The sequence below is a fragment of the Caldicellulosiruptoraceae bacterium PP1 genome (genome assembly GCA_041320695.1).
In the GTDB taxonomy this organism is placed as follows: Bacteria; Bacillota; Thermoanaerobacteria; order Caldicellulosiruptorales; family Caldicellulosiruptoraceae; genus JBGGOQ01.
In genome coordinates this window covers 1-115,343 of the sequence record JBGGOQ010000004.1, presented here as the reverse complement: position 1 = coordinate 115,343, position 115,343 = coordinate 1, and the positions used below count along the sequence as shown (strand labels likewise).

Annotated in this window: 98 protein-coding genes, 2 tRNA genes, 1 pseudogene and 1 riboswitch (1 of these 102 running past the window's edge); of the genes and pseudogenes, 42 read left to right on the top strand and 59 right to left on the bottom strand. The window is 29.3% G+C overall.

Going from position 1 to position 115,343, the window contains the following annotated elements; translation table 11 throughout:
* The 14 genes from ACAG39_07775 to ACAG39_07710 all read right to left on the bottom strand — a co-directional run.
* Window positions 1-557, bottom strand: partial view of an S-layer homology domain-containing protein gene (locus tag ACAG39_07775; protein MEZ0537139.1) — the beginning only. The gene continues 2,584 nt to the left of window position 1, outside the view; only the first 557 of its 3,141 coding nucleotides appear in the window; it begins with the start codon at window positions 555-557; the stop codon falls past the left edge of the window.
* Window positions 558-588: 31 nt separating this feature from the next.
* Window positions 589-1,764, bottom strand: a complete 1,176-nt coding sequence (locus ACAG39_07770; GenBank protein ID MEZ0537138.1) for an ABC transporter permease — start codon at window positions 1,762-1,764, stop codon at window positions 589-591.
* Window positions 1,761-2,444: an ABC transporter ATP-binding protein gene (locus ACAG39_07765; GenBank protein ID MEZ0537137.1), complete on the bottom strand. Its 684-nt coding sequence runs from the start codon at window positions 2,442-2,444 to the stop codon at window positions 1,761-1,763. The genes ACAG39_07770 and ACAG39_07765 overlap by 4 nt, the downstream gene beginning before the upstream one ends.
* Window positions 2,445-2,463: 19 nt before the next feature.
* Window positions 2,464-4,440 carry an efflux RND transporter periplasmic adaptor subunit gene (locus tag ACAG39_07760; GenBank protein ID MEZ0537136.1) on the bottom strand — a complete coding sequence of 659 codons (1,977 nt, stop codon included), beginning with the start codon at window positions 4,438-4,440 and terminating at the stop codon, window positions 2,464-2,466.
* A gap of 342 nt (window positions 4,441-4,782) precedes the next feature.
* Window positions 4,783-8,253 carry an S-layer homology domain-containing protein gene (locus tag ACAG39_07755; protein ID MEZ0537135.1) on the bottom strand — a complete coding sequence of 1,157 codons (3,471 nt, stop codon included), beginning with the start codon at window positions 8,251-8,253 and terminating at the stop codon, window positions 4,783-4,785.
* 76 nt (window positions 8,254-8,329) lie between these two features.
* On the bottom strand, window positions 8,330-9,442 hold the full coding sequence (locus ACAG39_07750; protein MEZ0537134.1) for a hypothetical protein: 1,113 nt from the start codon (window positions 9,440-9,442) through the stop codon (window positions 8,330-8,332).
* 85 nt (window positions 9,443-9,527) lie between these two features.
* Window positions 9,528-10,946, bottom strand: coding sequence for an alpha-amylase domain-containing protein (locus ACAG39_07745; GenBank protein ID MEZ0537133.1), 1,419 nt, complete (start codon window positions 10,944-10,946; stop codon window positions 9,528-9,530).
* A gap of 134 nt (window positions 10,947-11,080) precedes the next feature.
* On the bottom strand, window positions 11,081-11,284 hold the full coding sequence (locus ACAG39_07740) for a response regulator transcription factor (GenBank protein ID MEZ0537132.1): 204 nt from the start codon (window positions 11,282-11,284) through the stop codon (window positions 11,081-11,083).
* A gap of 40 nt (window positions 11,285-11,324) precedes the next feature.
* Complete coding sequence (locus tag ACAG39_07735; GenBank protein MEZ0537131.1) at window positions 11,325-13,250, bottom strand: hypothetical protein; 1,926 nt, start codon at window positions 13,248-13,250, stop codon at window positions 11,325-11,327.
* Entirely contained in the window at window positions 13,250-15,184 is a 1,935-nt protein-coding gene (locus tag ACAG39_07730) for a hypothetical protein (GenBank protein MEZ0537130.1), read from the bottom strand. The genes ACAG39_07735 and ACAG39_07730 overlap by 1 nt, the downstream gene beginning before the upstream one ends.
* Window positions 15,185-15,261: 77 nt before the next feature.
* A complete protein-coding gene (locus ACAG39_07725) occupies window positions 15,262-18,534 on the bottom strand; it encodes an S-layer homology domain-containing protein (protein MEZ0537129.1) in 3,273 nt (1,090 codons plus the stop codon).
* Between the two features lie 65 nt (window positions 18,535-18,599).
* Window positions 18,600-22,010, bottom strand: coding sequence for a type I pullulanase (gene pulA / locus ACAG39_07720; protein MEZ0537128.1), 3,411 nt, complete (start codon window positions 22,008-22,010; stop codon window positions 18,600-18,602).
* Between the two features lie 880 nt (window positions 22,011-22,890).
* Window positions 22,891-25,902, bottom strand: a complete 3,012-nt coding sequence (locus ACAG39_07715) for an S-layer homology domain-containing protein (GenBank protein MEZ0537127.1) — start codon at window positions 25,900-25,902, stop codon at window positions 22,891-22,893.
* Between the two features lie 227 nt (window positions 25,903-26,129).
* On the bottom strand, window positions 26,130-29,210 hold the full coding sequence (locus ACAG39_07710; protein MEZ0537126.1) for an S-layer homology domain-containing protein: 3,081 nt from the start codon (window positions 29,208-29,210) through the stop codon (window positions 26,130-26,132).
* Between the two features lie 194 nt (window positions 29,211-29,404).
* Here ACAG39_07710 and ACAG39_07705 point away from each other — a divergent pair, with 194 nt between their 5' ends.
* Entirely contained in the window at window positions 29,405-30,004 is a 600-nt protein-coding gene (locus ACAG39_07705) for a hypothetical protein (protein MEZ0537125.1), read from the top strand.
* 33 nt (window positions 30,005-30,037) lie between these two features.
* On the top strand, window positions 30,038-30,541 hold the full coding sequence (locus ACAG39_07700) for a hypothetical protein (GenBank protein MEZ0537124.1): 504 nt from the start codon (window positions 30,038-30,040) through the stop codon (window positions 30,539-30,541).
* Between the two features lie 10 nt (window positions 30,542-30,551).
* Here the strand turns inward: ACAG39_07700 and ACAG39_07695 are convergent, their stop codons facing one another.
* From ACAG39_07695 to ACAG39_07625, 15 genes and pseudogenes are all read right to left on the bottom strand, one after another.
* Window positions 30,552-32,180 (bottom strand): CTP synthase, encoded by a 1,629-nt coding sequence (locus tag ACAG39_07695; protein ID MEZ0537123.1) that lies wholly within the window; start codon window positions 32,178-32,180, stop codon window positions 30,552-30,554.
* 78 nt (window positions 32,181-32,258) lie between these two features.
* Window positions 32,259-32,663, bottom strand: a pseudogene (locus ACAG39_07690) (HEPN domain-containing protein).
* Window positions 32,656-33,003 (bottom strand): nucleotidyltransferase domain-containing protein, encoded by a 348-nt coding sequence (locus tag ACAG39_07685; protein MEZ0537122.1) that lies wholly within the window; start codon window positions 33,001-33,003, stop codon window positions 32,656-32,658. The pseudogene ACAG39_07690 and the gene ACAG39_07685 overlap by 8 nt, the downstream one beginning before the upstream one ends.
* A gap of 115 nt (window positions 33,004-33,118) precedes the next feature.
* Entirely contained in the window at window positions 33,119-34,489 is a 1,371-nt protein-coding gene (locus tag ACAG39_07680; protein ID MEZ0537121.1) for an undecaprenyl-phosphate glucose phosphotransferase, read from the bottom strand.
* A gap of 2 nt (window positions 34,490-34,491) precedes the next feature.
* On the bottom strand, window positions 34,492-35,373 hold the full coding sequence (locus ACAG39_07675) for a glycosyltransferase family 2 protein (GenBank protein MEZ0537120.1): 882 nt from the start codon (window positions 35,371-35,373) through the stop codon (window positions 34,492-34,494).
* 4 nt (window positions 35,374-35,377) lie between these two features.
* On the bottom strand, window positions 35,378-36,223 hold the full coding sequence (gene rfbD, locus ACAG39_07670; protein MEZ0537119.1) for a dTDP-4-dehydrorhamnose reductase: 846 nt from the start codon (window positions 36,221-36,223) through the stop codon (window positions 35,378-35,380).
* A 5-nt stretch (window positions 36,224-36,228) separates the two neighbouring features.
* A complete protein-coding gene (locus ACAG39_07665; protein ID MEZ0537118.1) occupies window positions 36,229-37,239 on the bottom strand; it encodes a glycosyltransferase family 2 protein in 1,011 nt (336 codons plus the stop codon).
* A 51-nt stretch (window positions 37,240-37,290) separates the two neighbouring features.
* On the bottom strand, window positions 37,291-40,278 hold the full coding sequence (locus ACAG39_07660) for a glycosyltransferase (GenBank protein MEZ0537117.1): 2,988 nt from the start codon (window positions 40,276-40,278) through the stop codon (window positions 37,291-37,293).
* Window positions 40,279-40,302: 24 nt separating this feature from the next.
* Window positions 40,303-41,241, bottom strand: coding sequence for a dTDP-glucose 4,6-dehydratase (gene rfbB, locus ACAG39_07655; protein MEZ0537116.1), 939 nt, complete (start codon window positions 41,239-41,241; stop codon window positions 40,303-40,305).
* Between the two features lie 12 nt (window positions 41,242-41,253).
* The gene (locus ACAG39_07650) at window positions 41,254-41,715 is read right to left on the bottom strand and encodes a dTDP-4-dehydrorhamnose 3,5-epimerase family protein (protein ID MEZ0537115.1); all 462 of its coding nucleotides are present in this window, start codon (window positions 41,713-41,715) and stop codon (window positions 41,254-41,256) included.
* 14 nt (window positions 41,716-41,729) lie between these two features.
* Window positions 41,730-42,461, bottom strand: coding sequence for a sugar phosphate nucleotidyltransferase (locus tag ACAG39_07645; GenBank protein MEZ0537114.1), 732 nt, complete (start codon window positions 42,459-42,461; stop codon window positions 41,730-41,732).
* 30 nt (window positions 42,462-42,491) lie between these two features.
* The gene (locus tag ACAG39_07640; protein MEZ0537113.1) at window positions 42,492-43,226 is read right to left on the bottom strand and encodes an ABC transporter ATP-binding protein; all 735 of its coding nucleotides are present in this window, start codon (window positions 43,224-43,226) and stop codon (window positions 42,492-42,494) included.
* 15 nt (window positions 43,227-43,241) lie between these two features.
* On the bottom strand, window positions 43,242-44,018 hold the full coding sequence (locus ACAG39_07635) for an ABC transporter permease (protein ID MEZ0537112.1): 777 nt from the start codon (window positions 44,016-44,018) through the stop codon (window positions 43,242-43,244).
* A 27-nt stretch (window positions 44,019-44,045) separates the two neighbouring features.
* Window positions 44,046-46,274, bottom strand: a complete 2,229-nt coding sequence (locus tag ACAG39_07630; protein ID MEZ0537111.1) for an O-antigen ligase family protein — start codon at window positions 46,272-46,274, stop codon at window positions 44,046-44,048.
* A gap of 6 nt (window positions 46,275-46,280) precedes the next feature.
* Window positions 46,281-46,916 (bottom strand): MBL fold metallo-hydrolase, encoded by a 636-nt coding sequence (locus tag ACAG39_07625; protein ID MEZ0537110.1) that lies wholly within the window; start codon window positions 46,914-46,916, stop codon window positions 46,281-46,283.
* Window positions 46,917-47,040: 124 nt separating this feature from the next.
* Between ACAG39_07625 and ACAG39_07620 the strand changes: the two genes are divergently transcribed.
* A complete protein-coding gene (locus ACAG39_07620) occupies window positions 47,041-47,769 on the top strand; it encodes a class I SAM-dependent methyltransferase (GenBank protein ID MEZ0537109.1) in 729 nt (242 codons plus the stop codon).
* A 58-nt stretch (window positions 47,770-47,827) separates the two neighbouring features.
* Here ACAG39_07620 and ACAG39_07615 read toward each other — a convergent pair.
* Window positions 47,828-47,903, bottom strand: a tRNA-Glu gene (locus tag ACAG39_07615).
* 5 nt (window positions 47,904-47,908) lie between these two features.
* Window positions 47,909-47,984 (bottom strand) — tRNA-Lys (locus ACAG39_07610).
* Window positions 47,985-48,138: 154 nt separating this feature from the next.
* Here ACAG39_07610 and ACAG39_07605 point away from each other — a divergent pair.
* Window positions 48,139-48,561 carry a hypothetical protein gene (locus tag ACAG39_07605; GenBank protein ID MEZ0537108.1) on the top strand — a complete coding sequence of 141 codons (423 nt, stop codon included), beginning with the start codon at window positions 48,139-48,141 and terminating at the stop codon, window positions 48,559-48,561.
* 163 nt (window positions 48,562-48,724) lie between these two features.
* Here the strand turns inward: ACAG39_07605 and ACAG39_07600 are convergent, their stop codons facing one another.
* From ACAG39_07600 to ACAG39_07580, 5 genes are all read right to left on the bottom strand, one after another.
* Window positions 48,725-50,005, bottom strand: coding sequence for an adenylosuccinate synthase (locus ACAG39_07600; GenBank protein MEZ0537107.1), 1,281 nt, complete (start codon window positions 50,003-50,005; stop codon window positions 48,725-48,727).
* Between the two features lie 95 nt (window positions 50,006-50,100).
* Window positions 50,101-50,970, bottom strand: a complete 870-nt coding sequence (locus tag ACAG39_07595) for an ABC transporter permease (protein ID MEZ0537106.1) — start codon at window positions 50,968-50,970, stop codon at window positions 50,101-50,103.
* A complete protein-coding gene (locus tag ACAG39_07590) occupies window positions 50,954-51,868 on the bottom strand; it encodes an ATP-binding cassette domain-containing protein (protein MEZ0537105.1) in 915 nt (304 codons plus the stop codon). Before ACAG39_07590 ends, ACAG39_07595 begins: the two co-directional genes overlap by 17 nt.
* 64 nt (window positions 51,869-51,932) lie before the next feature.
* A complete protein-coding gene (locus ACAG39_07585; GenBank protein MEZ0537104.1) occupies window positions 51,933-53,018 on the bottom strand; it encodes a hypothetical protein in 1,086 nt (361 codons plus the stop codon).
* A gap of 3 nt (window positions 53,019-53,021) precedes the next feature.
* Window positions 53,022-53,489: a sigma-70 family RNA polymerase sigma factor gene (locus tag ACAG39_07580; protein MEZ0537103.1), complete on the bottom strand. Its 468-nt coding sequence runs from the start codon at window positions 53,487-53,489 to the stop codon at window positions 53,022-53,024.
* A 317-nt stretch (window positions 53,490-53,806) separates the two neighbouring features.
* Between ACAG39_07580 and ACAG39_07575 the strand changes: the two genes are divergently transcribed.
* A complete protein-coding gene (locus ACAG39_07575; protein MEZ0537102.1) occupies window positions 53,807-54,772 on the top strand; it encodes a sugar phosphate isomerase/epimerase family protein in 966 nt (321 codons plus the stop codon).
* Between the two features lie 119 nt (window positions 54,773-54,891).
* On the opposite strand, the gene ACAG39_07570 is transcribed toward ACAG39_07575, so the two are convergent.
* On the bottom strand, window positions 54,892-55,635 hold the full coding sequence (locus ACAG39_07570) for a carbon-nitrogen hydrolase family protein (protein ID MEZ0537101.1): 744 nt from the start codon (window positions 55,633-55,635) through the stop codon (window positions 54,892-54,894).
* A 180-nt stretch (window positions 55,636-55,815) separates the two neighbouring features.
* Between ACAG39_07570 and ACAG39_07565 the strand changes: the two genes are divergently transcribed.
* From ACAG39_07565 to thiT, 3 genes are all read left to right on the top strand, one after another.
* Window positions 55,816-56,067 (top strand): DUF4160 domain-containing protein, encoded by a 252-nt coding sequence (locus tag ACAG39_07565; GenBank protein MEZ0537100.1) that lies wholly within the window; start codon window positions 55,816-55,818, stop codon window positions 56,065-56,067.
* An 8-nt stretch (window positions 56,068-56,075) separates the two neighbouring features.
* The gene (locus tag ACAG39_07560; protein ID MEZ0537099.1) at window positions 56,076-56,351 is read left to right on the top strand and encodes a DUF2442 domain-containing protein; all 276 of its coding nucleotides are present in this window, start codon (window positions 56,076-56,078) and stop codon (window positions 56,349-56,351) included.
* A gap of 29 nt (window positions 56,352-56,380) precedes the next feature.
* A riboswitch (TPP riboswitch) is annotated at window positions 56,381-56,486 on the top strand.
* 63 nt (window positions 56,487-56,549) lie between these two features.
* Complete coding sequence (gene thiT / locus ACAG39_07555) at window positions 56,550-57,182, top strand: energy-coupled thiamine transporter ThiT (protein ID MEZ0537098.1); 633 nt, start codon at window positions 56,550-56,552, stop codon at window positions 57,180-57,182.
* A 32-nt stretch (window positions 57,183-57,214) separates the two neighbouring features.
* On the opposite strand, the gene ACAG39_07550 is transcribed toward thiT, so the two are convergent.
* From ACAG39_07550 to rpmH, 17 genes are all read right to left on the bottom strand, one after another.
* Entirely contained in the window at window positions 57,215-58,324 is a 1,110-nt protein-coding gene (locus ACAG39_07550; protein MEZ0537097.1) for a glycoside hydrolase family 172 protein, read from the bottom strand.
* A gap of 35 nt (window positions 58,325-58,359) precedes the next feature.
* Window positions 58,360-59,199 carry a fumarate hydratase gene (locus ACAG39_07545; GenBank protein ID MEZ0537096.1) on the bottom strand — a complete coding sequence of 280 codons (840 nt, stop codon included), beginning with the start codon at window positions 59,197-59,199 and terminating at the stop codon, window positions 58,360-58,362.
* Window positions 59,200-59,215: 16 nt separating this feature from the next.
* Window positions 59,216-59,845: a CvpA family protein gene (locus ACAG39_07540; GenBank protein MEZ0537095.1), complete on the bottom strand. Its 630-nt coding sequence runs from the start codon at window positions 59,843-59,845 to the stop codon at window positions 59,216-59,218.
* The gene (locus ACAG39_07535) at window positions 59,842-60,882 is read right to left on the bottom strand and encodes a hypothetical protein (GenBank protein ID MEZ0537094.1); all 1,041 of its coding nucleotides are present in this window, start codon (window positions 60,880-60,882) and stop codon (window positions 59,842-59,844) included. The genes ACAG39_07540 and ACAG39_07535 overlap by 4 nt, the downstream gene beginning before the upstream one ends.
* A 15-nt stretch (window positions 60,883-60,897) precedes the next feature.
* A complete protein-coding gene (locus ACAG39_07530) occupies window positions 60,898-61,989 on the bottom strand; it encodes a SpoIIE family protein phosphatase (protein MEZ0537093.1) in 1,092 nt (363 codons plus the stop codon).
* 47 nt (window positions 61,990-62,036) lie between these two features.
* Window positions 62,037-62,549 carry a DUF4446 family protein gene (locus tag ACAG39_07525; GenBank protein ID MEZ0537092.1) on the bottom strand — a complete coding sequence of 171 codons (513 nt, stop codon included), beginning with the start codon at window positions 62,547-62,549 and terminating at the stop codon, window positions 62,037-62,039.
* Between the two features lie 46 nt (window positions 62,550-62,595).
* Window positions 62,596-63,405, bottom strand: coding sequence for a ParB/RepB/Spo0J family partition protein (locus tag ACAG39_07520; GenBank protein ID MEZ0537091.1), 810 nt, complete (start codon window positions 63,403-63,405; stop codon window positions 62,596-62,598).
* A gap of 12 nt (window positions 63,406-63,417) precedes the next feature.
* Window positions 63,418-64,191, bottom strand: a complete 774-nt coding sequence (locus tag ACAG39_07515; protein ID MEZ0537090.1) for a ParA family protein — start codon at window positions 64,189-64,191, stop codon at window positions 63,418-63,420.
* A gap of 89 nt (window positions 64,192-64,280) precedes the next feature.
* Window positions 64,281-65,087, bottom strand: a complete 807-nt coding sequence (noc, locus tag ACAG39_07510; protein ID MEZ0537089.1) for a nucleoid occlusion protein — start codon at window positions 65,085-65,087, stop codon at window positions 64,281-64,283.
* A 111-nt stretch (window positions 65,088-65,198) separates the two neighbouring features.
* Window positions 65,199-65,915, bottom strand: coding sequence for a 16S rRNA (guanine(527)-N(7))-methyltransferase RsmG (gene rsmG / locus ACAG39_07505; GenBank protein ID MEZ0537088.1), 717 nt, complete (start codon window positions 65,913-65,915; stop codon window positions 65,199-65,201).
* An 18-nt stretch (window positions 65,916-65,933) separates the two neighbouring features.
* On the bottom strand, window positions 65,934-67,814 hold the full coding sequence (mnmG, locus tag ACAG39_07500; GenBank protein ID MEZ0537087.1) for a tRNA uridine-5-carboxymethylaminomethyl(34) synthesis enzyme MnmG: 1,881 nt from the start codon (window positions 67,812-67,814) through the stop codon (window positions 65,934-65,936).
* A gap of 10 nt (window positions 67,815-67,824) precedes the next feature.
* Window positions 67,825-69,192, bottom strand: a complete 1,368-nt coding sequence (mnmE, locus tag ACAG39_07495) for a tRNA uridine-5-carboxymethylaminomethyl(34) synthesis GTPase MnmE (GenBank protein MEZ0537086.1) — start codon at window positions 69,190-69,192, stop codon at window positions 67,825-67,827.
* 80 nt (window positions 69,193-69,272) lie between these two features.
* Window positions 69,273-69,893, bottom strand: a complete 621-nt coding sequence (gene jag, locus ACAG39_07490) for an RNA-binding cell elongation regulator Jag/EloR (protein MEZ0537085.1) — start codon at window positions 69,891-69,893, stop codon at window positions 69,273-69,275.
* Window positions 69,894-69,920: 27 nt separating this feature from the next.
* On the bottom strand, window positions 69,921-70,898 hold the full coding sequence (locus ACAG39_07485; protein ID MEZ0537084.1) for a YidC/Oxa1 family membrane protein insertase: 978 nt from the start codon (window positions 70,896-70,898) through the stop codon (window positions 69,921-69,923).
* Window positions 70,899-70,931: 33 nt separating this feature from the next.
* Entirely contained in the window at window positions 70,932-71,159 is a 228-nt protein-coding gene (yidD, locus tag ACAG39_07480; GenBank protein ID MEZ0537083.1) for a membrane protein insertion efficiency factor YidD, read from the bottom strand.
* Complete coding sequence (gene rnpA, locus ACAG39_07475) at window positions 71,156-71,569, bottom strand: ribonuclease P protein component (protein ID MEZ0537082.1); 414 nt, start codon at window positions 71,567-71,569, stop codon at window positions 71,156-71,158. Before rnpA ends, yidD begins: the two co-directional genes overlap by 4 nt.
* 27 nt (window positions 71,570-71,596) lie before the next feature.
* Window positions 71,597-71,731, bottom strand: a complete 135-nt coding sequence (rpmH, locus tag ACAG39_07470) for a 50S ribosomal protein L34 (protein MEZ0537081.1) — start codon at window positions 71,729-71,731, stop codon at window positions 71,597-71,599.
* 535 nt (window positions 71,732-72,266) lie between these two features.
* On the opposite strand from rpmH, the gene dnaA reads away from it, so the two are divergent.
* From dnaA to gyrA, 6 genes are all read left to right on the top strand, one after another.
* Window positions 72,267-73,628, top strand: coding sequence for a chromosomal replication initiator protein DnaA (gene dnaA / locus ACAG39_07465; protein ID MEZ0537080.1), 1,362 nt, complete (start codon window positions 72,267-72,269; stop codon window positions 73,626-73,628).
* A gap of 217 nt (window positions 73,629-73,845) precedes the next feature.
* A complete protein-coding gene (dnaN, locus tag ACAG39_07460) occupies window positions 73,846-74,952 on the top strand; it encodes a DNA polymerase III subunit beta (GenBank protein MEZ0537079.1) in 1,107 nt (368 codons plus the stop codon).
* A 17-nt stretch (window positions 74,953-74,969) separates the two neighbouring features.
* Window positions 74,970-75,998 (top strand): DNA replication/repair protein RecF, encoded by a 1,029-nt coding sequence (locus ACAG39_07455; GenBank protein MEZ0537078.1) that lies wholly within the window; start codon window positions 74,970-74,972, stop codon window positions 75,996-75,998.
* 4 nt (window positions 75,999-76,002) lie between these two features.
* Entirely contained in the window at window positions 76,003-76,293 is a 291-nt protein-coding gene (remB, locus tag ACAG39_07450) for an extracellular matrix regulator RemB (GenBank protein ID MEZ0537077.1), read from the top strand.
* A 14-nt stretch (window positions 76,294-76,307) separates the two neighbouring features.
* A complete protein-coding gene (gyrB, locus tag ACAG39_07445) occupies window positions 76,308-78,200 on the top strand; it encodes a DNA topoisomerase (ATP-hydrolyzing) subunit B (GenBank protein ID MEZ0537076.1) in 1,893 nt (630 codons plus the stop codon).
* Between the two features lie 15 nt (window positions 78,201-78,215).
* Complete coding sequence (gyrA, locus tag ACAG39_07440) at window positions 78,216-80,642, top strand: DNA gyrase subunit A (GenBank protein MEZ0537075.1); 2,427 nt, start codon at window positions 78,216-78,218, stop codon at window positions 80,640-80,642.
* Between the two features lie 35 nt (window positions 80,643-80,677).
* On the opposite strand, the gene ACAG39_07435 is transcribed toward gyrA, so the two are convergent.
* Window positions 80,678-81,052, bottom strand: coding sequence for a response regulator (locus ACAG39_07435; GenBank protein MEZ0537074.1), 375 nt, complete (start codon window positions 81,050-81,052; stop codon window positions 80,678-80,680).
* A 156-nt stretch (window positions 81,053-81,208) separates the two neighbouring features.
* Between ACAG39_07435 and ACAG39_07430 the strand changes: the two genes are divergently transcribed.
* Together ACAG39_07430 and rsmI are read left to right on the top strand one after the other, a co-directional pair.
* Window positions 81,209-81,913, top strand: coding sequence for a tRNA1(Val) (adenine(37)-N6)-methyltransferase (locus ACAG39_07430; GenBank protein MEZ0537073.1), 705 nt, complete (start codon window positions 81,209-81,211; stop codon window positions 81,911-81,913).
* 1 nt (window position 81,914) lies between these two features.
* Window positions 81,915-82,757 carry a 16S rRNA (cytidine(1402)-2'-O)-methyltransferase gene (gene rsmI / locus ACAG39_07425; protein MEZ0537072.1) on the top strand — a complete coding sequence of 281 codons (843 nt, stop codon included), beginning with the start codon at window positions 81,915-81,917 and terminating at the stop codon, window positions 82,755-82,757.
* 41 nt (window positions 82,758-82,798) lie between these two features.
* Here the strand turns inward: rsmI and ACAG39_07420 are convergent, their stop codons facing one another.
* On the bottom strand, window positions 82,799-83,041 hold the full coding sequence (locus tag ACAG39_07420; GenBank protein MEZ0537071.1) for an AbrB/MazE/SpoVT family DNA-binding domain-containing protein: 243 nt from the start codon (window positions 83,039-83,041) through the stop codon (window positions 82,799-82,801).
* A gap of 319 nt (window positions 83,042-83,360) precedes the next feature.
* On the opposite strand from ACAG39_07420, the gene ACAG39_07415 reads away from it, so the two are divergent.
* The 17 genes from ACAG39_07415 (at window position 83,361) to ACAG39_07335 (ending at window position 105,865) form a co-directional block, all read left to right on the top strand.
* Window positions 83,361-83,963: a nucleoside recognition domain-containing protein gene (locus tag ACAG39_07415; GenBank protein MEZ0537070.1), complete on the top strand. Its 603-nt coding sequence runs from the start codon at window positions 83,361-83,363 to the stop codon at window positions 83,961-83,963.
* A 2-nt stretch (window positions 83,964-83,965) separates the two neighbouring features.
* Window positions 83,966-84,493: a nucleoside recognition domain-containing protein gene (locus ACAG39_07410; protein ID MEZ0537069.1), complete on the top strand. Its 528-nt coding sequence runs from the start codon at window positions 83,966-83,968 to the stop codon at window positions 84,491-84,493.
* A gap of 354 nt (window positions 84,494-84,847) precedes the next feature.
* Complete coding sequence (locus tag ACAG39_07405) at window positions 84,848-86,491, top strand: ABC transporter substrate-binding protein (protein MEZ0537068.1); 1,644 nt, start codon at window positions 84,848-84,850, stop codon at window positions 86,489-86,491.
* 101 nt (window positions 86,492-86,592) lie between these two features.
* Window positions 86,593-87,537, top strand: a complete 945-nt coding sequence (locus tag ACAG39_07400; protein MEZ0537067.1) for an ABC transporter permease — start codon at window positions 86,593-86,595, stop codon at window positions 87,535-87,537.
* Window positions 87,538-87,571: 34 nt separating this feature from the next.
* The gene (locus tag ACAG39_07395) at window positions 87,572-88,471 is read left to right on the top strand and encodes a carbohydrate ABC transporter permease (GenBank protein MEZ0537066.1); all 900 of its coding nucleotides are present in this window, start codon (window positions 87,572-87,574) and stop codon (window positions 88,469-88,471) included.
* 52 nt (window positions 88,472-88,523) lie between these two features.
* A complete protein-coding gene (locus ACAG39_07390) occupies window positions 88,524-90,287 on the top strand; it encodes a sensor histidine kinase (GenBank protein MEZ0537065.1) in 1,764 nt (587 codons plus the stop codon).
* Window positions 90,280-91,794, top strand: a complete 1,515-nt coding sequence (locus ACAG39_07385; protein MEZ0537064.1) for a response regulator — start codon at window positions 90,280-90,282, stop codon at window positions 91,792-91,794. The genes ACAG39_07390 and ACAG39_07385 overlap by 8 nt, the downstream gene beginning before the upstream one ends.
* 278 nt (window positions 91,795-92,072) lie before the next feature.
* Window positions 92,073-93,077 (top strand): glycoside hydrolase family 130 protein, encoded by a 1,005-nt coding sequence (locus ACAG39_07380; GenBank protein MEZ0537063.1) that lies wholly within the window; start codon window positions 92,073-92,075, stop codon window positions 93,075-93,077.
* Window positions 93,078-93,701: 624 nt separating this feature from the next.
* Complete coding sequence (locus ACAG39_07375; protein MEZ0537062.1) at window positions 93,702-95,426, top strand: ABC transporter substrate-binding protein; 1,725 nt, start codon at window positions 93,702-93,704, stop codon at window positions 95,424-95,426.
* An 87-nt stretch (window positions 95,427-95,513) separates the two neighbouring features.
* A complete protein-coding gene (locus ACAG39_07370) occupies window positions 95,514-96,530 on the top strand; it encodes an ABC transporter permease (GenBank protein MEZ0537061.1) in 1,017 nt (338 codons plus the stop codon).
* Window positions 96,527-97,366, top strand: coding sequence for an ABC transporter permease (locus ACAG39_07365; protein MEZ0537060.1), 840 nt, complete (start codon window positions 96,527-96,529; stop codon window positions 97,364-97,366). Before ACAG39_07370 ends, ACAG39_07365 begins: the two co-directional genes overlap by 4 nt.
* The gene (locus tag ACAG39_07360) at window positions 97,363-98,361 is read left to right on the top strand and encodes an ABC transporter ATP-binding protein (protein MEZ0537059.1); all 999 of its coding nucleotides are present in this window, start codon (window positions 97,363-97,365) and stop codon (window positions 98,359-98,361) included. The genes ACAG39_07365 and ACAG39_07360 overlap by 4 nt, the downstream gene beginning before the upstream one ends.
* Window positions 98,346-99,182 carry an ABC transporter ATP-binding protein gene (locus tag ACAG39_07355; GenBank protein MEZ0537058.1) on the top strand — a complete coding sequence of 279 codons (837 nt, stop codon included), beginning with the start codon at window positions 98,346-98,348 and terminating at the stop codon, window positions 99,180-99,182. Before ACAG39_07360 ends, ACAG39_07355 begins: the two co-directional genes overlap by 16 nt.
* A 171-nt stretch (window positions 99,183-99,353) precedes the next feature.
* A complete protein-coding gene (locus ACAG39_07350) occupies window positions 99,354-101,453 on the top strand; it encodes a methyl-accepting chemotaxis protein (GenBank protein ID MEZ0537057.1) in 2,100 nt (699 codons plus the stop codon).
* Between the two features lie 106 nt (window positions 101,454-101,559).
* Window positions 101,560-104,097: a helix-turn-helix domain-containing protein gene (locus ACAG39_07345; GenBank protein MEZ0537056.1), complete on the top strand. Its 2,538-nt coding sequence runs from the start codon at window positions 101,560-101,562 to the stop codon at window positions 104,095-104,097.
* A gap of 31 nt (window positions 104,098-104,128) precedes the next feature.
* The gene (locus ACAG39_07340; GenBank protein ID MEZ0537055.1) at window positions 104,129-104,947 is read left to right on the top strand and encodes an MBL fold metallo-hydrolase; all 819 of its coding nucleotides are present in this window, start codon (window positions 104,129-104,131) and stop codon (window positions 104,945-104,947) included.
* 45 nt (window positions 104,948-104,992) lie between these two features.
* On the top strand, window positions 104,993-105,865 hold the full coding sequence (locus ACAG39_07335; protein ID MEZ0537054.1) for an alpha-L-rhamnosidase C-terminal domain-containing protein: 873 nt from the start codon (window positions 104,993-104,995) through the stop codon (window positions 105,863-105,865).
* Between the two features lie 207 nt (window positions 105,866-106,072).
* Here the strand turns inward: ACAG39_07335 and ACAG39_07330 are convergent, their stop codons facing one another.
* The 3 genes from ACAG39_07330 to ACAG39_07320 all read right to left on the bottom strand — a co-directional run bounded on the left by ACAG39_07330 (window position 106,073) and on the right by ACAG39_07320 (window position 107,066).
* Window positions 106,073-106,483: a type II toxin-antitoxin system HicB family antitoxin gene (locus ACAG39_07330; GenBank protein ID MEZ0537053.1), complete on the bottom strand. Its 411-nt coding sequence runs from the start codon at window positions 106,481-106,483 to the stop codon at window positions 106,073-106,075.
* Window positions 106,484-106,535: 52 nt separating this feature from the next.
* On the bottom strand, window positions 106,536-106,718 hold the full coding sequence (locus tag ACAG39_07325) for a type II toxin-antitoxin system HicA family toxin (protein MEZ0537052.1): 183 nt from the start codon (window positions 106,716-106,718) through the stop codon (window positions 106,536-106,538).
* Window positions 106,719-106,916: 198 nt separating this feature from the next.
* Entirely contained in the window at window positions 106,917-107,066 is a 150-nt protein-coding gene (locus ACAG39_07320; GenBank protein ID MEZ0537051.1) for a helix-turn-helix domain-containing protein, read from the bottom strand.
* Window positions 107,067-107,479: 413 nt separating this feature from the next.
* Here ACAG39_07320 and gtfA point away from each other — a divergent pair, with 413 nt between their 5' ends.
* The 9 genes from gtfA to ACAG39_07275 all read left to right on the top strand — a co-directional run bounded on the left by gtfA (window position 107,480) and on the right by ACAG39_07275 (window position 115,287).
* On the top strand, window positions 107,480-108,949 hold the full coding sequence (gene gtfA / locus ACAG39_07315) for a sucrose phosphorylase (GenBank protein ID MEZ0537050.1): 1,470 nt from the start codon (window positions 107,480-107,482) through the stop codon (window positions 108,947-108,949).
* A gap of 641 nt (window positions 108,950-109,590) precedes the next feature.
* Complete coding sequence (locus tag ACAG39_07310; protein ID MEZ0537049.1) at window positions 109,591-109,881, top strand: type II toxin-antitoxin system prevent-host-death family antitoxin; 291 nt, start codon at window positions 109,591-109,593, stop codon at window positions 109,879-109,881.
* A complete protein-coding gene (locus tag ACAG39_07305) occupies window positions 109,859-110,176 on the top strand; it encodes a type II toxin-antitoxin system RelE/ParE family toxin (protein MEZ0537048.1) in 318 nt (105 codons plus the stop codon). Before ACAG39_07310 ends, ACAG39_07305 begins: the two co-directional genes overlap by 23 nt.
* Before the next feature lie 315 nt (window positions 110,177-110,491).
* Window positions 110,492-110,779, top strand: coding sequence for a type II toxin-antitoxin system Phd/YefM family antitoxin (locus tag ACAG39_07300; GenBank protein ID MEZ0537047.1), 288 nt, complete (start codon window positions 110,492-110,494; stop codon window positions 110,777-110,779).
* Window positions 110,769-111,077: a type II toxin-antitoxin system RelE/ParE family toxin gene (locus tag ACAG39_07295; protein MEZ0537046.1), complete on the top strand. Its 309-nt coding sequence runs from the start codon at window positions 110,769-110,771 to the stop codon at window positions 111,075-111,077. Before ACAG39_07300 ends, ACAG39_07295 begins: the two co-directional genes overlap by 11 nt.
* Window positions 111,078-111,500: 423 nt before the next feature.
* Entirely contained in the window at window positions 111,501-113,048 is a 1,548-nt protein-coding gene (locus ACAG39_07290) for a hypothetical protein (GenBank protein MEZ0537045.1), read from the top strand.
* 205 nt (window positions 113,049-113,253) lie between these two features.
* Entirely contained in the window at window positions 113,254-114,180 is a 927-nt protein-coding gene (locus ACAG39_07285; GenBank protein ID MEZ0537044.1) for a DNA adenine methylase, read from the top strand.
* A gap of 10 nt (window positions 114,181-114,190) precedes the next feature.
* Complete coding sequence (locus tag ACAG39_07280) at window positions 114,191-114,334, top strand: DpnII family type II restriction endonuclease (GenBank protein MEZ0537043.1); 144 nt, start codon at window positions 114,191-114,193, stop codon at window positions 114,332-114,334.
* A 167-nt stretch (window positions 114,335-114,501) separates the two neighbouring features.
* The gene (locus ACAG39_07275; protein MEZ0537042.1) at window positions 114,502-115,287 is read left to right on the top strand and encodes an alpha/beta hydrolase; all 786 of its coding nucleotides are present in this window, start codon (window positions 114,502-114,504) and stop codon (window positions 115,285-115,287) included.
* Window positions 115,288-115,343 lie beyond the last annotated feature (56 nt).

Sequence of the window (115,343 nt, the reverse complement as noted above, 5' to 3'; positions counted from 1 at the left end):
AAAAGCCTACTTAATATTACTGCAATAGCCCATTTAGGAACTTTTTCGTTAGCTTTATATATAATTCCTTTTGTTAAACCAAGATCAAGTGCCTTGTCTATATAATTTCTTGGCCATGTTCCTGATAAATCTGAATCATTGTATCCTAACATCCTTACTACTGCGGTACAAACTTGAGCATATGTTACACTGTCTTTTGGATGGAACTTTTTATCAGACAAACCTGTCATATAACCTTTTTTGATTGCAAGGTTTATGTATCCAATCAATTTATTATTTGCTGTTACGTCAGGAAATACAGATGAATCTTCATAAAGCTTTGCCTGTTCTGACAAATTAGAAATTAGAATAATCATCCTTGCAAAATCTTCTCTTGTAACTAATGAATTTGGCATAAATTTAGATTGATTCTGAAAAATTCCTAACATTGTTAGTTTTTCTACAGAGCTTTTGTATGAAGCATTAGATGGAATATCTGAATATTGAGAAAATGCAGAAATAGAACTTAAACTTAATAAAATCAGCAATATAATTGTTATATATAACTTTTTACCCATATTTTCCCCTCCTGTTTTAAGTATTTCTCATTTATTCATATCTTAAGGCCTCTATTGGATTTAATCTTGATGCCTTTGCTGCTGGGAAAAGTCCAAATATTACTCCTATGGCTAATGATATTGTAAAAGCAATAACTGCCCATGGAATAGAGAATATTGCAGTTATATTAAATCTTGTCATAGCTTTTATAGAAACAAAGGCAATAATAATACCAATGAGTCCTCCAATACCAGTTACTACAATTGCTTCAATTAAAAATTGAATTAAGATATCCCTACGTTTTGCACCTATAGCCTTTCTAATTCCTATCTCTTTTGTTCTTTCAGTTACTGAAACAAGCATTATGTTCATAATGCCTATACCACCAACAATTAGTGAAATTGTTGCAATTCCACCCAATATAATCATAAGTGTGCTGGTAACACTATTTAATGTTGATAATAGTTGTGCAGAGTTGAATACTCTAAAAGAGGTTGTATCATTGTATATTGACTGTAAGAAATCATTTAAATAGTTCATAACCGTTTCACTCTTATTACCGTCTGTGACTTTTAATGCAAAATTTCTAATTGTTGCGTTTCGAGTAATTCTTTGTGCTACTGTAACAGGAATTATTACTTGATCATCATCAGATTGATCTTGGCCATTTGCTCTTTCCTGTAAAACACCAACTACTGTAAATACATTGCCATTAATCTTCATCTTTTTGCCTATTGGATTTTGCCCTTCAAATATATCATTTACAACAGCCGTTCCAACTAATGCCACTTTTTGCCTAAAATCAACATCTATAGGTAATATAAATCTACCAGAAGTTACATTTACATCTCTTATTGTACTGTAGTCTTCTGTTGTTCCAATTAATGATGTATCTCGAGTTTTGGTCCCATATTTTACAGTAACACTACCTGAAACTTGAGGTGCTATAGCTTGTATATCATCTTGATGTTTTTGAGCAAACTGAACTAACTGATCATAGGTTACATTTCTATTACTATTACGTCCTGTGATAGTTATTTGAATTAGATTTGTTCCAAGGCTTTCTATCCTATCTGTTACACTCTTTGTACTTCCTTGAGCAAGCCCGACAGCAGCAATAACTGCTGCAACACCAATTACAACACCAAGCATTGTTAAAAATGAACGAACTTTATTTGTAAGTATACTTTTTATTGCCATTTTGTAAGCTAATAAAAATCTTATCAAACTGTAAGCACCTCCTTGTCTTCGATTATTTGCCCATCTTGAATTCTTATCTTTCTGTTTGCTTGGTCGGCAATATTATTATCATGTGTTATTAATACAATAGTGTTTCCATTTGCATGAAGCTCTTTTAAAATTGCCATAATCTCTTTCCCTGATTTTGAGTCAAGATTGCCTGTTGGCTCATCAGCTAAAATCATAGGTGGATTTGTAACAAGTGCTCTCGCAATAGCAACCCTTTGCTGTTGTCCCCCTGATAGTTCAAATGGTTTATGATGGATTCTATCTTCTAAACCCACCATTTTTAAAGCTTCTCTAGCCCTTAAATGCCTTTCTTTTGAATGAACACCTTTATATATAAGTGGTAATTCTACATTTTCTATTGCTGTCAATTTTTGTATTAGGTTGAAACTTTGAAATACAAATCCTATTTTATTTACTCTAATATCAGCAAGCTTTGTATCACTTAATTTACTTACCTCTTCGCCATCAAGGATATATTTACCAGAGGTTGGTGTGTCAAGACAACCTAAAATATTCATAAGTGTAGATTTGCCAGAGCCTGATGGGCCAATAATTGCAGCAAACTCATGCTTCTGAATTTTCAGTGTCACACCATTTAATGCCCTAACCTCGTTATTACCCATTCTATAAATTTTGTATATATCATAAAGCTCAATCATTTCCCTCACTTCCATTCCTTTACCTATTACCACTTGATGATTGATTTGATGAGTTATTTCTTGTATTAGAGCCTCCAAAGTTATAGCCAGATGATTGTCTTCTAAATTCGCCAGAAGGATTTCCACCGCCAAATCCACCCATTATACCAAACCCCATACCTTGCTGAGTTGTCTGTGTTGTTGAGTTGGTAGCAAGAGGTGGTAATATTACAACATCTCCTTCATTTAATCCACTTATTACTTCAATATACTGGTCATTATTTATTCCAACCTCTATAGGCCTTAATACAGCACCTTTATAATAATCACCTAAACTTGATAACAACTGTCTTCTATTTGTTCTATTACTTGAACTATTTGCTGAACTACTATATTGTGAATTACTTGACCATTGCCCACTTGTTCCTCTATTATTTGTGTTAGAATCGTTATTTGATGAATTTGAATTTTGGTTATTATCATTATTATTTGACCAAGATCTTCTTTGGAAATTTCCATTTCCTTGCCATGAGGAAAAGTTTGAATCTGATGAATTTTGGCTGCCTGAATTATTTGATTTTACAAATACAAAATATCTATTACCCATTTTTCTTATTGCTTCAATTGGGATAAGCAAAGCATCTTGTTTTTCATTAACTATTATTTCAGCATTTGCATTCATACCTATCTTTATATTATTATTATCATTAATAGAAATTGTAACAGGATAGGTTGTTACACCATTTTGTGTATTACCTTCTATTGCAATTGCTTTTACAACACCTTTTAAAGGATTTTCTTGAGTAGAGGATATTGCATCTAATGTAACATTAACCTCTTGCCCTATTTTTATCTTCTCTATATCAAGTTCATCTATATCAACATCAAAAACTAAGTTCTTATCATCAAATATAGTGCATATTGTTTGAGATGGCTTTATATCATCTCCATTCTTTACAGATATATTTGTAACTACCCCATCAAAAGGTGCAGTAATTTTATATTCTTTTAATCCATCCATAGCTTCTTTCTTTTGATTTAAAAGGTCATCTATCTTAGATTGATTTTGTTTTCTTTGCTTTTCTAAGTCATCATTAGAAAGCTTTATAATTAATGACCCTTTATTTACAAATTGATTGTTTCTTGCATTAAGGGCGATAACATCACCATCAGTTTTTGCCTTTACTATCTGTTTGTTTACATATTCAAGAGTGCCATCACTAATACTTGTGAATGTCTTTTGATTTACATTAACTTCAGCGTTTGCATTCATTCCTTCTTTTAATGCACCTGGATTTTTAACAGTTATTTCAACGTCAAAAACCTCACCGCCATTGTCAGTAGTATATGTTCTATTTCCTATATATGATATATGTCCATCAATTGATTGTGAAACACTTGGAATATTAACAATTGCTTTTTGCCCTACTTTTATTTTCCCAAATGCAGTTGAGCTAAATTGAAGAGTAGTTTTTAAAGAGGATTCATCAATAATTGTGAACACATTCATACCTTTTGTTACTTTGTCGCCGACATTTAAGTTAACATTTGTTATGTATCCAGATATTGGGGCTAATATGTTAAGGTCCTTTATACTGTCAAGGATATCCTGTTGAGTTGACTCAAGGTCATCAATCTGAGATTGAATTGAATCAATTTTATCTTGTTGTGAAGAACTTTCAAGTTCAACAATAACATCACCTTTTTTTACTCTATCCCCATCTTTCTTAAAAACATTTGTAACTGTTGAGCTTACTGTTGATGTAATATCCACTGTCTGATTTGATTTTATTGGACCTGAACCAGAAACTGATACCTTTATACTTCCTTTGAAAGCTTGTGCAGTTCTTTGAGTTTGAGTTGATGTTTGTTTTGTAGCTTTAGACTTTAAATAATAATTTACAGTAAAAATAGCTGCTATGATAATTACTACGGCTAAAATAATGAATATGAATTTCCTTTTTAGAAATGGAGATTTGACAGATTTAATCTTTTTAGTACTTGTTATCTCACTCATTTATGCTTACCCTCCAATATATTGTTATATTCTTGTTTCATTATAAATTAATTATATAAATAGTTTGTAAATTCTTTTTGAATAATTTGTTAATAATTTTAATAATCATATATATTTTAAGGAATAATACTATATTAAATTATTATGTTAATTACAATGTATTGTTATACAACTTTTGTTGATGAAATACCATTATTATTCGATATAGCCTCTCCAGATAAACTAAAAAAATATATAAATCATAAATCTATTGAAATTGAGTATTAATAAAAAAATTATGGGACGGCTCAATATTGAAACCATTAGAGCCGTCCCTATATTTTGGTTTTTGAGAATTTATGCTTACTTTGTAATGCTTGTATTTGAAATTGAATTACCAGCTAAATCTTTAATATTTTGATTTAAAAGTATAACTGCTCCTGCATTCAAATTATTGGTAAACGTAATCTCAACCCATCTATTATCTGATGATTTTACAAAGTTCACAATGTTGCCACCAGCAACACATGAAAAATTATTTTTTATCAGTGTATTCGCATCCATTGGTTCACTAAATGTTATCTTTACTTTCTTTAAATCATTTGAATAAAATTCTGCATTTGCTACTGGTTTTATTCTTTCTGTAACATGAGCTACTTGTGTAGCTTTTGAAGGAATAACTGGATTCCCGCTACTGTCAACAATTAAGTCAGGACGCTTTATTTCAATTGTTAGAGTTTTATCAACAACGTTGGGTTTAATTACCTTAATAAATATGTTACCATTTTGGATATATGCAGTGTAGTCAAGCTCAGGAATCAAGGTTAAGTTGCCATCTTTAATATCTATACCTGCTGCAAGAACTGTATTTGTTATACCATCAATAAGTGTTACATTTTCATCAAATGAGATTATAATTGTGTCAGAGCTTGCATCAGTACCTACTGAAATATCTTTTTGATTTGCACTTATTCCATCTAATAACCTTATTGATGGATAGAAATTAACATCTAATGTTGGAGGAATACTTATATTTTGTTCAAACTGATCCTTTAAAGCACCCTCGAGCAAATAAAATTTAAGTGGTTCAGGGTCAACTCCACTATCATTTGAGTCAGCTTTTGCGTCAGATGTTAAAGAATTTATTGTTTTTAAAGTAATCTGTGTTTTATCTTGGCTTAATTCTGCATATGAGATATTAAGGTTGACTATTTTATCATTATCAGCATTATTGTTCAATTCAGTATTAGCATATGCATTTCTGAACATTATTCCATTTGGATTAACTTGGCTGAATGCTTTTCCATTTAATGCTTTTATTATAATTGTATTTTTGTCAATAGCTTTTACCTCTATATCTGCTGGTGTCATTGTTTGATAATTAGCTGTAATTGTATATGGTGTACTAATTGTAGCATTTGCTAAAATATTACCAGCCTTATCTTTAAGGGTGGGAGCAGCAATCTTATCCACAATACCTCCTGTTTGGCTCCATTTATTTGGTGTTGTATCATCTGCTTTTGGAACAAGTAACACTATCTTTTGTTGATTAGCAGATATTGTTTCTACTTTTGCTCCCTTAACTGTTGATAGTGGAACTGTTGCACTTCCATTACCTACGAAATAACTACTTAGGCTTTGAAGCAGTGTAGTATCCATAGGCTCTGAAAAAACAACCTCTATTCTGTCACTATCTGATTGGCTATCATATTTTGAAATAGCTCCAACAATTAATGGTGGTTGTGAATCCTTTGCTACAATAACCGTTTGATAATCATCTATAATGTTTTCCCTAATTGAGGTATCTTTCAGCCCTGAAATTTTTAATACAAATCTACCTGAATTAATATTTGAAAGTGAATCAAATTCAACAAGGTAAGTATCAGATGGATAATTACCATCAATACTAACTATACTTTTAGCTGCATTTTCAACAACGTTTAAAGCATCCTCTTTATATAGCTTAAATAATAAATTCTTATCTTTTGCATCAACAGCTTTTGAGAATACAACTTTTAAAGTATTTCCTTCGAGAACCTCAACGTATTTAACTTGAGGCTTTGTTGTATCATCTTGAGCTTTTGTACTTATTACCTGCCAGTTTGTATTAATGTTACCAATTAGATCCCTAACATTTCTATATTTTATATCAACACCTGCAATAGAACGAACATCAAATTTATTTCCTTGAACAAATGTAACTTCTATTGTTTTTTCATTGTAAAGTGCCTTTGTAGCATTGGTTGCTAAGTTTGTATTATCGCCTGCTTGCAGAATTTCAAATTCTCCCTCCGGGATTCCATTTATTGAGTTTATTTCCTCATCAAATGTTATCCTTACCTTATTATTAGAGACTATTTCTGTGCCAATAGCTTTTGGTGGATTTTTGTCTAAAACAGTAGTAATTGTAGTTTTATAATCTATCATTCTATAATTTGCATAGTCTTTAGCCTCTGTAATCTCAAGAGTATGAGACCCATCAGCTAGAACAGAATAATTCTCAATGTCAATAGCGTTTTCTTCATCAACTGAAGTAATCTTTGAATAAACATATTGTGAATCTATCTTTATCTCAGCAGAAATATTGTTCCTATCTGATATCTTATAATATCCATTTGTGTTTACTTGCATTGGCTCATTAAAATATATCCTTAGCTTTTTGCTGTTTATAACCTTAACCTCAATAACCTTTGGCTGAACTGTATCCATAAGAGTAAATGTTCTTTGCGTTGTTAATGTCTTGCCATCAGTACTTTTTATATTATTAAGCATTATCTTTATATTATCACTCTGATTTGCCTTATTTGTTAATACAAGTGTAAGCATTTTACCATCTTGTGATAAAGCCCTCTTACAAGTTATATCTTCATTGTCATTTATAAAAATCTTTACTGAATCAGAATCAATTGATGTTTTGTTTATCGGCTTTGTAAAACTTACATTTATTCTTTTTAAACTATCTGAACTTATTGAACCATATATATCGAAAGGAGATTCTTTGCCTATAAATGTAAGTTTGGTTTGCTTTCCTTTATAGCTTAATTTATATACAATGTTTGCAGTTTGTTCACTCGTTTTAAGAACAACAATAGATTTATTGTTATCTTGATAATTTGCATCAAATACTGTTAAATTATTGTCAATAGTAAAATTAGATTTATCTAGTCCTTTAACATCTTTATCAAACTTTATAACTACTTCAGTAGAGCTTGGGTTTTGAATTGATATTGGATTTTCGTCCTCATATTCCTTTGCATAAAAGGCATTATAAATCATTGCTGCAGTTTGTCCACGAGTAACATTTGCTCCAACATCAATTGTTTCTTCAATACCTTTGTATAACCCCAAATCATAACCTTTGTTTATGTAGTTTAATGGCCATTTTCCAATTAAGTCACTATCTTTATATCCTAAAGCCCTAACAATTATTGAAACAAGCTGCTCAGTTTTTAGATAGTCTTCTGGCTTAAAAGTGCCATCAGTAAATCCGTTAATAATGTTTAACATCTTTGCTGCCTCAATGTATCCCAACGCCCAATGTGTAGATTTTATATCCTTGAATGATGATTTACCTGTATTTTTCAAAGTATCAGCTAATGAAGATTTACCCAAAACAGCTACCATTATCTTTGAAATCTCTGACCTTTTTAGTGGCTTGTCCAAATTAAGATTCCCTTTCGAATCACCCGATAATACCCCTTTAGTTTTTAGTATCTGTGCGGCATTATTGATAGTATCTTGAGGTGTTTGTGAGAATGCTACATTTATATTTGTAAGTAGTACAATCAAAATAAAATTTAAGGCAATAAACGTGCTTATTATTCTTCTCCCCATTGAACTTATTGTATCCTCCTACTTCAAATTCTGTTAATAATATTGTAGCATTTTTTATGTTAAAGTTACAGATACTTTATTTTTGTAGAACAAATTCTAAAGGGATTGATAAAAATGAGCCACCACCCTGTTTAAAAGTAATTCCTCTTAAATCCAAATAAATTTGAGCTTTATTAATATATGGATACTCTAAAATCCATTCAAATTTCTCCGAACCATATAATATATAGGTATCTTTATTAATAATATTTTTAGTATTATTTGCTTTTAATTGGTTGAAGTTATTAGCACAAATATATCTATTTTTATCATCAAACAGTATTATTTTTTTAATGTTTATTATTAAATCAATCACTTTAAATTCTTTTTCATCTTGCTCATAAAATCCAGCTTTATTTAGTATCTTTAATTTTAAGTATGTCTTATCATTATCCTTAAAAAGATTTATATTTAGAACAACACCTTCTTTATTCATAATAGTAAGACCTGTTATATCTGAATATATTTTATACCCTAATGTTTTTAAGGTATCTAAAAGTTTATTATCAAGTTTATATTGATAATCAACAAATTTGTTATTTTTTGAATATTTTTTTATATACTCTTCATACTGTTCTTTATTAGCAGTAAATTTTATATCTCTGTTAGTAATCACTAAGCTATTAATCCTTAAATTTTTAATGTCAAGTATATACGTTTTTAAAAGGTCTCCTAAATATGCATGTGTAATATTTTGTAGCTCATTATTAATAGGAAAATACAATAATTGCTCTCGTACACTTTGTTTTGGGTTTATATTAACTATTGGTGATTTATTTATTGATGGATAAAAGGTGATATATGTTCCATTGTTTTCCTTACCAATCTTTATATTTAACAAATCAATTTGAATAGAAAAATTATTATAATTTGTAATTATTAAATCTAATATCAATCCTGGCTTTTGCATAATCTGTGGTTGTGCTTTTAAACTTGCAATCAGCTGAACTCCTCGATTATTTACTATTAATTTATTTCCATTTAATGTTAAGTATTTATCATTTTTAACATTAGGTATATATGTAATTATTTCTTTATTTACCTGTATTCCTTCTTTATTATATTTTATATTAATATAATTTAATTGTAATAAAATAAATATAAAAATTATAAGAAAAGTTAAAAATAAAATAATTATTCTTTTTTTCATCTATATTTTATTCTCCTTCTATTCTAAAAGAATTGAATTATTTAAATGGCAGTAAGGATTCCCTTACTGCCTTTATATATTTATATTATAATCCATCAACTGAATATACAGCATATCCTCTAGGAGGTGCCCAAACTTCAACCCAACCATTGCTATCACAATATTTACTCTGTGGTTGATAATTTTGACCACTAACAGTTGAAGAAAAAGCATATGCTTTAAGTGTTTTATTCTTAAGGTAGCTATTTGCTGTCTGTACCCAAGCACCTTTCCATGACGTTGGGTTATCATTTATTACAACAATGTAACCAGGACTAGATGTTGAATAACCTTTACTACCATAAATAATTACATCTCCATCATTGCTTTTAAGTATTTCAATGTTTGGACTACCACCACCTAATTTTTCTCTTACCCAAACAAGTTGCTTAATTCCATTGCCCCATTGTGTAGGTGCAGCTCCACCACCTGTTGCAAGTCCATAATCATAATAGTCTTTCCAAAATATAGTTGGATATCCTTGGTAAGTTAGTATAAATGCATAAGCCATCATTTTGTCACTTACAATTTCATCAGTATCATGGTTTGCCACAAAAGTAACTGCTTTAAAAGGATTTTTTGCGGCATAACTTTTTGAATAATCAAAAACATTTGGTAAATATCCACCACCACTTGTGTTATTACAAATGTCCTTTAACGTATAATAAAGAGCAAAATCAAATGCTGAAGCACCACTTTGACTTGTCCACCAATCTAATGTAGAAGTATTTGAATCCCAATATTCTCCAACACTAAATGTTGGGCTTGTAGCTGCATTAAAATCTTTTACAACCCATGGCCCAAATCCTTTTACATAATCGTATCTCCAGCTATCAAATCCAGCATTTGTTGAATTTTTAAGCCAGCTCATCCATGTTTTCATATCATTGTATGCTGAACCTGCTGAATAACAAACATCAGGGAAACCAGCAAAAGTTCCTTCATCAGCTTGGCAGTAATCATTAGGGTGAAAAGAATCCCAATTCCATTGTGCTTTACCACTGGCTGTATTTGTAAAATTTGTCCAGGTGTTGTAGCCTAATTTAGGGTTATACTCACTTGCACCACCAGAACGATGATTAAGCACAATATCTGCTGTTACAGATACTCCTAAATTTTTGTAAGCTGAAATAGCTGATTTTAGTTCTGATTGAGAGCCAAATCTTGTTTCAGTTGTTCCATCTTGATAATATTGTCCTAAATCGTAGTAGTCATGAGGATCATACCCCATAGAGTAGCCTCCTCCTTGCCCTTTAGAAGCAGGTGGAAACCAAATTCTATTTATACCATATCCCCCTGCCATACTTTTTAGTTCTGATGCTTTTGAAGCAACTGTATTCCACCAATTCCCGCCTGCCGGAACATCCCAATAAAATCCTTGCATCATGACACCAGCATTAGCAATGGTAGCTAATAAAAATACTACCAAAACAACAAATGCAATATTTTTCCTTAAGCCTTTCATTTAAGTTCCTCCTCTTGCAAGATATTTGTATTATTTAAATAAAATATTTAAAAATTCTTATAATTATTATGGTAACATTTTTATTTTTTTTTAAAATCACTCTTTTTTCGTAATACTATTTTTGTATAATTGAATTATTCAGCATTCATATTTTTATAATAGTAACTTGTTATTTGACTTCTGTTTTCTGATTTTGTTTTAAGCATAATATTTTTTATGTGTGTTTTAACAGTATGCTCACTTATTTTTAAAAAAAATGCAATTTGTTTATTAGTATTGCCTTCAGCTATTAATTTTACAATCTCTCTTTCTCTATCGGTCAAAATTTGGTAACTCATACTTCCTGCCCTCCTTAACAATTACATGAACAATTTTAATTTATAATTTAAAAGAACTAATATAATTGTTTATATTAGCGATATGATTATTCATTATACTTGCATTGTTGCCTATTATTGTTATTCCTTCTTTTATCTGCTCTGACTTATTAGCAATATCATCTACTTCTTTTTTTATTCTGTCAGAAAATCTTACACCTTCTAAAAACTTATTTTTAAGCAACTCTAATTTATCTAAATAATCTTTTATTTGTTGGTTAATATTTTTAGATATTTCAGATATATTACTAATGTCAACCATAATCTCTTTAAGTTTATATAATGTGTTATTTAAAAATTTTATCTCTGTATATGATTGTTTTTTAATATCTTCAATGTCTTTATCTAACTCATATATATTTTGATATAAATTATTTGTTAATTTATTGTATTCTATCAATTTGTTATTTATTGTTTCAGCAAAACTACCTATTGCTGTCAATGTACTTAATTGTTCTTTCATTTTGCTATTTTCTAATTCTATTTTAATTGAAACACTTATAAATTTAAGAGTATTAATATTATCAGTTAATTTGTTAAATAATTTTATTAATTTCATTATTTCTTTTTTTGCATAAACGCTTATTAAAAGGATTGTATCAATAATTTTATTAAAATTACTAAATGAATCTAATTTATTTTTAATATTTAATTCCATTCTAGTGATAAAACTATTTAATTCTTCCATAATTAATATTTGTTCATCAACCATATTCTCTATATCATTTGATTTAATACTATAATTATTTAATAGCTCCACTATTTCAAGATTATTATTTTTATTTTTTTCAGCATTTTCAACAGTTGCTTCAATTAGATTTTGTAACATTAATTGGTATTTATTGTTTTCAACTATAAATTCATTGATGCTACTTATTTTAAATTCTTTAGATATTGATATTTCATATAATGATTTAATTTGATTTTTTAATTCCAAAATAATTTTATAAAAAGAATTATATAAATTTTTTATAACTTCGTCTTCTTTGTCATCAACAATTGGTTTTACTTGCAAATCTTTATTTTTTACCAAATTAATAATGTTATTTAAGTTTTTAAGTCTATTATTGAAAAATATACCTGTTTGATAAGCAGTAATTATTATAAACAATAATGAAATTATAGTAATAAAGATATAAAGATATATTAATAAATATTCTTTTTTATATACTTCTGCTTTAGAAATATAGTATTTTACAGAAAACATATTATTTAAAAACATATCCTCTTTAATAATATAGCCTTTTCCTTTAAATTTGCTGTTATATAGTAAATTATTTTTTGCTGATATCTCAATACCTGATAACCTATATTGATTTTTAATTATATTACTTTGATAAATGTATTTATCTGTATCAATTAATAAATATATTTTACCAACTTTTGTCAATGAAACTATATTTAATATATCAGAAGATAAAACTATGTTTTTGTTAAGTAAATATACTGATACTGGCATATCTCCTTCAATTTCGCCAATTAACTTTAATTTAGAAATAGTGTCTTTATTAAAAACTAACTTATTGCTACTGCTAAACAAAAATTCCTCACCATTTCTTGAAAGCATATAAACCAAACCACTCACTTGTTTTGCTGTATTCTTAAGATTTTCTTCTAATAAGTTGGATAATGCTTTATTCTCGGTTTTATATCTTTCACTTTTACTTAAAAAAATATAATTTATTAGATCTCTGTTTAATGTAAATGAATTTAAGACATCAGTGTAACTAATAAGTTTACTTTCTATTATTTTAGTTTGATTTTTTATTGAATTGTTTAAATTTAATTCAATTTCTTTCTTAATATTTGATTTACGAATAGTGTAATTTATAATTACTGTTAATAATATTAATATAGAAAACATTATTACAAGCAATTTAAAAATATCAGAAGTTATTTTATTTTTTTCAATATTTATTCTTTTCATTACTTTTCACTCCAATATTTTTCAATGTAATTTAATTTATCAAGCATTTGTTCAGCAGTTATTTGCATATTGGCTAATAGCTTTTTATAATCTTCATTAAGTTGTATAAGTAAATTTTGTTTTTGAATAACTTCATCTATTACATGGGCATTATCTCTATATATATTAGTAATACTACTGCATATTTCGCCTACTTGATTTGAAAGTGTATCAACCATTTTCGACTTTAATTGAATAGCTGATATTGAGGAATTATAATCATAATATATGTTTTCTTTCTCTTCATTGTAATTCTCTGACGTATCATCCTTGATATTTTCTATTAATTTATCTATCGTTAAGTTTATAGCCTCAATATTTTGTTTAATTATTTTTGTGTTTTCGACAATACTATAGCTTATTATGTTTAGTGTTGTATTTGACTCATCTTTAGCTGTTTTAATAATTGTATTAATTGAAATTAAATCTAACTGTTCAATAGTTGGAAATATATCACTACGTATTTTTTTAAGGTCTTTTATCCCGTTCAATGATTCATTAAGATATAAATACTGTTTATTGATAAATTTTTGTCGATGTTGAATATCTTCAAGTTTTTCTAATATATTTTGAGTTTCATCTTTTGTTTTTATCATATCATCTATAATTCGTTGGTTGTTATTATTTATATTTTTATTAAACTGATATTTCATTTCATTTAGATAATTAATGTTTGTATCCAATGCAAAATAACTTCTTCTGAAAGATAACCACTGTGATAAACTATCTCTTAGGTTATTTTGTATTTGTTGTATTGATTGCATAATATTGTTCACTGCTAATTGGGTGTTATTAATTGCTTCCTTTATTGATAATGTAATTTCCTTATTTTTTGATTCTGTTTCTTCTTTGATTTTAGACAATGAATCTGCAGATGATAACATATCATTTAAATAAACAATTTTATTTTTATTTATTTCCTCATTACATATGTGTTTGTTTATTAAATTTATTTCTCCCAAAATATTATTTATTAGTTTATCTATAAATTTATATAAAATTATCAAAATTATTAGCGAAAATATAAATGGTATGTATTGTATTTTATTACTAACTATGTTAGTTTCAAAGTACAATGATATAGGTAAATTAGTGAGCATTGAGGTATAAATAAACTTGTTTCCTTCATATCTATAACTTTCGCTATTACTAATCAATTTTTGCTTAATATCTTTTATTTTCTCTCCCTTATAAATTATTTTATTATTAAATACTAATGCAATATTTTTATTGTTATTTTTATTATTTAAATATTCTGCAATTTTGTCATAAGATATGTTTATTATGAGCAAAGTATCATTTCCATTTTTTGTCTTATCCTTTATTTTTTTAAAATATGATAAATTGGTACCTAATTGTTCCTTTGGAACATCAAGCTCTTTTTCAATTCCAATAGGCATTATTCCCCAGCCATCAGTTTCTATTTTATCAACAATATCTCTTTTTTCTTTAATAATATCATTGTTGTAGGGGCATAATCCTCTTGTTTGAACAGTTATGTTTTTATTTTGGGGTATATATGCTAGTGAAGTTATTATCTTTGATGTTTCAGCAATTGAATTTATATACGTTTGTATTGAATTTTCAATAGAATATTTGTCAAAATCATCAAGTATATTATAATTAATAAAAAAATTTTTTATGTTGTTGCTATTTGTAAATGAATCTGCTTGGATTGGAATCAAGGCAAAATAGTACTCAAGTTCCTTAGATAAAGAATTTTTAACATTCCTTGCTGCATTTATTTGGGAATTCGTAACAATATTATTTGATAACACTATACTACCTGTAGTTAATATTAAGGCAATTATAGATAATAATGCTATAATAATTAATTTCATTCTTTTCATATTAGAATAGGATTTAAATATTTTTAATACTTTTTTTGTAAACATATATCATCTCTCCATATATAATAGTTAAGGATTGGGAGAAAAATCCCCCAATCCTTTATTGATATTTAAGTTGCACTTTATTTATCAGCCCATTTTTGAACTTCATCATTGATGGTCATCTTTCCGCTTCCATCATTTTTCACAGTAATAACTCTATTTGATATTTCATTACCATTTTTATCTTTTTCAACTTTAGACCAATCTCCACGAACATATTTATATTGAATTTGAGTTCCTTCCTTCATATAAATAGTAATCGAATATGTTTGATTATCTATTTTTGTTAAAGCTAATTCGCTATCTCCTGGATTCCAATCGGTATAACCTAAATTTGCAAATGTTCCTGCTATAATAATTTTTTCATTATCAGGAGTATTTTGTGGAACTTTAACAATAAATTCGACTGGTATACCTGTTGGATCACCTGGAACAAGTTTTACATCACTACCTATATAGCTTTCTAAAGTAGAATTCTTTTTCTGCAATAAATTATATATTGCATTAAATACCTCATATCTTGTTGCATAAGATGTAGGATTGATGTTATTATCAGAAAGCTTAATTAACCCTTCAGAAACTGCTAATTTGACATACTCTTTTGCCCAATTTGATACTTTGTCAATGTCATTTATTGTTGCATCACTTTTATCCAAATCAATATTTAGGTGTTTAGCCATTTGAACAATAATCTTTGCTAGTTGTTCTTTTGTTATATTGTCATTAGGTTTAAAATTCCCATTGTATCCGTCAAGAATACTTGCATTTTTAAGTGCTTCAACATATCCTCTGTACCAAGCATTTGGTTCTACATCTTTAAAATACCCTTGGAAGGTTATAGGTGATAGATTATATGCACGAGCTATTAAAGCTGCTAATTCACTTCTTTTTATGTTAGAATCAAGATTTATGTTATTTTGAGCATCACCTGTTATAATACCAAGTTGGATTAATGTAAATATGTCTTCTTGGTTTGAGTCAATATCATAGTCGTTAAACTGTTTTTGAATTTTAGCTATCACATACTGGCCACTTTTATTTGCTCTAAAAATAATTTTATTTTCTTGTTTGATAAAATCTTTAACTGGTATTAAATTACCATTATCTAAATAGTAAACAACATTATCTATAGCATCTGAGGGTATATCCGTAGATATATATATGCCATTTAGGTCAATTGTTTGATTATCAGCACGAATATCAATATTGAGCTTTTTAGTTACCTTTACATCTAATCCTTTTAGAATATATTTTGACTCTAAATTTTTTAAATTTGCATCATAATTTAAGGACATACTAATGTCTTTATCAGACTGTAACTTATAAGTATCTATTGTAACAGTTGTTTTACCAATTTGTAATTCAAGTTGTTTTACATCTTTATTATTAAGTAATTCAATAGCTTTTTTTTCAATTGTTACTGCTGGTGTTTGATTCTCAGAAATCTTATTAAATACTACAACTTTATTACTTTTATCATTATCAATCTTTGACACTGTGGTTGTATCTATTGTGATTTTATTTTCTTTTTCTGATGGAAATAACTTAACTATATCTCCATATACAATGCTCTTCTGTCCATTTAATAAAACTGTTACAGGGTTAGGTTTTACAAATGTTACTGAAGGTGATGTTGGCCCTAAGTCTGCAAAAGAAGCTATTGTATCATTTTGAGTGGTTGCTGAATTACCAACTTTTAATGTCCTATTTGCAATTTCAGCACCAGTAGAACTTTTTTCAACCTTGCCCCAGTCTCCTCTTGTATACTTGTACTGAATTGTTGTCCCAGATGTTAAATATAATGTTATCTCTCTTGTATAATCACCTATATTGTTTAGCTTAATACCACTTGGATTCCAAGTAGGAAGTTTATTTGTTCCAAAATCTCCTGCTATATAAACATCAGAATTAAGTGGTGTATTTTGGGGAAGTGTTACTTTAAAGGTAACTGGAATGCCGCCTTCAACGCCAAGTATATTTGATTTCTTTATAACATTTATATCAATATTTTTTGAATTTGTTGATAGAATTTGACCATATTGTGCATAAACGTTTAGCGTTACTGTTGTATCATTATCTGGTCTGGTTACACTTGCATTTGAACCATTTATATTAATAACATTTGTATTATTTGACTGCCAATTGAGTGAAATATTTAGATTTATATTTTGACCATCATAAATAAAACTATATACCTGATTTGTAACAACTGTAAAATTGTTTCTTACAGAATCCTTACTTTCACCATTTGCAAAAGTAACAAGGCTATTTACATCTGTTGAATAGATACAGTTATCTAAAGCCTGCACTAATATATCTGTGGGTATATTTTTCACTGTAAGATTATATGTTGTAACTTTTTGGATGCTTCCAATTGTTGTTATTATGTTAACAACAATATTTTTATCAATCCAGCTATTATCTACTAAAATACCTCCAGTATATGCAGTTCTATTAACTAAAATATTACCTTGATTATCCAAAACTTCATATTCAATTGTCTTAGTTATCTGATTTGCATTTGGAGTGTTAAATGGTGCTGATATTTGCAAATTAGCTCCATTAAAGACAGTTCCATTATTAGTGAAATTAGTTGGTACAACTTCTAAATCTTTATCTGTAAATAACCAGCCATGTAACAAGTCCAAATAAAATTTAGTTTTTAAAAGATTACCGTTTTCTTTTAATGCTGGTATATTAACGTTTCCTCCACCATCTTTGAAATTGATTACACCATTATCTCCTGAAGCATTCCACGCCCAAGAAAGATTACCAAACCCACCAACTACTATTTTAAATTCATTACCAGTATTATCATTATTAGTATTATCAAAAATATAAGTATATGCAGCATTTAAGACAGGTGAAAACTGATACTTACCATCATCAGGATTCCACTCATTATTTAATCCAACAAACTTGATTGCATGTGTCCCTGTAAAATCTGCTGGTCCATTAGGAAAATGGATACTATCTATTACTAATTGTGAATTTTTAAAAAACCAGAATTTAACTGTCTGATTATTGCTTACTGTAATAGGTATATTTGTATTATCACCACCAACCTTAGGTGCACCTGTACACCATGTACTTCCATTTATCATTGCTTTGAACTCATATGTCCCTGCAGTAGTGAATGTATATTCACCATAATAAAGTCCAGGTGTTATAGATTCATTTAACACTATTGTAGAATTATTAAAGTTCCATGAACCAGCATCAGCCCAGTTACCTACTATTTTTACAGTATCTTGAGCCTTTGCTTTTTCAAAAAAGCTAAAATTGAAAATTGATATTGTAAAGATAAGCAAGGTGAAAAAAGCTATAAATTTTCTTAAAGATAATTTTTTCATAGTATTCTTTCCTCCTTTTTACTTTTTTAAGTTTGGGAATGTTAATTAAACATTCCCCAAAGTTCTTATTTATCAGCCCAGTTTGCAATTTTGTCATCAATTACCATCTTTTTATTTTGATCTGCTTTAACAACTATTTTTCTATTATTAATTTCTTCTTTATTTGCTCCTTTTTCAACTGTTGCCCATGAACCTCTAGTATATTTATATTCAAAAACATCTCCATCATTTGCTTTAATGATAACTTTGTAATTACCTTGTGATACCTTTATTAATTCTAAAGCATTGTCTGCATCACCTGGATTCCAATCGCTCATGTCAATTTTTGCAAATGAGCCTGCTATATAAATAATATCATCATCTGTTCCTTGTGGTACTGTTACATTAATTTCAACTGTAACATCACCTTGACCGTATACTTTAACTTGATTATCTCCTGATGCTGTAGCTAATGAGACTGGCTTTGTATCTTTATCTAATTTGTATCCATCTGGAAATTTATCAGCTTTATATGCTATAAATGTACTAATTGGTGCAACAAATGCTTTAGATGAAACATAATTTGCTAATTTTTTAATTGGTGTTGTTCCAACTTCATCACCATTGCCAACTACAACCCAATTGCCTTCAGGAAGATTAATCTCTTTTACCTGTTTTGTCGCATTATAAACAACAATAATGTGATTCCAAGTATCATTTGGATAGCTTAATTCATACCCAACAGTTCCAGATGGTGTTTGTATAAACTTCAAGTATTTATTTATATCCTCTGCTGTTGTTAATCTAAATGCACTATGAGCTTTTCTAAGTTCAATAAGTCCTTGATAGTATTTAAATGTATCAAACCATTTTACCTTTAGATTCCAATCATACTTATTAATTTTATCCCCAGCATTATATGAATTATTGTTCATATATTTTGTTCTGTTAAACTCAACTCCACCATGTAAGAATGGTATACCTTGCGTGGTGAGAACAATTGCATTTGCAAGCCTACCCATTTTGTCTTTTACTTCATCACTTTCATTTTTAGCACTAAGTTGAAGTTTATCCCAGAGAGTCAAATTATCATGTGCCGATACATAATTTATTGTTTCGTCTGGATCAGTTGCAAACTCATCTATTGCACCTTTAATTCCATTTTTTAAATCTTGCGGTCTATTTTGATAATTACCTTGCATAAATCCTTTGGATTCATTATCTAGATTACCTCTTATTGCCTCTCTAATTCTGTCATTGAAGAAAGCTATATGAAGCCCTGCTTGATTTTTTGAGCCTATTTCCATTCTCAGTTCAGGAGATAATGCTGATGCTCCTCCTAGCCAGCCTTCACCATAGAAAATTGCTGATGGATTTATTTCCCTTACTTCTTTTTGTGATTGTGCCATAGTAATTCTATCAATTGCCGCCATCAAATCAAATCTGTAACCATCAATATGATATTCACTTGTTAGATATTTTAGTGTATCAATTATAAACTTTCTAACCATTGGTTTTTCGCTTGCAACTTCATTTCCAATACCTGAACCATTTGAATAATTTCCGTCTTTATCAAGTCTATAGAAATAACCTGGTACAATTTTATCAAATATTGAAAACTTAGATGCTTCTCCAATCTGGGCTGTATGGTTAAAAACAACATCTTGTATAATACCAATACCATTTTTATGGAGTGCCATTACCATTTGTTTATATTCTTTAATTCTTGCAATACCATTAGGATTTGTTGCGTATGAGCCTTCAACATTTTGATATAAAACAGGATCATAACCCCAATTGTAACCACTATTAACTTTATTTTCATCAACTGTCGCAAAATCATATGTTGGTAGTAAATGAACATGAGTAATCCCTAACTCTTTTAAGTGACTAATACCTGTTTTTACCCCATTAGGTCCTTTTGTATTTTCTTGAGTAAATCCAAGATATTTACCTCTAAATTCAGGTCTTATACCACTTGTTGCATCAATTGTAAAATCTCTGACATGTGTCTCATAAATTATAGCATCTTCTTGATTAGGTGTTTTAACAAAAGAATCATTTTCCCAGCCAACTGGATTTGTATCTTTTGGATCAAATATTAATGTTCTTTCGCTATTTGCTGATGTAGCTTTTGAGTACGGGTCTGGAACAACATTTTTTCTAATTGTGTCATCTGTTAGGGAGTTTGATGCCAGCCATACTTCATACTGATAATATTTTCCTTTTAGGTTTCCAGGTATTTTATAAAACCATGTACCGTTTTTAGACTGCTGCATTTCATATTCTTTATATTTATTAGTTTTATAATCATCATAAAGCCTTAATATAACATTGATTGCTGTAGGTGCCCACAATCTAAAACTGGTGCTATTTTGTGAATATGTTGAACCAAGGTCATTACCATTGTAGAAGTATTTTTGATTGTCCAAAATGTTTCTTGGTATAGCAATAGTTGATTTAAATCCATTTTTTGATACTGTATATGGAACTTGTGGTTCAAGTTCATCTTCTGTTGTTATTTTAAACTGATCTACCTTTGTTATTTTTTCATTACCTGTATATAATTCCTGAAGTACTTTATCATTGCCCATACCGCCAGGGTACCAAGTTGCTTCATTCCCATCCCATGAGGTAAACTTAAATTTAGCACCAAAGTTTATCCCGTCTTTACCAAAATCCTTAATAAGTTCATAGTAACCTTTTTCGCTATTCCATGTAAGTTTCCAATTAGGTAAGGGCTTATATTTGCCTTCTGATGATGATGTGCCGCCCCAGTCATTCATTGTCCCAGATAAATAGACTTCAAGCTTTCCTGAAGTATCAGTAAATTTAAAATCACCAGAATTTGGTTTTAGAATGAATCGAACCTTTGAACCGCCATCAATTAACTCATAACCAACATCTTCTGGTTTAACATTCTTTGTAACTTTAGGTAAAACCGGTTCTACCTTTTTTATTTTAATATCATCATAAAAAGCCTTTATGCTAAAACCTTGTAAAGCATCTTTTTGGGATATATCAGCCTTTTTTGCTAATTTTACAACTATGGTGTTTAGTCCATCCAAATATGCAGTCTGCTTTGGTGTTTTTTGAGGCTGTGTTTCATAAATTGGTTGTTCACTTTCTATGAGCCAAACTTCTTTTGTTCCATTAATGTTTTTTATAAATCGATCAACACCTACATCCTTTGCTTCCCAATTCCCTTTTCTAACAATAATACCTGCTTCGGTAACAGTTCCTGGTAGTTCAACCTTTGCTACCATACCAAAGTCGTCTTTTTGTGTAAATGCATATGCATTTCCTTCAGCTGAATTTGGTTTTGTAGGCCATATCCATAAGTTCCAACCTTGGTAGTCTTCATTGTACCTATAGTAGTGTATTATAAGTGTGGTTTTGTTGTCGTCTGCTAAAGAAGCTATTGGTACAAGAGTTAATGCAAAAATGATTAGAAGAAATGTTGCTAAAATTCTCCTACTGTTGAAATTTGTTTTCAATTTTAAATACCTCCTTTTATTAATGCAATCGTTTGTTGATAATAATTATAAAATATTAACAAATATATTTCAAGAGTATATTTATTTTTATATATTATTAATTAAATATATTTGCTTAGTAATATCATCAATAATGCATTCGGTTGCATTTTGCATTGATGTTGCTTCTGAAGTTTATTAAACTGATAATATTGAAAATGAAACTATTGAAATGTTGATACAATATGGTTATGTAATTTGAAATTACTATGCGAATGATACTATCATTCGGTATTAAATTATTTATTTGAAATGATTGATTAGAATCAGACTCTATATATTGGAATGGTAATTCCAATATTTATTTTTGAAATAAAAAAATGCACTTTATTCAAATGCCTACCTTGATAAAATATAATTAAAAAAACTTATAAGAAGGCATTTGATAATAACTATTAGATTATCTGTTATTATTATCATTCTTGTGTTGATACTTTTAATAGTTGGTTTATAGAAATTATTAATTAATTTTATATCCTTTACACAATGGTTGTATTGAAGGTTTTAATAATAAAATTAAAGTTAATAAGAAATGCTTTATGATTTGAATATATTGATAGATTTAGGAATAGAATCCACCACTTCTGTAGAAAATGATTGCCTTTATTCTAATTTTTTCAACCAACTGCTTAGTTGGTCTGTTTTGTCATGTTCAATTTTTGATTCAAGTTAATAAATACATTCACAATTCAATTATTAACTTTAAAATTAGTTAGGGTAGGCATTTGATTAAATTACCTACCCTTACTATTGATATAGCGACAAATAACAGAGGTAGGTATTTTATTCCTACCTCTGTTATTTATAAATTTTATTCAAATAAAATTTATATTGATTATAACTATTTTGAAGTTACTTTTACATTAATTTGAGGTTCAACAGCATTACCTGCAAGAGCGTCCTTAATATATGTTGGTGAAACTGTTATATAATAATCAGTTGTTGCTTCAGGTGCAGTAATTATTAATGTCTTAAATCCATCTTTATTTTCACCACTACCATAAGCAACATTTGAACTATCTAATGTAACAAATGAACCATCTGCTACTTTAACCATAATAATGCTTGCATAAACTTGAGAATCATATGTTGCTTTGACAGTTTCACTAAATGTTAATTTAATTTGTTTTGAGTTATCACCAGTTGCAATTGTTACTGTAGGTGCAATACCATCATTAACTACAAATGTATCAGTTGAATTTCTATAATTCTGTCCATAAATATCTGTTATTTTACTAGAATCCCAAATTGAAATGCTTGTATTTGCAGTATCAGCTGGGATATTTGTTGTTGCTGTAAATTTAACTACATTACTATTTGTAGTATCAATTGTTGCACTACTAAATGCAAATTCACTGTTGCCAACTTTTAATTTTAATATTCTAGGATCTACTGATACAATTTTATTATTAAATGTGACAGTAACTTCTGTTGCTGAAGTAGCCTTTGCTGAATTAATTACTAATGCATTTGCACTACCAATTAGTGATACAACTGCTACACCATTTGTCTCTATTAAATTACCTGCTAAATCTTTCATAGCAAATAACTTGAATTTTTCTGTAGTAAATGTTCTTGCATTCTTAAAACCAATTGTAACACTCTTATTATCAGATGCTACAGTCAAACCGGTAAAGTTTGATACTGCAGATAATGGATATTCATTATTTCCTGCATCTACGTATACATATGAAGATACATTTGCTATTGTATCTCTATTCATTGGTTCTGAGAAGAATATCTTTACTACATCATAATCTGATGTTGATCCGTTTTCAACTTTAAATTTGTCTGAAACAACTGGTTTTACAGTATCTTTTGCTGTAATAGGTTTCTCAACTGTTAGCATTGCATTGCCACGTATAGACATATCTTTAAAGTTTTCGAACTTAATTGTGTAGTTCCCACCATTAACTGATGCCAAACCAACTTTATCTGCTGGTATTTGTAATGTATAGTCATCTGTCCACCATGAAGACTGCACATTATTAGATGTTGTACCTTGAGTTACAGTACCATCTGTTTTACTCATTGGTTTTGAGAATACTACCTTAACAGTATTACCATCTAATACTTCGATATTATTAATTACTGGTGGTATTGTGTCATCTGTAATTGATAAAGTATATGTTTGTTCAGTTGATACAGTATTTCCAACTAAATCTTTTTGATTTTGGTAAGTTATTGCAGCTAATAATGTACCAAATGATAAAGCTGGTGATAATGTCAATTTAACCTGAGTATTATTTGTATTATCAACAAATTTAGCTGTTGCAACATTGCCATTTACTTTAAATGTTCCATAAGGAACTGTTGAATCTGTACCAGAAACTAATGGTTCATCAAATTCAACAATTATTGTTTGTTTATCTTGGAATGTAGCTTTTACTAATGTAGGTGCTTTTATGTCTTCTTGAACATCAAATGTTGTTTGTTTAGCCACCATTGTATAATTAGCAAAATCTTGATAACCAGTAATTTCAATGTTTTGTGTACCTTTTGTTAATGCTGAATAAAGTTCAAATACTATTGAATTTGTTAATGGATCAACTGATGTAATTTTTGCAGTTATATATAAACCATTAACTTTTACTTTATCTCTTAATGAATATAAATCTGATTTTGTTTCGTTAATAGGTTCACTAAATGTTACTTTAATTTGTTTTGGATTTAAAGCTTCAACTTTTGTTACTTCTGGTTGTTTTGAATCCAAAACAGATACTTCTTTGCTAAAGTTTGTTAATGTCTTGCCAAATTTAGATTTAACACCATTTATTAATACATTATATTTTGTAAATTGATCAAATTTATCTGACAAAACTACATATACAGTTTTATTATCATCAAGTAATTTCAAATCATAAATATCTTTACCATCAACTTTAATTGTATCATTTTTAACTAATGTTGCTGGATCAACTTCATCGTTAAATTTGATTGTAAATGACTTAAGATTGTCTGGATTTGGAACATCTGCTGTTAAATCTACTGGAGCGCCAGCAAATGTTTTTGTTGTGTCTTGACCTCTGAAGAATACTTTGTATGTCTTACCTGCTACTTGTGGATCTGTTGTTACTTTAACTTTGCCTGTAGCAACATCTAATGTAGCATCTTTAACTGCAAGTGTCTTTGTTTCATCTGCAGCATCTTTAACTTCGAAATCTGCAGCTGTTACATCACCATCTTCTAATGTATAACCAGCAGCTGGTTCAAGTGTTACAACAAATGATGTATTATCACCTGGTTGAACATCCTTAACAACTGGAGCTGGTTTTTCTGGTGGGAAGAATGCAGCTGCAAATCCAACTGCTGCTTGACCTCTAACTACAACTTGCCCTATACCTACTTCATCTTCAATACCATTGAAGAATCCAAGGTCAAGTGCTTTCTTTACATAGTTGAGTGGCCATTTCCCTGCAGCTGGTGTTTCGTTAGCTGCAGCAACTAATAATTTGCAGAGCTCTTCAAATTTGATTGGAGCTTCTGGCTTAAATGTGCCATCTGGATAACCATTTACAATACCGAGCTCTTTTGCAGCTTCTATATATTTCTTTGCCCAATGGTCAGCTGTATCGCTGAATGAAGCATCAGCATCAGCATATTCTTCTGCAACATCTTCTTGACCTGTTGCACGAAGTATCATTGTTACAACTTCTGCTCTTGTGAGAGTCTTATCAAGCATAAGATCTCCATTTTCGTTACCTTGTAAAACGCCCTTATCTTTTAGAACCTTAGCAGCATCATCATACACAGGATTTGTTGTTGCTTCGTCCTGTGCAAATGCAGGAGCTACTATAGTTAGGGCAAATAGAAGAACTGTTACGATTGCAATAAGTCTTTTAAACTTCTTCATACCCTAAAAAACCTCCTTGTATTATTTTAGGGGCTTTACCCCTTACTTACATTAAAATTTTAACAGGTATATTTTTCATAGTCAATTATTAGAAGTGATTTGTAATAGAATTGTAATTTTATCGAAATATTTTTGAAAAAGTATTAAACCCAGTATAAATATATTTTACTATAAAAAAATAAGGGTCAGAGAAATTTTTTCCCTAACCCTTAATATTTAATGAGCTTTTATTTTGCTGAAACTATTGATGGTAGAACAGGAACTATATCATTAGCACCTGTTGTAGCCTTATCTTTAATTAAACCTGCAGATATTAATAATGAGTATTGCTTATCTGTTGCTGAAATACCATTTAGCATTAGAACTATTGTCTTGAATCCTGATTCATTACCATCAGCAATTCTGTATGTTACACCGTTTTGCAATTTAACTCTTGCATAATCACCAAACATCTTTGAGATTATGATTGAGTTTTCAATATCAGCGTATGTTGCAGCTACAGTTTCTGAGAATGTTACCTTGATTTCGCCTGCATTGTCACCAGTTGCAACTGTTACAGTTGGCTTAATCTGGTCATTTACAACATAAGCACCACTGTATGCTAACTTCTTGCCATATGTGTCAACTATGCCATCAACATAACCAGCATTAGCTAATGCTACTAATGTGTAGTTTTGTACATCAGTTGCATTTATTGAGCCAGCAAGTGTTAGTTTAGCTACATTTGTGCTACCATTGTTGTCTGGGTCAACTACTGCACCTCTTACTGCAATTTCAACAGATGGTGTTCCACTGTATACAAGCTTTAAGCTTGCTGGGTTTATTGAACCTATGCTTCTATTAAATGTTACTTTTATTTCATTTAGTGATACTGCATATACATTGCCAGCAACTGCAAAGTCTTGGTTAGGTAACATTGCAATTGTCTTAAATCCATTTGCGTCTGTTACTATTGTGTTTCCTGCTAAGTCTTTTAGGTTAAATACCTTAAATGTTGCTGTTTGAGGTATTGTTCTTGCATTCTTCATGTAAATTTGTACACTCTTCTTGTCTTGAGCTACTACAAGTTTTACAAATGATGCAAGTGAACCTAATGGTTTGTCTGCTGTTCCATCATTATAGATATAGTTACTTGCATTAGCAAGTGTTGAAGCATCCATAGCTTCTGTGAAGTAAAGTGTTACAAAGTCATTATCTGAGTTAGCTGCATCTTGTGTTACTGCAAAATATGGTGCTGTATTTGGTTTCTTTGTATCAGCTACTGATATTGCAAAGTCTTTATCAGCCATTGGGTTTTGTCTTATTGAAGCATCTTTAATACCTGTAATTCTTAATGTGTATGATGCTACATCTGTTGAGTCAAAGCCAAATGTTGCTGCTGGAATAATCATAGTATCTTGTGTTGTACCAAACCATGCTGGGTTTATTGCAACACTTGCCTTTTCAGTTGTTCCCTGAAGTAGTTTTACATATGGTTGATAGCTTGAATCAAAGTCAAGTCTAATTGGTTTTGTAAATGTTACTTCTATGTCGTTATTTGATTGCATTTCAACCTTCGCATCTGGTGATGTTGTATCATCAGCAATTTCTACGTACTTTGTTTGTTCGGTTGAAACGCTGTTTCCTGCTAAGTCAGTTTGCCCAACATAGCTTACTGCAACAAGTCTTGTTCCAAATGGTAATGATGAAGCCATCTTTAATGTAAACTTAGTATTGTTTGAATCAGCTACTGGAGTAACTGTTTGTGGTGCAACTCCGTTTACCTTAAATGTTCCGATTTGATCTAACATTTCATTAAATGTTATTTCAAATGTCTTTGAGTCAACAAGTGCTACATTTGTTATAAATGGTGCTTGAACATCTTCTGCTACATCAAATGATACATTTTTTGTATCCATGCTGAATGATGCAAAGTCAACCAAGCCTGAAACTTCAATTACATGTGTTCCTTTAGCAAGTGGTGAATAAAGCTTTAATGTTATTGACTTTTCAACCTGATCTACTGCTGCTATATTTGCTGCTACTATCTGGCCATCAATCTTAATGTTGCTTCTTAATGGATAGTAAGCTGGGTTAGAATCAATTGCTTGGTTAATTGGTTCTGAGAACATTAGTTTAACTGTTTTGTAGTTTAATGCACTTGCACTTAACAATTCAGGTCTTTTGATGTCAGAAACAACAAGTTCTTTTGTGTAGCCAGATAAAACTTTACCATAAATTGATTTTATGTTATCTAATGAAAGAGAAATTTTTTCAAATTGGCCTATGTTACCACTTACAACAACTACTGCTGTTTTGCCATCATCTAATAGTTTTATTGATTCAATTGTGTGATTAGCAATCTTTATGTTATCAGTTGTTAATGTTGTGCTGTCAACTTTATCATTAAATTTAACATTAATTGCTTTTAGGTTATCTGTTGATACTTCAGCTACATTTAGATCAGCTGGTAGACCAACAAAAGTCTTTGTAGTATCTTGGCCTCTGAAGTATAGCTTATATGTCTTTCCTGCTTCTTGAGCTGCTGTCTTTATTATAGCTTTGCCTGAAGCTGCATCAAATGATACGTCTGAAATACCAAGAAGTTGTGATTCATTTGCTGCATCTTTAATATCAAAGTCAACTGCTGCAACATCTCCGTCAGCTAATGTTTGTCCTTCTGCTGCTGCAATATCTACTTGGATTGAAGTGTTGCTTAGTGCTTGAACATTCTTAACTGTCAATTGCTTTTCTGGTTGGAAGAATGCTGATTGGAATGCAACTGCTGCTTGACCTCTTATAACAATATCACCAATACCTACTTCATCTTCAATACCATTGAAAAGCCCAAGTTCAAGTGCTTTTCTAACATAGTTTAGCGGCCATTTTCCTGCAGCTGGTGTTTCGTTCATAGCTGCAACTAAAAGCTTGCAAAGCTCTTCAAACTTAATTTTTTGTTCTGGTCTGAATGTTCCATCTGGGTAACCATTTACTATACCCATTTCCTTTGCAAGCTCTACATACTTTTTGGACCAGTGATTAGCTGTGTCCTTAAATGAAGCATCAGCATCAGCATATTCCTCTGCTGCTGCTTCTTGACCTAGGGACCTTAATATCATTGTTACAACCTCTGCTCTTGTTAGAGCTTTTGTTAACATAAGATCCCCATTTTGGTTCCCTTGCATGACACCCTTATCTTTAAGAACTTTAGCTGCCTCGTCGTATACAGGGTTTGTAGTTGTTTCACCCTGTGCAAAAACAGGAGCTATGATAGAAAGGGCGAATAATAATACTGTAATGATAGCAATAAGTTTTTTAAACTTTGACATGCTATATAACCCTCCTGATATAATTTTTTTATCGGGTTTTACCCGACTTACAATTCAATTTTAGCAACGAGGTTTACATAAGTCAATTAAAATGACAGACTTGTTATCTAATTGTAACGTCAATGAAACACAATTACAAAAATATATTAATTATATATGAAAATTAATGTATAATATCAAAGAGGTGGTTGTGTATGAAAATATTTAATGGAAAATTATTGTTTGTTGTTATAATATTCCTGTTAATTTTTTCATTTATTTTGTATATTAATTTCATACATGAACAATATTTTGCTAAATTACCAATAGAATTAAAGGTAATAGTCCTTACATTAAAGGGTTACTACGCTGATGGGTTTTATAATGGTGATGTAAACACAATTGATTTTAAAAAACTAAAAGTGGGTGATATAATAATTGTAGGTAATCCAAAAAGTGTTTATGGAACTTATACTCACGCTGCCTTGTATATCGGCAATGGCTTAACAGTAGATGGTAATATTGGTGAAGGAATTAGATATGTGCCTGTTGAACATTATAAATACTATTCTTATGGTAAGATACTTCGCATAATGACTTCAGATGACATCAAAATAAAGGCTTGCATAAACATTGAAGAAAATGTTGGTAGTGTTTTTTTCTTATTAGCTCCTATCCAGAATGAAAATCTTACTTACTGTACAAAAATGATTTGGACAAGCTTTAAAAAGGCAGGAATTGAGCTTTTCAAACCAAATAGAATTATAGTACCCGATGATTTTCTGAAAAGTAAATTTGTTTATGAGGTGAAATAGAAGGGAGGAAGGCTCTTATATTAGAGCGATGATATGAAATTGAAATTTTCTGAGCAGTTTTTCTTGTGGCTTTTTTTAAGTCTGTTCTTCTTTGCTGGAACAAATCTCTTCTCTAAAAATGCTGAGCATCTTTTAATATGGTCAATTTTTTGTATTCTATTAATATATGTTTTAGCATTTGGCTTTAAGTTTTACATAACTGTTAGCTTTATTTTGTTCCCAAGCTTTTTTGTATCAATTTTAATGTTAATATTTTTTATTTTCAATGTTTATTACTCAGCTATATGGGACTTTTTATTACAAGCACTCTCTATTGAACTTATGGGAATTGTTCAGTATTCAAAATATATAAAGCCAAGCTTTATTCTTGGAAAACCTATTTATCTTTTTGTACATATTGGCCTTAACATTCTACTGACAATATTGTTTTTAGCCTTTTTGCCTATTTCAATATCATCTGGGCACAGAAAGCATGAGAGAAGATATAGAAGCTCGAGAGAAATAAGTAGCTTTTATAATTATAGGAGAAGAAGATAAAAAGAGAGGATTAGTCCTCTCTTTTTTTCTTATTTTCTATCGAAGCCCTTATAAAATCTGCAAAAAGCGGGTGTGGCCTTTGTGGTCTTGATTTAAACTCAGGATGAAATTGCACCCCAATAAACCATGGATGGTCTTTGTATTCTACAATCTCAACAAGCCTTCTGTCTGGAGAGATACCAGATTGTATTAACCCTGCCTGTTTAAATCTTTCTTTATATTCATTATTAAACTCATATCTATGTCTATGTCTTTCATAGATAAGTTCCTCATTATATATCCTTCTGGCATTTGTATTATCCTCAAGTTTACAAGGATAAATACCAAGCCTCATTGTTCCACCTTTTGTGTAAACATCCTTTTGCTCTGGCATTATGTCAATAACAGGATATGGTGTTGATTCATCAAACTCAGTTGAGTTAGCATTTGTAAATCCTAAAACATTTCTTGAAAATTCGATTACAGCACACTGCATACCAAGGCATATACCAAAAAATGGAGTCTTGCTTTCTCTCGCATACTTTATTGCAGCAATCTTGCCCTCAATACCTCTATCTCCAAATCCACCGGGAACTAATATGCCATGAGCATCTTTTAATAATTCACTTGCATTTTCGTTTGTAACTTCCTCTGCATTTATCCAGAGAATTTTAACACATGCACTATTAAAAATTCCTGCATGTTTCAATGCTTCGGCAACAGAGAGATAAGCGTCATGAAGCTCTACATATTTACCAACCAATGCTATCTTAACACATTCGGTTAGATTCTTTTCTTTTTCTACAATTGAAACCCACTCTGCTAAATCTGGCTTTGTACATGGGAAGCCCAGTTTTTCACATACAATTTCCCCAAGTCCTTCATTTTCAAGCATCAATGGAACTTCATAAAGGCTCCCAGCATCAAGATTTTGAATTACATACTCAGGTTTTAGATTGCAAAACAAGGCTATTTTTGACTTTAAATCATCTGAAAGTGGTTTTTCAGTTCTACAAACTATTATATCAGGCTGAATACCTATACTTCTTAGCTCTTTTACTGAATGTTGAGTTGGCTTTGTTTTAAGCTCTCCTGATTTACCAAGATAAGGAACCAATGTTACATGGACATACAAAACATTTTCTTTACCAATATCAGTCGCAACCTGTCTTATTGCTTCTAAAAACGGCTGGCTTTCAATATCACCAACAGTTCCGCCAATTTCGGTTATAACAACATCGGTTGAATTACTCTTGCCAAGTCTATATATTCTTTCTTTAATCTCATTTGTAATATGAGGTATAACCTGAACAGTCCCCCCTAAAAAATCTCCTCTACGCTCTTTTTGTAAAACCGACCAATAAATCTTTCCCGTTGTAACATTGCTATTCTTTGTTAAGTTCTCATCTATAAACCTTTCATAGTGTCCTAAATCAAGGTCGGTTTCAGCTCCATCATCTGTTACAAAAACCTCACCATGCTGATATGGGCTCATTGTTCCCGGATCAACATTAATATAGGGGTCAAACTTTTGCATAGTAACTTTTAGACCCCTTGCTTTTAATAATCTTCCAATAGATGCTGCTGTGATACCTTTTCCAAGTCCTGATACAACACCACCTGTAACAAATATATATTTTACCTTCGAATCCTTAGGCATTATATTACAACCTCCACAAGATTTTGTCCTTAACCTTTATATTATAATGGATTTCATATACAAATGGAATATATAATATTAGGTATTATTGTATATTTGTATCAAATATTGCTCAATTTTTGAAATAAATATTTCAGCATTTTTAATCTGATTATCTGCTTCTTCTTTAGATGCATAATAAAAATCTTCATAATCGCTTTCATGCCTAATATTATTAGCTTGAAGAATAATTTCAGATAGTTCTGTCTAAAATACCCCTGTCTTTATATATTGCTTTATAAAATATGCTATAACACCAGAATGTTTTTTGGAATCAAATCCATCAATTGCTAATACTGCCCTAATTGCATGAAATATTGCATAGTATGATCTATTTACTGCTCCATTATAATAATCATTTTCAAAGTTTAGTTTTGAAATCATAAAATCTTCTTTAGCTTTATCAAGTCTATACTTTGATAATTCCAATCTATAATTATCCATATAATAATTTACCTTCCTTATTAATATTAATATATAATGGTATAAAATTAACTTTTGAAGTATATGTGCTTTTCAATGTTATAATCGAAGAAATCAATACTCCATATCTTAAAATTATTTCTGATTCAAGCCTTACAATTTTTTGTTTATATAATTGCAAATTATTTATATCATCATCAATTACAATTAATATATCTACATCTGATTCTTCATCCCAATCTCCGCGTGCATAAGATCCATACAATATTATTAAAGATAATCTATCGCCCATTAAATTTTTTAAACCTTCAATATATTCAATTAACCATTTTTCATTTTTCCTTATGCTATATCTTAGCATTTTATATTTTCTCCTTATTAAAATTTGACTTTATAACATTTTCATATTATTTATGTTATATCTCTTATTTTTTCCCATAAAATAATGTATACAATGCAATTTTGTTTTTAAAAAATCAATATGCATTCTCCATAAATTTACCTTTAAAGATCGTTGCAAATAATATTTTAATATCAAGTGAGAATGTCCAGTTTTCTATATATTCTATATCATATTTTATCCTTTCCTCAATTGAAGTATCTCCTCGTAAACCATGAACCTGTGCAAGACCAGTTATTCCCGGGCGAACTCTATGTTTTATCATATATTTAGGTATCTCTTCCTTAAACTTTTCAACAAATTGTGGTCTTTCTGGTCTTGGGCCTACTAAGCTCATATTACCAATTAACACATCCCAAAGTTGAGGTAGTTCATCGAGTGATAGCTTTCGCAAAATCTTACCTATTGGTGTTCTTCTTGGATCATCTTTTGTAGTCCATTTATTCTTTTCTTCATCTGGCTTTTGAACTTTCATTGTTCTAAATTTATGCATTTTAAAAATTCTTCTGTTATAGCCTACCCTTTCTTGTGTAAATATTATTGGTCCTTTTGATGTTAATTTTATCATTATGGCTATAATTAAAAAGATAGGCAAACATATAATAAGCCCAAGCAATGATACAATAATATCAAAGCTTCTTTTTATAAACCTATTTGTCCATTCATCTAAAGGAGAATACCTCACATTTATTAAAGGTATATCATCAATAGCTTCTATCTGTGCTTTTGAAGGTATATATTTTAAATAATCTGGAATTATATATGTCCTTACTCCATATTTTTCACAAATATCAATAATTTTATCAAGTTTATGGTATTCTTCTAATGGTATTGAAATGATAATTTCATCAACAGTATTATTTTTTATTATTTTTTCTAAATCAGAAGTTTTCCCTAATATATCAAAATCGGTTTTGTAATCATCAATATAGCCTATTATTTTATAGTTTTTGTAAGATGTAGTTTGAAATTTCTTATGTAGACCCTTTGATAGATTATTCTTACCAATAAATAATATATTTTCGCTTTTTACTACCCTATTTGTTGCCTGAACTAAATAACCTGAAAGAAGTCTTGTAATAATATTAAACAGAATATTTATGGATACAAAAATTAATAAGAATATTCTCGAATAGTCAATTTGTTTTACAACATAGAAGAAAACTACAACAAAAATAATTGAGAAGAAATTAGCACGTAGAACTAAGTATATTTCTTGAAAGATATTTATTTTTTTTAAATATTGTTGTGTATTTGAAGATAAAAATAAAAAAAATGGTATATATATTGCAATTATTAATAAATAACTGCTTATATCCAAGTGTCCAGTTTTAGGAAATAGATTGCTTTCAAATTTTATATACCAGGCAATAAAAAAAGAAAGGAAAGCAAATATAATATCAATAAGTTTAATAATGTTAATATATAACTTTTTTATATTATGCATTGTTATTTCCCTTTCCTTTTGCTTTTCAACTTTGCAGATAAAAGCTTTAGATACTTTATGCTTTTTACTGCTATATATATTAAAACTGCAACTGTTTTTGGATATTCGTCAATGTAATGCTTTTTATAAAATATCCACATAGAATCATAAAATGCCGAAATTACTTTAGGATTTGTCCTACCAGAGCCTTTTTTATGGTGATAAATAACTGCATCTGCAAAGTAGTAAACCTTCCAGTTGTTTTTCTTCGCTCTAAAACAGTAATCAATATCCTCACCAAACATAAAGAAATCTTCATCTAATAGCCCTATTTCTTCTATTACCTCTTTTCGAATAAGCATAAATGCTCCAACTACAGAGTCAACCTCATATGACTTATTTTCATCAAGATAAGTAAGATTATACCCTGCAAAAAACCTGTTTTTTGGAAAAAGTTTTGATAAACCAAATATTTTAAAAAATGAATTCTTAGGAGTTGGAAAACCCCTTCGGCAAGCAATATCAAGTTTTCCATTTGTTAATAGTACTTTACAGCCAAGTATTCCTATCTTTTTATTATTTTCTTGTTCCATAAAATCAAGGCATTTATCTAATGTATCTTTTAGAATCTGCGTATCAGAGTTTAGCAATAATATGTACTTTCCTTGTGCTTTTTTGATTCCAATATTATTAGCAACCGAAAAGCCATCATTGCTTTTATTTCTGATTAGTAGAGCATTTTTAAATTCATTTTCAACCATGTCAGGACTTTTATCTTGAGAGTTATTATCAACAACAATAACTTCAAAAGAATACTTTTTTGGGGGATTTTCAAATATAGATTTTAAAGTATCTCTTAAAAGATTAATTGTATTGTAATTTACAATGATAATTGATAGATCCATTTAATTATAATCTTCCTTTCATTTCAGAAGCAAACTCCTCAAATGCCTCTTCCCAATACCTCATTTTTAAGCTTAACTCTAACCTTAACATCATTTTATCAAGGCTTGAGTTTTTAGGTCTTTTAGCTGGACGAACAAATTTATCAGATGTAGTTGGCTGCAAATCACAGTCTATATTAAATTCTTTTAATATCTTTTGAGTAAAGCCATACCAAGATGTTGTCCCTTCATTGGTGACATGGTATATACCATACTTTTCGGTTTCCATCAATAATTCTATGATTTTGGCAACATCTCTTGTAAATGTTGGGTTACCCTTTTGGTCATCAACAACCTCTAATTTCCCCTTTTCTTTTGCTAATCTAATTATGGTTTTTACAAAGTTATTGCCTTCTATACCATAAAGCCACGCTATTCTTAAAATAAAGTATCTATTACAAAATTCCTTTACAAAGTTTTCTCCAGCCAATTTTGATTTACCATAAATGCTTTGTGGATGTGGCACATCAAATTCATTATATGGTGTTTGTTTTTCACCATCAAAAACATAATCTGTAGAGATATAAATTAGTTTTGCGTTAACCTTTTCGGCTGTAATTGCTAAGTTCCTTGTCCCAATTGCATTTACTTTAAATGCTAAATCAATTTCATCTTCACACTTGTCTACATTTGTATATGCAGCACAGTGGATAATGTGGGTGGGTTTTATTTCATTAATAAGCTCAATTGTTTTTTTGTTGTCTGTAATATCCAGCTGGTCAATGTCTATACCTATGTATTTATATTTCCCATCAAATTGTCTAATAACCTCTTGCCCAAGCTGCCCTTTCGCACCGGTAATAAGAAACATTGTTATCACTTCCCAAAAAATTTTATATATATTCTAAGCAAATTCTCATAAATAAAAATAGCAGTTGATTTAACTAAATACCATTCAAGTTTTATATTTGAAATTTTCTTTTTTTTCATATTTTCTTTTCTTTTATGCTTAAATTTATATAATGTTGTCAAGCCTTCTTTAATGCCATTGATATAAACTTTTCCAAATCCTTTCTTTGTAAAAAATATAAGTTTTATTAGGTATCCCAAGAAAATAAAAGGAAAATTGATAATAAAATGAAATAATGGCATATTTTTATATAATACATATATTGAGTTTCTTGAAGTTAGTCTAACTTTAAATTCATTATACTTACTACCTGTTGTAGCACTACCTATATGAAGAACCTCAGCATCTGGACAATAAAAATTTTTATATCCCCTCATTAATGCTCTTAAACCTAAATCAACATCCTCAAGATATGCAAAAAAATCTTCGTCAAAATAGCCTATTTCATCAAGAATCTTTTTATTATATATTGCTGCTCCACCACATGATGAGATAATTTCGTAAGGTTTATCATATTTTTCTTTAGGCAGCCCATTTCCTCTTTTATAATGCCAACCAAGTATTGTATAATAGTCTCCTGCATCATCAATTATACAAGGATTATTATTCTGTATCATTTTTAAAGAATAAGAAAATATACTAGATTTATTTCTTACGTAATGCAAAATATTTTTAACAAAGTCCTTATCTAAAATTGTATCATTATTAAGTGCAATCACATATTCTACATCACTCATCTTGATTCCATTATTAACAGCAACTGAAAATCCATAATTTTTATCTAGTTTTAATATTTCAATATTTAATTTATTTTTTTTAAAAGAATTAATTATATCAATACTTTTATCATTCGAATTATTGTCAATAATTATTATACTATAGTTATTATTTGTTTGATTTAATAGTGAATTTAGGCAAGAATTTAAATATTTATATCCATTATAATTTGGAATAATAATTGTAATTATTTTTATCACCCTAATCTTATATAACTAATACACATAAAAATTATTCAATCCTTTATATAACTATATTTTTATTACATAATCTTCATAATTAAGGTCAAAGTTTTTATTAAAATAAGGATCTCCTTCTTTTAGTACCTTATACCATTTTTGAGTAAATAAATCTATCTCTTTCTTAAACCTAAGTTGCTTTTCTATAGTATCTTCATAACCTCGTGTTTTTGATTCATAATGATAAAGCTCCGCATATGGTGTTAATACAACCTGATAACCTTTTTCTCTTACTTTCAAACATAAGTCTATATCATTAAATGCTACTTCAAATCTTTCATCAAATCCATTGACTTCATTAAAAACTTCTTTTCTTATCATTAGGCATGCTCCTGTTACTGCACTAACATTTCTTGTTACAAGAAAATTACCTAAATGTCCAGAATAATATTTATTTTTTAATCTACCAATATGACCTGCTACACCTCCCATTCCTATTACTACACCAATATGTTGAATTGTATTATCATAATACAACAATTTTGCTCCTACAATACCTACATCTTTCATCATTATTATCTCAATCATATTACTTAACCAATCATCAGAAATCACTTTAATATCATTATTTAAAAATAATAAAATATCCCCGTTTGAATATTTAACCGCAAAGTTATTCACTAACGAATAATTAAATTTAGATTTATATTGAATAATTTTTATATTATTATATTTTGAAGATAAATTATTATAATATTCAAAAGTTTTGTTTTCATTACTATTATTTTCACAAATAATTATTTCATAATTTTTATATGTTGTTAAATTTATTATTGAATTAATACATGGTTCAAGATATTTAATATTATCTTTATTTGGAATAATAATTGATACAAAAGGTTCTTTTTCATATTTATATCTTATATTATATCTCCCATATACTGGTCCGTTTTCTACATACCCATTAATATCTAATCTTTCCAAATGATCGCTTAATGCCTTTTTTGCTGATTCATATGCATATAGCTTTGTTTCAGGTTTTAATGCTGTAGAATTATTTGAAATCCTCCAATGATATAGAATTTTAGGAACATGGAATATTTCTTTGGAAATTTCAGTGGCTCTTAATATCAAATCATAATCTTGACTACCATCATAACCTTCTCTAAAACCACCTATTTTTTTAATTAAACTTGTTTTAACTACACTTAAATGTGTAATATAGTTGTAGCTTCTTAATGTAAAAGGACTCCAATCTGGCTTAAAATGAGGATCAAATCTCTTTTTTCCATCTTCTGTTATCTTATCTTCATCAGAATATATAAAATCAACATTAGGCTTTTCATTAATAACTTTTACTACTTCAAACAATGCAAAAGGTGGTAATAGATCATCATGATCAAGTAAAGCAATATATTCACCCGTTGCTAAGCTTAACGCTTCATTAGAATTTCCAGCAATACCTTTATTTCCTTCTAATAATTTTACTTTAATTCTACTATCTCTTAAAGCATATTCTTTTAATATATCTCTTGTATTATTTTTGCTTCCACCATCAGCTATACATAATTCCCAATTTTTATAAGTTTGGTCTAGAACAGATTCTATCATATCAACTAAAAATTCCTTCGGTGTATTATATGTTGGTACAACAATGCTAATTTTAGGTTCAATCATAAACTTTGTATTTCTTTGTGTAATTAAATCTTTTTCTTTTGGTTCATTTTTGTCAATCCATGCTTCACAAATATTATCAAAAAACTTTTTTATATATATTCTACTTTTTATTAAATTTACGCTAGTTATATTATAGTCTGATATATTATACTTTTCATCAATAAAAACATAGATTCCTTTTTGACCTATATTTTCTATAGTTATTTCATATTTTTTATTAGAAGAATCTTTAATTGGTTCAAATTGAAAAATAGTATAATCATCATCCTTTATATCTATATCCTTAACAGTAACTTTTCTTATTAATTTATTTGTATTAATATCTTTTATTTTTAACATAATTGATATACCATAATTAATTTTTTTATTTGTAAAAATATCAATTCTATTAAAATTATTTTCATTAATTTCAATATTAAATTTTATTGATTTATCTAATAAATATTTTATTTTATTAGATATATCAGCCTCACATAATAAAGAATCATATTCTATTGGAGTGTAATTAGAGTTAATTTTATTTTTAATTAAACTATATGTTCCTTTAATACCAATCGATTTAACCTTAGTTATAATTTTTAATATATTAACTATATTAAATAATTTAACTAACTTATGCATTATTCTGCTCAATTTAATTGCTTTATGAAATATTTTATAAATCTTTTCTTTAGTTTTATAAATATATAATAATAGTTTCCATCCTTTTGATCTATAGATTTTATTTAATTCCTCTTGTAATTGAGTCATTAAATATCCCAACTGTTTATTTTTTTCTTTTATAAACATATTTTCTTCAACTAACTTGCTATTATATATCTCACTTCTACAAAGAACAAATGAATCCTTACTTATAATTTCTGTTGTATTATATCTATAATCCAAAACAAATCCATATTTTGCAAATAAATTTATCCATTCAATATTAGTTTTTATATTAATATGAGTTGGATCATCAAATGCCGAACTGGTAGATGATATTATAATTATATTGGTACAATTTGTAATATTTTTGATAACTTGGTCAACATATTCATTTGGAATATGTTCTAATACTTCAATACATGTAATTAAATCATATTTTTCTTTTATAGGCTCATGTGCAGATTGAACCCAAACAAAAGGTTTTAAATCTTCTCTTACCTGTGATATTGCATATTCTGATATATCAAATCCATATGCTTCAACACCTCTATCCCTAAGGCATTCAACTAATAAACCTTTTGCACAGCCTACATCAAGTGTTCGTTTTGGATTAAATGTCTTTATAATGTAATCAGCAATATCTCCAAAAAATTTCATTATTGTTTCAAAATTTCTGTCATATGGATTCCCATTAAAATAATTATTATAGTATTTATCATTATAAATGTCAGAACTCATAGCTCTAAAACCTCTCTTAGCTGATTATTCCCCATACCACTCCACAGTCCTCTTTATCCCTTCATCAAACTCATACTTAGGTTTCCAACCTAATTCACTTTGTATCTTACTTGAATCAATTGCATATCTTCTATCGTGGCCGGGTCTATCTTTGACAAAGGTAATTAAATTTTCTGGTTTACCTAATATCTTTAGTATTAGTTTTACAATGTCAATGTTTCTCCATTCATTATTCCCGCCAATATTATAAATCTCACCTATTTTCCCTTCTTTTAAAACCAATTCGATAGCTCTACAATGGTCTTCTACATATAACCAATCTCTTATATTTTGTCCATCACCATAAACAGGTATAGGATTGTCTTTTATTGCATTAAGAATAATAGTTGGAATAAATTTTTCTGGATGTTGATATGGCCCATAGTTATTTGAACATCTTGTTATATTTATGGGTAGTCCATAAGTCTTATAATATGCTCTTGCTATCATATCTGCTGATGCTTTTGATGCTGAATAAGGACTATTTGGTGATAGTTGCGTTTCTTCTGTAAAATAACCAGTTGGACCTAATGAACCATATACCTCATCAGTTGAAATCTGAATAAACTTTTTTATGTTATGTTGTTTTGCAACATCTAATAAAATTTGTGTTCCTAAGACATTTGTCTTAACAAATATATCAGGTCCTGTTATGCTCCTATCAACATGAGATTCTGCAGCAAAATTTATAACATAGTTTATTTCATAGTTTTTAAAAACATCATTTACTTTGCTTCTATCTGATATATCACCTTTTAAAAAAACATAATTAGGATGAGTTTCTATATCCTTTAGATTATCTAAGTTTCCTGCGTATGTTAGCAAGTCATAGTTTATTATTTTAAACTCTTCTTTATTTATCATATATCTTATAAAATTACATCCTATAAAACCTGCTCCACCAGTTACTAATATTGTTTCCAATTAAAACACCACCTATCTATTCTTTGTTGTCCAATCAAAGTTTATCTCTTTATCATCCCATGCTATTCTATATTCATCTGGATTTTCTCTGTTATATGACATTGTTGTAAAATATACAATAATTGCTGGTTCATTTCCTAATACCCTATATCCATGTGCAACACCTTTAGGGATTAATAATAAAATCGGATTATTCTCTCCCAAGTAAAATACATTTGTTTTTTTATATGTCTTAGAATTCTCTCTTAAATCATATAAAACCACCTGTGCATTCCCTTTTGGAAAGAACCATAAATCATCTTGTAGCTTATGATAATGAAATGCTTTAATTACTCCCGGATAAGTTAACGACATTGAAGCTTGTCCAAACTTTTCTAAAAGATTATCATCATCTCTTAAAATTTCCATAAAAAATCCTCTATCATCAACATGTTTTTTGAGTTCTTTTACTTTTACTCCTTCAATAAGTTCCATTAAAAACACCTCATTTAAACATGGTGAAAATCAATGACTAAATTATCAGCTAACTCATTTGCTTTTTTCAATGATTCAAAAGTCCCTGCATCTGTCCACCAACCTTTTAATATATCAAAGGTTAGTTCTCCTCTTTTTAAATATTGATTATTAACATCTGTTATTTCAAGTTCATTTCTATGAGATGGCTTTAAGGTTTTAATTATTTCAAAAACATTGCTGTCATACATATAGATTCCTGTTACAGCAAAATTGCTTTTTGGATTCTTTGGCTTTTCTTCTATTGAAACTATATTTTCGCCTTTAAGTTCGGCTACCCCAAATCTATAAGGGTCCTGAACCTCTTTAATAAGAATCTTTGCACCTTTATCTTGCTTTTCAAAGTTTTTCACATATTCTGATATATCATCTTCAAAGATATTATCTCCTAATATTACTACACACTTATCATTTCCTACAAAAAAGTTGCAAAGTCCAAGAGCCTGTGCAATACCTCCTGCTTCATCTTGAATTCTATATGTAAATTCTACTCCAAAATCCTTTCCACTACCAAGAAGATTAACAACAGCTCCCATGTGTTCTTTACCTGTAATAATCATTATCTGGTCTATCCCAGCTCTTTTTAGTTTAAAAATTGGATGATATATCATTGGATATTTACCTACAGGTAATAAATGCTTATTGGTTACCTTTGTTAATGGATATAACCTCGAACCAGTTCCACCCGCTAAAATGATCCCTTTCATTTTTTATCATTCCTTTTCATTTTTCTGTTATTAACTTCTTTTGTAAACTTCACAAATCTCTTTAGTATGCCCAATCATCTTTAATTTGCCTTTTTCAAGCCATGCTACCCTTTTACACATTCTTTCAATCTGTTCAATTGAGTGAGATACCATAATAATGGTAACTCCGTTATCTATCATCTTTTTTATCTTATTTTCACACTTCTCCTGAAAATGAAAATCTCCAACTGCTAAAATCTCATCTACTATCAAAATCTCTGGTTCCACAATTGTTGCAATAGCAAAGCCAAGCCTTGCCTGCATTCCTGAAGAAAAGTTTTTTATTGGAACATCTAAAAAATCCTTTAGTTCAGAAAATTCAACTATTTCATCAAATTTTTCCTTCATAAACCTTCTTGAATGTCCTAAAATTGCTCCATTTAAAAATATATTCTCTCTTGCTGTTAAGTCATAATCAAAACCAGCACCAAGTTCAATTAGTGGAGCCATAGAACCTCTAACAATTACTTTCCCTTTCGTAGGCTTCAAAACCCCTGCAATAACCTTTAAAAGAGTACTTTTGCCTGCTCCATTTAGTCCTATAAGCCCAAAAACTTCACCTTTTTTTATATTTAAAGAAATATCTTGTAATGCCCAAAATTCCTGAAAATATAGTTTTCTAGTAATAAGTTTTACAAAATACTCCTTTAAGCTATCAATTTTTTCGTTTCCTAAATTAAACCTCATTGAAACATTTTGTATCTCAACTGCATATTTTTGCGACATATTTCCCTCCAAATCTTAGACATACAAAATGAAATCATTTTGTTTTTTGTAGAATATAACTGTACCAATAACAATAAAAAATATTGATATAATTAGGCATATCATTGTTTGGTTTATACTTGGAATTTTGCCGTTTATTAGTATATCTCTAAAATATTCTATATAATGATACATAGGATTTAATTCTACTAATAATCGATATTTTTCAGGGATTATTGTTTTTGGATAGAAAATTGGGGTAATATATGTCCATGCAGTAAGCCCTACCGAATATAAATGTATCATGTCCCTAAAAAATACAGCATATGATGATAATATAAGCCCCATACCAATTGAGAACATTAATACAAACAATAATGGTATTGGGAAAAGCAATATAGTCAAGCTTATTTTTATTCTCATTGCGATAATAACAATAAGTATAGCAAGTAGTGAAAATATAAGATTAATAAACGAAGATAATACCTTCGCAACAGGAAAAATATATTTTGGTATATATACCTTTTTTATCAATGGTGCATTATCAATTATTGATCTCATTGATATATTTGTTGATTCAGAAAAAAAAGTAAAAATTATCTGCCCACTAAGAAGATATATAGGATAGTTTTTTATATCAAACCTAAAAAGGTGTGAAAATACAATTGTCATAATTATCATCATAAATAGTGGATTTAATAAACTCCAAAGTAGTCCTAATGTAGATCGTCTATATTTTATTTTTACATCTCTTATAACAAGTTCATATAAAAGGTCTTTGTACTTAATAAAATTTTGAATATAAGTAGTCAAAATCATTTCTCTCCTTCATGAAACTTTTTATAAACCTTTTACCTTTTGATTTACGTAATTAACTATCTCTAAAGTTCTTTGGGTTGTTTCAAAAGGAGTTATTTTTTCCTGCCCAATTAATTCTTTAGGTATCTTTTCTCTTTCCTTTTTTAGCTTTTCAATCTCCTTTGGTATCTCTAAAACAACCTTATAATACCCCTTCGCCTTCTCTTTTTCTCCTTTACTCAAATAATAGTCTCCAACCTTAGCATATGCATCTGCTTTTATCTCATAGTTATATGGCTTTAAAGGTTGGAATTTAATTGCGTTGTTTATCTCTTTTAATCCATTTTCAATATCGCCATGTGATAATAAAAATGCTCCATAAGACATTCTAATCCTTGAGTTAAATCTATCATATGCTATTGCTTTTTTGTAATTTTCATTTGCTAATTGTAAAATTCCTGAATCTTTCTTCTGATCACCAAGTTTTGTTAATGTTGTAGCATAATCAAGCCTTGCAGATGCTAATAAAGGATCAGATGATACTGCCTTTGATAGATATTCATAAGCCTTTGGAATATCATTTACTTGTAATGCTTGACTACCTAAATTTGCGTTGTAATGTCCTACTCTAAAGTTAAGTGATATTATAATCAAAAAGAAGCATACAACTGCAACCATTGGTGAAAGAACTTTTGATGGCTTTTTTATTTCAAGTACTTTCCCTTCACTATCCAATAGTTTCTCTTTAACAACCGAATACAAAACTCCTAATGATGCAAATAATAAGACCTGAACAGATGCCAAGGAAAAATCAAAATCCCATATTGAATGAAGATAAAGCTGCACAGTTGCAGCAGTAACTCCCGCAATAATTATATTTGATAAATACTCTTTTTGTTTCCATGCTTTTAATACCTTTGAATAAAAGAAGTACAAAAGATATACTAATATACCAAACCCAATTATTCCGGTATCTAATAACACCTGCAAAAAGTAGTTATGTGATTGTGTTGTGAAATATAAATATGATTGATACATAAAATACAGTGATACCCATGTGCCACCACCATATCCAAAAATAGGGCTTTTTAAGAATATCTTAAGTCCATCTTTATAAAAAACAAGTCTTTCTTGAAAATTTCTTTCTTTAAAGCTAATTGATGCTATCTTTGAAACAAGATCCTGTGGTAAAAGTTTTTTAACATAAGCTATATATATACCAATTATTCCTATTATTACCACTATGATAAAACCAAAAAGATAAACCTTATTGCTAATTTTATTTAGTAAATTTTTAATTAATGTAAGTGCAAGGCATATAATAAAAGCTACTAAAAGCTCAATAAATAATAGTAAAAATAGCTTTAACTTGCTATTAGGATTCATTGAACTACTAATAGGCTTTAGAAGAATAACAACAGGTATCATCAATGCAACAAAATTAAATACAAGCGAAATCCTTTTTTCTCTTGGCAGCATTAAAAACATAATAAATAAAGCTATGGGTAGTGTTACATAACAGCCTCTTGAATAAGTAAATATAAATGCTGACGTTACAACTGAAGTCAATCCGAAATATAAGCTTGAAATAAATCTATTCTCATTTAAAAGAGCAAGTAAAAGTCCTAAAATCATTCCAAAAGCTAAAACTGTTCCTGCTGTATTGTGATATTGTAATGTGGAGTTAATCATATTCTGCACAAAAAGACCGTTCATAGCCATTCCAAATGGCCTTGATGATTCAGGAATAAGTCCCACAGATGCCTGAAATCCAAAAAAAGCAACACCTAATGTGGATATAAATAATGCATTTAGTATTATTTTTCTTTCTAAAATGCTTTTTGCCATTCTATATGCCATTATAAATATAGCAAAATAAAAGATGTATTTCATAAATTCTCCAATTGCAAGTCTTTTATTAGCTGCAAAGAAAAATGGTATAAAATATACACCTATAAATAGTAAAAGAAGATATTCAAACTTTTCTTTAAATAAAAATGTTTTTTCTTTGATGAACGAATAAATAACAAACGCAACAAATAATGAAAATATAATAGCTTGAAAAGCTAATAGTTCATAATCAAAGTAAAGCCCTCTATAAAATGGGCTCATCAAAACTACTAAGGATAATATTGCTAAAAACAAATAGTTAATCCATAAATAGCTATTATTACTTATATTATTGGATAAAATATTGATATTTTCTTTTTTATAAGCATTTTTCTTTTGCTTTTGTGCTGTCATATTAAATCTCCTCTCAAAATATAGCATTATTTTTTATCCCCTATGTTTTAAAACGTAAACATAAGGCCTATTGTTAGGAAGTCCATCAATTTCGATAGTATCTTTACCGGTTATATCAACATATTGAAAATACCTTGTAAAATCTTCTAATTTGCCTAAATCAAATTTTAGTTTTTCAGTCTTGTAGTGCATAGGAATAACTATCTTAGGCTTTATAGTTTCAACAACTTGATATGCAGCCTTGGCATCAATTGTATAAACTCCGCCAACAGGAATTAACAAAATATCTACTTGGCCAAGCTTATCTGATATATCAGTTGAAAGCGTATGTCCTAAATCACCAAGATGTGCCACTTTGAATCTACTTTCAAAAGTAAAAATAATATTTTCTCCTCTTTGTTTACCTAAAACATTGTCATGATAAGCTTTAATACCTTGAATTTTTATTCCTTTTATGTCATAATGTCCTTCTTTGTCTATTAATGTAAAATCACCTTTTACCTTATTTGTATATGCATGGTCATAATGTTTATGAGAAGTTGTAACTATATCAGCCTCAACATCGAAAACTGTATATCCTACTGATGCATCATATGGGTCGGTTAGTACCTTAGTTCCATTTCCAAATTCAATTAAGAAACTTGCATGGGCTAAATATGTAATTTTCATAACATAACCACCCCTTAAAAAATACTTAAGTATATTATATATTAATTTTATATCTTTTTTTATTACAAAACTCAATTAATTTTTTAAATAATGGGAATATATATTTAAAGGAGGTTATAACTTTATGGAATTTTATAAAATGCTTTCTATGTACTATGATGATATTTTTAAATTTGATGAAAATCAGATTTCATTTATAAAGACAAGAATAAAACCAAATTCAAAAGTTTTAGACTTAGCTTGTGGAACAGGTAGTATATTAATTGGATTATCTGAAACTTGCATATCTTGTACTGGTATAGATTTGAGTGAAGACTTACTTGATAAATTTAGAAAAAAGATAAATAAAAAGACTATTAAAAATAAGTTCAAAATAATAAATGATAATATGCTAAATTTTAAAAATCATGTTTTTGAAAAACTTGATGCCATATTATGTATTGGTAATTCTCTTGTTCATATATTAAATAAGAATGATTTGAAAAATCTTATAATAGATATAAGTACTTCATCTGATATGTTTATATTTCAAATACTTAATTATGATAGGATTTGTAATCTTCAAATCAATTCTTTACCTTCATTATCAGCATTAAATAATTCCATAATCTTTGAAAGAAAATATGTATTTGAAGATAATTTAATTAAATTTATAGGCAGAATTACAAAAAATGATACAAACTTAAAAGAAAGTTTTGAAAGCTTTGTTTATTTAAGGCCAATATTATTTAATGAAATAGATACTTTACTTAAAGACGCGGGATATAAAAACCTAAATTATTATGGAGATTACTTAGGAAATGTCTTTGATATAAGAAACTCATTTATGCTTATTGGCGTTTGTGAAAAATAAAACCTCCCCAAAATACAAAAAGGCTACCCATATTGGATAGCCTTATATTTTTCTGTTTTGGTGACCCCGAGGGGATTCGAACCCCTGTTACAGCCGTGAAAGGGCTGTGTCTTAGGCCTCTTGACCACGGGGCCATAAATGGTGAGCCATCCGCGACTCGAACGCGGGACACCCAGCTTAAAAGGCTGGTGCTCTGCCTGCTGAGCTAATGGCCCAAGATTGCCACAACGGTTTATTATTATAACAGATAATAATAGGTTTGTAAATGGTTTATTTTCCCAATTAATTTATTAAAAAAGTTATTTTTGAAATTGATTTTTTATTATTATATAATAATTTTAATGAATTTTGAAAATTGGAGGTAATGTTATGAGTGATAGGGAGATATTGGAACTGATACTTTCGAAAATAAGTAATATTGAGTCTGATGTTGCTACACTTAAAAATGATGTAAATGTTCTTAAAGCTGACGTTGCTACATTGAAAAATGATGTTGAAATCCTTAAATCTGATGTCGCTGCCCTTAAATCCGATGTTGAAATCCTTAAATCTGATGTTGCTACCCTTAAATCTGATGTTTCTATCCTTAAAGAAGAGTCAAAAGAGTTAAATAGAAGAATGAATATTGTATATGACCAAGTGGCAAATCTTACTGAATTTCAAACAGAAATGAGAATGTTTAGAGAAGAGGTAAATAAAAAATTTGATTTTATTATAAAAAGCCAAGATATCTATCGTGAATGGTTAGCTGAACATGAAATTGCAATTAGACTTCTAAAAAAGGCAAATTAAAATTACAATTTAGCTTATATAAAATTAATAATCAATTAAACTTTTGAAATATTTCCCTGTCAATTTATTATTATAATGAAAATATTAGAGCATATTTTATACATAAATTTATTTAAAAAAAAACGGCTGCCCCAAGTCTATGGAACAGCCAATTTATTTTAAATTAATCCTTTACAATTATACTTTCCCTGCCTGCACCAGTTCCTATTAACCACACCTTTGTATTGGTTTCTTTCTCAATAAACTCAATATATCTCTTTGCGTTTTCTGGAAGCTCGTCGTATGATTTTGCCTTTTTGATTTCATCAAGGCTCCAGCCATCAAACTCTTTATAAATTGGTTTGCAATCCTCTGCAACCTTTAGTGATGCTGGGAATAAATCTAATGTCTTACCGTTATAATCATACTGAACACATATCTTTAGTTTTGGAATATCTGATAATGTATCTAATTTTGTTAATGCTATCTTATCAATACCATTAATTAAACTTGCATATCTTACAACCACTAAATCAAGCCAGCCACATCTTCTTGGTCTTCCTGTTGTTGTACCATATTCAAAGCCTTTTTCCCTAATCATATCCCCAGTTTCATCAAAAAGCTCTGTAGGAAATGGCCCTTTACCAACCCTCGTAGTATAAGCCTTTACTACACCAACAACCTCGTTTATCTGTTTTGGAGCAATACCTGCACCTGTGCAAAATCCACCTGCTGTTGGATGTGATGATGTAACATAAGGATATGTCCCATAGTCTAAATCAAGCATAGTAGCTTGAGCACCCTCAAGTAGTATTTTTTTACCTTCTTTTATTCTGTCTTGTAAAAGCTGTATGGTATCTTCAATATATGGTTTTAATTTTTCACCGTAAACCATAAACTTCTCTAATATATCACTAAACTTCATAGGTGTATAATGATAAACCTGTGTTAGTATTCTATTCTTTCTTTCATAAACATTTCTAAGCTTTTGAATAAATTCTTCTTCATCTAATATATCGCAAACCCTTAGATTTGTTCTCTCAGCTTTATCAGTGTATGCAGGGCCTATACCTCTTTTAGTTGTTCCAAGACTTTCATCGCCTCTTGTTTTTTCAATTTCTTCATCTAATATATTATGATAAGGCATAACTAAATGAGCTCTATCACTAAGTTTAAGGTTTTTTGTTGAAATACCTTTTGCTTCGAGATTTTCTATTTCATCTAATAGTGATTTGGGATCAACAACAACACCATTTCCAATAATATTTAGCTTTTCTTTGTAAAGAATACCAGATGGTATTAAATGAAGTTTATAAGTAACTCCATTAGCTTCTACTGTATGACCTGCATTGTTGCCGCCTTGAGCCCTTACTACAACGTCAGCTTCTTTTGCCAAAAAGTCAACTATTTTGCCTTTACCCTCGTCGCCCCACTGCGTTCCAACAATTGCTCTTACAAAAGTCATTAAAATCAAACTCCTTCTAACCATATATTTACCAATATACATTGCATGTATATTATAACAAATTAGCAGGGCAATTTATAGGGTTTTTAATTCATTTAGATATCTTTTTTTCTAAAGCTTTTTAAAGCTAAAAAAATAAATATTAAAATGTATAAAAACCAATAAATTTTCATAAATATACTTGGTGTTGATGTTCCCGAAAATGGATTAAATGACGAAAAAGCTAAAAGCCCTTCCCCAAAAAGCTGTCTTGAGGTTTCTCTATATATATTATCAACAGGTATAACTAAACTTGTTATTATCCCCACCTTAATTAGTCTATCCCCTACTTGGGATTGAGTTGAAATAACATATCCAACCTCCTCAATCATACCTCCAACCATCGATAATCCCATAAGGATAATAATTATTATTCCTGTTCCTAATGTTGAAATCTTTGTGCTAAAGTATGTAGTTATACTTAGAAGTGTTATAGGTATAATCGAAAATATTAAAATGCTTTTTATAATGTTAATGGTCTTTAAATTTAGACTTATTCCAAAAAATTTATTTATCAATATTATTGATAAAAATACAAAGATACTGTACAAAAAAACAAGAAGAAAATAACCCATAAATCTTCCAAATAGATATTTTTCTCTAGATATAGGCCTTGTTAAAACTGTCTGTATTGTTCCATTTTCAATATCAGATGATATAATCCCTGATGCTGCAAATATTATTAAAAAAGCAACAAGCATGTATGAAAAATAAAGCCCAAACGATATATAGAATATTGATTGTGCACTTCTCATCATCATTGTAGATGCATCTTGCATATTTGAAGTATGAGCCATAATCTCTTTGTTTATCTCATACACTCCAAAGCCATACAAAGCTAAAAATGCAATTGTTAAAACAACTGTTATTAAAAAAATCTTTTTCCTAATCATCTCTTTATATGAATATCTAATTATTGTTCCCATTTAAGATATTCTCCTCTCCAAGAAGCTTTATGAAGATATCTTCAAGTTGTTCCTCTTTCTTAAGCTCATATAATTCTGTTTGGTTAGCTAATACTCTACTTATTTTAGGAATTTCTTCATTGTTCTTTACAAAAATCTCAATTATATTCTGATTCTGAACAGAAAATTTGTATTGTTGATTATTTAGGTAGTCAATTAAATTTTCATTAATATTTGATACCTTAGCATATATTTTTATATTATTGTTTGTAAAATCTTCAATCTTTCCTTTGGCTATTACTTTACCTTTATTTATTATTGCAATGCTATCACAGATTTTTTCAACCTCAGATAATAAATGAGAGTTTAAAAACACAGTTATTCCATTATTTTTAAGTTTTAAAATTATATTTCTTACTTCAATTCTTCCAATTGGGTCAAGTGCCGATGTCGGCTCATCAAGGAATACAATTTTGGGGTCCCCTATAAGAGCTACTGCAATTCCAAGCCTTTGTTGCATTCCTTTGCTATAGTTTTTTACTTTAAAATCTCTATGCTCAAAAAGACCAACAAGATGAAGTAAATCATAAATAAGATTTTTGTTCTGCTTTATACCAAGAAGCCTTGAATGATATTCCAAAACCTCATACCCTGTGAGCCAATCATGAAGCTTAAAGTTTTCTGGTAAATATCCAATGTATTTTCTTGAAGCAACATCACTAATACTTTTATCAAGTATATAGGCATTACCATATGTAGGAATAAGTAAACCAACAAGCATTTTAACAAGAGTGCTTTTACCAGCTCCATTAGGCCCTAATAAGCCAAATATCTGAGGCGATGGAATCTCTATATCAATATCAAAGCAACCCTTTTTGGTACTATATATTTTTGTTAAATTGTCAGTACTTAAAATCATCATATACCTCCTTTATAACACCTTAGAGGCTACCACATTTGAATATTTGGGTAGCCTCCAATTATTACTTAACAGAATAAGCTAAATTAATAATGTCTTCCTTAGAAAGATTAGATGAATTTATTGTGTATATATTGTTATCACTATCAACCCAAATAAGCACCTTATCACTTGTTTTGTTATCCTCAATCAAAATCCCATTTTGCCCATTTACATTTACTTCCTGGGTTGTTTGAGTATCCTTCAAAACTGGTATTGGTAGGGTATGCTTATAATCTTTTATAGCATTAATTTGCGTTTTAATATTTTCAGGTATAAAAGGCAGTGATAAAAGTACATCTTTTATCTCATTAGCATCTACATTCTCTGGTAATGTCAGCTCTGGACTTTTTACCTGCATATAGGAGAAATATATTTGGCTATTATCGCTGTTTGTTTTAGTAAAATTCAAGTATATGCTGTTGTTTAGCTTCACTTTAAATGTTTTATTATTTAATTCTTGTGGTAATAGTTTCCCTGCCCCTAATGTTGAAAGAAGATCATTAACTGTGTCAACATTAAGTGTAAATGTTAGCTTTTTAGATTTTTCAAAATATCCTGATGTTAGATAGAAATCATTATATTTACCTTCAAGATTTGGTATTTTAACTTTAAAGTTGTTTTCAGCTTCTAATGTAGCCATTTGGCTTAAGCTTTGTATTTCTTGATTTCCCTCATTTTCAACCTCTATTTTCCCATATTGCTTTAAATCAATATTCTTTTCTCCTACTTCATTAATTTTGTTTACAATTGTATTGATATCATTGTTAGTTAGGTTTATTGTACTTATATTGCTTACTCTAAAAATATTTAGAGCATCTGATAAAGCCTTTCCTGCTGGTGTAAATATCAGTATCACTAAGACAAGAATTGATGCAACTGTAGCAGCAATTGGTTTTCTAAATTTATTCATATTATTTATACCTCCTATTTCTTTATTATTACCAAAAGACATCTTAGCTTCCATAAATAAATTGAGATTTTTTATTTCTTTATATCTTTCAGAGCAATTTTTACAAAAAAGAAGATGAAGTTTTATTAAAATCTTTTCAAAAAATGTTACTTGATTGTCAATATATGCTTGTAGTTCTCCCTCGTCTATACATTTCATCATTTATCCCTCCTCTCCTTCATAAATCTTTTTAAATTTCTTTTGTGCTCTTAAAATTCTTACACCTACTTGTTTTTTATCAATGTCAAGTATCTTTGATATTTCATCATATGAATATCCTGAAAACTTTAATATAAGTAGGTTTCTATCCATTTCATTTAACTTTTCAAGAATCTCTTTTGTTTCAATAAAGTTATAGCTTAATGTTGTAAGCTGTGGTCGTTCTAAAAAATACTGCTGTTCCCTTTTTTCTCTACTGCTTTTTGACTTTAAAAAATTTATTGAAAGATTTTTAGCAACAGTAAAAAGCCATGCAGCAATATTTTGGTCATTTGGGGGATTTGAATACATCTTTATGAAAACCTCCTGTGCAATATCTTCTGAGTCCTTCTCATCACCAATGATATATCTTATATGATTTTTTACTTTGTCAAAGTATTTACTATAAATCTTATCAAAGTGCAGCTTCAAACCCCCCATTTCTTTTGTTTGCTTTCTATTATTATAAACAAAATAAAAATAATTTTTATTACAAAAAAAATTCTTTTTGTGATAAATTATTAGCATAGAATATTTTATTTTTAGAAGATTTTTTTGCCAAAAAAACATAATAAAATAACCATTTATGAAATATAATAATTCCTAAGAATACTATAGAATTAATAATAGAATGAATTTTTTTGACTAACACATAGCTAAATAATATAAAGTTATACTTTCAAAGTGCATTCAATTGGTGTAATTACCAGTTGATATATTTCAAAATAATATTACAAGGAGGATTTATAATGAAGCTTGGTGTTTTTGGTGTTTTATTCGGAAATATGAAGCTTGAAGATGCACTTGACTATATAGCATCAACAGGGGTACAAGCTGTTGAGGTTGGCTGTGGCGGATTCCCAGGAAAAGCACATTGTGACCCTGAAGTTTTATTAAAAGATGAAGCAGAACTTAAGAAATTTAAAGAGGCATTTGAAAAAAGAAATCTTATGATCTCTGCTTTATCAACTCATGGTAACCCTGTTCATCCACAAAAAGATATTGCTGATGCCTTCCATAAGGATTTTGAAAATGCTGTTTTACTTGCTGAGAAACTTGGCATTGATACTGTTATTACATTCTCCGGTTGTCCTGGTGATAGCAAGAACTCATTGTATCCAAACTGGGTAACTTGCCCTTGGCCAGATGATTTTTTGAAGATATTAGATTATCAATGGAATGAAGTATTAATACCATATTGGGAGAAAGCTGTTAAGTTTGCAAAGGATCATGGTGTAAATAAGATTGCTCTTGAAATGCACCCAGGCTTTTGTGTATATAACCCAGAGACTTTGCTTAAACTTAGAAATGCTGTTGGTGATGTAATAGGTGCAAACTTTGACCCAAGCCATTTATTCTGGCAAGGAATTGACCCTGTATATGCAATTAGAGAGTTAAAGGGTGCAATATATCACTTCCATGCAAAAGATACTAAGATAGATGAAATAAATACAAAAACACATGGTGTTCTTGATACAAAACATTATGGGGATGAAATAAATAGATCATGGATATTTAGATCAGTAGGTTATGGCCATGACTATCAAGTTTGGAAAGATATTATAAGTACATTAAGAATGGTTGGATATGACTATGTACTTTCAATCGAACATGAAGATAGCTTAATGACAGCAAGAGAAGGCTTTGAAAAAGCTGTTAAATTCTTAAAAGAAGTATTAGCATTTGAACCAAGAGGAGAAATGTGGTGGGCATAACCCCACCACATTATGCCAATGGGGACGGTTCTTGTTGGCTCATTTTGTACTTACATCACTTCGTTTTCCATAAGCTACATTTTATCTAACAGGATGTATCCTCACTCTCTATTCTCTTTTTATATGTATTGTGAAATATTTGTCATCTGAAGTTCATAACAAAGTAGTGCTTCTTCGCTTTCTCCTGCACTTACAACTACATTCCCTTCAGGCTCAATTATCAAACTATTTCCCAAACTTATCATACCAATATGAGTGCCAATAGTATTTGCTAAAACAACATAAAATTTGTTTTCAACAGCTCTTGTTATAGGAATTGCTCTATTTTTCTCAATTTTCCATCTTGCTTCTTTGGGATTATAATAATGTGCAGTAAGAATAAATAAAACCTTTACACCTTCTTGCTGTAATTTATGTGTAATCAATGGATAGTTTTGATCCCTACATATTATTACACCACATTTTACTCCTTTATATTCAAAAGAAACTACTTTTTCTCCTGAGCTAAAAAATTGTGATTCAAGGTTGGTAAGATTAATCTTGTCATATGTAACCACGTCTTTATTTGGCAAAATAATGCCTGCTCTATTTTTTAAACTACCATTTTCAATATATCCATAACCAATAATTACAGCAATCTGGTTTTTATTTGATATCTCCTGTATAGTATATAGATAATTATTAATTTTATTATTAAGATTTATGTCAGATAAAACTTCTTTATTGTAACCTGTTAGACTCATTTCAGGAAAACATATAATATCACAAGAGTTTTCTTTTGCTTTATCTATAAATGAGACAATTTTTTCAAAATTCTTTTCTATTGAATTATTAATGCTTATCTGAGCAGCAGCTACAATCATCTTTTTCTCCTCCAAAATGTGAAAATTAATGATATATAAAATGTTTAGTATAATACTGTTTTGATTATTATTTATTATTTTCATTATTGCATATTTATTAGTAAAAATGCAATCTATTGAATAAATGTATTTATAAATTTATAATAATATATAGAAAAATATAAAAGTATGGTGATTAATATGCCCGAAATAACACGCTTTTATGGTATTATCATAAAAATGTTTTTCAAGAATGAACATAATCCTCCTCACTTTCATGCTATTTATGGTGAATATAATGGCGTTTTTGAAATAAAAACGTTAGAGATGATTGAAGGAGATTTACCTAATCGTGCACAAGAATTAGTTATTGAATGGGCTTCAATGTATAAAGATGAATTACAAAAAATGTGGGAAACAAAAACACTTAAAAAATTAGAACCTCTAAAGTAGGTGATTTTATGGTTTTTAATAATAAAAAGATATATCCAAAAATTATTAATGTAAAACCTGATTTAGAAAGATTAACATTAATTATTCATTTTGATAACGGAGTATCTAAAGAATATAATGTTAAAAGACTAATTGAGCAAGACAAAACTTATTCAAATTTACTAGACAAAGCTATTTTCCAATTAGTTAAAGTTGAACCAGGCGGTTATGGTGTTAGTTGGAATGAATATTTAGATCTTCCTGAATCTGAACTTTGGGAAAATGGTGAAGAATATAAGAGTTGATTTTAAGTGATATTATATATATAATTACATTTGAAAGCCGGGGGAGCTTTTTGCTGAGAGTATGCTTTTTAAAGCATAGACCCTTAGAACCTGCACTAGGTAATGCTAGCGTAGGGAGAGCAAGGTAAATTTTACACTCTCATTTTGTCAAAAAGCATTCCTCCTACGGCAAATATTATTTGTAGGAGGTTTTTTGTTATGAAGGGTTTCTTTGAAATTTTTAAAAAGTTTTCTGAATTGAAACCAGAAACAATTGGTATCTTGGTTGTTTTAGTCTTAGTATGCTTATTCTTAATATTAGGAAGAAATAGACTAAAATTTAACACAAAATCTATTGTGTATGGTGGCCTTACTATTGCTCTTTCTTTTATACTCTCTTATATAAGAGTTTACAAAATGCCACAAGGTGGTTCAATTACATTAGCAAGCATGTTGCCTATTTTTGTATATTCGTATATATTTGGACCATTTGCTGGTATTGCTGCAGGAATAGGGTTAGGTATTCTTCAGTTAATACAAGATGCTTATGTTGTACATTGGGTTCAGCTTTTACTTGATTACCCTATTGCTTTTGGAGTTCTTGGCTTAGCTGGTTTATTTAGAAAGAATCTCCCATTAGGTATCTTATTCGGTGGACTAATGAGATTCTTAGCACATTTTTTATCAGGGTTTATCTTTTTTGCTGAATATGCCCCTAAGGGTATGAATCCTATTTACTACTCATTTGTATATAATATTTCATATATATTACCAGAGTTAATTATTTGCATCATCATTTACTATATTCCTAATGTTAGAAAATCAATTGATAGAATTATATCTAATATGTAAAAGGAGAGGCTGATTAGCTCCTCTCCTTTGATCTATTTTTCATTTCCCCAAAGTTTATTGTAACCTTTTAGTTTTCTCCATGCATCTCTCCATATATGAATATCTGATACAGTTATGTCAGGCATATTTTGTCTTAATTCAATTGGTAGCAAACTTGGGAACTTCTTGTGTGGTTCTATTTGATACCAATATGCAACAGAACATATATCAAGAGTTAGACAGTTTGCATGCCCATGCTCAATTGATGCTCTGAGCGATTTATTAAAAACAATTGGGTCTTCTACAAAAAATCTATAACAATGAGTTTTTCCCAACCATCCAAATTGATTAGGAACTTTTGCATATCCAAAATAAGGATGTTGATATATTTCATTTGGACACCAAGCACCGTTAAAGAAGTCTTCTGTGCCAGTTCCATGTAATGAACCTGGCCATTCTTCTCCATCAATTAACCACATATCGTCGCCTTCACCATACCACATTGGAGTTGGACTATGAACAAAGTAATTAATACCTACAAATTGTCCTTGTCCCTCAATCTCTGCGAATAGATAATTATCCTTGTCACTTGGGTTTACCTGATATGGTGCTAATGTTTGCCATTCATTTTCACCTATATCCCCTGGCTTAGTTATCTCTCTATTCCACCATGCATGAAATCTCCCATAATTTTCAGGAATTGAATTGTATTCTTCATAATCTATATTGAAATAAAAGCTCTTTATAGGCTTTTCAGATTGATTTTCTATGGTAATCTTTGCGTGTCTTGAAAATGGCATTGGAAAATAGCAATTTAATGCTCTTCCCCCAGAAGGAGCTGCAGCTAATGGTAATGAAATAAAATTATAGTGTTCACCCCATCCTTGTCCAAAGAAATCTCCCAATGGTGATTCTACACTTGGATTTTCTTCTCCATCCCAAAACATTCTAATCACTGCATTCCTAAGTATCATGTTATCATCTGAATCAAGTGTAATCCATATATGCCTGATTATACCCGAACCTTCAATTTCAAAGATACTTTTTGTTTCTTTTGGTGAAATACTAATACAATCAGCATTCCCTCCTGTTTTATCATAGGAAGATATCCTCTTTGTTTTTGCTTGTCTTATTTGAAAAAGACTACTTAGCGGACTAAACATAATAATCCCCCCATAAATTATTAATTACACAATCATTATATAATAATCTCTCCATGCCTTGCTACATGGCAACAAATATTTACAGCTACAGGAAGGCCTGCAATATGTGTTGGATACTCCTCGATAAAAACATCAAGTGCAGTTGTTTTACCGCCGAACCCTTCTGGCCCTATACCAAGAGAATTTATTCTTTTTAAAATCTCTTCTTCAAGAGCCTTTATGTATGGCTTTTCATTCCTTTGTCCTATTTTTCTTAACAACGCCTTTTTTGAAAGAATAGCTGCTTTCTCAAAAGTCCCCCCTACACCAATCCCAACAACAACGGGTGGACAAGGATCAGAGCCTGCTATTTTTACCGTTTCAACAACAAAATTAATTATCCCTTCTGTTCCATCAGCAGGATTAAGCATAACTAATCTACTTTTATTTTCGCTACCAAAACCTTTTGGCATAAAATATATCTTTAATTTATCACCTTTTATAATTTCATAGTGTATAACTGGTGGTAAATTGTTATCTGTATTTATTCTTTCTATTGGACTTTTAACAACTGATTTTCTAAAATAGTTTTCTTTATATGCCTTCTCTGTCATCTCAAATATTGTATCAGTTATTGAGCCTTCTAATACAATTTCCTCTCCAATTTCAACAAAAAACACAGCCATACCAGTGTCTTGACATATTGGTCTTTTTTTTATTTTTGCAAGCTCAATATTCTTATTTAATATATCAAGTGTATTTTTGGGCACATCTTCTTCTATTTGCTGTGCTTCTTTTAATTTATTGCATACATCATCTGGCAGTATATAATTTGCTTCAACAATTAAGTTGTATATCTTCTCTTTTATGTCTTCAATCTTGATAATTCTTTTCATTATAATTTCTCCTTCGTTACACTTTAATGTATCCCTTTAAAAGATTTACTACAACATTATTATTATATAGTATTTCAACAAACATTGATTTTTTAATATTGGCTTGCATTCCTTTAAAAATCTCAGCATTAGGGAAGAAATAAATTATAGCCAAAAATATATATGTAAACATTAGTGCAATTGCAATACCTGCTATTAATCCTCCTGTTCCATCAATTGTTCCTAATATAGGTACTTTTCTTAAGAAACCAAATGTATTTTTTATTATCATAATGGCTATCTTTGCTAAAAAAAATGTTATGATTATTGCTAAAAAATTTGCTAATATAACTACTGCTGCATCCTGAAGCGTTTTATTAATAGCATTATTTGCTTGCTCTATTGAGCTTTTGAATAGTTCAGGTACTGTTGGCATAACTTCATTCTTTAGTATAACCTTGTCTGAAACAAATTTATATAGAGCATCTTTTATGGGCTTTGAAGATAAAAGAATTGAGCTTACAATTTTATAACCAATAAGTGCAATAAACCATGAAATGATATATGATCCAAAATCGAATAGCATTCTTAATAACCCTTTTTTATATCCTATTATAGCACCTATTCCAATAATAATTAAAAAAATAATATCACTCTGATTTATCATAAACCAATCCTCTCTTTCATTACTTCTATTCTATTGTTATATATATAGTAAATTTTATCATTAATTATGATAATCTTTTTTACATTATATAAATTATCATCTATCTTTTTTATTTTGTTAAGCATTTTTGAAAATAAATATGCATTTGAAGAGTTAATAAGAATAATATTTTCTTGATTCAATATTAGTTTGTCAAAATGTTCAATTTGTTTTGTTGTAAATGAATCTGTTATTTGGTTAAAAATTAAAGCCTGTCCTAAACTATTGAATAATAAATAACTTCCATCTAAATATTCTAGTTGTTGTTTTACTTTTATATAGGTTTTCTGAGGTTTTATAAATTGGTCAATTTCCATTATCTGCCCTTTTCTATCCATGCACAAGAGATGATCTTCTATTAAGTAGCTCCTGATAAACTTCTCATCTAGTTCCTTTGATTTATATATCCCTCTTCTGTCAATAAAGCTGATATAGCTTTTTTGATCTTGATCTTTTGTCCTTAGTATTGCTACAATCTTTTTGTTATTAAAATCAGCATCAACAATATCTTCTCTTACAGATAAATGTAAAGTCAATTTTAGATTATTATCATATGTTAGTATGTAATTATCTTTGTTATCAGTTAATATTAAAATAAATCCGTATTTATTTACACTTAGTTTGCTAATTTTAAGTGTATAGGTTAAATCAAATAATTTATTTCCCTTAATAACATGAAGAACATTTTTATCTAAATCTTGTATAACTGCTATTTTTGTATTGGTGAATAGTCTAAATCTTTCTAAATTTAGCTTATACCAATCAATATTGTTATTTGCAAAAATACCAATATTGTTTTTTGATATTAACAATATACCTTCTTCAATTCTTGCAGCATCGTTAATTTCATATTTTGGGTGTATTGTTGTAAAATATTCATATCCTTTTATTTTATCAACGCTTAACAAAGAAAATCCAAGCTGATCAGATACAAACACTACTGATATAAATAATGCAATAAATAACATAAGCTTATATATAAACTTAATCAGCCTCATTTTATCACTCTTCTTTTAGATCTTTTCAATTATTAAAATTGTTATATCATCATCAATTTCATGAGCAAAATTTCTTATATCTCTAACTAATAACTCAGCATTTATATTTTTTATACTTATCAACCTTTTAATTAATCTTTTCTTACCATACATTTCACCCTGTTTATTTTTACTCTCAATTAATCCATCAGAATATAGAATTAATTTATCTTTTTCATTTAAAGTAACTTCTTTAACTTCAAAATTTTGTCCTAAGTCAATAGAGGCTACTGGCTGGCCTGATAAATTTATGACCTTTATTTTCCTTTGAGAATGCACAACAATTGGTTCTGTGACATGACCAGCACTTAAAAGTTTAATTTTCCCTGACTCTTTATCAAGCATACCTAAAACAAAGGTAATATATACTTCAGAGGGAAAATTCATCTCTATAAAATCTTGCAGAACGCCTTTTATAATAGTTTCTATATCTTTATCTTTTGATTCATGTGCATTTTTAATTAAACTTTGCTTTACAAATATTGTTACCATTGATGCCAAAAGCCCATGACCTGCAACATCTGCAACATAAAAGAGTAGTTTATTGTCTAAATTTATTACATCTAAGAAATCTCCACCTAATCTGTCACAAGGCTTATATGTATATGTAATTCTATATCCCTCTGTTTTAGGAATTATCGGAAGAAGCTGCTGCTGAAGTCTTTTTGCAAATTCAACATCTCTTTTTAGAATATCATTTTGTCTTTTAAGCCTTTCCTCCATCTTTCTTTGTTCTGTTACATCTCTAAAAACCTCAACAGTACCAATTATTTTACTTTCATTATTATAAACTGGTGAACTTATTACATAATAAATCTTATCTTCGTATCGTTCATATTTCATAAATCTTTTTTGTTCATTAATAGATTTAACACTAATACATTCATCACATCTTTGTGTTTTACATAAAACTTCATAACATTTTTTCCCAACAGTTTCCCCAAATTCTTCTTTCATTCTATTATTATTAAAAATAATTGTTCCATCTAATGATATTACTCTAACTAAATCTAACATTCCATCTAAAACACTTTCAAAATATTCTTTTGGAAATGTTTTTTTGCTCATCTCTTCCATATCCATTCTCTTACCTAACGGTAAGAGCTTTCCCCCCTTTACTCTCTTATTTCGCTTAAGTAAAAGTTCTTTTTGGCAATATCTAATGATTGTATTTCTTCAGCTGATAATGGATATTTTGATGTACCATTTTCAATAGGCTTTGCAAAAATTGTTGATCCTTCTCTTGTGTAAATTTCATTTAGAACTACTCCATTATCGTTTGCATCTAGTAATGTTAACGCAAAACTTAGATTGCTACCTACATTATCAAATGCATTATACCTTACTATCCCCAATTTTTGTATTGCAAGTTTTGAATTTTGTTTTAAGATATTAAGGTTATTGTTTAAAACTTTATTTTGTTCTTCAAGTGATGCTACTCTATTTGTTAGACTATTTATGACTTCCTCTAGGGATTTGAAATCTTGATTTTTAGTTAAATCTACAAACCTTCTTTTTATACTTCTATATTTGCTTGATATATAAAGATTAATAACAATAACTAAGAATATTAATCCTAATAGCAATAGTATTATTTCATTTGAGTAAGTTTTAATAAAGTCTTTCAATTATGTATCCTCCTTTATTGAATTAATATTGTTCCACGTGGAACAATTAAGGCATAATCATTGAAATTATTTTTTCTAATTCATCCTCTGAAGAAAATTGTATTTCAATTTTTCCTTTTTTATTTTTCTTTGTTATCTTTACCTTAAGGCCAAATAATTTCATTAAGTTTTCTTCAACCTCTTTTAGAACCAAATCCTCTGCTTTATTCTTTTTTTCCTTTTTTATTAATTCTTCTAATGACCTTACTGAAAGATTTTGGTCAACAACCATTTGTGCAAGTTTTTCTCTTTTCTCATTATCATCAACTGATAATAAAACCTTTGCATGACCTTCGGTTATTTTACCATCTATTATCAATTTGATTATCTCATCACCAATTCCTAATATTCTTATACTATTAGCAATCTTAGCTCTTGAAATGCCTAATTTATTTGATAGTTCTTCTTGAGTATATCCATATTGTTCAATAAGTTTTTTAAAAGCTAATGCTTCTTCATAAGGGTTTAAATCCTGTCTTTGTATATTCTCAATTAATGCTATCTCCATAACCTTTTCATAGTTCTTTACAATACATGGAACCTTTTTTAATCCTGCTATTTTACAAGCTCTTAATCTCCTTTCACCTGCTATCAACAAATAATCATCATTTTCCTTTCTCACAATTAATGGCTGAATTAGTCCATAATTTTTTATAGATAAAGCTAAAGCCTCTATTTCATCTTGGTTAAAAAATTTTCTTGGTTGATCATTATTTATCTTTATTTTATCAATATCTATTTCAATAACCTTCTCATTCTCATCTGGTAATTCATCATCAAATAAAGCATCAAGACCTTTACCCAATCTTTTTGACACCTTAACCACCCCTTACTGATTTATTTCCAATCTGTTTATATATTCCTTAGCTAATTGGATATATGCCTTTGACCCTTTTGACTCAGGATCATATATAACGCCTGGGATACCAAAACTTGGTGCTTCAGAAAGTCTAATATTCCTTGGAATAATACTCAAAAACACCTTTTCACCAAAATACCTTTTAACTTCTTCAACAACTTCAATTGATAGATTTGTTCTTGAATCAAACATTGTAAGAACAACGCCATCTATTGTTAAAGAGGTGTTCAAGTGTTTTTTGACTAAATTAATTGTGCTAATAAGCTGTGATAAACCTTCTAATGCATAGTATTCACACTGTATTGGGACAACAATAGCATCTGATGCTGAAAGAGAATTTAATGTAAGCAATCCAAGAGATGGGGGGCAATCAATAAATATGTAATCATAATTATTCTTAATTAAGTCAATTTTACTTTTTAGTCTATATTCTCTGGCAATCTTTGAAACAAGTTCTATTTCTGCACCAGCTAAATCAACATTAGAAGGAACTAATTGTAGATCATAGAATTTTGTCTTAATCAAAGCATCGTTTATATCAATTTCATTTATCAAAACATCATAAACTGTATTGTTTAACTTTTTTTTATCAATTCCAAAACCACTTGTCATATTACCTTGTGGGTCCATATCAATACATAGAATCTTTTTATTGAATTGCGATAAAGCTGCTGCTAAGTTAACACATGTGGTAGTTTTCCCAACACCACCTTTTTGGTTAACTACTGATACTATTCTTCCCATGTCATTTCATCCTTTAGTAGTTGTTTTTATTAAAATTATAACACAAAAATGTTCCACGTGGAACAAAAAAAAGCCACTTTAGAACTATTCTAAAGTGGTTGCGGGGATTTTTTATTTATTCTAACAACAACTTCATAATACTCATCATCTTGTCTTTCACTTATATTATAAACAATATCAGCTTTTTGAAAAATCTTGAGTGCCTTCTTTATTGTATTAAAAACAACCTTGCAATCATTCATAGCTATCTTCATATGCTTTTTTTCTTTTTTTTGAAATAAATAATCATTAATCAATCTTTCTGTTTCACTAACAGTAAGGTTTTTTTCAATTATTTTTTCAAGTATATATTTTTGATCATTTTCATCATTCAATCTTAATAAGGCCCTTGCGTGTCTTTCAGTTAAGTTATATTCTTTTATAAGCCATCTAATATCATTTGGTAAATTGAGAAGTCTTAATTTATTTGCAATTGTTGATTGAGTTTTACCAATTTTATTGGCAATCTCCACCTGAGTTAACTTAAATTCTTCTATTAATTGTTTATATCCTTGTGCCTCTTCAAAAAAGTCAAGATTTTCTCTTTGTATGTTTTCAATTAATGCTAAAACAGCAGATTCTTCATCTCTAACATTTATTACAATAGCATTAATATCTTTCATACCTAAATATTTGCACGCTCTCAACCTTCTTTCCCCTGCAATCAAAAAATAATTATTTCCTTGCCTTCTTACTACAATAGGCTGAAGAAGCCCATAATTTTTAATAGATTTTGCTAAATCCTCTATAAGCCTCTGATCAAAATTGCATCTCGGTTGATATGGATTTGGTAGAATTTTATCTATAGGTATCTTTTCATGAGCCTCGCTTCTCTGAAGTTTCATAAGAAGCTGCATTGTTTATCCCTTCCCTAAGTAATTTTTTTGTTTATTATATTTTACTAAAACAATTTTTATATTTCAAAAATTTTTTCAGACAATTAATGATATTATTAGATTAATTTGTTGTTATTTAATTGGATTTTTTACAATTTGGTTTGTTTTTCTTGGGTATTTTGTCGGTGTTTGACGAAATTTTCTTATAACAATTATACTTCTCTGTTCATTAGAATTCGGAAGGGTTAATTTTTCAACTTTTTCAATTTTTGCACCTAATATTTCTATTGCATTTTTAGCTTCTTCTATCTCTTCATCTGCCTGGCTCCCTTTTTGAGCTAAAAATATACCACCTATATTTACAAAAGGTATTGTATACTCAACAAGTTCATTTAATCTTGCAACAGCTCGAGCAAAAGCAATATCATATTTCTCTCTATAATTTTCCTTTTTAGATAAATCCTCTGCTCTGGAACAAATAACTTCAATACTTGATAATCCAATTCTATATATTGCATCACTTAAAAAGTCACACTTCTTCCTAATTGAATCAACAAGAGTTAAAGATATTCTTGGCTCAGCAATCTTTATTGCTACACCAGGAAACCCTGCACCAGTCCCAATATCAATTGCCTTTACTTTTTCTTTTCCTTCTAATTCTAACTCAATATACTTTAATAAGGATAAAGAATCAGCAAAATGTTTTATAATAAATTCATTTTCATCTGTAATACTTGTTAAATTAATTTCCTTGTTTTTTTCAAGAACTAATTGCATGTACCTTTTTAATAGTTCTGTTACTAAATCCTCATTTTTAATCCCATAAAACCTAACAATTTCATTAATCATCCTATTTCTTTAGCTCCCTTAATTATTTTCTTTTTTTATTTGCTCAAGATAGATAAGTAATACAGATATATCAGCAGGCTTTACACCAGAAATTCTTGAAGCCTGGCCAATTGATTTTGGCTTTATTTTATTAAGCTTCTCTTGAGCCTCTCTTGATAGCCCATTTATCTTATTATAGTCAATCCAGTTTGGTAATCTTTTATTTTCTAATTTCTTAAACTGTTCAACCTGTTGAAGCTGCTTTTTAATATATCCTTCATACTTTATTTCAATTTCAACTTCTTCCTTTACCCATATTGGTAACTCAACTCTTTTATCATCAATCTCTTTTAATACCTCGTAACTCAATTCTGTTCTTTTCAATAAATCAGAAAGTTTTACACCTGTTTGTATAGGAGATGAACCATATCTTTCTAAAAACTTATTTACCTTTTCAGATGGTGAAATATTAGTATTTTTTAACCTTTCAATCTCTCTTTGTATTTGTTCCTTTTTACTCAAAAATCTTTTGTATCTTTCTTCAGATATTAATCCTATTCTATATCCAATTTCAGTAAGTCTTATATCAGCATTATCCTGCCTTAATATTAATCTATATTCAGCACTTGATGTCATTATTCTATAAGGCTCGTTAGTCCCTTTTGTTACTAAATCATCAATTAATACACCAATATATGCCTGAGACCTATCAAGTATTAACATTTCTTTATTTTTTATATACATAGATGCATTGATACCTGCAATAATTCCTTGTGCTGCTGCTTCTTCATAACCTGATGTTCCGTTTATTTGCCCGGCTGAAAAAAGCCCTTTTATATTTTTAAACTGCAAAGTTAGCTCAAGTTGTAATGGATTAATACAATCATACTCAATTGCATAAGCAGGTCTCATAATTTTAACATTTTCAAGTCCTATTATACTTCTATACATCATTATTTGAACATCTTCGGGAAGAGATGTAGACATTCCTTGAACATACATCTCTTCTGTATCAATTCCCATTGGTTCTAAAAATGTTTGATGCCTATTTTTATCAGCAAACCTGACAACCTTGTCTTCAATTGAAGGGCAGTATCTTGGCCCTACTCCTTCTATAAGACCACTATAAAGAGGTGCCCTATGAAGGTTATCCCTAATTATTTTATGTGTTTGTTCTGTTGTATATGTTAAATAACAAGGAACTTGTTCAATATCAATCTTGTCATTTTCAAATGAAAATGGTGTTATATCAAGATCTCCATTTTGAATCTGCATTTTTTCTAAATCTAAAGACTTTCTATGAACCCTTGCAGGAGTACCTGTTTTAAATCTCATCATCTCAATTCCAAGAGATTTTAAATTTTCTGTCAAATAATTTGCTGGGTGCATACCATCGGGACCACCAGGGTAATAGTGTTGGCCAATTATTATTCTACCACCAAGAAAAGTCCCTGTTGCAAGGATTGCAGCTTTGCACTTAAAAATAGCTCCTGTTGTAAGTTTGACACCACATACTGAGTTATCATCAACTAAAATCTCACATACCTCACCCTGTCTAATATCCAAATTAGGTTGCCTTTCCACTACACTCTTCATATACATCTTATATTTTGATCTATCACATTGAGCTCTTAAAGAATATACTGCTGGACCTTTAGCTCTATTTAATATTCTTATCTGTATAGCTGTTGCATCAGCAGCTTTTCCCATCTCTCCACCAAGAGCATCAATCTCCCTTACTAAATGGCCTTTACCTGTACCACCGATACTTGGATTGCATGGCATATTTCCAATTGAATCTAAATTTATTGCAAACATTATAGTATTTATTCCTAATCTTGCACACGCAAGTGCTGCTTCTATTCCAGCATGTCCTGCACCAATGACAGCAACATCATATTCTCCTGCTATAAATTCCAAAAAAATCACCTCATTTCCCTATACAAAATGATGAAAAAATTCTATCAAGCATGTCTTCATTTACATTACCACCAATAATCTCATATAAACTATTTGTAGCATTTTTTATATCAATTGAAATAATATCAAGTGGCATATTGTTTAGTTGATCTATACTTGATTCTATTGCATCATATGCTCTTTGCAAACATTCTTTATGTCGCAAATTTGTAATTAATACTTCATCAAAAGCTTCTATATTCCCTTCAATAACTGCATTTTTTATAGCTTTTTCAATTTGTGAAAGGTTTTCATCTTTTGATAAAGAGATAAATATACCTTCCCTATTAAATAAATCCTTAAGGTCCTTTTGCGTAATTAATATTCCCTTATCTGTCTTATTTACAATTATTATTACCTTTTTATCCTTAACCTCATTAAATATCTTTATGTCATCCTCAAGTATATTATCAGCTTCCATTACAAATAAAACTAAATCTGCTCTTTCTACCATTCTTAGTGTTCTTTCAACACCAATTTTTTCAACTACATCTTCAGTCTCTCTAACACCTGCAGTATCCACAAGAACAATAGGTATGCCTTCTATATCTAAAATCTCTTCAATAACATCACGAGTTGTTCCAGGAATATCAGTTACAATGGCTCTTTCTTCTTTTAGTAACCTATTTAGTAAGGAGGACTTCCCCACATTAGGTCTACCTACAATAACAGTATATATACCACTTTTTATACCTTTACCTGATTCAAAAGATTTTAGTAATTTTGCTATTTTATCTTTTGCTTTTTTTAGATTAGCTTCAATCTGCTCAAAATTAATCTCATCAACATCATGTTCTGAAAAATCTATATTAACTTCTATTATTGATAAAATATCAATTAATATGTTAGTTATTTCTTCTATTTTTGACGATAATGTACCTGTAAGCTGTTTTGTTGCATTCTTTTGAAGTAACTCTGTTTTTGAGTTTATAATGTCAATGATAGCCTCAGCTTGTGCGAGGTCAATTCTTCCATTTAAGAATGCTCTTTTTGTAAACTCACCTGGCATTGCATGTCTAGCACCATTTTTTATCAAAAGATCTAATACTCTTTTTAAAACTACAAGGCCACCATGGCTTTGTATCTCAACAACATCTTCTTTTGTATATGAATACGGGGATTTATATTTAATAAAAATAGCTTCATCAACAATCTCATCATTGTCAACTACATAACCTAATGTTGCAAATCTATTTTTAACATCATAAATGCTCTTATACTTATCACTTTTGAATATCTTATCTACAATTTCAAAAGCATTATGTCCTGAAATTCTAATTATACCTATGCCTCCAACCCCAATAGGTGTTGCTATTGCGGTTATTGTATCAAATTCCATTTGTTATAACCTCTCTTAAAAAAAGTATATGTTTATTATAAAACAAGACAGGGAAAACAAATCTCCCTGCCTTGAATTTTTTACTTTAACGAAATAACTACTTTTCTATAAGGTTCTTCACCCTCAGAATATGTTGTAACAAACTTATGATTTTGCAAAGCTGTATGAATAATACGTCTTTCATAAGGTGTCATAGGTTTCAATTTAATACTTCTTTTACTTTTGACAACCTTATCAGCCATATTTAAGGCAAACCTTTTAAGGCTTTCTTCTTTGCTTTTCCTATAATTCATACAATCTAATATTATCTTCAAGTTGCTTTCCTTATGTTTTCCAGCTACAACTCCAGCTAAATACTGTAATGAATCTAAAACCTCTCCATCTTTTCCTATAATAATATAAGCTTTTCTACATTCAATGTTAATCTTTAAGTATTCATCATCTTCATTAAATGTCATATTTGAAATCTCTACACCCATTTTTGAACATACTTCAGTAAGAAAGTTTCCAATAATTTCTTTAATGTCCTCTTTTACAATAACCTTAACCTTAGCTGGTTTGGATCCAAAAATTCCCAATATTCCTTTTGATCCTTCATCAATAATCTCAACTTCTACCTTTGATCTTTCAACATTTAAATCCAAAAGTGCTGCTTCTACAGCTTCATCAATAGTTTTACCAGTCTTTTCAACCCATTTCATATTTCATTTTCCTCCATTTGAGTTAGGTTATTTTTTCTTTTTCCCACTACCACGCTGTAATTGCTGTCTTAGTTTTTCTAATTCCTTTCTTCTTTCTTCTTCTTTCTTTTCTTCATTTTCTTTTTCTTCTTCTACATTTTCATTTTCTTCATTTTCATTACTTTCTTGTTCTTCTTCATCTTTTTGCTCTTCAACAGTTTCTTGATTCTTTATAGCCACTTCTTCTTTTTTGTGTAGTTTTGAATAAACTAAAGTATTTACAACATACTGTTGGAACATAGAAAATAGGTTAGTTGTAATCCAATATATAATCAAACCTGCTGGAACTTGTAGTGCAATAAACCAAGACATTACAGGAAATACTAAATTCATAGAAGAAAGCATTTGGTTACTCATTTGATTAGCTGTTGGATTAAATTTTTGTTGACTCTTTTGAGAATATACCGCATAAAAATATGATGATAAAGCATTAAGTATTGGTAAAATAATTGTTTCTTTACGTGCTAAATTAAGTCCAAAGAAACTCATATCAATATATTTTTGGGCTTCAGCGATGATGGTATTTGTTATATTATATCCAGTTAAGCCATGAACTAAAGTATTGACATATTGATGCGTTTTCCCAACAACATATACAAGAGGATTTTGGAATACATAATAAAGAGCCATAAAAACAGGAAGCTGAATAAGCATTGGCCAACAACCACCAGCAGGATTATATCCAGTCTCCTGATAAAGCTTCATCATCTCTTCCTGCAACTTTCGTTGGTCATTCTTATACTTCTTTTGAATTTCCTGAAGCCTTGGTGCAACTTCAGCCATTTTACTTGTTGATTGTATCTGTCTTATAAAAAGTGGCATTAAAATGAATCGTACAAGTAAAGTAAGTATAATAATTGATATTCCATAACTTCCTGGCAAATGTATTGCATGAAGAGCATCATATATAAATTTTAATAATCTTCCTAACGGAATTGCTAAAAAATCAAGCCATGTAGGTGTCAAATTAAGTTTCCTCCCTATTTTTTATATATTATCCTATTTTAATGGATCATAACCACCTTTATTGAAAGGATGACATCTTGATACTCTTTTAAGACCAAGCCATAAACCTCTAAATCCATATTTTTCTATTGCTTGTAATGTATATTCTGAACAAGTTGGATAAAACCTACAACTTTTTTGAGGTTTATATGGTGAAATATACCTTTGATAAATTCTTATTAATATTTTTATTGGAAAAAGCACATACTTTGAAATCTTCATTTTTCTTCCTCGGATATTCTTTTCTTGTATAAATTTAATCTTCGAAATGCCATTTTTAGCTCATATTCGTAGTCATTGTAAAATAACTCTCTTGCTTTTACCTTTTCACTTCCATATTTTCTTGCAACAATTATTATATCATAACCTATACGAAATTTTTCCATATTTTTTTTGTACCATTCTTTAATAATTCTTTTTAGTCTATTTCTAGCAGTTGCTTTGCCAAATTTTGTGCTAATAGCTATTCCTAATCTATTAAATTTTAAGTTATTTTTTAAAACATAAACTACAATCTTTTTTTGAGCAGAGAATTTACCTCTTTTTATGATATATTCAAATTCCTTATTTTTTTTAATAGATATAATATTCATATCTATAATCATATGCTCCTTAACAATCTTTACATGCAAAAAAGACCACATATCTTGCGTGGTCTTTTATACAGCAAGTCTTTTTCTTCCCTTTAATCTTCTCCTTTGGAGAACCTTTCTGCCATTTCTTGTTCTCATTCTAATTCTAAAACCATGAGTTTTTTGTTTTCTTCTGTTGTGTGGTTGAAATGTTCTTTTCATATTATCCCACCTCCATTAAAAAATTCATTTTTATTTTATAGATAAATTTATTTATCTTCATATTTAAACAGACTATATTATACTCTAAAAGAAACTAAAAAGTCAATTCAAGCTTGTACCTTTTTAAATTTAATTTTATTATTCTCCTTTATATCATTTCCAACTGTTTTCATATAATTCTTCTTGAAAAAAAACATTTATTATTTGTTAAAGAGATATATCAAGTTATACACTGTGGATAAATAAAAAACATTAAAAATCCACATATCCACAGATTTTATCCACAGTATTTCAACAGTATGTTAAAATTTAATTTGCTGTGGATTTATAAAAAATAAAAAAATAATTTTTATTGAATGGAGTACTTTTTTTTGATATATTTATATATGCTCATCTTAAAATTAATGATTGTGAAAATTTTTATCCACATATGTTGATAACTTTGTGGATAAATGCCGTAAATATTAGGCATTAATTTTTTTATCATTATTTTAGGTTATCCACAAGTAATTTTACATAATAAAGGGTGAATTTTATGGTTGATTATGATGTTAATAAAGTGTGGGAGGATATTAAGGAGGTAATAAAACAAGAACTTAATCCAAGCCCTACAGATATTTCATATAACACATGGATAAATTCTTTGATACCCCTTTGTTTTGATGAAACTGATTCTTTGATATTGGCCTCATTTGCAGATTTTCATAGAGAAATAGTTGTAAATAGATATTCATTACTTATACTGAACGCATTAAGGCAACTTTATGCCCCACACTTAGGTCTTAAAGTAATACTTCCAACAGAAGTAGAGCAATATAAAAAATACCAAAAATCAAAGCAAGACCAAGAAAATGAGTTATCCACATATCTGAACCCTAAATATACATTTGATACATTTGTTGTAGGAAATAACAATAGACTTGCACACGCAGCAGCACTTGCTGTTGCTGAAACATCACCCGGAGAAAGAACATATAACCCTTTATTTATATATGGTGGTGTAGGACTTGGGAAAACTCATTTAATGCACGCCATTGGCCACCATGTTTTAAAAAATCATCCTAATGCAAAGATAATGTATGTAACATCAGAAATGTTTACAAATGAACTTATTGCAGCAATACGTGATGAAAAAAATGATGAATTTAGAGCTAAATACAGAAGTGTTGACGTACTTTTAATAGACGATATTCAATTTTTAGGTGGTAAAGAAAGAACACAAGAAGAATTTTTCCATACTTTTAATGCATTATATGAAGCAAATAAAAAGATTATTCTTTCAAGTGATAGACCTCCTAAAGAAATTACAACATTAGAAGATAGACTTCGATCAAGGTTTGAATGGGGACTTATTACAGACATACAAGCACCAGATTTTGAAACTCGAATAGCAATACTTAGTAAAAAATGTCAATTAGAAGGTATATCAGTTCCTCAAGAAGTTTTAGAGTTTATAGCAACAAAGATAGAAACTAACATACGTGAGCTCGAAGGTGCTTTAAACAAGATTATTGCTTATTCTAAGCTAATTTCTGAAAATCATGAGATTAACTTAGAACTTGCTGAAAAAGCATTAAAAGAGTTTATAGCATCTACAAAGCAAAAAGAGATAACAATAGAAATGATTCAAGCAGAGGTTGCAAACTACTACAATATCAAATTTGAAGATTTTAAATCATCAAGACGTTCAAGAAACATAGCCTTTCCAAGACAGGTTGCTATGTATATCTCAAGGGAAATTACAAATGTTTCACTTCCTAAAATAGGAGAAGCATTTGGGGGAAAAGATCATACAACAGTATTACATGCTTGTGAAAAAATAAAGGAACTTATCAACAAGGATAGTAATCTCAGAAATGCTGTCGAAACTATTAAAAAAAGAATTATTAACAATTGATTTTTTGTGTTGATAAGTTTAATTTTTTTGAAAATTTTACATGTGAATTTACTTAATAAACAAAAAAGTTATCCACATATTTATTAACAGCAGTTGATAATTGATTTTTCTACATTTAAAGAGGTTTTGCCAATTATCCACAATACCTATTACTACTGCTACTATTTTTATGAAATTTAAGTGAGAATAATTTTCTCACACGAAAGGAGATAAAAAAATGAAGATAGTTGTGGATAGAGATTTACTTTTAAAGAATATTTCCAAGGTAATACCAATTGCAGTAAAAGCAAAAACTTTAAATATTCTTGAATACCTTTTAATAGAAGTTGAAGATACAGTTGTTCTTACCTCCAATGATATGAATGTTCAAATTCAAACTGAATTTAACACTGAAATTATAGAAAAAGGAAGCTGTTTAGTTAAGGCTAAGCTTTTCTCTGAAATAATAAAAAAGATGCCTTCAAATAATGAGATAGTATTAGAAAAGAAAAATAACGAAATTTTTATCCACTGTGGAAAAATTGAATTCAAACTTCCTACTTTAGATCCACAAGACTTTCCAAAAATGGAGAGGAAGCAAACAGAGAATAGAATATCAATAAATAAAGATGAATTTATTAAATCAATTGATATGGTTGTTTTTTCAGCAAGCAAAGAGGATATAAGACCAACATTAAAAGGTGTTCTTTTTGAAAAAAAAGATGATAAGCTATTTTTTGTTGCATTAGATGGCCATAGATTGTCAGTAAAAAATGTTGATTATACAAGTATTGATGGAGAAATCTCAAAAATTATTCCAGCAGAAACCTTAGATGATGTAACAAAAATAGCACAGCTTGAAGATGTTGAAGAAATTAACATCTCCTTTTTTGAAAATCAAGCTTATTTTATAATTGGTTCTACAAACGTAATATGTAGTTTAATTGCAGGAAAATTCTTCGATTATAGAAATGCTATCCCAAATGAACATTCTACAAAGGTTATAATAAATTCTGAAATATTAAACTCTAGCATTGAAAGAGCAACAATTGTAACAAGAGAGGACAAGCTTGATGCTCCTTTAGTAATATTTGATATAAATGAGAATTCATTTGTTGTTCAATCTATATCATCAACAGGAAAATATGATGAGGAATTGCTATGCAATGTGGACGGAAAACATCAGAGAATTGGATTTAATGCAAAATACTTTTTAGAAGTTTTTAAGGTTATAAAAGGTGATATAGAAATAAAATTTGTAAACCAAACAAGTCCATGTATATTAAGATTAATAGATGATGATAAATTTATATATGTAGTTCTTCCATTAAGAATGCCTGAATAATTTTGAGGATGAAGAACATGAAAATAAAAAGGCTTTATCTTGAAAATTTTAGGTTATATGAAAAAGAAGAGTTTGAATTTGATAAGTCAATTAATATTATAAGCGGTGCTAATGCCTCAGGAAAGACAAGTATTCTTGAGGCTATATATTTTTGCTTATATGGTAAGAGCTTTAAATCAAGAGATATTGATGCTATAAAATTTGATAAGGATTATTTTTCTTTAAATTTATATTTAAATATGGAAAACCACACATCTGTAAAATCAAATGTTTATGTAGAAAAATCAGGATTAAAGAGAATAATTATAAATGAAAAGAAAATAAATAAGTTATCTGAATTGATTGATAAATTTAACCTTATTTTATTTCAGCCAAACTCAGTAAATTTAATAAAAGGTGATCCATCAATTAGAAGAAGATTTTTAGATATGATAATGATAAAAATCTATCCGCATATGTTTTTTGTTGTTTCTGATTTTAATAAAGTTATTCAAAATAGAAATGCTTTTTTGAAAAGCAATTCAAAAAACGATATAATAGATGTATATGATCAGGAGCTATCTATATTATCTGAGAGTATTATTAACAAGAGAATTGAGATAATAAAAAGGATTTCTGAATGCTTTAATTTTATTTTTAACTTTTTAATTGATGAAAATCAAAACATTAGTATTGAATATAAAAATAGCTTGAAAGTATTTGATAAACAAGAAATCTATAAAATACTCATAAACAACAGAAAAAAAGATACTGAAATGAAATACACAACAAAAGGTCCTCATAGAGATGATTTTGAAGTTTATATTAATAATAAAAATTCCAAAATATTTGCATCAGAAGGACAAATAAAATTGCTTACAATAGCATTAATACTTTCTATTGCTGAAATAACTCAAGATCCTATACTATTATTAGATGATATCTTTTCTGAGTTAGATATTAAAAAAAGGAATAAGGTTATTGAATTTTGCCAAAAATATCAGACATTTATTACAACAACTGATGATAATTTTGAAGGTAAAATATACTATATTTCGAGGATGTGAAGTAATGTTTGCAAATATCGGGGAGGATTTTGTAATCAATAATTCAGAAATATTAGCAATAATTGATTATAATGTTTTCATGAAATCTACCCCTAACAAAGCCATTTTAGAATTGATGCATAAAAATGATAGATTAGTGATAATTAATGATCAAGTTAAAAAATCTGTTATAATACTCGAAATAGATGGAAAACTATTTGGGATTATTTCCCCAATATCAACAGGAACATTGTCAAATAGATTTGTAAACTTTAATATGTATTTTGAAAATTTATTAGTTTCGGAAGGTGATTAAGTTTGACTAACAATATGGAAAATAACTATACTGCCGAACAAATACAGGTGCTTGAGGGACTTGAGGCAGTTAGAAAAAGACCAGGTATGTATATAGGTTCAACATCTCAAAGAGGTCTTCATCATCTTGTCTATGAAATTGTAGATAATGCCATTGATGAAGCATTAGCTGGATTTTGCAATGATATACAAATTACTATAAACAAAGATAATTCTGTAACAGTTATAGATAATGGTAGAGGTATACCTGTTGATATACATCCAAAACTTAAAAAATCTGCTGTTGAGGTTGTTTTTACAGTTCTTCATGCAGGTGGTAAATTTAACGAAGGTGCTTATAAGGTTTCTGGTGGCTTACATGGTGTTGGTGCATCTGTTGTTAATGCTCTTTCAAGATGGCTTGAAGTTGAGGTTTATAAAGATGGATATATTTATTATCAAAAATATAACAGGGGTATTCCAGAAACTGATCTTATAAAAAAAGGTGAAACAACCAAAACAGGTACTAAAATTACATTTATGCCTGATGATGAGATATTTGAAACAGTTGAGTTTGACTATGATACACTTTTGCAAAGAATAAGGGAACTTGCATTTTTAAACAAAGGGATAAAAATAACAATTTCTGATGAAAGACAAGAACCAGCAAAAAAGAAAGAATTGAAATATGATGGTGGTATTGCAGAATTTGTAAAATATATGAATAGAAACAAAGAGGTTATTCATAAAGATCCTATTTACATTGAAGGTACCAAAAATGATATTGTAATAGAAATTGCAATGCAATATACAGATCAATACAACGAAAATATATATTCATTTGCAAACAATATTGCAACTATTGATGGTGGAACGCATTTAGTAGGGTTCAAATCTGCAATAACAAAGGTATTTAATGACTATGCTAAAAAATATAATCTTTTGAAGGATGTAAATTTACAAGGTGAGGATATAAGGGAAGGACTTACAGCTGTTGTATCTGTTAAGATACATGAACCACAGTTTGAAGGACAGACAAAAACAAAGTTAGGTAATAGTGAAGCTCGTTGGGCTGTTGATTCTTTAGTATCCGAAAAACTTGAAAGCTTTTTAGAAGAAAATCCTGATATATCAAAAAAGATAATAGATAAGGCTATTCTATCATCAAAAGCAAGAGAGGCTGCAAGAAAGGCTCGAGAACTTGTTACAAAAAGAAAAAGTGCATTAGAAGGGCTTAACCTCCCAGGAAAATTAGCAGACTGTTCAGAAAAAGACCCCAAATTATGTGAGATATTTATTGTTGAGGGTGATTCAGCAGGTGGTTCTGCAAAACAGGGAAGAGATAGAAGATATCAAGCTATACTTCCTCTTTGGGGTAAGATGCTAAATGTTGAAAAAGCAAGAATTGATAAGATTTACTCAAATGATAAACTAACACCATTAATTTCTGCAATAGGTGTTGGTATTGGAGATGATATTGATCTTAAGAAACTTAGATACCACAAAATTATTATAATGGCCGATGCTGATGTGGATGGTTCACATATTAGAACACTACTTTTAACATTCTTTTATAGATATATGAGACCACTTATTGAAAATGGGTATGTATATATAGCTCAACCACCACTTTATAAAGTTATAAAGGGTAAACAGGTTAGATATGCATATAATGATAAGGATTTGCAAAAGGTTTTAAAAGAATTTAAAGATGCTGAAGTTCAAAGATTTAAAGGTCTTGGAGAGATGAATGCAGAAGAGCTTTGGGAAACAACTATGGATCCTAAAAATAGGATTCTTTTAAAGGTTGAACTTGAAGATGCTGTTATTGCCGAAGAAATATTCACTATACTTATGGGTGAAAAGGTTGAACCAAGAAGAGAATTTATTGAGCAAAATGCAAAATTTGTTCGTAACCTTGACATATAGGGAGGAAAAGGTTTAATGGAAGAACTTGAACAAAGGATTGTTCCTGTCGAAATACAGGATGAGATGAAAAAATCATATATTGATTATGCAATGAGTGTTATTGTAGCAAGAGCACTTCCTGATGTAAGGGATGGTCTTAAGCCTGTTCATAGAAGAATTTTATTTTCAATGAATGAGATTGGACTTACCCCTGATAAACAATATAAAAAATCTGCAACAGTTGTTGGTAATGTCCTTGCAAAATATCATCCTCATGGTGATGCAGCTGTTTATGAAAGTTTAGTTAGAATGGCACAAGATTTTTCAATGAGATATCCACTTGTGGATGGGCATGGAAATTTTGGTTCAATAGATGGTGATCCTCCAGCTGCTATGAGGTACACAGAGGCTAAGATGGCAAAGATAGCTTCTGAACTTTTACGCGATATAGAAAAAGAAACAGTAGACTATATGCCAAACTTTGATGAATCAGCAAAAGAACCAAAGGTTTTGCCATCAAGGTTTCCAAATTTACTTGTTAATGGATCACAAGGTATAGCAGTTGGCATGGCTACAAATATTCCTCCACATAACCTTGGAGAGATTATTGATGCAGTATGCCTTTTATTAGATAACGAGAATGCAACACTTGATGATATTTTAAAGATTGTAAAAGGACCAGATTTTCCAACAGGTGGATATATATTAGGTAAACAAGGAATAAAAGAGGCATATTCAAAGGGTAGAGGAAAGATTATAATAAGGTCTAAGGCTGTAATAGAGGAATATGGTCATGGTAAAGAAAGAATTGTTGTAACAGAAATTCCTTACATGGTTAATAAATCAAGACTTATAGAAAAGATTGCAGAGCTTGTTAGAGATAAAAAAATTGAAGGTATTTCTGATATTAGAGATGAATCTGACAAAGATGGACTTAGAATTGTTATTGAGATTAAAAGAGATGCAAATGCTAATGTTATACTAAAGCAGCTTTATAAAAACACACAAATGCAAGAAACCTTTGGTATCATTCTTCTTGCACTTGTTGATTATCAGCCAAAGATTTTAACTCTACTTGATATGCTAAAATATTATATTCAGCATCAAAAAGAGATTATTATAAGAAGAACTCAATATGATTTAAGAAAAGCAGAAGAAAGAGCTCATATTTTAGAAGGTCTAAAAAAAGCACTTGATCATATTGATGAGATTATATCAATTATCAGAAGTTCAAAAACTGTTCAAGAAGCAAAAGCAAGACTTATTGATAGATTTTCATTCAGTGAAGTTCAAGCACAAGCTATATTAGATATGAGACTTCAAAGGCTTACTGGTCTTGAAAGACAAAAAATAGAGGAAGAGCTTGCTGAACTTATTAAAATGATAGAATATTATAAAAATATTCTTTCATCAGAAACATTGGTAAAAGAGATTATAAAGAAAGAAATACTTGAAATTAAGCAAAAGTATAACGATGAAAGAAGAACAAAGATTTTAGTTGATGCACAAGAAGATTTTGATGAAGAGGAACTTATTCAAGAAGAAGAAAATGTTATTACACTAACTCACTTTGGATATATAAAAAGACTTCCTCTTGACACATACAAAAATCAAAAAAGAGGAGGAAGAGGTGTAACAGGAATATCTACAAGAGAAGAAGATTTTGTTGAGGAAATTCTTGTTACAACTACTCACCATTTTGTATTATTCTTTACTGATTCGGGTAAGGTATATAAACTTAAGACTTATGAGGTTCCTGAAACAGGAAGACAAGCAAAGGGAACTGCAATAATAAATATTATACCTATCAGTAAAGATGAAAAAATTACTGCTTGTATAAGTGTAAGAGATTTTGAACAAGGCTATCTTATGATGTGTACCAAAAAAGGCACAATCAAAAAGGTAGTTCTAAAAGAATTCGAGAATACAACAAAAGCAGGTAAAAAAGCTATAACACTTGATGAAGATGATGTTTTGATAGATGTAAAATACACAACTGGAAATTCAGAAATAGTGCTTGTAAGCAGTTTTGGAAATTGTGTTGTTTTTAATGAACAAGATGTAAGAGCAATGGGTAGAACAGCTTCTGGTGTTAAAGGAATGACATTAGAAGATGGTGATTTTATAGTTGGAATGGAAAGAGCTGATGAAGGTAAGTATCTTCTTTGCGTAACTCAAAATGGCTATGGGAAGAGAACAGATTTAAGTGAGTATAGGAAAACAAAAAGAGGAGCAAAAGGTGTAATTACCTATAAGGTTAATGATAAAACAGGAAATATAGCTGATATTAAAATGGTAGGTGACAATGACGATATAATGCTTGTCTCAACTGATGGAACTTTTATAAGAATAAACATAAGCGAAATACCAGTACAAGGAAGACAAACTCAAGGAGTAAAATTAATGAAAATAAATGAAGATGTTAATTTAAGCTCAATTGCAAGAATTAAAGATGAGGAATAGAAAAAGAAGGTTCAAAACCTTCTTTTTTTATGTATTTAATTTTTATCAACAAGCTCACTTTCAATTCTTTTAACTGTTTGAACTATTCTATCTCTAGAAAAAGGCTTTTGAATGAATTCATTTGCACCACAATTTATTGCTTCCTCTTCAATATGTGAAACAGTTATAGCTGAAATTACTATTACTTTTAAATCAGGCTTTAGGTTTTTTACAATCCTTGTTGCAGTAATACCATCAATATCAGGCATTGTAATGTCCATTGTTAATAAATCAGCATCTAAATTTTCAATGTTATTGATTAAATCCTTTGCATTAGAAAATTCTGCTATAACGTGATGGCCTAGTGAGGAAAATATATCTTTTAATATTGATCTTATAAAGGTTGCATCATCCACCACAACTATTTTCATAAACAATTGCTCCCTTTGTGTTGATATATATTTATTTAGACACTATAATATATTATAATTCTTTTCGCAAATAAAATACAAGATATGATACTATTATAAGTATATCTAATTAGCTAAATAATATGATAAATTATCTACAAAAAATGAGGTTGTTGTATGTTAAGAAGAGAAAAGCTTAAAATAGGTAATTTTTCTATATATCAGGATACAGATCACTTTTTATATGGAACTGATGCAGTTGTTTTAAGTGATTTTATTAAATGTAAGAAAAATGACACATTGATTGAATTTGGATCAGGTTCACTTATAATACCTATACTTTTATATGCTAAAGGGAAAAAATTTAAGAAAATATATTCACTTGAAGTACAAAAAGAGGTATATAATATTGCTTTAATGAATAGAGACATTAATAATCTTACAGATAAAATTGAAATTCTTAATGCTGATCTTAAAGATAGTTTAAAGATATTTGGATCTGAATTTGCAGATATTGTTTTTACAAATCCACCATATAGAAAGGTAAACACAGGAACAATAAATCCAAATATTAATAAAGCTATTGCAAGGCATGAGATTATGTGTACAATCGAAGATGTTATAAAATCAGCAATGCAAATTTTAAAATTTGGTGGAAGTTTTTATATGGTATATAGAAGTGATAGACTAACTGATGCAATATATTATTTAAGGATGTATAAATTAGAACCAAAGCAAATTAGATTTGTTCACCAGAATAAAGAAAAAGAGTCATCCTTAGTTTTAATAGAAGCAAAAAAAGGTAAACAATGTACATTAAAAATAGACAAGCCTTTATTTATTGATGAAATGGGATACTATTTAGATAGCGAGGATGAATAAAGTGGCTGGAACATTATATATTGTTGCAACACCAATAGGAAACCTTGATGATATAACCAAAAGAGCAATAGATACATTAAATCTTGTAGATATAATTGCTTGTGAAGATACAAGGGTTACATTAAAACTATTAAATTATCTAAATATTAAAAAGCCTTTATTATCTTATCACAAGTATAGTGTAAAAAGCAGAGAATCAACAATAATAAACCAATTATTAAGTGGGAAAAATATTGCATTGGTTTCTGATGCAGGTATGCCTCTTATTTCTGATCCTGGCGAAGAACTTATAAATATCTGCTATCAAGAGGGAATAAAAGTAACAGTAATACCTGGAGCATGTGCTTTTGTAAGTGCCCTTGTTATATCTGGACTTTCAACAAAAAACTTTGTGTTTGAAGGATTTCTTCCAAAAAATAATAGATCAAAGAAAGAAAAATTAAATGAGCTAAAAAATGAAAAAAGAACAATTGTTTTTTATGAAGCACCACATAAATTAATATACACTTTAGAAGAAATGAAAGAGTATTTTGGTAGTAAAAGAAGGATAAGTATTGTTAAAGAAATAACAAAACTTCATGAAAATGTTTTTCTAACTACTATAGAAGAAGCAATAGATTTTTATAAGAGTAACCCTCCAAAAGGTGAATATGTTTTAATTGTTGAAGGATCTCATAATCAAGTTGAAGAAATACACATTGAAGATGTAAATGAATTTATTATTAGTAAGCTTAATGAAAATATAGATAAAAAACAGATTATAAAAGAGGCTTGTGAAAAATTTAATATTTCGAGAAATGAAGTATATAAAATGATTTTAGATTTACAAAAGAATAATATGTAAAAAGAATGGCTGTCTAAAATTGACAGCCATTTTGTTATGAGTTAGCTTTTCTTAATTTCTTCAAAGCATTCCTTGCAAATATTTTTACCTTTGTAGTAGATAACATCTTTTGCATTTCCACAGAAGATACAAGCTGGTTCGTATTTTCTAAGAACTATTTTGTCCCCATCTACAAATATTTCTAAAGCATCTTTTTCAGCAATATCAAGAGTTCTTCTAAGCTCGATTGGAAGAACTATTCTACCAAGCTCGTCTACTTTTCTAACAACACCTGTTGATTTCATTTCAAAATCCTCCTTTCAACAATTTTCGACATTTCGAATATGCATTTATTGTACCATTGTTTCAATATTATGTCAAGGATATTTTATATCTTTTTACATTTTATTGATTAGTAACAAACATAAGTTTATAAAAGAATAGATATGAAAAATAATAAAAGTTTTATGATATCTTATTAACAATGTTTTCTACTATTTTGTTTAACATTATATAACAATATTAGTTGAAATTTAACATATAATTAAGCAAACTAAAATATTCGACAATAATCGACAAGATAATATAATGAATTATTAGTAGTCAATATTCATATTATTAAAAATGAGACTAAAAACAAAGAAAAAAAAAATGAATTTTGTGTTTTCTGTTCTTTTTATTGCCTCCTTTCTCATTTCGATATTTAATGGAAAATTTACGGAGCTTACTCAAATAATCTTTGACATACCAACCTCTTTTCTACAACTATTTTTTACAATTTCCCTTTCTATTATTCTATGGATGGGTGTAATAAATGTGGCAAAAGAATCGGGACTTATAGAAAAGTTTAATAAATTTTTGTATCCAATTATAAAAATTTTATTTAATACAAGAAGTAAATCAGCACAGAACTTTATAACAACTAATATTGTTTCAAATTTTTTTGGGTTAGGTAATGCAGCAAGCCCGGCAGGAATAAAAGCTACACAAGAACTTGAAAAAGAGTGTTCAAATAATGAAGCCTCTGATGATGTTATACTTTTTGTTATCTTAAATATCTGTTCAATACAAATTATACCAACAACAATGATTATGTTAAGAATTAAATATAATTCACAAAATCCATTTGGGTTTGTTTTAATTGTTCTTTGCGTTTCATTTTTGTCAACATTATTTGGTATTATCATGTGCAAGATATATAGTAAAATATGGAAAGGGAAGAAATAGATATGATTATCTTTTTCTATCAATTGCCTGCAATGTTTATTTTAATAATTTTACTTTATTCTATTTTTAAAAGAAATAATGTTTTTAAGAGTTTTGTTGAAGGAATTAAGCAAGGATTATATGTTGTTTTAAATATCTTACCTAATTTATTTGCTTTAGTTTTTGTTGTTGAGTTATTCGTAAGAACAAAAGCATCTGATTTTTTTATAAATTTTCTTAAACCATTATCATTTCTTTTTGGTATTCCAGAAAAGGTTTTACCTCTTATAATAATAAGGCCATTATCTGGAAGTGGTGCCTTAAGTTATGTAAATAGCATATTTGAAAGGTTTGGAGCAGATAGTAAAGAAGGTATATTTGCATCAGTTATTTGTACATCTTCAGAGACGTTGTTTTATGTTATTGCTACGTATATCGGGGCAACTAAAATAAAAAATACCCGATATCTTATATGGGTTGCACTTTTAGTTGAATTTTTTTTAATAATTATTACAAGTATTATATTGAACATATTTTTTATTAACAGATAATGGACTTGATTATTTTTTATTATTCATATTATACTAAAGCTACTATAAAATTTTTTACAAATTAATCATTTTAATATTTTATGTTTTCTAAACCCTTCTTAAATTTATTTACTAACTTTTCCTATAATATAAAGATAATTATATTTATAAGTAAATTTATTTTACATTATATGTATAAATTTTAATGTTTGTACTAAATATTTTAAATTTAATAACATGATATTAAATTTACGGTATTTTATTTTAAATTTATCTGGTTGTTTAGTACGTTGCAAAATATATATAATATAAGTGCAGTGTATTTTACATTTTTATAGTAAAATTTCACAATTAATTTTGAGGGAGGTATTTTTAATGGCTAAAAGAAGAATTGCTTTATTTTTAGCAGTAGTTTTCTTCTTAAGTCTTTTTGCAGGCGTTGGACTTGGCGAGAAGAAAGCTCAAGCTGCTACAAATCCAGTTACTTTCAAACTTTTCATTGGCGATTCAAATGCAAAGCCAATAGACTATTGGAAAACACCAATTGGTAAGAAGATTGAACAACTTACTGGTGTTAAGATTCAAGTTGAATACATTGTAGGTAGCGATGAAGAAACAAAGGCAGGTATTATGCTTGCTTCTGGTGATTTGCCAGATCTTATCAATGCACACAATGTTATCAACAAGTACATTGAAGCTGGTGCTTTAGTACCAATGGATGACTACATTAATAAGTATGGGAAGAATATTAAAAAATGGTACAGCCCACAAGCTTTAAAGAAACTAAAATATCCAAAAGATGGACACATTTATTACTTAACTCCATTTAGAGAAGAATCAGATCCACTTTATTCATTTGCTGGTTTCTGGCTACCAATTGCAACATTAAAAGAAAACAAATGGCCAGTTGTAAGAGATATTGATACTTATTTCAAAATTGTAAAAGATTATGTTAAGAAACATCCAACATATAACGGAAAACCAACAATTGGCTTCACAGCTTTAACAGATAGCTGGAGAATTTATGTTCTTATGCAACAACCATTAAGATTACAAGGTTATCCAAATGATGGTGGTTGGTTAATTGACGAAAAGACAGGTAATATTAAAGATAGCTTCACAATGCCACAAGCAAAAACATATTACAAGAGATTAAATGAACTTTGGAATAGTGGCTTAATGGACAAAGAAATGTTCTCACAAAACTACGATCAATATCTTGCTAAGATTTCATCTGGTAGAGTTATTGGTTTCTATGATGAAAGATGGCAAATTCAACAAGCAATTGATTCATTAGAAAAACAAAAACTTTATGATAGAATACCAATTGCTATGCCTTTACTTGACAAAGGTGTAAAGAGAGACAGATACAATGTTGTTACAATGGGAACTGGTGCAGGTATATCAATTACAACAAAATGTAAAGATAAACTTGCTGCATTCAAATACTTAGATAGAATGGCTCAAGAAGATATCCTAAAACTTATATACTGGGGTATCCAAGGTCAAGATTACAATGTTAAAAATGGTAAAATGTATCTAACAGATGCACAAATTAAAAGACGTTTAGATGCTTCATACCAAGAAAAACAAGGTATGTTAGGAAACACATGGTTCTCATTCCCAAGACCACCAATGGATATTCAATATCCAGACAAGAGTGGTACAATTTCTTGGGATTATTCAGAGCAAGCTTTAAGTGTTCGTTATAAGCCTTATGAAAAAGAAGTATTAAATGCATATAAGATTAAATCATTCAAGGATCTCTTTTCACCAACATGGAATTCACCATATGGATATGGTTGGGATGTTAAGATTCCAGATGATTTAAGTGTAATTGAAAATAAAGCTAATGATTTACAAAGAAGATATATAACAAAGATGATTATGGCAAAGAATTCTGCTGAATATGATAAGACTTGGAACGAATATGTATCACAAATCAAGAAACTTGGTCTTGAAAAAGTAATTAAATTCAGAGAAACAGAAATTAAGAGAAGACTTAAGGAATGGAACTAATGAAAAAATAAAGAATTTACTCACGGGGCTTTTAGCTTCGTGAGTAAATTTTATCATAAGGATTAAAACATTATGTTTTTATTTTGCTAGGAGGAAGATAAATGTCAGAGAACACATTATCCAAAAAGACAAAAAGCAGTTTTCTTACAACAGTATATAATCAAAGACAGTTAATAGTACTCACAATTCCTTTTTTATTTCTTGTTTTAGTTTTTAACTATCTTCCATTATGGGGATGGTTATTAGCATTCAAAAACTACAAGCCTTATTTAGGTTTTACTCAATCAGAATGGGTAGGACTTCAAAATTTCAAAGAACTTTTTGCTGATCCATACTTCTTTCAAGCATTAAGAAATACACTTGTAATAAGCAGTTTAAAGCTTATATTTAACTTTACTTCTTCAATTTTATTTGCATTATTATTAAATGAGGTTAAGAATATCCTATTTAAGAGGACTGTTCAAACAATATCATATTTGCCACACTTTGTTTCATGGGTTGTTGCAGCTAATATTATCTATACAGCTCTATCACCTGACAATGGTATAATAAATGATTTACTTTTGAAAGTAGGTTTATTGAAAGAACCAATTAACTTTTTAGGTGAAGGAAAATATTTCTGGTTTATTGCACCAATATCTGAAGTATGGAAAGAGATGGGATGGAACGCAATTATTTATCTTGCAGCTATGACAAACATTTCACCACAATTATACGAAGCAGCAAGTATTGATGGTGCAAGCAGAGTGAAACAGATATTTACTATTACATTACCAAGTATATTACCAACAGTTAAGATACTTCTTATAATGAATGTTGGTTGGATATTAAACGCAGGTTTTGAACAAATGTACTTATTACAAAAGCCATCAACTTTAGATTTCTCTGAAATCTTAGATACTTATATATTAAGATATGGTATTGGAAGTGGTAGATGGTCATATGCTACTGCTGCTGGTATATTTAACTCGGTTATAAGCCTTATACTTGTTACAACTGCAAACAAGATTTCATCAAAAATAGGTGAAGGGGAAAGGGTATTTTAGTTTAATCCATCAAAGTAAGGAGAGGACAGTTAATATGGTTAAAGGAAAAAAATATACTTTAGAGGATATTATCTTAAATTTTATTGTATACTTTTTTATGATATTAGTAGTAATTTGTACATTGTATCCTTTTTTAAATACACTTGCAGTTTCATTTAATGATGCTCTTGATTCTGTTAGAGGTGGTATTTATCTTTGGCCAAGAAAGTTTACTACTAATAACTATCATATGATTTTGTCAAAACCAGAAATTTATCACTCAGCACTAATTTCCGTTTTAAGGGCTATTATAGGTAGTTTAACAAATGTATTATCATGTTTGATGGTGGCTTATGGTATTAGTAGAAAAGATTACGTATTCAGAAAGTTTGTTTCAAGAACAATAGTGTTTACTATGTATTTTAGTGGTGGTCTTATTCCAGCATATTTACTTATGAAAAATCTACATCTTATTAATACTTTCTGGGTATATATTATTCCTGGTATGGTTAGTGCTTTTAATATTATTGTTATCAGAAGTTACATTGATGGTCTTCCAAAAGATTTAATTGAATCAGCAAAAATAGATGGTGCAAGTGAATACAGAATATTATTCTCAATAATATTGCCTTTGAGCCTACCTGTTTTAGCTACTGTAACATTATGGGTTGCTGTTGGCCAGTGGAATGCATGGTTTGATACATTCCTTTATAACTCAGGCAATCCAAACCTTAGTACTTTACAATTTGAACTTCAAAAGGTTCTACAATCTGTTCAATCAGCATCGTCAACACCTGATTTTTCAGCATCACTATCACAAGGTGGATCTGCTGTAACACCAACTGCCATAAGAGCTACAATGACAATTGTTGCAATACTTCCTATATTGTTTGTATATCCATTCCTACAAAGGTATTTTGTATCTGGTTTAACAATAGGTAGTGTAAAGGAATAATAAGAAGTGTAGTATAATTGATTTATATTAAATTTCTTGGTGAACTAAATAGATGAAATTTTTTAATAATATATCTTTATTTAAAAAGGTAATAGCTATTTTTATTTTATTTATATTTACACCTATTATTATTTCAAGTATATGGTTTACCATAGGTATTAGATATTATGTTAAAGATAAGATTGATTCTCAAATAATTAATTCTGCCCAAAATGCAATTTCTAATTTTAAAAAGAATATAGACTTTGCAATTAATTTTTCATACACTATTTATTCTGATAAAAGGGTTTTTGAGGCTATCAATACAAGGTATGAAACAATTGAGGATTTTTATGATTCATATGAAAATAATATAAAGCCAATACTTACAAATTCACGACTGCTTTACCCACAGATAGAGAACTTAACTATTCTTTGTAATAACCCAACTGTGCTTAACTCTGATGGCTTTATTAAACTTGATGATGAAACACAAAAGATTATTGAAGGTAATAATATTAAAAATAAAAATCTTTATGTGATAAGTGGTATTCAAAATGAAAAAGCATTTGTTAGCCTTGTCATGAACCTGAATTTTTATGAACAGTATGTGCAGAAATATGGAAAAAGCAATATAAAAAAATTCTTAAAAGTTGATTTAAACAGGGTATATTTAAATAATATTCTAAGTGGGCTTAAAAATACTCATATTTATATTATTGATAACAACGGTATTGTATTTTTCGGAGATACATTATTCTATGACAGAATTAAAAAATTCAATGAAATTTCAAAAGAAATAAATAATAAAATGATAAAAGTTGTTATTGATAGTGATCTCGGGAAGGATATACCTTATTTTAGCGGTTGGAGATTACTTATTACCGCTAATTATAATGAAATAAATAAAGAATTATTAAAACAGCAAGTTTATTACATTATTGTGGGTATAATAAGCTTCGTATTAGCTTTTTTTGCATTATTAATATTATCAAACTCGATTGTTTCTCGTTTAGCATTATTAGTCAAGCATATAAAAAAGGCAAAAAATCAAAATTTTGAAGTAATATCAATAGATTCAGGTAAAGATGAGATTGGTGAAACAATTAACGAATTTAATAATATGGCACTGCAGATAAAGGATTTATTGGAAAGGGAAATAAAATATAAACTAAAAGAAAAAGAGCTTATTATTGAAAAAAAACAAGCTGAAATAAATGCTTTACAAAACCAAATTAATCCTCACTTTTTATTTAATACATTGGAAACAATAAGAATGAGAAGTATATTGAAAAAAGAGATAGAAACTGCAAATGCAATTAAACTTTTAGCGAAAATTCTAAAAAGGGTTATTAGGTGGGAGAGGGATTTAATACAAATAAGTGAAGAAATTGCAGCAGTTAAGGATTATCTTGAGATACAAAAGTATAGATTTGGAGATAAATTAGAATTTAATATTTTTGTAGAAGAAAAAGCAATGAAGGCAAAAATACCAAAAATGACACTTCAACCTTTAGTTGAAAACTCGTGTGTTCATGGCCTTGAAAATAGTAAAGATAAAGGCATTGTAACAATAGATATATATGAAAATGGTAACAACATATACATAATAAGCAAGGATAATGGTATTGGAATAGAAGAACAATATCTTTATAAGCTTATTGATGATATTAAGAATAACAATAATAATGGCCAAAATATAGGTCTTAAGAATATTTATAAAAGACTTAATTTATTCTTTGATGATAAATTTGAATTTGATATTAAGAATAATGAGCTTGGTGGTGTGAATGTTATAATTAAAATACCTTTTATATGGGAGAATGACAATGTTTAAAGTCTTTTTGGTAGAAGATGAAATGTTTATGAGAGAAGGGTTAAAAAATATAATAGATTGGGAAGGTTATGGCTTTAAGATAATTGGCGAAGCTGAGGATGGTCAAGAGGCTTTAAACTTTCTTATAAAAGAACAGGTTGATTTATTATTAACTGATATAAAAATACCAATAATAAACGGTTTGGAATTAATTAAAAGAGTGAAAGAAAATATTTACCCTGCACCAGAAATTATTGTTATTAGTGGTTTTGCAGATTTTGAATATGCAAGAACAGCTTTAAGATATGGTGTTAGTAACTATTTATTAAAACCTGTTGAAGAAGAAGAACTGATAGATACTTTGTTAAAAATTAAATCAAAATTAAAAAAGAAGAGTATAAACATTGAATCTAATACCTTTCAATCTGAAAAATTGAAAGAGGATATAAAAAATAGAATATTAAGCAATAATATTAATCTATATGATGGGTATTACTTAGGAATTATTTATCTTAAAGATATTCTGAAGTGGCTTAATAATTTCCCAGATGAAAAAATAGATAACATATTACAACAAGTAGATTATACATTACTAAATTTAGGAATAAAAAACATATATTATTTAACAGAAAATGAAGGTAAATATTTTATTCTTTCAAAAGAAAAACAGCATTTTGAAAAGGTATTGGAAGTATTGATAAATAAATTGAATTTCTTAAATGAAATTGTAATTGCACTTTCTAATAGTTTTAATGACATAGAGGATATTGATAATGCTATTTATGAAAGTTTATATTCGTTAAATTTTGCAACATTTTATAAAAATTTAGGTATTATTGAATATAGTTATATTTCAAATAACATTAAAGATGCACTATATAGTAAAGAATATGATAAAAGAATAATTGAAGCAATTGAATCTGAAGATGCTGAAAATCAAATAACCAATATTATTAATGACATGTTAGATAGCATTAAGACAAATAAAATATCATTTGATTTAGTAAAGGCGTATATTAATTATATTGTTATATCAATTTCAACATATTTTAACAAATTAGGATTTTACATTGAAAACGAAATAGAATCATTTTCAAAAAAACAGTTTTACTTTACAAATATTGATATGGTTAATGAAGGATTAAGAGAGGTTCTTATTAATATATCTAAAAAGCTGAAGCAATGGAATATAAAAAACAATAAAGGAATACTTTTAGAACTTGAACGATATATTAGAGAAAATTATAATAAAAATCTTACATTAAAAAATGTTGCACAAAAACACTTTATTCACCCTGCATATTTAGGTCAACTGTTTAAGAAGCATTATGGTATGTATTTTAATTCATATCTACAGAAAATAAGAATTGAAGAAGCAAAAAAATTTTTAAAAACCACTGATATGAAACTTTATGAGATATCTCAAAAAGTTGGTTATAATGATACAGATTATTTCATTCAATGCTTTACAAAATACTGTAACATGACCCCTAATCAGTATAGAAAAAGCTTTAATACAAAACAATGAGGTAAACTTTTTTATTATTTTATAAAATAAATAGGCTGTCATATTAAATTAAATAAAAAGGCAGTCTATTTATTTTGTAAATTTAAATGTAAAATTATTTGTAAAATATTTTATTTAATTTTTAATATAAAATATTTAAAATTTCTGGTTGTTTTATTGCAAATGTAATTGTATAATATATTTAAATGCATAAAATGATTACATATGCTGTCTAATCATATTACACAGTAAACTTATCATTTTAAATAAACAATTTTAATTATGAAAGGAGAATAATAATGGGAGAATTAAAGATTTTTACAGAATCAATTCCAAATATTCCTTGGGAGGATAGGCCACAAGGGTCAAAGGATCTTGTTTGGAGATATTCTCAAAACCCAATTATTAAAAGAGACCATATAAAAAGGTCAAATAGTATTTTCAATAGTGCTGTTGTTACTTACAACGGAAAATTTGCTGGTGTTTTCAGAGTAGATGACAAACAAAGATCAATGAATGTACATGCTGGTTATAGCGAAGATGGATATAACTGGGTTTTAACAGAAGATCCAATTGATTTTATACAAGAGACAAGAGACCCTCTTGTAAGCTCATATAAATATGATCCAAGGGTAACAAAAATTGAAGATAAATATTACATTTCATGGTGTAATGGATATTATGGTCCAACAATAGGTATTGGTTATACTTATGACTTTAAGAAATTTTATCAAATAGAAAATGCATTTTTGCCATTCAATAGAAATGGTGTTTTATTTCCAAGAAAGATAAATGGGAAATACGCAATGTTAAGCCGTCCATCTGACAATGGGCATACACCATTTGGTGATATATTTTACAGCGAAAGTCCAGACATGATTCACTGGGGCTGCCATAGATATGTTATGGGAGCAGGTCATCATTGGGGTGGTTGGCAATCATTAAAGATAGGTGCTGGTCCTACTCCAATTGAGACAAGCGAAGGATGGCTACTTATATATCATGGTGTTCTTCTCTCATGTAATGGTTATGTTTATAGTTTTGGAGCAGCTTTGCTTGATTTAGAAAAGCCTTGGATAGTAAAATATAGATCAAAAGACTATTTGATGTCACCACAAACACTTTATGAATGTGTTGGTGATGTTCCAAATGTTGCATTCCCATGTGCAGCACTTTGTGATCAAGACACAGGAAGACTTGCTATTTATTATGGTGGTGCTGATACAGTTGTAGGCCTTGCATTTGGATATGTTCAAGAAATAATTGATCATTTAAAAGCTGAAGGACACAAGCTTAATCCATAAATAAAAAAGAGCTACCTATGATTTTCTTATAATAGGTAGCTCTTTTTTTATGTTAAATTATTCAAAAAAATAATCACCTCAATATAACAATTAATTTTTTATATACATAAAATCTCGCATCTTTATAATTATAAAAATAAGACATTTTTTTAAAACAAAGTCCAAAAAGTCTATTTAATTATTATGTAAAATTATTATAAAATGAAATTAATATTACTATATTATTATAAATTATATATAACAAACATATCATTATTAATAAAATTATATAAATTAGAAATTATGATAAGCTTTAAATTGTTCATAATTAACTTTTATATTGTCAAAAATGTTCAATATTATTAAGAAAAAAAATCTTTAATATATTAAATAACTGGTTATTTTACAATAAAAAAGGGTATAAATTTTATTGTAATAATCAAATTAAACAAAAATAATTTTAAAATTAATTAACATTTTATTATAATATAATAATTTAACATTGACAATTAAAAATGACAGTGATAGAATTTATACAACATTTCAAATATTAATAATTACATATCATTGTTACGTTTGTTGGCAACATGGTTTTGCCATGATTATTAGAATAAAATAAAATAAAGAAAGGGGAGGCTTTTTAGAATGCAAAGGAGTAAAAAGCTTACGAGGTTGGTAGCATTAGCAGTTGCAGTGATATTTTTAGTTTCACTTGCCATGTCATTTGCAATTGCAGGCGAAAAGATGACCCGGAAGAATACCCTTTATGTTGCAGGTTTCCAATGGGGACCACCAACAAACTTCAATCCATTCAACACAAGCCCAGCGTGGCCAATTGGAAGCAATTCGTACATTTATGAAACACTATTCTCATTTAACCTAATCACAGGTAATTTGGACCCATTGATAGGAGAGAAGTATCAGTGGAAAGACAGCCTTACATTAGTAATAACCCTTCGTAAAGGTACAAAGTGGCAGGACGGAAAGCCCCTTACAGCTAAAGACGTAGAGTACACAATAAACCTAGGTAAGAAGGTAGCAGTATCATACAGTCCAATTTGGGATTACATCACATCATGTAAAGCATTGAATGATTTAACAATTGAGATGAAGCTAAATCCAAAGAAAGCACATAAAGCAATGGTAGAGAACTATATAAGCACAATTCGTATAGTACCAAAACATGTATGGGAACCAATCGAAAAGAAGAATGCAGTAACTCAAGCAGTAAACCTAAAACCAGTCGGCTCAGGTCCATATAAACTTCTTAGCTACAATCAATCACAGATAGTATTAGTAAGGGATGATAATTACTGGGGAATTAAGTACTTTGGTAAACCAGCTCCAACATATATTGTACATCCAATATTCAAGAGTAACGATGCAGGCAACTTAGCATTAGAAAAGGGACAAATAGATTTATCACAACAATTCTGCCCACAGATATGGAAGATGTGGGAAGACAAGAAGTTACCAGTGGGTACATGGTATAAGAATGTTCCATATCACGTACCAGCATCAATACCATCATTGATAATCAATGTAAACAAGAAGCCACTCAATAACCCATTAGTAAGAAGAGCATTAGCATATTCAATAAACTATGCGAAGATAGCAGAGACAGCAATGTCAAGGTATTCACAGCCAGTATCATCAAGCTTGATAATACCAGTAGGAGTACCAGAGAAGAAGTTCTACAACAAAGCAGATGTAGAGAAATACGGATGGAAGTATGATCCAAAGAAGGCAGTAGAGATATTAGAAAAAGAACTAAAAGCAAAGAAAGGCAGCGACGGGGTATACGTATTACCAGATGGAACAAGGCTTGGACCAATAACACTTGAATGTCCGTATGGATGGACAGACTGGATGACATCATTAGAGGTAGTAGCAGAGAGTGCGAAGAAGGTAGGATTTGATATAAGAACATCATATCCAGAATTTCCAGTAGTAGCAGACCACAGAGATAATGGGAACTTTGATATATTGATGTGGACACCAGGAGGTGGATATTCACCAGCACATCCATGGATAAGATTCAGGGATGTAATGGAATCAAGAGGAGTACCACCGGCAGGGCAAGTAGCATACTGGAACTGGGGAAGATATAAAAATGCCCAAGCAGAGAAGTTACTTGATCAGGCAGCATCAACACAGGATACAAAGAAGTTAACAGAGATATACAGACAACTTAATATATTATATATGAAAGATATACCAATAATACCACTTGAATATAGACCATGGGAGTTCTATGAATATAACGAAACATATTGGACTAACTTCCCGAATGAAAAGAACCCGACAGCACCACCACAACATAACTATGCTGGTGTTCAACTTCTTTACAAGATTAAACCAAAGAAATAAAATAGGTTTCTAACTTGATTAATAGGGAAGGGAGAAATATTATCTCCCTTCCCTAAATAATATTAATATGTGTCAGGGGAGACGAAAATGAAATCGAAATTTGGACAATATTTAATGAGGAAGGTAGCATGGTATTTATTAGCCCTATATATAGCAATAAGCCTAAACTTTTTCTTACCGAGATTAATACCCGGGAATCCAGTGCAGGTAATAATAAGCCAGCTAACAAGAGGAGGAGCACTGCAAGGAGATGCAGTAAAGAGGCTATATGAAACATACATGAAGGAGTTTGGGCTTGATAAGCCATTGATAATGCAGTATTTTGCATATTTAAGGAATATACTAAGAGGGGATTTAGGGACATCATTTATGTTGTATCCAGGTAAGGTAATAGATTTAATAAAAGAGGCATTGCCATGGACATTAGGGCTACAGATACCAGCAATATTGATAGGATGGATAATAGGGAACTTACTTGGAGCATTTAGTGCATACAAGGGAAAGAAGTTTGATGGAGTAGTATTTACAACATCATTGGTATTTTCAAACATACCCTATTACTGTTTAGCAATAATACTACTATACCTATTTGCAGTAAAATGGCCGGTGCTGCCAACAGGAGGAGGATATGACTTTGGATTTATGCCATCATTTTCATTAGACTTTATAGGGAATGTACTCACCCACTACATACTGCCGTTTAGTTCGTTGGTGTTAGTAGCAATAGGTGGGCAGGCGATAGGGATGAGACAGATGGCGTTATATGAGCTTACAACAGATTATGTAAACTATTCAAGGACACTTGGATTAAAGGATAAGAAGATAATAAGGTATGTGTTCAGGAATGCGATGTTACCACAGGTAACAGGGCTTGCATTATCATTTGGGACCATGATGGCAGGGGCATTGATAACCGAGACAGTATTTTCATATCCTGGAGTAGGGAGTTTATTATTTTCAGCAGTAAGGCAGGTAGACTACCCATTGATACAGGGATGTACCCTGTTTATAACGGTAGCAGTGTTATTAGCAAACTTTTTAGTAGAGATAGCATACGGGTTTATAGACCCAAGAATAAGAGCAGCACAAGAGGGTGAGAGATGATGGGGACAATAAAGACATTATTCAGGCACAAGAGATTCATATTAGGCTTTGTACTATTTGTAATGGTGCTGTTATTTGGTATATTTGGGCCGATAATAAATAGCCGAAATCCATTTGACACAGTAGGAGGGTTATTTACAGCACCATCAAACAAGTATGTATTAGGGACAGATAATTTAGGTAGGGATGTTTTAACCGAGTTAATGCATGGTACCAGGACGTCATTGATAATAGGGTTTTTAGGAGGAATAATAGCAACATTAATAGGAGTGAGCATAGGGGCAATAGCAGGATATAAAGGAGGGACTTTAGAGGAGGTATTGATGGGATTTACCAATGTAGTAATAACAATACCTACGATAGTAATATTGATACTGTTGTCAATAGCCATAAAGACAAGGTCACTTGAGACAATGGCACTAATCATAGGAGTAACAAGCTGGCCGTGGACAGCCAGAGCAGTAAGGGCACAGGCATCAAGTTTAAGGACAAGGGAGCATATAGACCTGGCAAAGATATCAGGATTTAGGAGTATAGAGATAATCATATTAGATGTAATACCATATATGTTTTCATACATAGCCATGGCATTTATACTTCAATTTGCAAGTGGAATAATGAATGAGGCAACACTCAGTATGTTAGGGCTTGGGCCATTTAACACAATATCATTAGGAGTAATGTTGCACTGGTCATTGTTATGGGAATCGGTAAGGGTAGGAGCATGGTGGGCATTCATACCACCGGTATTGTTCTTATCATTAACAACATTTTCATTGATGTGTATGAACTCCAGTATGGACGAAATTTTTAATCCGAGGTTGAGAAGATCATGAGTGAAGTAATAAATGTAACTAGGGAATTAATAACCATAAGGAACTTAAGGGCATATTACAAGTTAGATGAAGGAATAGATGTAAAGGCAGTAGATGGGGTAAGCCTTGAGTTAAATGAGAAAGAGATATTGGGGATAGCCGGTGAGAGCGGATGTGGGAAATCCACATTAGCAAGCGTGCTGTCATTTAATATAAACCCACCTTTGTACATAAAGGAAGGGGAGATATATATAGACAGAAAAGACGTAGTGAACATGAGCAAAGAGGAGATAAGGAAAGAGATAAAAGGGAGCATATTATCGGTAGTACCACAGGGGGCAATGAATTCATTAAACCCGACACAGAGGGTAAGGAGATTGATAGTAGATATAATGAAGGAACATTATCCAGAGAAGGAAGAGGAAGAGATACTAAAGGAAGCCAAGGAGAGAGCCATAAGTTTGGGGTTACCAGAGAGGGTATTAGAGGCATACCCACACCAATTGAGCGGGGGAATGAAGCAGAGGACAATAATAATGATATCAACGTTATTAAATCCAAAGATATTGGTAGCCGATGAGCCGACATCAGCGTTGGATGTATCATCACAAAAGAGCGTAATAAGGATGTTGGTGGAGTTAACAAAGAAGCAGATAATACAGAGTGTAATATTCATAACCCATGAGTTGCCGCTACTCAGGCATTTTACAACAAGGATAGCAATAATGTATGCGGGGAAGATAGTGGAGATAGGGCCAACAGAGGATGTGATATTTAAACCAATGCATCCATATACTGAGGCATTGATGGCATCCATGTTAGTACCTGAGCCTGAGATGAAGGCAAGGAGGGTAGAAGGGATACCGGGTGTACCTCCGGACTTAAAGAATCCACCTAAAGGATGCAGGTTTGCCCCGAGGTGTAGTAAGGATAAGAAGATGAAGATATGTGAGGAGAGGGAACCCGAAGTAAAAAGTATAGGTGGGAGACAGATATGGTGTTGGAGAATGCAGTAAACAAAACAAGGCAAGAGGAAGTAAAAAATAAAGAGATATTATTAAAGGTAGAGAACTTAAGAAGGGAATTTGGGTCAGGGAGTAACAAGGTAATAGCGGTAAAGGATGTAAACTTTGAGGTAAGAAGGGGAGAGATAATATCATTATTAGGAGAGAGTGGAAGCGGTAAGACAACAGTAGCCAGGATGATATTAAGGCTTTTAGAGCCCACAAGTGGAAGGATACTATATAAAGGAGAAGATATCTCAAAGTTTAAGAATAGGAAGAAAGCCCTAAATTATTGGAAGCATGTACAGGCAGTATTCCAAGACCCATTTTCATCATTTAACATATTCTATTCAGTGCACAGGGTGTTAAATAACACATATAGATTAATGGATAAGGAAGTAGGGAAGGAAGAAAGGGAGAAGGAGATAAGAAATGCATTAGAAACAGTTGGGTTAAACCCGAATGAGCTACTTAATAAGAAGATATTTGAACTAAGCGGTGGACAGAGGCAGAGGATAATGATAGCCAGGATAATACTATTAAAGCCAGATATACTGATAGCAGATGAGCCAACATCGATGATAGATGCATCATCGAGGGTATCAATACTAAACTATTTGATGAGTTTAAGAACCAGTTATAATATGACAATAATATTCATAACCCATGATATAGGGTTAGCATATTACACAAGCGATAGGCTGCTTGTGATGAATAAAGGAGAGATAGTAGAGCAAGGGACAGCAGATGAGGTGGTTGAGAATCCTAAGCACGAGTATACCAAGAAGCTACTTTCAGATGTGCCGGTTATAATGAGAAAATGGGATCTATAAAGCTAAATATCATAAAGCCCATGATTAGGTTTTTGCCTATCATGGGCTGAAATAAAATATAAATAATTAACAGATAATTATAATATTAAATTTTAATTATATATATTATTGAAAATAACATGATTTTTATAATTAATGGGGGGTTTTTAATAAAAAAAGGTGGGGATTTATTTGGATAATAAGATTAAACTTTTTGTTTTTTTAAAAGATATCAAGAAAAGTAAACTCACAAGAAAATTTGTAATATTTATTATAGCACTTATTCTAATACCAATAATAATTATTGATGCAGTTGCAGTTACAATGTCATATAATTCTCTTGTTAATAAAACAAAGGATAGTATATTTTCAGCAGTCAAATCATCAGCAGATTATTACGATTCAAGTTTAAAGTTTACACAAGATATGTCACTTCAGATAGTAACAAATGATATGTTTATTAAATATTATTCTTCAAATCTTATCAATACAGAAGAAGAAAGAGAAAACGCACAAAAAAATGTTCAAAAATTAGTTAGTAATGTACAAGTCATAAATAAATTCTGTTCTGGTGTTTATATTTTGACAGACGACCAAACTTCTATATTATACCCTAATGATTTTACATATGCACTTGATTTTACAAAAATAAAGAATTCAAAATGGTATAAAGAAATAATAGAAAAAGAGGGAGAACCTTTATGGGTAGACAAGCATTATGATAATTTTGATAGTGTTTTAAAAGAAAATAATATGGAACTATCTTCTTATGCATCTTCATTAGGTAGATCATTTAATGATAATTCTACAAATGCAGTAAAAGGTGTTTTATTAATAGATATTAGCGAAGAAGCTTTAAAAGAATCATTAAATAGAAATAAACTATCAAAAAACGGATATGTAGCAATTATAACTCCAAGTGGAAAGATAATAACTCCAAGTGATATGAAAAATAGAATAATGCTTGGAAAAGATATATTATCAAGAATTAATAATAAAATAAAGAACAAAAAAGGAGAAGGAACATTTAACTATAATATTAGTAATAATAATATCTTAATAAATTATACTATATCAAATCAAAGTGGTTGGAAGTATATTGGTGTTGTACCTCTTTCGGACATAGTATCATCAGCAAAATGGCTTATGCTAATAATAATATTAGTAACATTAGTATTTACATTATTAGCTCTAATTATAGGTATATATTTCGTTATAAATATTACAAATGATATAAAGACAGTAACAAACGCTTTAAGTGTAGCAGCTTCAGGTAATTTAACAATGAAGATTGATGTAAAAAGAGATGATGAGATAGGAGAACTATCAAATAGTTATAACAAAATGGCTGTAAATATAAGAGAGTTAATCTTAAAAGGCAAAGAAATGATTAATAAGGCTAATTTTACAATTTCATCACTTGTTTCAATTTCAGATGAAAATACAAAGGCATCTAATGAAATTGCAAAAGCTATACAAAATATAGCTCAAGGTGCTGGTGAACAAGCCGATGATGCAAGTAAAATATTAGAAAATGTATCAAACTTTAGTCAAAGGATAAATTCGGTCGTAAAAGCATCAAGTGAAATGGATAAACTATCTAATAACATATCTAATATGTCAATTAACGGTATGCATGTAGTTGAGACATTAAACATTAAAACAGATGAAAATTATAAATTAACAACTAATCTAATAAATATTACAAAAATGCTTGGTGATCATACAAAATCAATAGGGAAAATAATACAGTTATTAAGTAGCATATCAGAACAGACAAAACTTTTAGCATTAAATGCATCGATAGAAGCAGCAAAAGCTGGTGATTATGGACGAGGCTTTGCAGTTGTGGCAACAGAAATAAGAAAATTAGCTGATCAATCAAAAAACTCAACAAAAGATATAGAGGATTTATTGAAAAAAATTATAAATCAGACAAAAGAAGCAGAAATAGCAGCATCAAATGTTGAAACAATAATAAATGACCAGACAAAATCAGTATTAAATGTATCTGAATCATTTAATACAATTTCAAAATCAATAATTGATTTATCAAATAAAATAGCAGAAATATATAAAGATATTAAAGCAATTGATAATGACAAAGATATGATAACAAAAGGAATTGAAAGTATCTCATCAATTTCAGAAGAAACAGCAGCCTCAACACAGGAGGTTGCAGCCTCAACGCAAGAGCAGTTAGCAGCAATTGAGGAATTAAGTAGTATTGCTGAGAGTTTACAAGTTCTTTCTAAAGAACTTGAGAGTGCTATGGAGGTATTTAAGGTATAACCAAAAAAAGTATCTCATCTTTTTATAGATGAGATACTTTTTTATTAGCTCTTTTTATTATACAATTTAAATATATCTTCTCCAAAAAAGTATGGAGGTAATTATAGTGTTTATACCAAATTTAATGAATAAATCTAAAACAGATAGTGATTATAAAGTAAACTATATATATGAAACTATTGAATTTAGCAATAACCTTCCAATGAGAATGTTTGTACATAGCGTTAATTATGTCCAAAACCATTGGCATGAAAGTATTGAGCTTTTATTTATCTTGTCTGGAACAGTAAACATAGTAGTTGATGGAAATAGATATGAACTCAAAGAAGAAGATATAATACTTATAAACTCAAATGAAATACATACAACAATTCTTTCTGGAGATAATAACCTTATTTTGGTATTACAAATTTCACCTGATTTTATTAAAGAGAATTGCTCTAACAGTGATAATATTATTTTTAATTGCAAATCATTTTTATACAACCAAGAAGAACAACACAATTTTAATATAATTAGAAAAATATTAGCAGAGATGATGTGGTTTAAAATTAAGGACCAAGAAGGGTATGAGCTTAAAGTCAAAAGCCTTTTACTAAATTTAGTATACATATTAATAAAATACTTTAAGGTTACCGAAAAGAGAATAAATAAGCAAGATAATAGTAAAAAATTTTTGGAAAGATTAACAAGAATTATAAACTATATTGATGAAAACTATAATAAGGATATTTCGCTTCAGGATATAGCTGATAAAGAGTATTTAACAATTCATTATCTATCCAAGTTTTTTAAAAAATATGTTGGTATAACAATTGGAGATTATATTAATAAAAAAAGGTTAGAACATGCAGTAAAAGATATTATTTTTACTGATTTACCTATTATTCAAATAGCTCTTAATAATGGATTCCCAAATGAAAAATCATTTTTAAATATATTTAAGGAATATTATAATATTACTCCAAGCCAATATAGAAAGAACTCACAAGGGTTTTTAAAATCGTCTATTACTGAAGGTAATAAGATTGCAAATTATTTTGAAGTGGATAATACAAATGTTTATAAGGCACTTTTTAAGTATTTAAACTTAACTGATAGCTCAATTGAGGATGATAAAGGAACTATTAAGATTACAAATGAGATAGATTTACAAAAACATCCCGAAAAGATATACCATAAATGGAAGACACTTCTTACAGTCGGAAAAGCAAAAGATATACTTTTTGCAGAAGTTCAAAGACAGTTACAAATAATTCAAAAAGAAATTGGCTTTAAGTATATAAGATTCCATGGAATTTTTGATGATGAAATGATGGTTTATAATGAAGACCAAAATAATAATCCAATATTTAATTTTTCATATATTGATAGAGTGATTGATTTTATATTAAGTATTGGATTAAAGCCTTTTATAGAGCTTGGATTTATGCCTTCAAAACTTGCAAAAACCAATAATACCATATTTTATAGAAAAAGTATAATTAGTATGCCATATGATATTAACAAATGGAATTTACTAATAAAGGAATTTATTAATCATTTAATTTTTATGTATGGGAAAAAAGAAATAGAAAAGTGGTATTTTGAAGTTTGGAACGAGGCTGATTTTACTAATTTATTTTGGTTTGATAAAGAGGAAGACTACTTTATATTATATAAAAATACCTATGATACATTAAAATCAATTTCAAAAGATTTAAAAGTAGGTGGGTCGTCTTTTGTAAGGATTGATGATGAAAATTTCACATGGGTCAGAGATTTTATTAAATATTGTTTGGAAAACTCTTGTAAACCTGATTTTATAACTTATCATTGTTATCCTCTTAGAACTGGTTACATAACAAAGACAGATATCTCTATGTCTCTTATTTCAGAGAATGAAAACTATTTATCTGATTTTATAAATAGGATTAATTTATTATTAAAAGAATATAACATGGAAAATATAGATAAATATATTACAGAATGGAATTCTACAACATGGCATAGAGATCTCACTAATGATACATGTTATAAAGCAGCCTTTATAACAAAAAATATTACTCAGAATATGGACAAAGTTGAGGGTTTAGGATATTGGACATTTACTGATTTTATAGAAGAAATTCATGTTCCAAAGGAAACATTTCATGGGGGGTTAGGTTTTTTTACTATTAATGGAATTAAAAAAGCAGGGTATTATGCTTATTGGCTATTAAATAAATTAGGTACCAAGGTAATAGATTCAGGTGAATATTATTATGTTACATCCAGTTGTAAAGGCTATCAGGTATTACTTTTCAATTATTGCCATTTTGATAAGCTATATTGTAATAGAGACCTTTCAAATATAAATATTCGGGAAAGGTATAATGTATTTAAAGATAACTTCTATAAAGAGATAAATTTATCACTAAAAGGTTTTAAAAGCGGAAAATACAATATTCGAAAGTATTATGTCAATCAAAATCATGGTAGTGCATTTGACACATGGATTAAAATGGGGGCTCCAGAGTATTTTACAAAAGAGGAAATCGAATATATAAATAATAAATCTCAACCACTAATAGTTACATTAATACAAGATATTGAACAAGAATATTTGATAACAGAAAAGATGTCTCCACATGAGGTTATCTTATATGAGTTTAACATTTTATGAAATTTATAAAAAATTGGAGGAATGATATTTTATGAGAAATTTTTTTGAAGTTTTTAATGTAGTTGAGAACATATATCATATTAAAGATAGGTTAAATGTTTTTGTTACACTAATTGTAGGGAAAGATGAGGCTATTCTATTAGATACTTCATACGGAATGGGTAATTTAAGAAGATTTATTGACGAATTTATTGACCTGCCTTATAAGGTTATAAATTCGCATGGGCATGTTGACCATGCATCAGGAAATTATCAATTTGATGAGGTTTTTATACATAAGGAAGACATTGAACTTTGTTTGGATCATACTTCAGAAGAAAAAAGGATGCAAAGACTCACTTTAGCTAAAGAAGAAGGAATTTCTATTGAACAGGACGAAAACGAATATTTAAAAGGTGGTCCTGGTAACCTAAAAGAAATAGATGAGGGAACAGTATTTAATTTAGGTGGTATAACTGTTGAAGTAATAGGAATGCCGGGACATACAAGAGGTTCGATAGGATTATTTATAAAAGAAAGGAAGCTATTATTAACAGGTGATGCAGCAAATCCATTTTTGTGGTTATTTGATAAATATGCAGCAAACTTAAGTGCGTATATTAACACTTTACGAAAGATTAAAGAATTAGACTTTAATTATTTCCTTACATCTCATAACCTAGACTTATTACCCAAAAGAAGGATTGATGATTTCTTAGAATGTGCTTTAAATATTGATATAAATAAATCAAAACCATTTGATCATCCATTTTTTAAAGAATATAATGCATATGTTTATAACCATGGAAACTTAGATTTTAATCATCCAAACTTTGCTTCAATAGTATTTTCACCTGAGAAGTTAAAATAAGGATAAATTATTAATATTATTAAACACCTCCTTTCAATAAACATCATGAATATAACATTCAAAAGTAGCTATTTAGTAGCGACAGCATTTTATGCATATTCTACTTGGATACTTTCAAATGCTGCAAAGGTATTAGGATATGAAAATGATTTTATAGAGTATTCTAAACTTTATAGAAATATTATTGAGGAATTTAGGAAAGAATTTGTTTCCCCTAATGGTAGACTTATTTCAAATACACAGACAGCATATATTTTGGCATTGATGTTTGATTTGTTAGAAGAAAAACATATTAAGAGAAATGTGGATGTACTAATAAAACTTTTAGAAGAAAATAAGTATTATCTAACAACTGGTTTTGTAGGCACTCCGTATCTTTGCCATGTATTAACTAAATATGGAAGAAATGATATAGCTCTAAAGTTATTACTACAAAAAGATTATCCTTCTTGGCTATATCAGGTTACAAAAGCTGCAACAACAATATGGGAGCATTGGGATGGTATTAAGGAGGATGGCAGCTTTTGGAGTGCTGACATGAATTCATTCAATCACTATGCATATGGTTCTATTGGCGAATGGATGTATAAGGTTATTGGGGGATTAGATTTAATTGAGCCGGGATATAAAAAGATTTTAATTGCCCCATATTTTGAATATTTTGATTATGTAAAATTAAGATATAAATCAATCTATGGAGATATTATTGTAGATTGGGACAGAGATGACAAAAAAATAACATTAAAAGTAAAAGTACCTGTAAATACACAAGCCGAGATTGTTTTAGAGGGCATAGTAAAAGATACATTAAAAGGTATTAAAAATGAAGGGGTATTAGATATTTCTAATGAAGATGACGTATATAAAATATTAGTAGGTTCTGGAAGTTTTGAATTTGAGTTTGAGAAACTAAAATGAAAAGCAGATTATCACTTATAAATTACTTTTTCTTTTACAAAAAACATTAAAGATAAATAATTGTAAATAAGGGGCTAAATCCTATATAAGTGGATAGCCCCTTGCTAATTAAATAGGGTTTTAGAATAGAAAAATTTTATTATTGGTAACAGGGTGTGTATATTATTTTGTGTATTTAAAGTACTTCTCTCTTTTGAAACGTCATTATTATTTTTGTATATCTTTTAAGTTGAGATGTTCAATTAAGGCATTTTGTAAAATCTGAGAAAAGTTAATATTATTATTTTCTGCAATAGTATTTAACCAAGCTGGTATAGTAAGTGTTTTTTTAACTGAACGATTATCATGTTTTTTGCGATACTCTATCATATCAATATCAATTAAAGTAACAAATTGCCCGGGCATTGTTTGTATTTGCTCAGGCTTAGAGGGAATTGGTATTGGTACTTTATCTTCTTCAAGAGAGTAAATATAAAGGCCTAAAGCGTCTCTGGCCATTTCTATCGCTTCTTCAAGGCTGTCTCCTTCTGTATTACACCCTAAAAGGTCAGGGAATGATACAGAGTAACCACCTACATCTTCTGTTTGAAATATTGCTGGATAAACATACTTAGCCATTTTAATACCTCCACTTCTATATATTATTTAAAATACCCTCATATTAGGGTTTTTATTTTAACCCTGTTTGTTTGAGGATACTGTTTAGAATTCCCGGTTTTAGATCTTTATTGTGGTAGGGGATTACAGGCCTTCCAGGTTTGCTTGGATGTTTTAGAATGTAATGAGAACCTTGTATTCTATCTATGTTCCATCCTTCAGCTTTCAGTATCTTTATTAACTCCTTTGGTTTCATATCATCCCTTCATAATAATTATATATTAACACGTACTAATACGTATGTAAATAAGTTTTAATAAAAATTCCGAGAAAAATTTTAAGGTTCTAAATTGCAATGTTAAATGCAACACTTTTTTAAAAGTAACTGGAAATTACAAATTAATTAGAACAGCAACTGTGTATGATATTATATGACAATATATTCCAGATTCCCTTAAGAGAAACTGAAATATATTGTCATAAATCTTTTTGCTATTTCTCTTATGCTTAGTCCTACTTCTATTAGCTTTTCTATCGTTCCTCGTTCAGCTTCACTTAGATGTTTAAACTTTCTTCTTCTTGTGGTATTATTATTATGAGCCATAGTTCACCCTCCTGTGCATGTTTTTGTCTTAACAACTAATATCATACACAGTTGGTGGCTATGGCTTCAATATTTTTTTACCCTGTTGCATTTAATTTTACAACTAACATTCTTGAAAATAATGCTTGTAAAATAAATACTAAATTATTCTATAAAAAGTTAATAATTACTTTAAACTAAATAAATTAATTTCTATAAAAATAAACAAAGTAGTAAGATTATTATATTATGATATAATGAAAGTGATATATTTAGGAAAATGTAACTAAACAGCATTACGTAGAGATTATTGAATAAATAATTATATTGGATATATTGAATTTTTATAAATATATATTAATGATAATATGTAAAATAATAGCATACCTACATATCAAATAAAGTTCCAGCTTTAGAAAAGGAGGATTTTATATATGGCAGTTAAGAATAAAGTACAGCTTATCACTTATCCTGACTCTTTAGGAGGGGACTTAAAGCAACTTAACAGAATACTTAATAAATATTTTTTAGATGTATTCAAAGGTGGGGTTCACATTTTACCACCATATCCGTCATCTGGGGACAGAGGATTTGCTCCATTGACCTATTTTGAAATAGAACCATCATTTGGTACATGGGATGATATAAGTAGTATTGGAGAGAGGTTTGACATACTACTTGATTTAATGGTAAATCACATTTCAAAGCAGTCAGAATACTTTCAGGATTTCTTAAAAAAAGGTAGAAAATCTGAATATGCAGATATGTTTATTACATTGGACAAAATCTGGAAAGATGGAAATCCTGTTCAAGATGATATAAACAAAATTTTCTTAAGAAGACCGCGTCCATATTCAATATTTAAGATAGAGGAAACAGGTGAAGAAGAAAAGGTTTGGACTACATTTGGTAAACAAGACCCTTCAGAACAAATTGACCTGGATGTGAAATCTGAAAAAGTAAAACAGCTTTTCAAAGATATATTCGAGAATTTTAGCAAAAATAATGTCAAGATAGTAAGACTTGATGCAGTAGGATACGTAATTAAAAAGCTTGGAACAAGTTGCTTTTTTGTAGAGCCAGAAATATATGAATTCCTTAATTGGATTAAGAAAATGGCAGACTCATATGGGATTGAGCTTCTGCCTGAGGTTCATTCACATTATTCAATACAATATAAATTAGCTGAACATGGCTTTTGGATTTATGATTTTATATTACCTTATACTGTTTTATATACAATGTTGAACAAAACTAATGAAAAACTATACCAATACCTAAAAAACCGCCCCGCAAAACAATTTACTATGCTTGATTGCCATGATGGCATTCCTATAAAACCTGATACAGATGGTTTAATTGATACTAAAGAAGCAAGAGAAGTAGTTGATATTTGTGTAAAAAGAGGTGCAAACCTTAGCTTAATATTATCAGATGAACATAAATCAGAAGATGGGTTTGATGTTCATCAAATCAGGTGTTCATATTATTCTATCCTTGACTGTGATGACAATGCATATTTGGCAGCAAGAGCCATACAATTTTTCACACCAGGGATACCACAGGTGTATTATGTAGGATTATTAGCAGGAGAGAATGATTTTGAGGCTGTAAAAAGGACAGGTGAGGGTAGGGAAATTAACCGTCATAATTTTAGTGTAGAAGAGGTTGAACAATCATTAAAAAAGGATGTTGTTCAAAGACTAATAAAACTAATTAAATTCAGGAATGAATATGAAGCCTTTGATGGAGAATTTGTAATTGAGGATTGTCCTAAAGATGAAATTAGGCTTTCTTGGCATAAAGACAATAAATTCTGCCGACTAATTATAGACCTAAAAACAAATAAGACAGTTATAAGATATATCAATGATAATAGCAAAGAAGAAGAGTATTTAGTGTAATTAAAAAAGTTGTTAATGATAGCTTTCAAAATATAATTTTTAGAAAAGAACATGAGAATTCAATTACTCATAGAAAACGGTTTGACAGGAGATATATAAATAATTTGTAAAAATATTACTCATATATTGTTATTAAAATAATTTTACCTTATTGAACCAGATTTTGAATTGCAGTTTGAATATTTTATATTATCATATATGAGCCACTGTGGAGAGAGATTTATTAATTGAAACAGAGCTAACTCAAAAATAAAAGTAAGATTACCTGTTGGTGTAAAGGCAAAGCTAAAATTGGGTGAGAGGGAAACAATACTAAGATCAGGGGGATATGAAATTGAAACATAAAAAATAAGTATTTAATTTCTTTGTACTATAAGTGGAGCAGATATTAAATTAATTGATTGCTTGTAATAGTTAGGGTAAGCAATTTTTCAGAAATGCTTACCTTTATTTACTTTTAAGTTATATTTTGGACTAATAGATGTAGTGATTTATATTTAGCAAAGCAATTTTCATATTTCTTAATCATTATTATAATTAACTTGAGTCTTAAATGAACACAATTGGAAGAAGAATTGATTGATATCATAGCATGAAATGAGTATAATATAATTAAAATGTTGCTACAAGGGGCTGATATTATGCTGATTAAACCGTCCGCAAGCATCAGGCAAAACTACAATGAAATTGCGGTTTTGTGCAAGTCTACCGGAGAACCTGTTTTTCTTACAAAAAACGGCGAAGGAGATCTTGTCGTCATGGATATAGAAGCGTTTACCCGCCGCGAAAAAATGTTGAAGCTACGTGAAGAACTGTTAGCTGTTGAGGAAGACCGTCTGGCAGGGCGTGTTGGAGTTACGCCGGATGAACTGAGTAGCTATCTGGATAGTATTATTGATGAGGTGGAGCATGGAAAAGAAGGTTCAATATAAGGTGATTGTTTCCGATCGTGCCCGCCAAATGTTAGCAGGACATGTACAGTTTTTAGCAGAGAAAAGTCCTACTGCTGCTCGTAAAGTAAAAAACGATCTAATGGATGCTATTCAATCTCTTTCTATAATGCCTGAACAATTCCCATTTCTTACTGCAGAATTTATTCCACCTAATAAATATCATAAGATGTTAGTTGAAAAATATTATCTTGTATTATACCAGATCAGGGATCAGATAGTATATGTTGATTATATTGTGGATTGCAGGCAGGATTATTGGTGGCTGGTACGGTAAATTGTGTATTTAAATTAATTAACCTTCTTCTTAGTAAGAAAATTAGCCTGAAATTTATTTTTCTTTAATATATTATTACCAAAAAATTATTACCTTATGCATAAGATGTTTTAATTTATCCAATAATATTTAATATGGGGTAGTATTGTTTGCAAAGACTGCTAATATCATACACAATAGGTAGTTATGGCTTCAATATTTTCTTGCTCTGTTGAATTTTATTTTACAACAAACATAATAACTTTTATAGTTTTATTGATGTTTTAGCATAATTATGATAAAATTATGCTAAACTAATAAAGAGGTGATAATTGTATGCCACATATTAGACCAGTATCAGATTTAAGAAATAATTTTGCTGAAATATCAAGGATTGTCCATGAAACTCAAGAACCAGTATTTTTGACCAAGAATGGTTATGGTGATATGGTTGTTATGAGTATGGAAGCTTATGAACACAAACATTTTGAAAGTGAAATTTACTTTAAGCTGAAAGAAGCCGAGCTGGAAGCAAAATCAACCGATAAACGTTTTTCACATGAAGAAGTATTTAATGAATTAAGGGCAAGGCTTGCGAATAAGGTGGAATCTGATGAAGTATGAAATTAGATTCCTGCCTTTGGCAAGTGAAGATTTATCTAATATTGTGTATCATATTGCAGATGAGTTAAAAGAACCAAAGGCAGCAATGGATTTAATTAATGCATTGGATACTTCAATATCAAGGCTTGCACAGTTTCCATATTCATGTAGGATATATCAGCCTGAAAAACCTCTTGAAAATGAATATAGAATATTACCTGTCAGAAATTATTTAGTATTTTATGTAGTTAAAGAACAGGTTGTTGAAATTTATAGAGTTATATATGCTAAAATGGATTTAAGTAAAGTCATAAAATGATATTATTGACACTATAAATAATATAAACAATAAATGGAAATATTTTACTGTGAAATAACTTGACAAAATCAGATCAATTATTCTGATGAGCTATTAATATTTTATAATTTTCAATGATATCGAGATATAGCATTCTTATTTTTCTTGCCATAAATTATATAAAATATAATTAATATCACTTGATAATCTATACAGTGATAGTAAGGATACTACGCTGACTATTTCAAGACACATCTTATTTGTTTAGCTTTCGTTTATACCAATAGGCAAATTCATATAATAATTTAATAACATAATACTTATTGATACTTTGATAAAAAAGGAAAATTTAAAGACATAAACCAATAAATCAAACACTTACAACAATTCTTATATGATGATTTAAAATTGACAAATCACAAATATATATTGGGGGCATTTAATATGGATTTGAATGCAAAAATAAATTTTAAAAACGAAATAGGTTCATTTACTCACTTTTGGGAAATGGGTTTTGGATCAGAAAGACCATTTATGGTATTAAGAGAAGAGAATATTTTAGAGCATTATAAATTAGGAGTAGAGGAATTAGGCTTTAAGTATGTTCGTGCTCATGGTATTTTTCATGATGACATTAATGTTATTTTTGAAATTTTTGACTGGCAAAACAACAAAAAAGTAAATCTTTATAACTGGCGAACTATTGATGCTATATATGATAAGATACTTCAAATAGGGTTAAAACCATTTGTTGAACTAAGCTTTATGCCAAGACCATTAGCAAGTGGTGATAAAACAATATTTTATTGGAACGGAAACATTACTTTACCAAAAGACTTTGCTGAATGGTGTGATTTAGTGAATAATTTTATTAAGCATCTAATTGATAGATATGGTTTAGATGAAGTAAGACAATGGTATTTTGAGGTATGGAACGAACCTAATCTAACATGCTTTTTTGATGGAAGCCAAGAGGATTATTTCAAGTTGTATGATTATACTGCTATAACAATAAAAAAGATAGACAATCAATTAAAAGTAGGAGGTCCGTCAACAGCAAAGGGTGGTTGGATTGAAGCCTTTTTAAAACATTGCTTTGAAGAAGAAAATTATGCTACTAAAGAAATAGGAAGCCCTGTTGATTTTGTAAGTTATCACGGATATCCAACAGATGTTGCTTTTTATACAGGTGTTGAAAAGATAAACTTTGAGGAAATAGACTACTGGCAGCAGATGTCCAAGATGAATAAAGAAATTGTAAAAAAATATGAAGAAAAATATGGAAAGAAAATAGAGATTCATGTTACCGAATGGAATTCATCAGCAAATGTAAGGGATTTGAGGCATGAAGATTCAAACCAAGCAGCTTTTATTTGTAAATCAGTATTTGATGTTGAAAATAATGTAGACTCATTTTATTACTGGACTTTATCAGATATCTTTGAGGAAATGGGTTGGCCAGATAGTGAGTTTCATGGTGGATTTGGGCTTATAACAATAAATGGGGTAAAGAAACCTGCTTATAATGCATTTAAGATGCTTAGAATGTTAGGGAATAAAAGGATTGATGCAAGTATAAAAGATAAACCCGAAAATATTGGAATAGTAGCAACGAAAGAAGAAAACAAATATCAGATACTTCTATGGAACTACATACCTCCTATAAGTGGAATGGAGGAATACGATAAGCTTTATGATATGGATAAAGCAATTAACTGCAAATTCTCAATTGAAATTGATGGCCTTGAAAATTCGAAGTATACATTAAAGAAATATTTGATAGATGATTACCACAGCAACAGCTTCACAAAATGGAATGAATTAGGAAAACCTAAGGCACCAACACAAGAACAGTTAGATATTCTAAAACAGAGCATGGATTTAGATTTAGTATCATTGAACAAAGGGCTTTTTGTGAACGAAAACAAACTAAACCTTGAATTTGAGCTTAATCCAGCAAGTGTAGTGTTTATTGAATTAGAGAAGAAATAAAAATTTTTATTAGATAGGGTAGGTGTTTTATATTAATACCTGCCCTATATTATATTTTAGTATACTTTGGGTATGCAAATAAAATATCTATAATAAACATATTAATTTAGTTAAATATTATCACTAAATTGTTTATGATATAATTTTATTATTACAACAAGTAGGGATGTGATTAGTAGTGCAGTGCTTTGATTTTATAGAAATAATGGATAACTCATTTAGCAATGCTAAGCCTTTTGTTAAATGGGCGGGTGGGAAGACACAAATATTAGATGAATTATCTAAAAGAATACCATATGAATTTATTCAAAAAGGAGAAATTGAAAGATATATTGAACCTTTTGTTGGAGGGGGAGCATTTTTTTTCTTTCTAAAAAGAAACTTCAAAGTTAATGAATCAATCATTATAGATAAAAACAAAGAATTAATAATTACCTATAAAGTTATCCAGAGAAATGTAATTGAATTGATCAATGAGTTAAAATTGCTTGAGGAAGACTATTTAAATTTATCATCAGAAGAAAGAAAAGAATTCTATTATTCTATTAGAGAAGAGTACAACAAGCAAAAAGATAACTTTGATTATTTAAATTTTAACCTAACATGGATAAAAAGAGCAGCATACCTAATTTTTTTAAATAGAACATGTTTTAACGGACTTTTTCGCTTAAATAAAAAAGGTGAATTTAATGTACCATTTGGTAAATATGATAATCCTACTATTTGCGATGCTGAAAATTTGATAGAGGTTAATAAGGCTTTAGAAAATACAGAAATAATTTTTGGCGATTTTACTGAAAGTAAAATATATGTTAAAGAAAAAACCTTGATTTATCTTGATCCACCATACCGACCTTTGAATAATACTTCAAACTTCACAAACTATAATGAAGAAAAATTTGATGATGATGACCAGAAAAAACTTTCAGAGTATTTTAAAGAAATGGATAAAAAAGGTGCATATATAATTTTGAGCAATTCAGATCCCAAAAATGTAGATCAAGATGATAATTTTTTTGATGAACTTTATAATGGGTTTTTTATTGAAAGGATAAAAGCCAAAAGAAACATTAACAGCAATGGGAATAAGAGAGGAGATATTAATGAATTGATAATAAGAAATTTTAGTTAGGGAGGATATCATGAAGGAATTTTATTTGGAGAAATTGCAAAAGACCAATTTTGAAAATGTAATAGAAGAATTTCATAAAACCCTTATAGATACTAACAGAAGTTTAGATTTTTTTGTTGATTGGAAAAAAGTAAAAAAGAATGTCGAAAAATAGAAGTGAAATATTTATCAGTAAATCTTTTAATGAACAAAAAACAACGTTGAATAAATTAAAAAAAGCAAAGATTTATACTTTCCAAAGTTGTAAAAATATTATAGACTACATATAATACATTTCTTATTATTTGATTTCTCTATAAATTTAAAAAAGGGGTGTTATTTATGGCATTTATTGAATGTTCATTTTTATCAGAAAGTCTTATGATGCATACTCAGATTACTGTATTTGTTCCAACAAAAACATTTGGAGATATATATGGAGGAAATCAAAACTATTATAACAGAGAGAAAAAACTAAAAACACTATATTTACTCCATGGTGCTTCAGATGACCATACAATGTGGATGAGAAGAACAAACATTGAAAGATATGCTGAAGAAAAAAATATAGCAGTTGTAATGCCTTCAGCAGCACTGAGTTTTTACACAGATATGGCATATGGACAGAAGTATTTCACATACATAAGTGAAGAGCTACCTCAAGTTGTAAGATACTTATTCCCACTTTCAGACAAAAGAGAGGATAACTTTATTGCAGGGCTTTCAATGGGAGGATATGGGGCTTTTAAAATAGCATTAAGAAAACCAGAAAGCTTTTGTGCAGCAGGTAGCTTTTCAGGTGCTGTTAATCTTGCAGAAGAGGTTGTAAACAGAGGTTCTATACCATTTGAGGCTGTATTTGGAGACTTAACAAAAGTAAAAGGTAGCGAAAATGACCTATGCTATTTATTACAAAAGCTAAAAGAAAATAACGCTGAGATACCTAAGCTATATCAATCATGTGGTACAGAGGATTTCCTCTATGAAGGAAATGTTAAGTTTAAGAACTTTGCTAAAGAATTAGGCGTTGATATTACTTACATTGAAGAACCAGGAACACATGAATGGGGATTTTGGGATAGACACATTAAAAAGTTCCTTGATTGGATTTTTGAACAAAGTAAATAAAGTGATTTTAGGAGGTCATCTTATCAAAAAGTGGCCTCCTTTTTAAATTTAAGGAT

Excerpts from the sequence above, each read along its gene's own strand:
- ACAG39_07740 (MEZ0537132.1), bottom strand. The coding sequence starts at position 11,284 with ATGAGTTACCAAATTTTGACCGATAGAGAAAGAGAGATTGTAAAATTA.
- ACAG39_07680 (MEZ0537121.1), bottom strand. The coding sequence starts at position 34,489 with ATGCATAATATAAAAAAGTTATATATTAACATTATTAAACTTATTGAT.
- ACAG39_07560 (MEZ0537099.1), top strand. The coding sequence starts at position 56,076 with ATGGTTTTTAATAATAAAAAGATATATCCAAAAATTATTAATGTAAAA.
- ACAG39_07630 (MEZ0537111.1), bottom strand. The coding sequence starts at position 46,274 with ATGCTATATTTTGAGAGGAGATTTAATATGACAGCACAAAAGCAAAAG.
- rpmH (MEZ0537081.1), bottom strand. The coding sequence starts at position 71,731 with ATGAAAAGAACATTTCAACCACACAACAGAAGAAAACAAAAAACTCAT.
- gyrA (MEZ0537075.1), top strand. The coding sequence starts at position 78,216 with ATGGAAGAACTTGAACAAAGGATTGTTCCTGTCGAAATACAGGATGAG.
- dnaN (MEZ0537079.1), top strand. The coding sequence starts at position 73,846 with ATGAAGATAGTTGTGGATAGAGATTTACTTTTAAAGAATATTTCCAAG.
- ACAG39_07730 (MEZ0537130.1), bottom strand. The coding sequence starts at position 15,184 with ATGTTTACAAAAAAAGTATTAAAAATATTTAAATCCTATTCTAATATG.
- ACAG39_07400 (MEZ0537067.1), top strand. The coding sequence starts at position 86,593 with ATGTCAGAGAACACATTATCCAAAAAGACAAAAAGCAGTTTTCTTACA.
- ACAG39_07430 (MEZ0537073.1), top strand. The coding sequence starts at position 81,209 with ATGTTAAGAAGAGAAAAGCTTAAAATAGGTAATTTTTCTATATATCAG.
- ACAG39_07280 (MEZ0537043.1), top strand. The coding sequence starts at position 114,191 with ATGAAGGAATTTTATTTGGAGAAATTGCAAAAGACCAATTTTGAAAAT.
- ACAG39_07660 (MEZ0537117.1), bottom strand. The coding sequence starts at position 40,278 with ATGAGTTCTGACATTTATAATGATAAATACTATAATAATTATTTTAAT.
- ACAG39_07760 (MEZ0537136.1), bottom strand. The coding sequence starts at position 4,440 with ATGAGTGAGATAACAAGTACTAAAAAGATTAAATCTGTCAAATCTCCA.
- ACAG39_07715 (MEZ0537127.1), bottom strand. The coding sequence starts at position 25,902 with ATGAAGAAGTTTAAAAGACTTATTGCAATCGTAACAGTTCTTCTATTT.
- ACAG39_07530 (MEZ0537093.1), bottom strand. The coding sequence starts at position 61,989 with ATGAGCAAAAAAACATTTCCAAAAGAATATTTTGAAAGTGTTTTAGAT.
- ACAG39_07420 (MEZ0537071.1), bottom strand. The coding sequence starts at position 83,041 with ATGAAATCAACAGGTGTTGTTAGAAAAGTAGACGAGCTTGGTAGAATA.
- ACAG39_07325 (MEZ0537052.1), bottom strand. The coding sequence starts at position 106,718 with ATGAAACCAAAGGAGTTAATAAAGATACTGAAAGCTGAAGGATGGAAC.
- ACAG39_07415 (MEZ0537070.1), top strand. The coding sequence starts at position 83,361 with ATGAGACTAAAAACAAAGAAAAAAAAAATGAATTTTGTGTTTTCTGTT.
- ACAG39_07360 (MEZ0537059.1), top strand. The coding sequence starts at position 97,363 with ATGAGTGAAGTAATAAATGTAACTAGGGAATTAATAACCATAAGGAAC.
- ACAG39_07290 (MEZ0537045.1), top strand. The coding sequence starts at position 111,501 with ATGGATTTGAATGCAAAAATAAATTTTAAAAACGAAATAGGTTCATTT.
- ACAG39_07340 (MEZ0537055.1), top strand. The coding sequence starts at position 104,129 with ATGAGAAATTTTTTTGAAGTTTTTAATGTAGTTGAGAACATATATCAT.
- gtfA (MEZ0537050.1), top strand. The coding sequence starts at position 107,480 with ATGGCAGTTAAGAATAAAGTACAGCTTATCACTTATCCTGACTCTTTA.
- ACAG39_07285 (MEZ0537044.1), top strand. The coding sequence starts at position 113,254 with ATGGATAACTCATTTAGCAATGCTAAGCCTTTTGTTAAATGGGCGGGT.
- ACAG39_07695 (MEZ0537123.1), bottom strand. The coding sequence starts at position 32,180 with ATGCCTAAGGATTCGAAGGTAAAATATATATTTGTTACAGGTGGTGTT.
- rsmG (MEZ0537088.1), bottom strand. The coding sequence starts at position 65,915 with ATGATTAATGAAATTGTTAGGTTTTATGGGATTAAAAATGAGGATTTA.
- ACAG39_07275 (MEZ0537042.1), top strand. The coding sequence starts at position 114,502 with ATGGCATTTATTGAATGTTCATTTTTATCAGAAAGTCTTATGATGCAT.
- ACAG39_07550 (MEZ0537097.1), bottom strand. The coding sequence starts at position 58,324 with ATGTTTAGTCCGCTAAGTAGTCTTTTTCAAATAAGACAAGCAAAAACA.
- ACAG39_07435 (MEZ0537074.1), bottom strand. The coding sequence starts at position 81,052 with ATGAAAATAGTTGTGGTGGATGATGCAACCTTTATAAGATCAATATTA.
- ACAG39_07300 (MEZ0537047.1), top strand. The coding sequence starts at position 110,492 with ATGCCACATATTAGACCAGTATCAGATTTAAGAAATAATTTTGCTGAA.
- ACAG39_07585 (MEZ0537104.1), bottom strand. The coding sequence starts at position 53,018 with ATGAAATGTATAGACGAGGGAGAACTACAAGCATATATTGACAATCAA.
- ACAG39_07390 (MEZ0537065.1), top strand. The coding sequence starts at position 88,524 with ATGAAATTTTTTAATAATATATCTTTATTTAAAAAGGTAATAGCTATT.
- ACAG39_07675 (MEZ0537120.1), bottom strand. The coding sequence starts at position 35,373 with ATGGATCTATCAATTATCATTGTAAATTACAATACAATTAATCTTTTA.
- ACAG39_07685 (MEZ0537122.1), bottom strand. The coding sequence starts at position 33,003 with ATGCTAAGATATAGCATAAGGAAAAATGAAAAATGGTTAATTGAATAT.
- ACAG39_07725 (MEZ0537129.1), bottom strand. The coding sequence starts at position 18,534 with ATGAAAAAATTATCTTTAAGAAAATTTATAGCTTTTTTCACCTTGCTT.
- dnaA (MEZ0537080.1), top strand. The coding sequence starts at position 72,267 with ATGGTTGATTATGATGTTAATAAAGTGTGGGAGGATATTAAGGAGGTA.
- remB (MEZ0537077.1), top strand. The coding sequence starts at position 76,003 with ATGTTTGCAAATATCGGGGAGGATTTTGTAATCAATAATTCAGAAATA.
- ACAG39_07600 (MEZ0537107.1), bottom strand. The coding sequence starts at position 50,005 with ATGACTTTTGTAAGAGCAATTGTTGGAACGCAGTGGGGCGACGAGGGT.
- noc (MEZ0537089.1), bottom strand. The coding sequence starts at position 65,087 with ATGCAGCTTCTTATGAAACTTCAGAGAAGCGAGGCTCATGAAAAGATA.
- ACAG39_07705 (MEZ0537125.1), top strand. The coding sequence starts at position 29,405 with ATGAAAATATTTAATGGAAAATTATTGTTTGTTGTTATAATATTCCTG.
- ACAG39_07295 (MEZ0537046.1), top strand. The coding sequence starts at position 110,769 with ATGAAGTATGAAATTAGATTCCTGCCTTTGGCAAGTGAAGATTTATCT.
- mnmE (MEZ0537086.1), bottom strand. The coding sequence starts at position 69,192 with ATGGAATTTGATACAATAACCGCAATAGCAACACCTATTGGGGTTGGA.
- ACAG39_07385 (MEZ0537064.1), top strand. The coding sequence starts at position 90,280 with ATGTTTAAAGTCTTTTTGGTAGAAGATGAAATGTTTATGAGAGAAGGG.
- ACAG39_07745 (MEZ0537133.1), bottom strand. The coding sequence starts at position 10,946 with ATGAAAGGCTTAAGGAAAAATATTGCATTTGTTGTTTTGGTAGTATTT.
- ACAG39_07410 (MEZ0537069.1), top strand. The coding sequence starts at position 83,966 with ATGATTATCTTTTTCTATCAATTGCCTGCAATGTTTATTTTAATAATT.
- ACAG39_07305 (MEZ0537048.1), top strand. The coding sequence starts at position 109,859 with ATGGAAAAGAAGGTTCAATATAAGGTGATTGTTTCCGATCGTGCCCGC.
- ACAG39_07620 (MEZ0537109.1), top strand. The coding sequence starts at position 47,041 with ATGGAATTTTATAAAATGCTTTCTATGTACTATGATGATATTTTTAAA.
- ACAG39_07590 (MEZ0537105.1), bottom strand. The coding sequence starts at position 51,868 with ATGATTTTAAGTACTGACAATTTAACAAAAATATATAGTACCAAAAAG.
- ACAG39_07515 (MEZ0537090.1), bottom strand. The coding sequence starts at position 64,191 with ATGGGAAGAATAGTATCAGTAGTTAACCAAAAAGGTGGTGTTGGGAAA.
- ACAG39_07735 (MEZ0537131.1), bottom strand. The coding sequence starts at position 13,250 with ATGAAAAGAATAAATATTGAAAAAAATAAAATAACTTCTGATATTTTT.
- ACAG39_07375 (MEZ0537062.1), top strand. The coding sequence starts at position 93,702 with ATGCAAAGGAGTAAAAAGCTTACGAGGTTGGTAGCATTAGCAGTTGCA.
- ACAG39_07595 (MEZ0537106.1), bottom strand. The coding sequence starts at position 50,970 with ATGGGAACAATAATTAGATATTCATATAAAGAGATGATTAGGAAAAAG.
- ACAG39_07710 (MEZ0537126.1), bottom strand. The coding sequence starts at position 29,210 with ATGTCAAAGTTTAAAAAACTTATTGCTATCATTACAGTATTATTATTC.
- ACAG39_07535 (MEZ0537094.1), bottom strand. The coding sequence starts at position 60,882 with ATGAGGCTGATTAAGTTTATATATAAGCTTATGTTATTTATTGCATTA.
- ACAG39_07645 (MEZ0537114.1), bottom strand. The coding sequence starts at position 42,461 with ATGAAAGGGATCATTTTAGCGGGTGGAACTGGTTCGAGGTTATATCCA.
- ACAG39_07310 (MEZ0537049.1), top strand. The coding sequence starts at position 109,591 with ATGCTGATTAAACCGTCCGCAAGCATCAGGCAAAACTACAATGAAATT.
- ACAG39_07395 (MEZ0537066.1), top strand. The coding sequence starts at position 87,572 with ATGGTTAAAGGAAAAAAATATACTTTAGAGGATATTATCTTAAATTTT.
- ACAG39_07765 (MEZ0537137.1), bottom strand. The coding sequence starts at position 2,444 with ATGATTGAGCTTTATGATATATACAAAATTTATAGAATGGGTAATAAC.
- ACAG39_07335 (MEZ0537054.1), top strand. The coding sequence starts at position 104,993 with ATGAATATAACATTCAAAAGTAGCTATTTAGTAGCGACAGCATTTTAT.
- ACAG39_07565 (MEZ0537100.1), top strand. The coding sequence starts at position 55,816 with ATGCCCGAAATAACACGCTTTTATGGTATTATCATAAAAATGTTTTTC.
- gyrB (MEZ0537076.1), top strand. The coding sequence starts at position 76,308 with ATGGAAAATAACTATACTGCCGAACAAATACAGGTGCTTGAGGGACTT.
- ACAG39_07650 (MEZ0537115.1), bottom strand. The coding sequence starts at position 41,715 with ATGGAACTTATTGAAGGAGTAAAAGTAAAAGAACTCAAAAAACATGTT.
- ACAG39_07455 (MEZ0537078.1), top strand. The coding sequence starts at position 74,970 with ATGAAAATAAAAAGGCTTTATCTTGAAAATTTTAGGTTATATGAAAAA.
- ACAG39_07405 (MEZ0537068.1), top strand. The coding sequence starts at position 84,848 with ATGGCTAAAAGAAGAATTGCTTTATTTTTAGCAGTAGTTTTCTTCTTA.
- thiT (MEZ0537098.1), top strand. The coding sequence starts at position 56,550 with ATGAAGGGTTTCTTTGAAATTTTTAAAAAGTTTTCTGAATTGAAACCA.
- ACAG39_07750 (MEZ0537134.1), bottom strand. The coding sequence starts at position 9,442 with ATGAAAAAAAGAATAATTATTTTATTTTTAACTTTTCTTATAATTTTT.
- ACAG39_07320 (MEZ0537051.1), bottom strand. The coding sequence starts at position 107,066 with ATGGCTCATAATAATAATACCACAAGAAGAAGAAAGTTTAAACATCTA.
- ACAG39_07570 (MEZ0537101.1), bottom strand. The coding sequence starts at position 55,635 with ATGATTGTAGCTGCTGCTCAGATAAGCATTAATAATTCAATAGAAAAG.
- ACAG39_07370 (MEZ0537061.1), top strand. The coding sequence starts at position 95,514 with ATGAAATCGAAATTTGGACAATATTTAATGAGGAAGGTAGCATGGTAT.
- ACAG39_07380 (MEZ0537063.1), top strand. The coding sequence starts at position 92,073 with ATGGGAGAATTAAAGATTTTTACAGAATCAATTCCAAATATTCCTTGG.
- ACAG39_07540 (MEZ0537095.1), bottom strand. The coding sequence starts at position 59,845 with ATGATAAATCAGAGTGATATTATTTTTTTAATTATTATTGGAATAGGT.
- ACAG39_07575 (MEZ0537102.1), top strand. The coding sequence starts at position 53,807 with ATGAAGCTTGGTGTTTTTGGTGTTTTATTCGGAAATATGAAGCTTGAA.
- ACAG39_07700 (MEZ0537124.1), top strand. The coding sequence starts at position 30,038 with ATGAAATTGAAATTTTCTGAGCAGTTTTTCTTGTGGCTTTTTTTAAGT.
- yidD (MEZ0537083.1), bottom strand. The coding sequence starts at position 71,159 with ATGAAGATTTCAAAGTATGTGCTTTTTCCAATAAAAATATTAATAAGA.
- ACAG39_07330 (MEZ0537053.1), bottom strand. The coding sequence starts at position 106,483 with ATGGCTAAGTATGTTTATCCAGCAATATTTCAAACAGAAGATGTAGGT.
- rfbD (MEZ0537119.1), bottom strand. The coding sequence starts at position 36,223 with ATGTTTCTTATTACCGGTGCGAAAGGGCAGCTTGGGCAAGAGGTTATT.
- ACAG39_07755 (MEZ0537135.1), bottom strand. The coding sequence starts at position 8,253 with ATGGGGAGAAGAATAATAAGCACGTTTATTGCCTTAAATTTTATTTTG.
- ACAG39_07365 (MEZ0537060.1), top strand. The coding sequence starts at position 96,527 with ATGATGGGGACAATAAAGACATTATTCAGGCACAAGAGATTCATATTA.
- ACAG39_07605 (MEZ0537108.1), top strand. The coding sequence starts at position 48,139 with ATGAGTGATAGGGAGATATTGGAACTGATACTTTCGAAAATAAGTAAT.
- ACAG39_07545 (MEZ0537096.1), bottom strand. The coding sequence starts at position 59,199 with ATGAAAAGAATTATCAAGATTGAAGACATAAAAGAGAAGATATACAAC.
- ACAG39_07625 (MEZ0537110.1), bottom strand. The coding sequence starts at position 46,916 with ATGAAAATTACATATTTAGCCCATGCAAGTTTCTTAATTGAATTTGGA.
- jag (MEZ0537085.1), bottom strand. The coding sequence starts at position 69,893 with ATGAAATGGGTTGAAAAGACTGGTAAAACTATTGATGAAGCTGTAGAA.
- ACAG39_07640 (MEZ0537113.1), bottom strand. The coding sequence starts at position 43,226 with ATGTCGCAAAAATATGCAGTTGAGATACAAAATGTTTCAATGAGGTTT.